Genomic DNA, 115,102 nt, shown 5'->3' with positions numbered 1-115,102 from the left:
GCAGTTGACCCAGCAGAAAGAAAGCATCAACGGTCAGTTGCAGACCATGAGTGACCAGGTCAACAAACTGACCTCGTCGATTGCCTCGCTCAACAGCCAAATTGCCACGGCCCAGGGTTCTTCGACCAGTGCGCCGGCCAACCTGCTGGATGCGCGCAATGAGGCGGTGCGTTCGCTCAATGAGCTGATCGGCGTGACGGCCACCGAAAAGAACGGCCAGTTCAGCATCACCACCGGCACCGGCCAATCGCTGGTAGAAGGCAGCGTTGCCAATACCATTTCGGCGGTGCCGAGCAAGAACGACAACAGCCAGTACACCATTCAGCTGAACATGGGCGACACGCCGATGGACATCGGCAATGTGGTCAGTGGCGGCAGCATTGGCGGCCTGTTGCGTTATCGCAGTGATGCGCTGATGCCGGCCATCAACGACCTGGGACGCATCGCCATTGCCACGGCCGACAGCGTTAACAGCCAGCTGGGCCAGGGCCTGGACCTGAACAGCGATTTCGGCTCTTCGTTGTTTGGCGACATCAACAGCGCTGCGGCGATTTCCCAGCGCAGCCAGGCGGCCGCCGGTAACAGCGCAGGTTCGGGCAACCTGAACGTGACGATTGCCGACAGCAGCAAGCTGTCGACCTTCGACTACAAGGTCACCTTCACCAGCGGCAATCAATACAACGTGGTGCGCTCCGACGGCAAAGCCATGGGCTCGTTCGACACCGCCACCACGCCACCGCCAGTGATTGACGGCTTCACCCTGGCCTTGAACGGCAAGGGGCCGGTGGCGGCCGGTGACAGCTTCAAGGTCAGCCCGACGGCCAATGGCGCCAGCGGTATCAGTGTCGATCTCAAAGACCCGAACAAACTCGCCTTCGCCGCGCCCTTGGCCGGCAATGCCAGCAAGACCAATACCGGCACCGGTGCGTTCACCCAGCCGACCTTGACCGTGCCGATCGATATCGACGGCGGCGCCGCGACCGCGCAATTGCGCACCGGGATCGAAAACTCGATGCCGGTAAAAATGGTATTCGGCAAGCCGGCGGCGGACGGCACCCAGTCCTATGCGATCAGTGATGCCCAGGGCAACCCGATCGGCACCGGCACCATCATTCCGGGCCAGGGCAACAAGGTCAGTGTGAACGTGCCGATGCGTGACGCCAGCGGTGCGTTGATCCCCGGCAAAAGCTTCAGCTTTGACACCACCGTGTCCGGTTCGCCGGCCAATGGCGACAGCACCACCTTTTCGTTCAACAGCGGCGCCACCTCCGACGGCCGTAACGCCCAGCAACTGCTGGGGTTGCAGACCAAGGCCACGGTGGGTGCGGTGGACGGCAATGCGGGCGTCAGCCTGGTCAGCGCCAACAGCCGGCTGGTGTCCCAGGTCGGCTCCAAGGCCGCCCAGGCCAACACCGACAGCACCGCCACCGGCGCCTTGCTGGCGGCGAACAAGGCGGCCAGCAACTCGGTGTCTCAGGTCAACCTGGACGAGGAAGCGGGCGACATGATCAAGTTCCAGCAGTACTACACCGCGTCGTCGCAGATCATCAAGGCCGCGCAGGAAACCTTCAGCACACTGATCAACGCCCTTTAAAGGAGTCTGGAACGATGCGTATCTCTACACAGCAGTATTTCGACACCAGCTCCAGCAAGTATCAGGACAACTATTCGGGTGTGGTGAAGGCCCAGGACCAGGCGAGTTCCGGTGTGCGTGTGCAAACCGCGTCCGATGACCCGGTGGCCGCCGCCCAATTGCTTATGTTGCAGCAGCAGAAAGACATGCTGGGGCAGTACAACGGCAACATTACGACGTTGCAGAACTCGCTGAATAATGAAGAAAGCGTGCTTGCCAGCATCGATACCGCCATGGGCGCCGCCCAGGGTCTGGCATTGCAGGCCGGTAACCTCAAGCTCAGCGATGATGACCGCAAGGCGATCGCCAGCCAGATAGGTGCCCTTGAAGACCAGGTGTTGGGCCTGCTCAATACCAAGGACTCCAGCGGCAACTATATGTTCTCCGGGACCAAGACCGACACGCCGCCTTACACCCGTAACAACGACGGCACCTACACCTATCAGGGCGACGAGACGCCGCTGAGCCTGCAAGTGTCGAGCAACCTGACGGTCTCTGCGGGGGATACGGGCAAGACGTTGCTTGAGAGTTCTTCCAATACCGGTCGCACCCAGGCCACGCTGTTGCCGCCTGCGGTAAATGACGGCAAGGTCGCGATCTCGGCGGGCCTGATCACCTCCGGCACCACGTACACCAAGAGTTTTTCCGATGGTCAGCCCTATAAATTGACCTTCTCCAGCAGCACCCAATACAGCGTGAGCGACAAGGACGGTAATGACGTTACCGCCGAGATCACCGGTAACGGCACGTTTGACTCCACCAAGGAAGGCGCTTCGAGCGTCAACTTGCGCGGCGTCAAATTCGATATCAGCTTGAACCTGGGGCCGGATGTCGCCTCGGGTGCGCCTGCGGATGCATTGGTGGCGGGCAAGGCGTTCACGCTGGAAAGCAAGCCGGACACGTTCAGCAGCTCGCGTACCGCCAGCAATCCGTCCACGGCGCAACTGACCGGCGGCCGGGTCACCGATCAGCCGACCTACGCCAGTACCTTTCCCAACTCGGGTGCGGTGATCAAGTTCACCAGCGGCAATGCCTACGACGTGTATGCCCAGCCGTACACGCCGAACAGCAAGTCAATTGCCTCGGGCACCATGGCCACCGGCGCGACGTCGATTACCGCTGCCGGGGTGACGTTCGATGTGAGCGGTACGCCAGGGGCTGGTGATCAGTTTTCTGTTGGTGCCACCAGCAACAAAAATATGAACGCCCTGGATACCTTGGGCCAGCTGCGCAAGGCCCTGCTGGTCCCGGCGGATGGCAACCAGGTCGCCAAGAACAACCTCAAAGATGTGTTGAACACCACGATCGGCAACCTGACCAACGCGTCGGCGCAGATCGATCAGGTGCGCGGTTCGATTGGTGCGCGCCAGAACGCCCTGGATATTCAGGGCCAGGAAAACACCAGTCTGGGCCTGGCCAACACCTCGACCATGTCGTCACTGGCCAACGTCGATATGGGCCAGGCTGCCATCGACCTGACCTTGCAACAGACCATGCTGCAAGCCTCGCAATTGGCCTTCGTGAAAATCTCGCAGTTGAGCCTGTTCAGCCGCATGTAATCGGCGGTAATACCAGCGGCCCACCCTGGCAACAGGGTGGGCCGTTGTCGTTTCTGACGCCCGGAATGTTGCCGGGTTTTGCATAAAGCGCACAAAATTGAGTGACCTGTGAGTCATAAAGCGCATCTTCACTGTATCGTGTGAAAAGGATAAGTCGCTTGCGAGTCTTTACGCGGCGGCTTTCAGCGATATTTTCATGGGGTTATCCCCTTTATTGTCAGCGCTCCCGGCCAAGCCCGAGGGGTGTTATCCAGCTATTTAGTATTGGGAAGCCACAATGATTGGCATAAAAAGCATCGCCAGTTACGTGCCGGCAGACGGGGTTGATAACTACGCCCAGGGCGCCAAATTCGCCAAGGATGAAGATTTCATCATCGGCAAGATCGGTTCGGCGTTCCTGCCGCGCAAGGATGCTGCGCAGGAAACCTCTGATCTGTGCGTCGAGGCAGTCAACGCCTTGTTTGCGGCCAACCCGGAGTTGAAGCGCGAATCCATCGACGCGCTGATCGTTGTGACGCAAAACGGCGACGAAGAGGGTTTGCCCCACACCGCCGCCATCGTTCAGGACAAGCTGGGCCTGCCCACCCACGTGGCTGCGTTTGATATTTCCCTGGGCTGCTCCGGCTACGTCTACGGCATCTATGCGATGAAGGGCTTCATGGAAGCCACCGGCCTGAAAAATGGCCTGTTGATCACCGCCGACCCGTATTCGAAGATCGTCGACCCGGAAGACCGCAACACCACCATGCTGTTCGGCGATGCCGCCACCGCCACCTGGATGGGTGAAGACGCGCCGTGGTTGCTGGGCAAGTCCAAGTTCGGCACCGACGGTTCCGGCGCACCGCACCTTAAGGTCAGCGACGGCGTGTTTTTCATGAACGGCCGCCAGGTGTTCAACTTCGCGTTGCTCAAGGTGCCGGCACATTTGCACGAACTGCTCAATGAGTCGGACCTCAAGGCCGACGAAATCGACGCATTCTGCATCCACCAGGGCAGTGCGGCGATTGTTGACGCGGTCGCGCGGCGTTTCGAAGATGCGCCCGTGGAGAAGTTCATCAAGGACATGGTCGAGACCGGCAACACCGTGTCCTCGAGTATTCCGCTGCTGCTGGAAAAGCACATGATCGACGGCGATTGGAAGCGGGTTGCCATCAGCGGTTTCGGCGTGGGCCTGTCGTGGGGGTCGGCGATTCTCTATCGCCCATGACCCTTTAATAGGCTGCACACAAAAACGCCCAGGCTCAAAAAGCCTGGGCGTTTTTTATTTGGCGCCAGAAAACCCAGCAATGGCGAGGGTTTGGGCTATCGTAAATGCTTGAATTACAAAGGGTGGCCCCGTGCTAGTAAAAAAAATCAAAAAAGTCCTCAAGCAACCTGCTTTCACGACGATAACTATTACGAAGGTTCTCTAGGCCACACCCGGCGGTTGCCAGGGCCGGAAGCCGCAGTACACCACCCACGAGGATTTCGTCATGGCATTAACAGTAAACACCAACCTTGCTTCGTTGACCGTTCAGAACAACCTGAACAAGGCTTCCGGCGCCCTGCAAACCTCCATGCAGCGTCTGTCCTCCGGCCTGCGTATCAACAGCGCCAAAGACGATGCGGCCGGCCTGCAAATCTCCAACCGTCTGACCAGCCAGATCAACGGCCTGGGCGTTGCGATCAAAAACGCCAACGACGGCAGCTCGATTGCTCAGACCGCTGAAGGCGCCATGCAGCAGTCCACCAACATCCTGCAAAGCATGCGTACCCTGGCTCTGCAATCGGCCAACGGCTCGCCAAGCGCTGAAGACCGTAAGTCGAACCAGGCTCAATACGCTGCTCTGACTGCTGAATTGACCCGTATCGCTACCACCACTACTTTCGGTGGCAAGAACCTGCTAGACGGTTCTTTCGGTACTACTTCGTTCCAGGTCGGCGCCAACGCCAACCAGACCATCGACATGAGCATCGGTAACGTTGCCGCCAATAACATTGGTTCGCAGCAGCTGAAAACTCAATCCCTGACGCCTTCGGCAACAGGTATTGCCGGCGGCGCGATCACCGTTACCGGTGGTGGCCAGTCTGCAACCGTGACCCTGGCAGCTGGCGCTTCCGCCAAGCAGATCGCTGCTCAAATGAACGGCGCTGTCGGCGGCCTCGCTGCGACTGCCAGCACTGAAGCTCAGTTCACCGTGAACGCGGCTACCATCGGTGCTGCTACCCCTCCGAGCGCTAACTTCACCCTGCAAGTGGGCAGCGGTGCAGCCGTTCAGTTCACTGGCGTGACCAAAACGTCCGACCTGGCTGACCAACTGAAGTCCAACGCTGCCAAGCTGGGCATCAGCGTTAACTACGATTCGTCGACCAACGCTCTGTCGGTCAAGTCTGACACCGGTGAGAATCTGACCTTCAACGCTGGTGACGGTGGTGCTGCTGGTATCTCGGTTGCTACCAAAGACGGCTCCGGTACATTCGGTACTGCTACTGCCCTGGCTGCTACCGCTATCATTGCTACCGGTGCTGTTTCGCTGAACTCCTCCAGCAGCTACGCGCTGAACGGCGCTGGTGTTGCGGGTGTGTTCGCTGCCGGTGCTGCTACCGCTGCCAACTCGGCCAAAACCACCGTCAACAACACCGACGTTACTAGCGCTGCCAACGCGCAAAACGCGATCGACGTGATCACCCAGGCGATCTCGGATATCGACTCCCAGCGTGCCGGCCTCGGTGCTGTACAAAACCGTTTCGACAACACCGTTGCCAACCTGCAGAGCATTGCCGACAACTCCAGCGCCGCTCGCGGTCAGATCCAGGACGTTGACTACGCTGCAGAAACTGCTCAGTTGACCAAGCAACAAACCCTGCAACAGGCTTCCACTGCGATCCTGTCCCAGGCCAACCAACTGCCATCCGCTGTACTGAAACTGCTTCAGTAATAGCCATCGGCAGATGACTGACGGAAGGGCGCGTTTACGTGCCCTTTTGTCTTTTGCGTGATGAGGAGATTGGGCATGGACATGAGTGTGAAGCTGAACCTGTCTTATCCGGCAGCGGCGCCGCAGAGCGCGCCTGCACCCGTAAACAATGACCTGCACAAAACCAAGGTCGACCCTGCGGTGGCCGCGGTTCAAACCCAGCAAGACTCGAAACCGTCCGACCTTGAACAGGCCGTTACGGATATTCGCAAATTCGTTCAGGCTGCCCAGCGCAACCTGGAATTTTCCATCGATGACTCCACCCATCAGGTGGTGGTCAAGGTGATTGCAACCGACAGTGGCGAAGTCATTCGTCAGATCCCGTCGGAAACTGCATTGAAACTCGCACAAAGCCTTCACGACGCCAGCAATGTGTTGTTTGACGCGAAAGTCTGAGCTGGCATGAATTTTGTTGCTGTAGCGGCTTGAGGCGTCGTCCGTCAATAAAGCGCCAGCCCCGATCAGGAGAAGTGTCATGGGTGATATCACGGTAAGCGGCCCGGTTACGGGGATTAATACCGAGTCGATCGTCACGGCCTTGGTGAATGCTGAACAAGCACCCAAGCAGTCGCAGATCAACAAGCAGACGCAAACGTCGACTGCCCAACTGTCCTCGATCGGCAAGATTCAAGCGGCGCTGGACGCGTTTCGCGGTGCGATGGACAACATGGCCAAGGACGCCAGTATCGGTGGCCTGACGGCGACTGCCTCAGACGCCAACGTATCGACTGTTACCCTCGGCGCCGGTGCCTCTGCGGGCAGTTATCAGCTGATAGTCAACCAGCTGGCGACTGCTTCGAAAGTGGCGACGCAAACGTATGCCGGTGGTGCAAAGACGGTCGTCAATACTGGCAATACCTCGACCACCCTGGAGATTTCCCAGTCGGGTCAGAGTTATGGTGTGAGCGTGCCGCCGGGTGCGACGTTGCAGCAAGTGCGTGACTCGATCAACGCCCAATACAGCAGTGCCGGCCTGAGTGCCAACATCCTGACTGACGCCACCGGTTCCCGTCTGGTCATGACATCGACCAATACCGGCGTCGGCACCGACATTACCATTGGCGGCAACTCCGGCCTGGAAGTGGGCACCTCGGTGGTGAGCCCACCGGCGAATGCGAAGTACACCATTGACGGCACTCCCCAGGAGTCCAAGAGCAACACCCTGAGCGACGCGATCAGTGGCGTGAGTATCAAGCTGACGGCTTTGTCGCCTTTGCCTGCCGGCGTCACGGGCGCGTTGCCTGATGGTGTTACGCGCGTGGCGTCGACCATCACGGTTTCGCGCAGCAACGACACGCTCAAGAGTTCGGTAAAGGGGTTTGTCGATACCTATAACGCCCTGATGACGGCGATCGGCAACGAGACCAAGGTCACCAGCAACCCGGATGGTTCCACCACGTCTTCTGCGCTGACGGGCGATGCCACTATGCGCACGTTGCAGTCGGCTCTGCGCGCGCAGATGAACGCATTGGCAGGTACGGGTACGTTGAAGTCCCTCGCCCAATTTGGTGTAAATACGGACTCGGGCACCGGCAAGTTGAGCATTGATGACAAACTGTTCAGTGCCGCCATCGCCACCAACCCCACCGATATCGGCGGCATTTTCAACGGTGACAATGGCCTGTTGGCGCGCATGAAATCTGCGACCGACAGCTATGCGCTGAGCAACACCGGTGTGCTGGCTACGCGTTCTTCGACGCTGTCGAATAACCTCAAGGACCTGCAAAACCAGCAGGACACCCTGACCGCGCGCATGGCCGCCCTCAAAACGAGCCTGACCGCCAAGTACACCACCATGAACAACCTGGTCGCCCAGCTCACCAGCCAGCGCTCCAGTGTCATGACCACGCTCAACGCGCTGAACAAGTCGAATTCGGACAGTTGATCCCAGTTGAAGCCGCCCGGTGCTCCTGCGCCGGACGCGGCCTTCGGTGGATCGTCGGGTTAAAGTTTTTTGTCATCCCGTCGACATATTAGTCAGAGCCCATCCTAATTTAGCTGTTGCCTGTCACGAGGTAGAAACATGAATCCCATGAGAGCCCTTCGCCAATACCAGAAGGTCAATTCCCATGCCCAAGTCTCTGAAGCCAGCCCACATCGCCTGGTGCAGATGCTGATGGAAGGCGCGCTGGACCGCATGGCGCAGGCCAAGGGTGCCATGGCTCGTGGTGATATCGCGCAGAAGGGTTTGCTGCTGGGCAAGGCGATCGACATCCTGATCGGCTTGCGTGACGGCCTGAACCCGGAAAAAACCGATGATCCGGCCGCGTTGCAGCAACTCGATAACCTGTATGCCTACATGACCACGCGCCTGCTTGAAGCCAACAGTAAGAGCGATGTCAGCATGATCGACGAAGTAGCCGGCCTGATGATTACGCTCAAGGAAGGCTGGGACGGTATTGCAACACTGTAGGCCTTTGGCCTGAGGATGATGTCATGAGCCACGCCCTGCAACGGATTGACGAGACCCGCGAAGCCTTGGTCGACGCATTGGCGCAACGTAACTGGGACGCCATCGGCGAACTGGACATGGGGTGCCGCGCAGTCATCGACGAAGCGCTCAACAACGCGCCGGTGGACGAGGATGCGCTGCGGGAGAAGCTTGAGAGCTTGCTGGCGGTGTATCAGCAGTTGCTGGAGGTGACGACCGGCGAACGCCAGGCGATTTTCGAAGAGATGTCGCAGATCAACCGCGCGCAAAGTGCGTCAAAGGTTTACCATCTGTTCGGCTGAACTGGCTCAGTTAATCCGAACGGCGCGTCATATATTTGACTGTGCTCGTATTTTTGACTTAACTAGTGCTGTTTTCAGATTTCAGGCGTCTGTTAGGTAAGAAGTCCTACAGGCGTCTCGATTGCCCTCGCTCTGGGGCAGGAAGTTTTACTAGGGAAGTTGCTATTGCATGTGGCGTGAAACCAAAATTCTGCTGATTGATGACGATAGCGTCCGTCGCCGCGATTTAGCGGTGATTTTAAATTTTCTCGGTGAAGAAAATTTGCCCTGCGGCAGCCATGACTGGCAGCAGGCGGTCAGCTCTTTGTCATCGAGCCGTGAAGTTATTTGTGTGCTGATCGGGACGGTAAATGCTCCTGGCGCCATTTTGGGCCTGTTAAAGACACTGTCGACCTGGGATGAGTTCCTTCCGGTGTTGCTGATGGGTGATATTTCTTCCGTGGACCTGCCGGAAGACCAGCGCCGCCGCGTGCTTTCAACCCTGGAAATGCCGCCCAGCTACAGCAAATTGCTCGACTCCCTGCACCGTGCCCAGGTCTATCGCGAGATGTACGACCAGGCCCGCGAGCGCGGTCGTCACCGTGAACCCAACTTGTTCCGCAGCCTTGTCGGCACCAGTCGTGCGATTCAGCATGTGCGCCAGATGATGCAGCAAGTCGCCGACACCGACGCCAGCGTGCTGATCCTTGGCGAATCCGGCACCGGCAAGGAAGTGGTTGCCCGCAACCTGCACTATCACTCCAAGCGCCGCGACGGGCCATTCGTGCCGGTCAACTGTGGGGCGATCCCGGCAGAGCTGCTCGAAAGCGAATTGTTCGGCCACGAGAAGGGCGCCTTTACCGGGGCGATCACCAGCCGTGCCGGGCGTTTCGAGCTGGCCAACGGCGGCACCTTGTTCCTCGACGAAATCGGCGATATGCCGCTGCCGATGCAGGTCAAGCTGTTGCGCGTATTGCAGGAGCGCACCTTCGAGCGCGTGGGCAGCAACAAGACCCAAAGCGTCGACGTGCGCATCATTGCCGCCACTCATAAAAACCTCGAAAGCATGATCGAGGTCGGCAGCTTCCGCGAAGACCTGTACTACCGCCTCAACGTATTCCCCATCGAGATGGCCCCGCTGCGCGAACGCGTGGAAGACATCCCGTTGCTGATGAACGAGTTGATCTCGCGCATGGAGCACGAAAAGCGCGGTTCGATTCGCTTCAACTCCGCCGCGATCATGTCCCTGTGCCGCCACGGCTGGCCGGGCAACGTGCGTGAGCTGGCCAACCTGGTGGAGCGCATGGCGATCATGCACCCCTACGGTGTGATCGGCGTGGTCGAACTGCCGAAGAAATTCCGCTACGTCGACGACGAAGACGAGCAACTGGTCGACAGCCTGCGCACCGACCTCGAAGAGCGCGTGGCCATCAACGGCCACACGCCGGACTTCGGTTCCACCGCCATGCTGCCGCCCGAAGGCCTGGACTTGAAGGACTACCTCGGTAGCCTCGAGCAGGGCCTGATCCAGCAGGCGCTGGACGATGCCAACGGCATTGTTGCCCGCGCTGCCGAACGCTTGCGTATCCGTCGAACCACCCTGGTTGAGAAGATGCGCAAGTACGGTATGAGCCGTCGAGAAGGTGATGAACAGGCGGATGATTGACGCCTGTTTTTTAAGCTACTGAAATATCAGTAGTTTTTTTTCGGCACGGGTATTGCTACAGCCCTCGCAACGTTCCGTTTAACTGACGGTCAGCCAAGCGAGAGAGCATGATGCCCCACGCCGCCCAACACTCTTTGGTCCCTGATGCTCAGGGGCCTGTCCCGACTGCCGAGCAGCTCAGCCGACATGGCCTGGAACAGGCGTTTTCGCTGTTCAGCCAGATGTCGAGCCAACTGACTGACTCTTACAGCTTGCTGGAGGCGCGGGTTTCCGAGCTTAAAGGCGAGCTGGCGGTGGTCAGTGCCCAGCGCATGCAAGAGCTGGCCGAGAAAGAGCGCCTGGCCAACCGTCTGCAAAACCTGCTGTCGCTGCTGCCCGGTGGCGTGATAGTCATTGATGATCAAGGCCGCGTGCGTGAAGCCAACCCGGCTGCGGTCGACATGCTCGGCCTGCCGCTGGAAGGCGAGTTATGGCGCGAAGTCATCGCCCGCTGCTTTGCCCCCCGTGAAGACGACGGCCACGAAATCTCCCTCAAGGACGGCCGCCGCCTGTCCATCGCCACCCGTTCCCTGGACGCCGAGCCCGGCCAACTGGTGCTGCTCAACGACCTGACGGAAACCCGTCACCTGCAAGACCAGCTGGCGCGCCATGAGCGTTTGTCGTCGTTGGGGCGGATGGTCGCTTCTTTGGCGCATCAGATCCGCACGCCGTTGTCGGCGGCGCTGATCTACGCCAGTCATTTGACTGATGAGCAATTGCCGGCCGCCACCCACCAACGTTTTGCTGGCCGTCTCAAAGAGCGCTTGCATGAGTTGGAGCACCAGGTGCGCGACATGCTGGTGTTTGCCCGCGGCGAATTGCCGCTGACCGACCGTGTTACGCCCGCCATGTTGATGCAGTCGCTGCAAGCGGCGGCCGCCACCCATATCCAGGACGCCCAGGTGCGCTGGCAGTGCGACAGCCACCAGGGCGAGTTGCTGTGCAACCGCGACACCCTGGTCGGCGCCTTGCTCAACCTGATCGAAAACGCCACCCAGGCCAGTGGCCCCGGAGCGCGGCTCAAGGTGCACCTGTATACCCGCGAGCAAACCCTGCGCCTGTGTATCAGCGACAGCGGCAGCGGCATCGAACCGCGTGTGCTGCAACGCCTGGGCGAACCGTTTTTTACCACCAAGACCAACGGCACCGGCCTCGGCCTGACCGTGGTCAAGGCGGTGGCACGTGCGCATCAGGGAGAATTGCAACTGCACTCCCGGTTGGGGCGTGGCACCTGTGCATTGATGACCTTGCCACTGTTTTCCAGCACGGCAAGCGCGGAGTAAAAGGACTATGGCTATCAAGGTTTTATTGGTCGAAGACGATCGCGCCCTGCGTGAAGCATTGGCTGACACGCTGCTGTTGGCGGGCCATGACTACCGGGCGGTCGGTTCTGCCGAGGAAGCCTTGGAGGCGGTCGAGCAGGAATCTTTCAGCCTGGTGGTCAGTGACGTCAACATGCCCGGCATGGACGGCCACCAGTTGCTCGGCCTGCTGCGCGCGCGCCAGCCACAACTGCCGGTGCTGCTGATGACCGCCCATGGCGCCGTGGAGCGGGCCGTGGACGCCATGCGCCAGGGCGCGGCGGACTACCTGGTCAAACCCTTTGAGCCTAAAGCCCTGATCGAACTGGTTGCCCGGCATGCACTCGGCGTTGTTTCGAACGCCGAAGGCGAAGGCCCGATTGCCTTTGAACCGGCCAGCGCGCAATTGCTGGAACTGGCGGCCCGCGTGGCGCGCAGCGATTCCACCGTGCTGATCTCCGGTGAATCCGGCACCGGTAAAGAAGTGTTGGCGCGGTATATCCACCAGCAATCGAGCCGCGCCAAACAACCGTTCATTGCGATCAACTGCGCGGCCATCCCCGACAACATGCTCGAAGCCACCTTGTTCGGCCATGAAAAAGGCTCGTTCACCGGCGCCATCGCGGCCCAGGCCGGCAAGTTCGAACAGGCCGACGGCGGCACCATCCTGCTCGATGAAATCTCGGAAATGCCCCTGGGCCTGCAAGCCAAGCTGCTGCGGGTGTTGCAGGAGCGTGAGGTGGAGCGCGTGGGCGCACGCAAGCCGATCCAGCTGGATATCCGCGTGGTTGCCACCACCAACCGCGATCTCGCGGGCGAAGTGGCGGCGGGGCGCTTTCGTGAAGACCTGTTCTACCGGCTATCCGTATTCCCGCTGGCCTGGCGCCCGTTGCGCGAACGCCCGGCGGACATCATCCCGCTGGCCGAGCGCCTGCTGAACAACCACGTCAAAAAAATGAAGCACGCCCAGGCGCGGCTGTCGGCCGAGGCTCAGGCTTGCCTGATCAGCTACCCATGGCCCGGCAATGTGCGCGAATTGGACAACGCCATCCAGCGTGCGCTGATTTTGCAGCAGGGCGGTTTGATCCAGCCGCAAGACTTCTGCCTGGCCATGGGCAGTGGCAGCGCGCCGTTGCCGAGCCTGGCGCCCGCACCCGTGGCGGCTGCCGATACCGAGTCCGGCGGTGCGCTGGGCGACGACCTGCGCCGCCGCGAATTCCAGATGATCATCGACACCTTGCGTGCCGAGCGCGGCCGTCGCAAAGAGGCTGCTGAACGCCTGGGCATCAGCCCGCGCACCCTGCGCTACAAGCTGGCGCAGATGCGCGACGCCGGGATGGACGTGGAAGCCTACCTTTTCGCTACGTAAAAAATTCTTGGGCTGACACGGTTTGTCGCCTTTTCTTACGAATTGCCACGGAGCTGGCACCCTTGTTGCTACCACCCGTAGTAACCGCTGCGTAGTGTCAAAAAATTGCGGGTCGTCGGAGAGAGAAGGTCATGAGCCAGGGTATTGAGTTCAATCGGTTGATGTTGGATATGCGCTCCATGCAAATGGATGCCATGGCTCAACCGAAATCCGTCGCGCCAGCGCCGGAATTGGGCCAAAGCAGTTTTGCCGACATGCTCGGTCAGGCAATCAACAAAGTCAGCGACACCCAGCAAGCCTCCAGTCAGTTGGCCACCGCCTTCGAAATTGGCAAGAGCGGCGTGGACCTCACCGATGTGATGGTCGCTTCGCAAAAGGCCAGCGTTTCCTTTCAAGCCTTGACCCAAGTGCGTAACAAGCTGGTTCAGGCTTATCAAGACATCATGCAGATGCCGGTTTAAGGACGAGATTTAAGTCATGGCAGAAGCAGTCTCCGACAACGTACCCGCCAAGGCAGACGGCAAGCCGCCGCTGTTTGGCCTGTCGTTCCTGGAAAACCTCTCGGAAATGACCATGCTGCGGCAGGTGGGCCTGATGGTCGGCCTGGCGGCGAGCGTGGCGATTGGTTTTGCCGTGGTGTTGTGGTCGCAACAACCCGATTACCGTCCGCTGTACGGCAGCCTGGCCGGCATGGATTCCAAGCAGATCATGGAAACCCTGGCCGCCGCCGACATCGCCTACACCGTGGAGCCCAATTCCGGCGCCTTGCTGGTCAAGTCCGATGACGTGGCCCGTGCGCGCATGAAACTGGCCGCTGCCGGCGTGACGCCGTCCGACAGCAATATCGGTTTTGAAATCCTCGACAAGGACCAGGGCCTGGGCACCAGCCAGTTCATGGAAGCCACCCGTTATCGGCGTGGTCTGGAAGGCGAACTGGCGCGCACCATCAGCAGCTTGAACAACGTCAAGGGCGCCCGCGTGCACCTGGCGATCCCGAAAAGCTCGGTGTTCGTGCGTGACGAACGCAAGCCAAGTGCCTCGGTATTGGTTGAACTGTTTTCCGGCCGCTCCCTGGAGCCTGGCCAAGTACTGGCGATCATCAACCTGGTGGCCACCAGCGTTCCCGAATTGAGCAAGTCGCAAATCACCGTGGTCGACCAGAAGGGCAACCTGCTGTCGGATCAGGCCGAGAACTCCGCGCTGACCCAGGCCGGCAAGCAGTTCGACTACAGCCGTCGCATGGAAAGCATGCTGACCCAGCGCGTGCACAACATCCTGCAACCCGTGCTGGGCAATGACCGCTACAAGGCTGAAGTGTCCGCCGACGTGGATTTCAGCGCGGTCGAGTCGACCTCCGAACAGTTCAACCCGGACCAGCCTGCGCTGCGCAGCGAGCAGTCCACCAGCGAACAACGTACCGCCAGCAATGGCCCGCAAGGTGTGCCGGGTGCCCTGAGCAACCAGCCACCGGCCCCGGCGACAGCACCACAAACCACGGGTGGCGCCGCTGCCACGGCTGGCGCGATCCAGCCAGGCCAACCACTGTTGGACGCCAACGGCCAGCAGATCATGGACCCGGCCACCGGCCAGCCAATGCTCGCACCGTACCCGGCGGACAAGCGTAACCAGTCGACCAAGAACTTCGAGCTCGACCGTTCCATCAGCCACACCAAACAGCAGCAGGGCAAGATCAATCGCCTGTCGGTGTCGGTGGTGGTCGATGATCAGGTCAAGGTCAACCCGGCGGATGGCGCCGTTACCCGTGCGCCGTGGAGCACCGATGAGTTGGCGCGTTTCACGCGCCTGGTACAGGACGCCGTCGGTTTCGACGCCAGCCGTGGAGACAGCGTCAGCGTGATCAACATGCCGTTCTCCGCCGAGCGCGCCGAAGTGATCGCCGACCCGGCGTTCTACACGCAGCCATGGTTCTGGGACATCGTTAAACAAGTGCTGGGTGTGTTGTTTATCCTGGTGCTGGTGTTCGGCGTGCTGCGCCCGGTGCTCAACAACATCACCGGCAACGGCAAGAAACAACTGGCTTTGGCCGGTGGCGACGTCGAGTTGGGTGGCATGGGCGGCCTGGACGGCGAACTGGCCAACGACCGCGTCAGCCTCGGCGGCCCGCAAAGCATCCTGTTGCCAAGCCCGAGCGAAGGCTACGACGCTCAGCTGAATGCAATCAAGAGTCTGGTAGCAGAAGACCCGGGCCGTGTGGCTCAGGTCGTGAAAGAGTGGATCAACGCAGATGAGTGATAATCGAGCCGCTGTTGCCAAGCTCACCAAGGTCGACAAAGCCGCAGTTCTGCTGCTGTCCCTGGGTGAAACCGACGCCGCCCAAGTGCTGCGCCACATGGGGCCTAAAGAGGTCCAGCGGGTGGGCGTGGCCATGGCGCAGATGCGCAATGTGCACCGCGAGCAAGTCGAGCAGGTGATGAGCGAGTTCGTCGAGATCGTCGGCGACCAGACCAGCCTGGGCGTCGGCTCCGACAGCTATATCCGCAAGATGCTCACCTCGGCACTGGGTGAAGACAAGGCCAACGGCCTGATCGACCGCATCCTGCTGGGCGGCAACACCAGTGGCCTGGACAGCCTCAAGTGGATGGAACCGCGCGCGGTGGCCGACGTGATCCGCTACGAGCACCCGCAGATCCAGGCGATCGTCGTGGCTTACCTCGACCCCGACCAAGCTGGTGAAGTGCTCGGCCACTTCGACCATAAAGTGCGCCTGGACATCATCCTGCGCGTGTCGTCGCTGAACACCGTGCAGCCGGCAGCCCTGAAAGAACTCAACACGATTCTGGAGAAGCAGTTCTCCGGCAACTCGAATGCCTCGCGCACCACCTTGGGCGGCATCAAGCGTGCGGCCGACATCATGAACTTCCTCGACAGCTCGGTCGAAGGCCAGTTGATGGACTCGATCCGCGAGATCGACGACACCCTGTCCGGCCAGATCGAAGACCTTATGTTCGTGTTCAACAACCTCTCCGATGTCGACGACCGTGGCATCCAGGCGTTGTTGCGCGAAGTCTCCTCCGACGTGCTGGTGCTGGCCCTCAAAGGCTCGGACGAAAACGTCAAAGAGAAGATCTTCAAGAACATGTCCAAGCGTGCTTCCGAACTGTTGCGCGACGACCTCGAAGCCAAAGGCCCGGTGCGCGTCAGCGACGTCGAAACCGCGCAGAAGGAAATCCTCACCATTGCCCGCCGTATGGCCGAAGCCGGAGAAATCGTTCTCGGTGGGAAGGGCGGCGAAGAAATGATCTAAGGCGCGTCCCATGTCGAACAAAGATGAGACGCCCAGCGATCTGATTCGCGCGCGGGATGTCGGCGGGTTCGACATCTGGTCGCTGCCCAGCTTCGATCCGCATGTGCCGGAGCCTGAGCCTGAACCGGTGGTTGAAACGCCGGTGGAGATGGAAGAAGTGCCGCTGGATGAAGTCCAGCCACTGACCCTTGAAGAGTTGGAGGCCATCCGCCAGGAAGCCTACAACGAAGGCTTTGCCGCCGGTGAAAAAGACGGCTTTCGCAGCACCACCCTCAAGGTGCGCCAGGAAGCCGAAGAGGCGCTCAGCGTCAAACTCGCCAGCCTTGAGCGGCTGATGGGCACGCTGTTCGACCCGATTGCCGAGCAGGATACGCAGATCGAAAAAGCCATGGTCGGCCTGGTCGAGCACATTGCTCGCCAGGTGATCCAGCGCGAATTGGTGCTTGATTCCAGCCATATCGAAAGTGTCATGCGCGAAGCCCTCAAGCTGCTGCCGTTGGGCGTGGGCAATGTGCGCCTGTACATCAACCCGCAGGATTTCGAACAGGTCAAAGCCCTGCGCGAGCGCCACGAAGAAACCTGGCGCATCGTCGAAGACGCCAGCCTGCAACCCGGCGGCTGCCGCGTCGAAACTGAACACAGCCGCATTGATGCCACGGTGGAAACCCGCATCAGCCAGATCATGGCCAAGCTGTTTGATCAACTGCATGAACAAGCCCTGCACCCCGCCGAGCCAGACCTGAGTGTGGACCTGGACGCCGCCGATGCGCCTTGACCGCACCAGCTTCGCCAAGCGCCTGAGTGGCTACGCCGAGGCCACGGAGTTGCCAGGCCAGCCGATTCTCGAAGGGCGCCTGCTGCGCATGGTCGGCCTGACCCTCGAAGCCGAAGGCCTGCGCGCCGCCATGGGCAGCCGCTGCCTGGTGATCAACGACGACAGCTACCACCCTGTGCAGGTCGAGGCCGAGGTGATGGGCTTTTCCGGCAGCAAGATTTTCCTCATGCCCGTCGGCAGCCTGGCGGGCATCGCCCCCGGCGCCCGCGTGGTGCCCTTGGCCGACACCGGCCGCCTGCCCATGGGCATGAGCATGCTCGGTCGCGTGCTCGATGGCGCCGGCCGCGCACTCGACGGCAAAGGCGGGATGAAGGCCGAAGACTGGGTGCCGATGGACGGCCCGACCATCAACCCGCTCAACCGCAACCCCATCAGCGTGCCGCTGGACGTGGGCATTCGCAGCATCAACGGTTTATTGACGGTCGGTCGCGGCCAGCGTCTGGGCCTGTTTGCCGGTACCGGCGTGGGTAAGTCGGTGTTGCTGGGCATGATGACGCGCTTTACCGAGGCCGACATTATCGTGGTCGGGCTGATCGGCGAGCGCGGCCGTGAAGTGAAAGAGTTCATCGAGCACAGCCTCGGTGAAGAAGGTCTCAAACGCTCGGTGGTGGTCGCGTCGCCTGCGGACGATGCGCCGCTGATGCGCCTGCGTGCTGCCATGTACTGCACGCGTATCGCCGAATATTTTCGCGACAAGGGCAAGAATGTCCTGTTGCTGATGGACTCGCTCACGCGTTTTGCCCAGGCCCAGCGGGAAATCGCCCTGGCCATCGGCGAGCCGCCCGCCACCAAAGGTTACCCGCCGTCAGTGTTCGCCAAGCTGCCCAAGCTGGTGGAGCGCGCCGGTAATGCCGAGGCCGGCGGGGGGTCGATCACCGCGTTCTACACCGTGTTGTCCGAAGGCGATGACCAGCAAGACCCGATTGCCGACTCGGCGCGGGGCGTGCTCGACGGCCACATCGTGCTGTCGCGGCGCCTGGCCGAGGAAGGGCACTACCCGGCCATCGACATCGAAGCCTCGATCAGCCGGGTGATGCCGGCGGTGGTCACCGCGGAGCACATGGCCCGTGCGCAGCACTTTAAACAACTGTGGTCGCGTTATCAGCAGAGCCGCGATCTGATCAGCGTCGGCGCCTACGTGGCCGGTGGTGATCGCGAAACCGACCTGGCCATCGCGCTGCAACCGCAGCTGGTGAGCTACCTGCGCCAGGGCCTGAACGACAAGATCAGCATGGGCGAAAGCGAAGCCCACCTGGGCTCGATCTTCGCCCCGGCGCCGGGCGGTTAAGCCATGGCCAGCACCCGTTCTTCACGCCTGGCCCCAGTGGTGGACATGGCCGAAAAGGCCGAGAAAACCGCCGTGCAACGCCTGGGGTATTTCCAGGGTCAGGTGCGCCTGGCGGAAAGCAAACTGGGTGACCTGGAGCGTTTTCGCGGCGAGTACCAGCAGCAGTGGATCGAACGCGGCAGCAAGGGCGTGTCCGGCCAATGGCTGATGGGCTACCAGGGCTTTCTCAACCAGCTGGAAACTGCCGTAGGCCAGCAGCGCCAGAGCCTGGCCTGGCACCAGAATAATCTCGATAAGGCCCGGGAAAGCTGGCAAGCGGCGTTTGCCCGGGTTGAAGGGTTGCGCAAGCTGGTGCAGCGTTATATCGACGAAGCGCGGGCCATCGAAGACAAGCGCGAGCAAAAGCTGCTCGATGAGCTATCACAGCGACTTCCCCGCCAGTCACAGTACTGACAGTTTCCACTTGCCTACTGTGGGAGCCGAGCTTGTGTGGGAGCTGGCTCCCACATTTGAGTATCAGTGTTGCTCACATCTCTATCAGCTGCTAAACCTTGTTGCACATTGCCAATGACAAGGAAGCAGTCACATGTCAGTCGAGTCAGAAGTGTCCCTGGATGGGACGAAGTTGACGATTAAAGTAAGAGGCCGATTCGATTTCGGTAGCCACCAGACCTTTCGTGAGGCCTACGAGCGGTTCTACAAAGTGCCCGAGATCTACGTGGTGGACCTGAAGGACGCCACCTACATGGACAGCTCGGCCCTGGGCATGCTCCTGCTGTTGCGTGATCACGCCGGTGGTGATGACGCCGAAGTGCAGGTCATCAACAGCAACTCCGATGTGCGCAAGATCCTCGCCATCTCCAACTTCGACAAACTGTTCGACATCAGTTGAACACCCTGGCCCCCGTACTCGAGCCGCTGACGATCCTGATCGCCGAAGACAGCGCCGCCGATTTGCTGTTGCTGTCGACGATCATTCGGCGTCAGGGCCATCAGGTGCTCACCGCCACGAATGGCGCGCAAGCCGTCGAGGTGTTCACCCGTGAATGCCCGCAACTGGTGTTGATGGACGCCCTTATGCCGGTGATGGATGGCTTTGAGGCGGCGCGGCGGATCAAGCAGTTGGCGGGCGAGGCGCTGGTGCCGATCATCTTTCTCACCTCGCTGCGCGAGAGTGAAGCCCTGGCCCAATGCCTGGATGCCGGTGGCGATGATTTCCTGCCCAAACCCTATAACCCGCTGATCCTGGCCGCCAAGATCAATGCCATGGACCGTCTGCGGCGTCTGCAGGCCATGGTGCTGCGCCAGCGCGACCAGATCGCCCGGCACCACGATTACCTGTTGCATGAGCAACGTGCGGCCAAGGCGGTGTTCGACAAGGTGGCGCATTCGGGTTGCATCAATGCGGCGCCGAACATTCGTTACCTGCAATCGCCTTATGCGCTGTTCAACGGCGACCTGTTGCTGGCGGCCTACACGCCGTCCGGCGACATGCATGTGCTGCTCGGTGACTTCACCGGCCATGGCCTGCCGGCCGCCGTGGGCGCCATGCCGCTGGCGGAGGTGTTCTACGGCATGACCGCCAAGGGCTACGGTCTGGCGCAGACCCTGCGCGAGATGAATGCCAAGCTCAAGCGCATCCTGCCGGTGGACATGTTCTGCTGCGCCACCCTGGTGTGCCTGAGTGCCCAGCGGCGCGTGGTAGAGGTGTGGAACGGCGGCATGCCCGACGGCTATGTGCATGAGGTCGCCAGCGGCAAGCGCACGCCGTTGGTGTCGCGGCACCTGCCGCTGGGTGTGCTGTCGGCGCAGGCGTTTGATGACAGCACCGAAGTCTGGCCCATGGCCCTGGGCGACCGGGTGTTCTTGCTGTCCGATGGGGTACTGGACACTGCCGACGCCAATGATCAGTTATTTGGCGCGGCGCGCTTGCAGCAGGTATTTGCCAGCAATCGCAAGCCCGACCGCTTGTTTGAGGATATTGAGCACGCCCTGGCGGCGTTCCGGGGCGAGGCGCGCGATGATGTGAGCATGGTGGAGATCACCTTGCAGGCGGGCCAGCCGTCGCGGGCGGCTGAGCCGCTGTACGCCGACAGTGGCCAGTCGTGCCCGCTGGATTGGTCGGTGAGCTTCGAGTTTCGTGCGCGCACGCTCAAAAGCTACAACCCGTTGCCGTACCTGTTGCAGTTATTGCTGGAGATTCACGGCCTGCGTGGGCAGAGCGGGGCGCTGTACAGCGTGATGGCCGAGTTGTACTCCAATGCGCTGGAGCATGGCGTGCTGGGCCTGGATTCGCGACTCAAGCGCGATGCCCAGGGGTTTGCCGAGTATTACCGCCAGCGCAACCAGCGTTTGGCGCAGTTGAACAGCGGTTATGTGCGGGTGCATGTGCAGGTGGTGCCGACTGCTACAGGCGGCAAAATGACGCTGCGTATCGAGGACAGTGGCCCGGGGTTCGACGTGGAGCAGGTGCTGGCGCGGCCGCTGGATATCGACCGCCTGTCTGGCCGGGGGCTGAGCCTGGTACGGCAACTGAGCAGCGATGTACGCTGGACCGATGGCGGGCGCAGTGTATGCGTGGAGTTTTGCTGGGGGGCTCTGGCATAATCCGCCGATTCTTGATCAAGGAGCGAACAAGTGCTTGAGATTCATCTGGACCCTGATGTGCTGACGGGCCTGCAGGAAGTGATGGAAAGCGAGTATCCGAAACTGCTGGAGACCTTTCTGGACGATTCGCAGAAGCGCGTCGAAGCGTTGCGCAAGTCGCGTGATGATGCCAAGGCGTTGGGGCGCATTGCCCATAGCTTCAAGGGCAGCAGTGGCAACCTTGGGGCGGTGCGATTGGCGTATTTGTGTCAGCGGTTGGAGGTGGAGTCTGTCGAGCTGTCGGCGGACTTGGGTGCGCTGGTTGACCAGATTGATCATGAGTTTGCGTTGGTGCGGCCGCTGTATGAGTCGGAAAGGCAGCGCTTTCAGATTTGAATTGAGTCGCCAGGCCGGTCTCGGCCAGCTCCCACAGAAGCACAATGGATCTACCGTCAAAAAACCAAACCTGGCCCGACTCTTGCTCTACCTCCCAATACTGCATCCCCGACCCCCAGTGCAGTGGAGACCTTTACCTATGCCAGTCGCCCCCAATTCGCTCCTTCAGGCTGCCCCCGCGGCCAAGCCTCAAGCGCCTGCCGCTACTTCCCCGGTAGCGGTTGCGACCCCACAGGACAAGGGCCCTGGCTTCGCTCAAGTGTTTGCCAACCAAAGCCCCAAGCCCACGCTGAAGCCCGACGACAGCCCGGCCAAAGTCACGCGTGACAAGCCTGCGGACACCAGCGCCAAGCCTGCCGCCAGCACGCCAGCGGTTGCCGATAGCGGCAATCCCTTGCCTGCCAAGCCGGCCAAGGCTGACGACAGCGCCAGCAGTGATGACGACAAGCCCGCCGACCCGGCCGTGGCGCAGCAGCCTGCGGCTGATCCGGTGGTTGACCCGGCATTGGTCGCCGCCGTTACGCCGGTGCCTGTCCCGGTGCCAGCGCCAGCGCCGGTAGCGGCCAATGATGACAAGGCTCAGCCGGTGGTCGCGGCGCCGGTTGCAGCCACCGATGACGCCAAGCAACCGGCCTTCGACCCCGAAGCCGACCCGCTGGATTCGATGCCGGCCGTGCGCCTGGCGATGGAGCAGGGCGGCCATGTGTCGGCCAGCAGCCAGACGCCACAGAAAGCTGCGCCGACCACCGCTCAGGATCAACCGACCGCCGCGCAAAACTTTGCCGCAGGTCTTGCCAGCATGGTCGACCAGCAAGCCACCAAAGACAGTACCGACCAGGGCGGCGACAAGGCCTTCAGCGGGCTGATCGAAGGCGGCCTCAAGGATTTGAAAGACGCTAGCAGCGACACCCGCGTGGATGATTTCGCCAACCGCCTGGCCGCGCTGACCCAGGCCGCCACGCCGAAAACCGCGAATGCCTTGCCGCCCGTGGCCAATGCGCCGCTGGCCATGCACCAGAGCGGCTGGACCGAAGAAGTGGTCAACCGCGTGATGTACCTGTCCAGCGCCAACCTCAAGTCGGCGGAGATTCAGTTGCAACCGGCTGAACTCGGGCGCCTGGATATCAAGGTCAATATGACCGCCGACCAGCAAGCCCAGGTCAACTTCATGAGCGGCCACGCCGTGGTGCGTGAAGCGCTGGAAAGCCAGTCCGGCCGTTTGCGCGAGATGTTTGCCCAGCAGGGCATGGGGCAGGTCGACGTCAATGTGTCCGACCAGTCCCGTGGCTGGCAGGGGCAGGGGCAGGAACAACAGCAGCAGAGCCAGGCACGCGGCATAAGCGGCAGTGGCGGGCGTGGTGATGGCGGCGATGCGGGTGACCCTGCTGAAGTGGCGGCGGCGGTCGCGCCGGTGAGCCAGACCGTGATCGGCTCCAGCGCAGTCGACTATTACGCCTGATCTGAGCCAAAAACGCGGTCAATGTGGGAGCTGGCTTGCCTGCGATGGCGGTGTATCAGTGACAGAAATGTCAGCTGACCCACCGCCATCGCAGGCAAGCCAGCTCCCACATTTGATTTGGGGTGTTCGCTCTTGCCCTGTGTGCCAGACAACTCTGGCATAACACTTGCTCTTGCCTTCCCGTAGATCTATGAATCCCCGAATAGTGACGGATTATTGGCATGGCGAAGAGCGACGACGCAGCAGCAACCCCACCCGCAGGCAAAGGCAAGCTCAAGCTGATCCTGCTGATTGTACTGGGCCTGCTCCTGGCCATTGGCGCCTCGATTGGCGGCACGTGGTACATCATGCACAGCAGTGCGAGCAAGCCGGCACCCGCCGCCGAAACCGCCACTAACGTCAAGCAACCGGCAATCTTCGAGCCGATGCTGCCGGCCTTTGTCGCCAACTACAATCAGAACGGTCGCCAACGCTACCTGCAGGTGAGCATCACCTTGCTGGCGCGTAACCAGGCGGACCTGGATGCGCTTAAAGTGCATATGCCGGTGATCCGCAACAACCTGGTGATGCTGTTCTCCGGCCAGAGCTTCGACAGCCTGGCCACCCCGGTCGGCCAGGAAATGCTGCGCCAGAAGGTCACTGCCAGCGTGCAGGAAGTGGCCCAGAAAGAGCTCGGCAAAGTCGTGGTCGAGCAGGCGCTCTTCACTAACTTCGTATTGCAGTAGGATCACGACATGGCCGTGCAAGACCTGCTGTCCCAGGATGAAATCGACGCGCTGTTGCATGGTGTCGACGATGGTCTGGTACAGACCGAAATGGCTGCCGAGCCCGGCAGCGTCAAAAGTTATGACCTCACAAGCCAAGATCGTATCGTCCGTGGGCGCATGCCGACCCTGGAGATGATCAACGAGCGTTTCGCCCGCTATACCCGTATCAGCATGTTCAACATGCTGCGCCGTTCGGCGGACGTGGCGGTGGGCGGCGTGCAGGTGATGAAGTTCGGTGAATACGTGCACTCGCTGTACGTGCCCACCAGCCTCAACCTGGTCAAGATCAAGCCGCTGCGCGGCACCGCGCTGTTCATCCTCGACGCCAAGCTGGTGTTCAAGCTGGTGGACAACTTCTTCGGCGGCGACGGCCGTCACGCCAAGATCGAAGGGCGTGAATTCACCCCCACCGAATTGCGTGTGGTGCGCATGGTGCTGGAGCAAGCCTTCATCGACTTGAAGGAAGCCTGGCAGGCGATCATGGAAGTCAATTTCGAGTACATCAACTCGGAAGTGAACCCGGCCATGGCCAACATCGTCGGCCCCAGCGAAGCCATTGTGGTCTCCACCTTCCACATCGAACTCGATGGCGGTGGCGGCGACCTGCACGTGACCATGCCGTATTCGATGATCGAGCCGGTGCGCGAAATGCTCGATGCCGGTTTCCAGTCCGACCTCGACGACCAGGACGAACGCTGGGTCAAGGCCCTGCGCGAAGACCTGCTGGACGTCGACGTGCCGTTAAGCGCCACTGTGGCCCGTCGCCAGCTGCGTTTGCGCGATATTTTGCACATGCAACCGGGGGACGTGATCCCTGTGGAGCTGCCGGAAGAGCTGATCATGCGCGCCAACGGCGTGCCGTCGTTCAAGGTCAAGCTCGGTTCCCACAAAGGCAACCTGGCGTTGCAAGTGATCGAACCGATCAACCGTCGCTGATCTGCCCCTTCTATCGATGAATTTTTGCTGCGCCGAGGACATGTAATGGCTACCGAACACGAAAACACTTCCGCCGAAGACCAGGCCCTGGCTGACGAATGGGCTGCAGCCCTGGAAGAAACCGGCGATGTCGGCCAGGACGACATCGACGCGCTGCTGGCCGCCGACGCCGCCACGGCGCCGGCCGGCAAGCGCCTGCCGATGGAAGAATTCGGCAGCGTGCCGAAAAACAACGACCCGGTGACCCTCGACGGCCCGAACCTGGACGTGATCCTCGACATTCCGGTGTCGATCTCCATGGAAGTCGGCAGCACCGAAATCAACATCCGCAACCTGCTGCAACTCAACCAGGGTTCGGTGATCGAGCTCGACCGCCTGGCCGGTGAGCCGCTGGACGTACTGGTCAACGGCACCCTGATCGCCCATGGCGAGGTGGTGGTGGTCAACGAGAAGTTCGGCATCCGCCTGACGGACGTGATCAGCCCAAGCGAACGCATCAAGAAGTTGCGCTGATATGAAGTATTCGATGGCGGGACTGTTTCTGGCGCTGCCATTGAGCGCCATGGCGGCTGAGCCGATCGCCCCAGCGGTCACTGCGGCGCCGGTGGTCAGCAGTGGCATCGGTGGGCAATTGACCCAGCTGGTGCTGGGCCTGTTGCTGGTGGTCGGCCTGATCTTCGTGCTGGCCTGGTTGATGCGCCGCGTGCAGCGCATCGGGCCGGGCAATGCCCAGGTGATCGAGATGATCGGCTCGCGTGCCCTCGGCCCGCGTGATCGGCTGGTGCTGGTGCAAGTGGGCGAAGAACAAATCCTGCTCGGCATCACGCCCGGTCGCATCACCCCGTTGCACGTACTCAAGACGCCGGTGGAAGCGACCAAAACCGAGGCCGCCACGCCGGAATTCGCCCAGCGCCTGATGGAGTTGCTGGGCAAGGATCAGAAGGATAAGAAGTAATGCGCGTTTTATTGACGCTCATGCTGTTGCTGGCCGCGCCGCTGGCGTTGGCAGCCGACCCGTTGTCGATCCCGGCGATCACCCTGGGCACCAACGCGGCCGGCGCGCAGGAATACTCGGTCAGCCTGCAGATTTTGCTGATCATGACTGCGCTGAGTTTTATCCCGGCGTTTGTCATGCTGATGACCAGCTTTACGCGGATCATCATCGTGTTCTCGATTTTGCGTCAAGCCCTGGGCCTGCAGCAGACGCCGTCGAACCAGATCCTCACCGGCATGGCGCTGTTTTTGACCTTGTTCATCATGGCACCGGTGTTCGACAAGGTGAACCAGCAAGCCTTGCAACCCTACCTGGCCGAGAAACTCTCGGCTCAGGACGCGATCGACAAGGCCCAGGGTCCGATCAAGGACTTCATGCTCTCGCAAACCCGCTCCAGCGACCTTGAGCTGTTTATGCGCCTGTCCAAGCGCACCGACATTGCCACGCCGGATCAGGCGCCGCTGACCATTCTGGTGCCGGCCTTCGTCACTTCCGAATTGAAAACCGCGTTCCAGATCGGCTTCATGATCTTTATCCCGTTCCTGATCATCGACCTGGTGGTGGCGAGCGTGCTGATGGCCATGGGCATGATGATGCTGTCGCCGCTGATTATTTCGTTGCCGTTCAAGATCATGCTGTTTGTGCTGGTGGACGGCTGGGCGCTGATTATCGGCACCCTGGCCAGCAGTTTCGGCGGGGTGTAGCGACATGACGCCAGAAGTAGCGGTTGACCTGTTCCGTGAAGCGCTGTGGCTGACCACCATGATGGTCGCCGTGCTGGTGGTGCCGAGCCTGTTGGTGGGCCTGCTGGTGGCGATGTTCCAGGCCGCGACCCAGATCAACGAACAAACCCTGAGTTTCCTCCCGCGTTTGCTGGTGATGCTGATCACCCTGATCGTCGCCGGCCCGTGGCTGGTGCAAACCTTTATGGAATACATCCTGCAGCTGTACGGCAGTATTCCGCAGTTGATCGGCTGACCGATGCAATCTGTGCTGGCCTTGACCGACACCCAGATCAGCACCTGGGTGGCGTCTTTCATTTTGCCGATGTTTCGCGTCACGGCAGTGCTGATGACCATGCCGGTGTTCGGGACCACCTTGGTGCCGAGGCGCATCCGCTTGTATTTTGCCTTCGCCATTACCATCGTCATCGTGCCCGGCTTGCCGCCGATGCCGCCGGTGAATGCCCTGGACCTCAGCGCGTTGTTGCTGATTGCCGAGCAGATATTGATCGGCGCGATAATGGGTTTCTCGCTGACGTTGTTCTTCCAGGCGTTTGTGATCGCCGGGCAGATCATCTCGATCCAGATGGGCATGGGCTTCGCGTCCATGGTCGACCCTACCAACGGCGTGTCGGTGGCAGTGATCGGGCAGTTCCTGACCATGCTGGTGACCTTGATTTTCCTGGCAATGAACGGCCATCTGGTGGTGTTCGAGGTCATGACCGAAAGCTTCACCACCTTGCCGGTGGGCTCGGGGCTGGTGGTCAACCACTTCTGGGAGCTGGTCGGGCGCCTCAGCTGGGTGCTGGGCGCCTCGTTGTTGCTGGTGTTGCCGGCGATCACCGCGCTGTTGGTGGTCAATATCGCATTTGGCGTGATGACCCGCGCGGCGCCGCAATTGAACATCTTCTCGATTGGTTTCCCGCTGACCCTGGTGTTGGGCATGGGGATTTTCTGGATCGGCATGGCCGACATTCTCAATCAGTATCAACCGCTGGCCACCGACGCCTTGCAGTTCTTACGTGATCTGGCACGGGCGCGTTGAGCCATGGCCGAGAGCGAGAGTGGCCAGGACAAAACAGAAGACCCCACGGAGAAACGTAAAAAGGACTCCAGGGAAAAGGGCGAGATTGCCCGCTCCAAAGAACTCAACACCCTGGCGGTGATGCTCGCTGGTGCCGGTGGCCTGCTGATCTACGGCGGTGGCCTGGCGCTGGACCTGATGGAGCTGATGAAGCTCAACTTTTCGCTGCCGCGCGAAGTGCTGCTGAGCCCCGGCGCCATGGGCCAGTACCTGTTGCACTCGGGCAAGATCGCGATTCTGGCGGTGCAGCCGGTGCTGATCACCCTGTTGCTGGCGGCGCTGATCGGGCCGGTGTCCCTCGGCGGCTGGCTATTTGCCGCCGGCAGCATGGCGCCCAAGTTCAGCCGCATGAACCCTGGGCCAGGGCTTAAGCGTATGTTCTCCACCAAGGCGCTGGTGGAACTGCTCAAGGCGCTGGCGAAATTCATCCTGATCCTGTTTGTGGCGTTGACGGTGTTGTCTTCCGACATCGACGACTTGCAGCGCATTGCCCATGAACCGCTGGAATCGGCCATCATCCACAGTGTGCAGGTGGTGGGCTGGAGTGCGCTGTGGATGGCCTGCGGGCTGATCATCATTGCTGCCGTGGATGCGCCGATCCAGCTGTGGGAAAGCCACAAGAAACTGCTGATGACCAAGCAGGAAGTGCGCGACGAGCACAAGGACCAGGAAGGCCGCCCCGAGGTCAAGCAGCGGATTCGCCAGCTGCAACGGGAAATGTCCCAGCGAAAGATGATGGCGGCGGTGCCCGACGCCGACGTGGTCATCACCAACCCGACCCACTACGCCGTGGCGCTCAAGTACGACCCGGAGAAGGGCGGCGCGCCGATGTTGCTAGCCAAGGGCAGCGACTTTACCGCGCTGAAGATTCGCGAAATCGCCGTGGCCAACGACATTCTGCTGTTGGAATCGCCGGAGCTGGCACGGTCGATCTTCTACTCCACCGACCTCGACCAGGAAATCCCCGCAGGCCTGTACCTGGCCGTGGCGCAGGTGTTGGCCTACGTGTACCAGATCCGCCAATACCGCGCGGGCAAGGGCAAGCGGCCGGACCCGCTCAAAGACCTGCCGATTCCGCCGGAGTTGCGCCGCGATTCCTGATGTGTATGCATCTGTGGCGAGGGAGCTTGCTCCCGCTGGGGCGCGAAGCGGCCCCAAAAAATGGGACTGCTCCGCAGTCCAGCGGGAGCAAGCTCCCTCGCCACGAATGAGCCCTCAGGCAATATCGCCTTCTACCTGTCAACTTTGACAGTATCCATTGCACCGCCTTCACTGTTTGATAGAGCGACGAGGCGCGCCTTCATGCGCGGCTCGGGAGAGCGGTCATGAACAGGGCTACGGTCAGGTGGTTGGACGCGGTCAAGGGCATTGGTTTTGTCGCCCGCGACCGCGAAGGCAATGCGGTACCCGTTCAGGCAACGGGCAATCCCGCCAGCGAAATCGATACGCCGCCCAAGGCGCGAAAACCCCGCAAGCGAAAAAAATAACCCCCCCGGCTGCTCAGCCAAAGGTCCCTACCACTGGTCGTTAATCCCCGGCTACCTGTCAACTCTGACAGTAGCCAGTTTTGCGTTCTCGCGGTTTGATGGTGCCAGACACTGTACGCAAGTAGTAACGAGATGCAGGGGAAGGGCGATGGAAGCGGTGACGGGGACGATCAAGGCTTATAACCGCAAGACCGGCGAAGGGCTGATTGCGTTGGATGGCGATGATGAGCCGGTGTGTTTGGACCGCTTGAGTTCGGCGTATACCCGATGGCGAGAAGGCCAGCGGGTACAGTTCGCCAGGATTCATCGGCCACAGGGTGTGTTTGCGTTTTGTATCAGGCTTATCTAACGAACCTGGTGTGGATTCTTTGAATGGGATGTCAGGAGAGCGGCAATGGCAACGGGTACAGTGAAGTGGTTTAACGACTCAAAGGGGTTTGGTTTTATTACCCCGGATGATGGCAGCGAGGATCTTTTTGCGCATTTTTCAGCGATTCAGAGTGCTGGGTTCAAATCTCTGCAAGAGGGCCAAAAAGTCAGCTATGAAATAACGACAGGGCCCAAAGGCAAGCAAGCGTCCAACATCCAACCCGTATGAAGATCGTTCCCACGCTCCCGCGTGGGAATGCCTTCCGTGACGCTCCGCGTCACCGTTGCGCAGGGCTCAAGTCGGGACGCGGAGCGTCCCAGGCGGCTTCCACAGTAGCGCTGATACACACCGATCCAACTGTGGGAGCTGGCTTGCCTGCGATGACTGACTCACAGCTGGCCCTTCAGTGCCTGACCCACCGCAATCGCAGGCAAGCCAGCTCCCACAGTTGAACGGGTCACCCCTCGACGATCGTCGCGGGTGACGGCGTGGGCGGAGGCGAGGGTTTCGGTGAGGTTGACCAGCAGGTCTTCGGTGCTGATGCCGTCGATGAGGGTGAGGATTAGGCTGGGGGCGTTTTGCGCGGGTTTGGACATGGTGGCGCTCCGTAGAAAGAAAAAAGGGGCTCCTTTATGTTGCGGGCCGCGACGCCCGACCGCTGCGTTTGCAGCGGTGTACGGAGACTAGGGAGCCCGGTTCCTAGGGGCAACCCGAAAACCGTGTCGGAAATTTCCTCAGTAACAGCAGGTACACCCCATCCAACTGTGGGAGCGGGCTTGCCTGCGATGGCTGACTCATAGCTGGCCCTTCAGTGCCTGACCCACCGCAATCGCAGGCAAGCTGAACTGGCCTAATGATTTTGGACACTTCAATCGGGCGCTATGATGGCGCCCAAATCTGAGGTGTTTGGATATGCGCAAATCTTATTCGAGTGAGTTCAAGCTCAAAGCTGCCAGCATGGTGCTGGATGAAGGGCTGCAGGTTCCCGAGGTGTGCGCCAGTTTGGATATTGGCCCTACAGCCTTGCGCCGCTGGGTGGATCAGGTGCGTAAAGAGCGATTAGGCTCGACGCCGGTAGGCGCCAAGGCGATTACTGCCGATCAACGAGAGATTCAGAGGCTCAAAGCGTTGCTTCGGGAGAAAGACCTGGACATCGAAATCCTAAAAAAGGCCAGTGCTCTCCTGCTTTTGGACGCCAAAGATCATTCACGCTGATCGATGAGCTGGACGAGCAGTACGGCGTCAACAGGTGTTGCCGGGCGTTCGGCGTCAACAGAAGTAGCTTTTACGCTTGGCGTCAGCGCCAAGGCAGAGCAAATCCTGAGCGGGAGAAGCTCAAGGCCGCGCTGGTCAGGCATCACAAGGCATCGCGGGCTTCTGCGGGAGCGAGAACTTTGGCGAAGGAGCTGCAAGAGAAAGGGCATCGCATCGGGCGGTACTTGGCTCGCAGTTTGATGCGCGAAGCGGGGATCGCCAGCCGTCAGCGCCGACGTCACAAGTACAAATCGCCCGGCGTGGAAGCGTTAGTGGCCCCGCATGTGCTCAAGCGCAAGTTTGATGTGACGGCGGTTAACCAGGTGTGGTGTGGAGACGTGACGTACATCAAAGTCGGGAAGCGGTGGCTGTATTTCGCCGCAGTTCTGGATTTGTTTGCTCGTCGGGTCGTGGGTTGGTCGTTTTCTATGATTTCCGATGCCACGCTGACCTGCGAGGCTTTGCGGATGGCAGTTGAGCTTAGAGGCCGCCCTAAAGACGTGCTGTTTCACTCAGACCAAGGTTGTCAGTACACGAGCCATAAGTTCAGGAATGAGCTGCTGGAACATGAGCTACGGCAAAGCATGAGTCGTAAAGGCGAATGCTGGGATAACGCTCCGATGGAGCGCTTCTTCGGAAGTTTGAAATCAGAATGGGTGCCTGAGACGGGCTATGAATCAGAGCATGAGGCCCGGGCAGATGTGCAGCGCTATGTCTCTCGCTACAACATCTCCAGGCCTCACAGTTACAACGATTACCGGTCGCCGGTCGTCAGGGAGAGACTGGCGGCGTGAACCTTAAATGGTGTCCAAGATTACTTGACCAGTTCAAGCCCGCTCCCACAGTTGAACGGGTTACCACTCGACGATCGTCGCCCTGACAGCAAAGTTGGAAGGCTTCTTGCAATACCGCCTCCAGGACGCCCTCCAGCGTCAAAACTTTGCTTCAAGGAACACGAGGAATACCGGTGGTAGATCGCTCTCAAATGCTCAACACGGCCCGTGGCACCCTGACTGATTTGTCGCGGGGCAACCTGGGTGTGCCGTTGTTGTTGCTGGTGATGCTGGCAATGATGATGTTGCCGATGCCGCCGTTCCTGCTCGATGTGTTTTTTACCTTTAACATTGCGCTGTCGGTGGTGGTGCTGCTGGTCTGCGTGTATGCCCTGCGGCCGCTGGATTTCGCCGTATTCCCGACCATTTTGCTGATCGCGACCCTGCTGCGCCTGGCGCTGAACGTGGCGTCTACGCGGGTGGTGATGCTCCACGGCCAGGACGGCCACGCCGCCGCCGGTAAGGTGATCCAGGCCTTCGGTGAGGTGGTGATCGGCGGTAACTATGTGGTCGGTATCGTGGTGTTCGCGATTTTGATGATCATCAACTTCGTGGTGGTAACCAAGGGCGCCGGGCGGATTTCCGAGGTGAGCGCGCGTTTTACCCTCGACGCCATGCCCGGCAAGCAAATGGCGATCGACGCCGACCTCAACGCCGGCCTGATCGACCAGAACCAAGCCAAATCCCGTCGCCTGGAAGTCGCCCAGGAAGCCGAATTCTATGGCTCCATGGACGGTGCGAGTAAATTCGTGCGCGGTGACGCCATCGCCGGCCTGCTGATTCTGTTTATCAACCTGATCGGCGGCATGGCGGTCGGGATCTTCCAGCACGGCATGACCTTTGGCGATGCAGGCAAGGTGTACGCCTTGCTGACCATCGGTGACGGTTTAGTGGCGCAATTGCCATCACTGTTGTTATCCACAGCAGCGGCCATCATGGTTACCCGTGCTTCGGGCTCCGAAGACATGGGCAAGCAGATCAGCCGCCAGATGTTCGCCTCGCCCAAGGCGCTGGCCGTGGCCGCCGGTATCATGGCGATCATGGGCATCGTGCCGGGCATGCCCCACGTGTCGTTCCTGAGCATGGCGGCCATGGCCGCCGGTGGCGCCTACCTGTTCTGGCGCAAGCAAAATGCCGTCAAGGTCCAGGCTCAGCAGGAAATCGCCCGCCAGCAAGACTTGCTGCCATCGCCGGCCCGCGCCCAGGAAACCAAGGAGTTGGGCTGGGATGACGTCACCCCGATCGACATGATCGGCCTGGAAGTCGGCTACCGCCTGATTCCGCTGGTGGACCGCAACCAGGGCGGCCAATTGCTGGCGCGGATCAAGGGTGTGCGCAAGAAGCTGTCCCAGGACCTGGGTTTCTTGATGCCCACCGTACACATCCGCGACAACCTCGATTTGGCCCCCAGCGCCTACCGCCTGACCCTGATGGGCGTGATCCTCGCCGAAGCCGAGATTTACCCGGACCGTGAGTTGGCGATCAACCCCGGCCAAGTGTTCGGCACGCTCAACGGCATTACCGCCAAAGATCCGGCTTTTGGCCTGGAAGCGGTATGGATCGAAGTCAGCCAGCGCAGCCAGGCTCAATCGCTCGGTTACACCGTGGTGGACGCCAGCACCGTGGTCGCCACCCACCTCAACCAGATCCTGTACAAGCACTCCCACGAGCTGATCGGCCACGAGGAAGTCCAGCAATTGATGGGGTTGCTGGCCAAAGCCTCGCCAAAACTGGCCGAAGAACTGGTGCCCGGCGTACTGTCGCTGTCGCAGTTGCTCAAGGTGCTGCAAGCCTTGCTCGCCGAACAGGTGCCGGTGCGCGACATTCGCAGCATTGCCGAGGCCATCGCCAACAATGCCGCCAAGAGTCAAGATACTGCCGCTTTGGTGGCTGCGGTGCGTGTCGGGTTGTCCCGTGCCATCGTGCAAAGCATTGTAGGCATTGAGTCTGAGCTGCCTGTTATCACCTTGGAACCAAGGTTGGAACAAATATTGCTCAATAGTATTCAGAAGGCCGGACTTGGCCAGGAAGAGGGCGTTCTGCTGGAGCCAAGCATGGCTGAGAAATTGCAGCGTTCGTTGATCGAAGCCGCCCAGCGTCAGGAAATGGCGGGCCACCCGGTGATTCTGCTGGTGGCAGGCCCGGTTCGAGCGATGTTGTCGCGGTTTGGTCGCCTGGCAGTTCCGAATTTGCACGTTTTGGCTTATCAGGAAATTCCTGACAATAAGCAAGTGACTATCGTCGCGACAGTAGGGCCCAACGGCTGAGGTAGTGGGTTATGCAAGTTAAGCGTTTTTTCGCCGCCGATATGCGTCAGGCCATGAAACTGGTACGTGATGAGCTGGGCGCCGATGCCGCGATTATTGGAAACCGTCGCATTGCCGGCGGTGTCGAGCTGACGGCTGCCCTGGATTACACCCCATCGGCGCTGGCGCCGCGCGTGCCGAACATGGAACTCGAAGACGAGCTGCGCAAAACCGCTTCGCGCATTGTCTCGGCCCAGGCTGAATTGAGCATGCGTGGCGACAGCGATGCCAGCACCAATCGCCAATTGTTCGCCGGCTTGCCGCTGACCGCCGCCGAGCCGTTGGTAGAACCGACCTTCAAAGAACCGCCGCGCCCTGCAGCGCCAGCCCCGGCCGCCGCTGTCGACCAGCGCGCGCTCGACTCGATGCGTTTTGAACTCAATGGCCTGCGTGAGCTGCTCGAAGTGCAGCTGGGCTCGTTGGCGTGGACGCAGCTGCAAGGCAGCAAACCGCAACAGGCCAACCTGTGGCGCCGCCTGCAACGCATCGGCCTGTCCGGCCCGTTGTCGCGCGATTTGCTCGCTCTGACGGCTGAAGTCGAAGAACCACGCCAAGCCTGGCGCATGTTGCTGGCGCACTTGGCGCGCATGATCGTCACCCCGGAAATCGAACCGCTGGAAGAGGGCGGCGTGATTGCCATGGTCGGCCCGGCCGGCATGGGCAAGACCACCACCCTGGCCAAACTGGCCGCCCGTTATGTGCTCAAGTACGGCGCGCAGAACATCGCGTTGGTGAGCATGGACAGCTACCGCATCGGCGCCCAGGAGCAGCTCAAGACCCTGGGCCGCATCCTCAATGTGACGGTGACCCACGTCGACCCGGGCCAGTCCCTGGCCAATGCGCTCGACCCGCTGCTGCGCAAGCGCGTGGTGTTGATCGACACGGCCGGCCTGCAAGCCAGCGACCCGGCACTGCGCATGCAGCTCGAAAGCCTGGCCGGGCGTGGCATCAAGTCGAAAAATTACCTGGTGCTTGCAACCACCAGCCAGAAACAGGTTCTTACCGCTGCGTACCATAGTTACAAACGCTGCGGCCTGGCCGGTTGCATCCTCACCAAGCTCGACGAAACGGCGAGCCTGGGCGAGGTGTTGAGCCTGGCGATCAGTCATGAGTTACCGGTTGCTTACCTGACCGACGGGCCGCGGATCCCGGATGATTTACATCTGCCGCGCCGTCATCAGTTGGTCAGCCGTGCTGTCAGCGTGCAAATGCAAGAAGAGCCTAGCGAGGAAGCGATGGCCGACATGTTCGCCGACCTTTACCACAACCCGGCTAAGCGGGTGGGGTGAGGCAGGATGAACACCGTGAAATGTATCTACATCGATGGTCTGCAAGCGATTCACGCGGCCAAGCCATGTAGCCTGCGTCTAAGCAAGACAAGGTAAAGAAATAAAATGGGCAGCATGCATCCCGTACAGGTGATCGCGGTGACCGGCGGCAAAGGTGGCGTCGGGAAAACTAACGTGTCAGTGAATTTGTCCCTGGCCCTGGCAGAGCTTGGCCGTCGCGTCATGCTGCTGGATGCTGACCTGGGCCTGGCGAACGTGGACGTTCTGCTGGGGCTGACACCCAAACACACCCTTGCCGATGTGATCGAAGGCCGTTGTGAGCTGCGCGATGTGCTGCTGCAAGGCCCCGGTGGCATTCGCATCGTGCCGGCCGCCTCAGGCACCCAGAGCATGGTGCATCTGAGCCCGGCGCAGCATGCCGGCCTGATCCAGGCGTTCAGCGATATCGGCGACAACCTCGACGTGCTGGTGATCGACACCGCCGCCGGCATCGGCGAGTCGGTGGTCAGCTTCGTGCGCGCAGCGCAAGAAGTGCTGCTGGTGGTGTGCGATGAACCCACCTCCATCACCGACGCCTATGCCCTGATCAAGCTGCTGAACCGTGACTACGGCATGAACCGCTTCCGCGTGCTGGCCAACATGGCCCAAAGCCCGCAGGAAGGGCGGAATCTGTTCGCCAAGTTGACCAAGGTCACGGATCGCTTTCTCGATGTCGCCTTACAATACGTGGGCGCAGTTCCCTATGACGAGTGTGTGCGCAAGGCTGTGCAAAAGCAGCGTGCAGTCTATGAAGCGTTCCCTCGTTCGAAGTGCGCACTGGCGTTCAAGGCTATTGCCCAGAAGGTCGATACTTGGCCGTTGCCTGCCAACCCTCGGGGGCATCTGGAGTTTTTCGTCGAGCGATTGGTGCATCAGACGAGCGCAGGACCGGTGCTATGACATCCAGCGGCTACAACCTTTACAAAAAGTCGGCACGTGACAGCCAGGGCGAACTGATCGAGCGCTATGCGCCCTTGGTCAAGCGCATTGCCTATCACTTGCTGGCACGCCTGCCTGCCAGTGTGCAGGTTGAGGACTTGATCCAGGCCGGCATGATCGGCCTGCTCGAAGTGTCGACCAAATACGACGCGAGCAAGGGCGCGAGTTTCGAGACGTATGCGGGTATCCGCATTCGAGGGGCGATGCTCGATGAAGTGCGTAAAGGGGATTGGGCGCCGCGTTCGGTACACCGCAATACGCGCATGGTCAGTGACGCAATTCGCGCAATTGAAGCAAAAACCGGTCGTGACGCTAAAGATCACGAAGTTGCGGCCGAACTCCAATTGAGTCTCGACGATTACTACGGGATTTTGAACGATACCTTGGGCAGCCGCCTGTTCAGTTTCGACGACCTTTTGCAGGACGGCGAACACGAAGGGCTGCACGAGGACGGCGCGAGTGCACATCTCGAACCGTCGCGCGACCTGGAAGACGAACGTTTCCAGGGCGCGTTGGCGGAGGCGATTGCCAATTTGCCGGAGCGTGAGCGACTGGTGTTGGCGCTGTACTACGACGAAGAGCTGAACCTCAAGGAAATCGGTGAGGTCCTGGGGGTCAGCGAATCGCGTGTCAGCCAGCTGCATAGCCAGTGCGCAGCCCGCTTGCGGGGGCGATTGGGAGAGTGGCGCGCGCGCTGACAGGCAGTGTGGGGACACTGCAGACGCTACCGCGAAGGCTTCACGCTTTCGCGGGTTCGTGCCGTGGTGCCCTGGGCAGTCCTTTTTGTGTAACGCCTGTTGATTGAAATGGCGCGTCCAGGTGCTGGGCGCGTTTAAGACTGCTTGGAGGTCGAATTGGACAAGAACATGAAAATCCTCATCGTTGATGACTTCTCAACGATGCGGCGGATCATAAAAAACCTGTTGCGTGACCTTGGGTTCACCAACACGGTCGAGGCGGATGACGGCCTGACGGCGATTCCGATCCTCAACAGCGGGAGCATCGACTTTCTGGTAACCGACTGGAACATGCCGGGCATGACCGGCATCGACTTGCTGCGTCACGTGCGCGCCGATGAAAAACTGCGCAGCTTGCCTGTGTTGATGGTGACCGCCGAAGCCAAGCGTGAACAGATCATCGAAGCCGCCCAAGCCGGGGTTAACGGTTACGTGGTCAAGCCATTCACGGCGTTGGCCTTGAAAGAGAAGATCGAAAAAATCTTCGAACGCATCCACGGCTGATATCACCACGGGGGAGCTATGGAGCATAAAGAAACGTCACAGGGCGATTTTGAATCGACCCTGAAAAAACATGCTCACCAGTTGGTCGACAGCCTTGAAAAAGGCCAGTTCGGCGACGCGGTGCAGTTGATCCATGAGCTTAACCAGACCCGTGACCGCGGCCTGTATCAGGAAGTGGGCAAGCTCACACGCGAGCTGCACAGTGCAATCGTCAATTTTCAGATTGACCCGCACATGCCCCAGGCCGAAGAAATCTCGCAGATCACTGACGCCACCGAACGCCTGTCCTATGTGGTCAGGCTGACCGAGGCGGCGGCCAACCGCACCATGGACCTGGTGGAAAACGCCACGCCGTTGGTCAATGGCATGGCCACCGAAGCACAAGCGCTCAGCGTTGACTGGGGCCGCTTCATGCGCCGCGAAGTGGGGGCTGAGGAGTTTCGTGAGTTGGCGCGTCGGGTCGACGCTTTTCTGTCGCGCAGCGAACAGGAAAACCGCACGGTGGCCAGCAACCTCAATGACATTCTGCTGGCCCAGGATTACCAGGACCTCACCGGTCAGGTGATCAAGCGCGTGACCCAACTGGTCACCGAAGTGGAAAGCAACCTGCTCAAATTGGTGCTCATGGCCGGCCAGGTCGACCGTTTTGCCGGCATCGAACATGACCGCGCAGCGATCCTCTCGGAAAAAGATCCACAAAAACATCTCGCCAAGGGTGAAGGTCCGCAGATTCATGCCGATAAACGTGAAGACGTTGTGTCAGGTCAGGATGACGTAGATGACCTGTTATCCAGTTTAGGCTTCTAAGGAGCACCCACATGAGCTTCGGCGCCGATGAAGAAATCCTTCAGGATTTCCTTGTAGAGGCCGGCGAAATTTTAGAGCAACTGTCCGAACAACTGGTCGAGCTGGAAAGCCGACCGGATGATGCGAACCTGCTCAATGCAATTTTTCGCGGTTTTCACACTGTAAAAGGGGGCGCCGGCTTCCTCCAGCTCCATGAGCTGGTGGAGTGCTGTCACATCGCCGAGAACGTGTTCGACATCCTGCGCAAGGGTGAGCGTCACGTCGACTCGGAACTGATGGACGTGATTCTCGAAGCATTGGATGCGGTCAACGGCATGTTCAGCGAGGTGCGCGAACGTGCGCCGATCACGGCCGCCACGCCGGAGCTGTTGGCTGCGCTGGCGCGTCTGGCCGAACCTGCCGATACGTCAGTTGCGCCGGTAGCCGCGCCTGAGCCTGTGTTTGAAGCCGAGCCGGATGTGACCGACAGCGAGTTCGAACAGCTGCTCAACTCCCTGAGCGCGGTGAAGGCCGAAGCTGAAGCACCGCAAGCGGCGACTGCGCCTGCCGTGCCGACCAGCGAAGACATTACCGACGCAGAATTCGAATCGCTGCTCGACCAGTTGCACGGTAAAGGCCAGTTCGCGCCGGACGCCGTGGCGCCTGCCGCCGAGCCGGCAGCGCCTGCTGCGCCTGCAAGCACCGACATTACCGACGACGAATTCGAAGCGCTGCTCGACCAACTGCATGGCAAGGGCACGTTTGCCGCCGAAGCCTTGCCGGAAGTCGCCGCCATTGCGGCCGCACCTGCGGCCAGTGCCGCGCCTGCCAGCGTTGAGCCTGGCGCTGATGGCCTGATCTCCGATCACGAATTCGAAGCGCTGCTGGACGAGTTGCACGGCAAGGGCAAGTTCTCCGAAGTGGCCCCGGCCGCCGCGGCGACTGCCACGCCGGTAGCCGCCAAGCCTGCGCCTGCCAAAGCTGCCGCGCCAGTGGCTGCCAAGCCTGCACCGGCACCGGCTGCCGCACCGGCGCGTGCCGCAGCGGCGCCGGTGGCGGAAAAACCTGCCAGTGAAGCCGAAACCACCGTGCGGGTTGATACCGCGCGCCTGGACGACATCATGAACATGGTCGGCGAACTGGTGCTGGTGCGTAACCGCCTGGTGCGCCTGGGCTTGAACAGCGGCGACGAAGCCATGCAAAAGGCCGTGTCGAACCTCGACGTGGTCACCGCAGACTTGCAGACCGCCGTAATGAAAACGCGCATGCAGCCGATCAAGAAAGTCTTCGGCCGCTTCCCGCGTCTGGTTCGCGACCTGGCGCGCCAGCTCAAGAAAGAAATCAACCTGGAACTGGTGGGTGAAGAAACCGACCTCGACAAAAACCTTGTCGAGGCCCTGGCCGACCCACTGGTCCACTTGGTGCGCAACGCCGTCGACCACGGCGTGGAAACCCCGGAAGAACGCGAAGCTTCGGGCAAGTCGCGCAACGGCAAGGTGATTCTGGCGGCCGAACAGGAAGGCGACCATATCCTGCTGTCGATCACCGATGACGGCAAAGGCATGGACCCGGCGATTCTGCGCAATATCGCGGTCAAGCGCGGGGTGATGGACAAGGACGCCGCCGACCGCCTGACCGACACCGAGTGCTACAACCTGATCTTCGCCCCGGGCTTCTCGACCAAGACCGAGATTTCCGACGTGTCCGGCCGTGGCGTGGGCATGGACGTGGTGAAGACCAAGATCAGCCAGCTCAACGGCTCGATCAACATTTACTCGACCAAGGGCCAGGGCTCCAAGATCGTGATCAAGGTGCCGTTGACCTTGGCGATCATGCCCACCCTGATGGTGATGCTGGGCAACCAGGCGTTCGCTTTCCCGCTGGTCAACGTCAACGAGATCTTCCACCTCGACCTGTCACGCACCAACGTGGTGGACGGCCAGGAAGTGGTGATCGTGCGCGACAAGGCGTTGCCGCTGTTCTACCTCAAGCGCTGGCTGGTGGCTTCGGCCAAGCATGAAGAGCAGCGCGAGGGCCATGTGGTGATTCTGTCCGTGGGCACCCAGCGTATCGGCTTTGTGGTCGATCAACTGGTGGGCCAGGAAGAAGTGGTCATCAAGCCTTTGGGCAAAATGCTGCAGGGAACCCCAGGCATGTCGGGTGCGACCATCACCGGTGACGGTCGGATCGCGCTGATTCTTGATGTTCCGAGCATGCTCAAGCGTTACGCCGCTCGGCGTATTTGATTCTGGTGGGGCAGGCGGTAGCGCCCGCCCCGCCTAACGGAGTGTTTATGGCAGTCAAGGTCCTGGTGGTGGACGATTCGGGTTTCTTCCGCCGCCGCGTCTCGGAAATTCTTTCCGCCGATCCAACCATCCAGGTGGTCGGCACGGCCACCAACGGTAAAGAGGCGATTGATCAAGCCATTGCGTTGAAACCGGACGTGATCACCATGGACTACGAGATGCCGATGATGGATGGCATCACCGCAGTCCGACACATCATGCAGCGCTGCCCGACCCCGGTGTTGATGTTCTCCTCGCTGACCCACGAAGGCGCCCGGGTGACCCTCGACGCGCTGGACGCGGGTGCGGTGGACTTCCTGCCGAAGAATTTCGAAGACATCTCGCGCAACCCCGACAAGGTCAAGCAGATGCTGTGCGAGAAGGTGCACAGCATTTCGCGCAGCAACCGTCGCAGTCTGTTCAGCGCACCGGCGCCCGCGCCGGTAGCCGCGCCGACGCCGACGCCGACCACCTCGACGTTTGCGCGCCCGGCACCGGCACCGATCGCCCGGCCTGCGGTGGCGCCAGTGCGTGCCCCGGCAGCGAGCGCGCATTCGCCTGCGCCCAAGCGCAAAGCCTACAAGCTGGTGGCCATCGGTACGTCTACCGGCGGCCCGGTGGCGTTGCAACGGGTGCTGACCCAACTGCCGGCCAACTTCCCGGCGCCGATTGTGTTGATCCAGCACATGCCCGCCGCCTTTACCAAGGCCTTCGCCGAGCGCTTGGACAAGCTGTGCCGCATCAGCGTCAAGGAAGCCGAGGATGGCGACATCCTGCGCCCAGGCCTGGCGTTGCTGGCACCGGGCGGTAAGCAGATGATGGTCGACGGCCGTGGCGCGATCAAAATCCTGCCGGGCGATGAGCGCCTGAACTACAAGCCGTGTGTGGATATCACCTTCGGTTCGGCGGCCAAGTCCTACGGCGACAAAGTTCTGGCGGTGGTCCTCACCGGCATGGGCGCCGACGGCCGTGAAGGCGCACGCCTGCTCAAGCAGGGCGGCAGCGCGATCTGGGCCCAGGACGAAGCCAGCTGCGTGATCTATGGCATGCCCATGGCCATCGTCAAGGCGGACCTGGCTGACGCGGTTTATAGCCTGGACGACATCGGCAAACATCTGGTGGAGGCCTGCCTCTGATGGATGTCTTGAGCCTGATTGGCATCACCATGGCGTTTGTCGCGATTATCGGCGGCAACTACCTGGAAGGCGGCCACCTCGGCGCCTTGGCCAATGGCCCGGCGGCGCTGATCGTGATTGGCGGCACCGTGGGCGCGGCGCTGTTGCAGTCGCCGCTGAGTTCCTTCAAGCGCGCCATGCAGATTCTGGTGTGGATCATCTTCCCGCCACGCGTGGACTTGCCGGGCGGCATTGACCGTGTCGTCAACTGGAGCCTCACCGCGCGCAAGGAAGGCCTGCTGGGCCTGGAAGGCGTGGCCGATGCCGAGCCCGACAGCTACGCGCGCAAAGGCCTGCAACTGCTGGTCGATGGCGCCGAACCCGAGGCGATTCGCAGCATTCTGGAAGTGGACTTCTACACCCAGGAAAGCCGCGATATCAACGCCGCCAAAGTCTTTGAAAGCATGGGCGGCTATGCGCCGACCATCGGCATCATCGGTGCGGTGATGGGCCTGATTCACGTGATGGGCAACCTGGCCGACCCGTCGCAGCTGGGCAGCGGCATTGCCGTGGCCTTTGTCGCGACCATCTACGGCGTGGCGAGTGCCAACCTGGTGTTGTTGCCGGTGGCCAGCAAGCTCAAATCGATCGCCATGCGCCAGTCGCGTTACCGCGAAATGCTGTTGGAAGGCATTCTGTCGATTGCCGAGGGTGAGAACCCGCGCTCCATCGAATTGAAGCTTCAGGGCTTCATGGATTGATGGCCATGGGTATCGACGTGTCGGGCGTGTGGTTGTGGCGAGCGAGCTTGTTGTGGCGAGTGGGCTTGTTGTGGCGAGTGAGCTTGTTGTGGCGAGTGAGCTTGCTCACGCTGGGCTGCGAAGCAGCCCCAAACCCAAACACCGCAACCTGTCTGCACAAACGCATTGCCTGGAATGGGGCCGCTTCGCGCCCCAGCGCGAGCAAGCTCGCTCGCCACAGTGAGTCTGGCCACAGTGAAGCGGGCACCAGTGAGTCTGGCCACAGTGAAGCGGGCACCAGTGAGTCGGGCCACAGTGAAGCGGTCAATATTGCTCAGCGAGGTATCTGCCTGTGAGCCGTCGCCGCCGCGAGCCTGAAGAGCACGTCAACCATGAACGCTGGCTGGTGTCCTACGCCGACTTCATCACCTTGCTGTTCGCGTTTTTTGTGGTGATGTACTCCATCTCGTCGATCAACGAAGGCAAGTACAAGATTATTTCCCAGGCGCTGGTGGGCGTATTCAACGACACCGAACGCTCGCTCAAGCCGATCCCGATTGGCGAGGAGCGGCCCAAGACCGTGACTCCGGCCAAGCCGCTGGTCAATGACAGCGACGAAACCGCCGCCGGCATCGGTGGCACCAGCGACCCGCTCAAAAGCATCGCCGATGACATCAGTGCCGGGTTTGGCGACTTGATCAAATCCAACCAGATGACCGTGCGCGGCAATGAGTTGTGGGTGGAGATCGAGCTTAATTCCAGCCTGCTGTTTGCCAGCGCCGATGCGTTGCCGAGCGATCAGGCGTTTACCATCATCGACAAGGTGGCGGCGATTCTCAAACCGTTTGAGAACCCGATCCACGTCGAAGGCTTTACCGACAACTTCCCGATCAGCACCGCGCAGTACCCGACCAATTGGGAGCTGTCCTCGGCACGGGCCTCGAGCATCGTGCGCATGCTCGCGATGCAGGGCATTAACCCTGGGCGCCTGGCGTCGGTGGGCTACGGTGAGTTCCAGCCGGTAGCCAATAACGCCACCGCCGAAGGCCGCGCACGCAACCGCCGGGTGGTGCTGGTGGTGTCACGTAACCTGGATGTGCGCCGCAGCCTGACCGGCACCGGCACTGCCAATGCAACACCGGATGCGGCCTTGAAGCGGGCTGGCACACAAACTGCACCGCCAACCGTTAAGCCGCCGGTTCGTCAGAGCGCCGTCAATTCTCCGTCGCCGGCTCAATAATGTTATGTAATGTCTCGGTCGCGCCTTAGCCTACCGGGAGGAACCAACTGAATGAGAGTCTGGGCAGTTGCCAATCAAAAGGGTGGAGTCGGCAAGACCACCACGTCCATCGCCTTGGCCGGCTTGCTGGCCGAGGCGGGCAAGCGTGTGGTCGTGGTCGACCTGGACCCGCACGGCTCGATGACCAGTTATTTCGGCTATGACCCGGACGCGCTGGAGCACAGCTGCTACGACCTGTTCCTGCACAAAGGCAGCGTACCGGCAGATTTGCCGGGGCAATTGCTGTTGCCCACCAGCAACGAGAGCATCTCGCTGTTGCCGTCGAGCACCGCGCTGGCGACCCTTGAGCGCCAATCGCCAGGGCAAAGCGGCCTGGGCCTGGTGATCGCCAAGACCCTGGCGCAACTGTGGCAGGACTTCGACTACGCAATTATCGACAGCCCGCCCTTGCTGGGCGTGCTGATGGTCAACGCCTTGGCGGCCAGCCAGCAGTTGGTGATCCCGGTGCAGACCGAACACCTTGCGGTCAAAGGCCTGGAGCGTATGGTCAGCACCTTGGCGATGATCAACCGTTCGCGCAAACAGGCGCTGCCGTACAGCATCGTGCCCACCCTGTTTGACCGGCGTACCCAAGCGTCACTGGGCACCTTGCGGGTGTTGCGCGATGCGTACCCGGAAACCATCTGGAACGGCTACATTCCGGTGGACACGCGCCTGCGTGACGCCAGCCGCGCCGGGCTTACACCGTCGCAGTTCGACGGCAAGAGCCGTGGCGTACTGGCTTACCGTGCGTTGCTCAAGCATTTGCTGTCCCAGCAACTTGTGGCGCAGGTGGCGTGATGAACCGTCCCGTTGAGCTTAAAACTCGGCCGCAACTGGCACTGGAGTCCTACCTGGACGCCTTGCTGCAGGAAGCGACGGCCGAGGAATTGCCGGAACCGATTCTGGTACTTGAACCTGCTGTCATTGAACCTGTTGCCCTTGAGCCTGCTGCCCTCGAATCCGAAAGCGCCCTGGATGAATTCCAACTGGCCGTGCTGGAAGAGCAGGCGCGTGATGCCCACGTGGTAGTGCCGATTGTGCCTGTGCCCGTGGTGGTTGAACCCGTGGTGGAAGTGCATCTGCCGCCGAGCATCACGCCGCCGCCGGCCACGGGCGATGGTCGCCCGGCGTGGGCGGCCGAGCCGTTCGAGTGCCTGCTGTTCGACGTCGCCGGGTTGACCCTGGCGGTGCCGCTGGTATGCCTGGGGTCGATTTACTCGCTGGAAGGCCAGGAGTTGACGCCGCTGTTCGGGCAACCGGAGTGGTTCCTCGGCATTCTGCCCAGCCAGGCCGGCAACCTCAAGGTGCTGGACACGGCGCGCTGGGTGATGCCCGACCGCTACCGCGATGACTTTCGCCAAGGCTTGCAATACGTGATCTCGGTGCAGGGCTACGAATGGGGGCTGGCGGTGCATCAAGTCAGCCGCTCGTTGCGCCTGGACCCCAATGAAATCAAGTGGCGCAGCCAACGGGGCCAACGGCCCTGGCTGGCAGGCACCGTGATTGAACATATGTGCGCGTTGCTCGACGTCGCCGAACTGGCCGAGTTGATCGCCAGCGGTGCGGTCAAGACGATGCCACAGAACAAACGCAGTTGATTGAACAATAAGGGCCGTGCGGTTGCGCGGTCGAAGAAGCACACACTGAAGGGGTCAGGGGTATGAACAAGTCAGCGTCCGCACAAGGTTTGGATGATCCGATCCTGCAATGGGTTACCTTCAAACTGGACAATGAAACCTACGGCATTAACGTGATGCGCGTGCAGGAAGTGCTGCGCTACACCGAGATCGCTCCGGTGCCGGGTGCGCCAAGCTACGTGCTGGGCATTATCAACCTGCGCGGCAACGTGGTGACGGTGATCGACACCCGCCAGCGTTTCGGCCTGGTGCCGACCGAGGTCAACGACAACACGCGTATCGTGATCATCGAAGCCGACAAGCAAGTGGTCGGGATCATGGTCGACAGCGTGGCTGAAGTGGTTTACCTGCGTCAGTCGGAAGTCGAGACCGCGCCGAACGTGGGCAATGAAGAATCGGCCAAGTTTATCCAGGGCGTGTGCAACAAGAACGGCGAACTGCTGATTCTGGTTGAGCTGGACAAGATGATGAGCGAAGAAGAATGGTCGGATCTGGAGAACATCTGATTGTTTCTTGATGCGGTGGTGATTGTCCTGGCCCTGCTGTGGGCCGGGACCTTGGCATTCCTGCTGCGCTATATGCGCCAGCAACGGGAGTTGGCCGTGCAACAGGCCGAGCGCGATGCGGTGCGTGACCGGCGGATTCTGGATCTGGTCAAGCGCGTGGATCACTTCCAGCAGACGGCGGTGAAGGTTGGGGATGAGGTGCATGAACTGCGCGCGATTCTTGGGCCATTGCCGGATAAGTTGGCGCAGATTGAGCAGCGTGATCCTTCAAGCCTGTCGTTTGCCCAGGCGGCTAAATTGGTCGGCATGGGCGCGACGGTGGATGAACTGACGCAGTCGTGTGGGTTGACCCAGGCTGAGGCGCAGTTGATGAGCAAGTTGCACAAGGGCTGATCGCGGCGATCCTCTGAGACACCGCGGGCTAAAAATGTGGGGCTTGCTCGCTAAGGCGGCCTCCTGCTCGATCACCATTGTCCTGAGACACTTCGGTCTAATTGTGGGAGCTGGCTTGCCTGCGATGCAGACACCTTGGTGTATCAGGCACACAGAGTTGATGCTATCGCAGGCAAGCCAGCTCCCACATTTGACCGTGTATGGATCTGCTGTTGCTGGGGGCTTATGCTTTTGATCCGACCTGAATGGTTGGCTCAAAAGCGCATCAACGTGCTTTCGGGCTACCGATACATTCCTTATAGCAAGGCTCCACACGTACATCCGGCCTGTCGTCGACGTAGAAGCCGTCGCGATTGGGCATCTTCAGATGAGTGAGGGTGGCAGCATCTATCGTGGCGTTCGCTTCCACTATCTGGTTTTTGTTGAGGATATAGCCCACCACTGCGTACACCTGATCATTGCTCAGCGACTGCGGTTGCTGGAAGGGCATGGTGCGCCTGACATAGTCGAACAGGGTGGTTGCGTAGGGCCAGTAACTGCCGACCGTTTTGATCGGTTTGGGCGTGGGGAGCGAGCCGGCGCCGCCCATTAGTGCCGGGCCCGTGCCGCCCTCCAGATGGGCGCCGTGGCAGCCAAGGCAGGCGGTTTGATAGACCTTTTCGCCTTCCATGACCGTGCCTTGTCCGGCGGGCAGGTTCTTGCCGTCGGGGGCGACGTCGATAGTCCAGCGGGCGATGTAGTGCTCTGTCACCGGCTGCCCCAAGCCGGTTTTCGGAGCCGTCGATGCGCACGAAACCACGCCCATGCTCAGTAATCCCAATGCCAAGGCGGTAAGGTTATGCACGGCCATTGGTCACCTCCCCATTGGCATTGATGCGCCAGGGCTGGATGGCATTGTTGTGGTAGAACGAAAAGTCCCCGCGCACGGCTTTCAGTTGTTGCAGGCTGGGTTGCACGTAGCCGGTCTCGTCGATGGCGCGGCTCATGATGAGCATTTCTTTGCCCTGCCATTCGAAGGGCGCGCGAAATACCGTGAGGCATTTGTTCAGCACCGGCTCCTGCAGCGTGGCCGCATACCAGTTGTTCCCGCCGTCGACGGAGACGTCCACGCGGGTGATTTTGCCGTTGCCGCTCCAGGCGATTCCGCGTATTTCATGCGGGCCTTTGCGGGTGAGTGTCTGGGTGCCGGACGGGGCGGTGATGAGTGATTTGCACTCCATCACGAAGGAAAACTTCCTCGCGCGCCCATCCGGCATCAAGTCGGTGTATTTGGCCGTTTCCTCACGGCTGTAGGCCGGGGCATCGGTGACATGCAGGCGGCGCAGCCACTTGATATGGGTATTGCCTTCATAACCCGGCACGATAAGGCGCAGGGGGTAACCCTGTTCGGGGCGCAGCCTTTCGCCGTTCTGGCTGTAGGCCACCAACACGTCATCCAGGCATTTGTCGAGCGGCAGGCTGCGGGTCATGGCCGCACCATCGGCGCCCTCTGCCACAATCCATTTCGCCTCAGGCTTGAGGCCAGCCGCGTGCAACAAGGTTTTCAGCGGCACGCCGATCCACTCGGCACAGCTGACCAGGCCCGCGACTTCAGCGGCGGTTTTGCCCCAGGGCGGCAGGAATGAAGGGTTGCCCGAGCATTCGATGAAGTGGATACGCGAGACGGCGGGAAACTGGCGCAGCTCATCGAGGGTGAACAGCAGGGCAGTGTCGGTCAGCCCATGAATCACCAGGAAGTGCCTGGCCGGGTCAATCGCTGGCACACCGGCGTGATGGCGTTCAAAAAACAGCCCGTTGGGCGTGATGATGCCGTCCAGTTCCTGCAGGGGCGACGTGCTGTAGGCCGACATGCGTTCGGTAAGCCCGGGGTAGAGATTGCGCACCGCATCCGTCTCAAAGCTGGACGGTTTACCGTAGGGCACACCGGTGGGACCGCCCAAGGTTTTTGTCCAGGCCGGCACTTCCAGTTGGGCATCGGTAGAAGTGGGCGATTGTGCCGCGCGTGCCAGCGGCCCAAACGTAGCCCCGAGTGCGGCGCTGCCCACCAGCAGGCCGGTTTTACCAAGAAAGTCCCGACGGGCCAAAGGGGCGGTGATTGCAGGTTTATCGTGTGTTGAGTCGTCCTTCATTCCGGCTCTCCTGAGCAAAAATTTTGGCGACTCACCAGCGGTTCACGCTGCACCATGGGTTTTAATGTAGTCGGGTTTTAGTCACAGGCGTAGAAATTGACGTAACCCGGCAGCGAATTAATTTTCAAACGGATGGCTTTTTTCTTCTCCTCAAAGGTCAACATCCTTCAGGAACCCTTGAACCCAGGAGAATGACCCCATGACCACCCCCAAAGCACTGTTGATCCTGCACGGCAAGCAAGCCCTCAATGAGGACGTGCGCGCTGCCGTGCAGGCCCGGCGCGAGCAGGGTTGGGAGCTGGCGGTACGGGTGACGTGGGAGGGCGGCGATGCCCAGCGCCTGGTCAATGAAGCCTTGGCCGATGGCTATACCCACTTGATCGCCGGTGGTGGCGACGGCACCTTGCGCGACGTGGCCGAGGCCATGGCCTTGGCCAAGACCGACGCCAGCCTGGTGTTGATGCCGCTGGGCACCGCCAATGACTTTGCCCGCGCCGCCGGCGTGCCGCTGGAGCCTGAACGCGCGCTGGCGCTGCTGGATGTGCCGCCCAGGGCCATCGACCTTGGTCAGGCGGGTGGGCAGATGTTCCTCAATATGGCCACCGGCGGCTTTGGCAGCCAGGTCACCGCCAATACCTCCGAAGACCTGAAAAAAGTGCTGGGCGGCGCGGCGTACCTGTTCACCGGGTTGTCGCGTTTCAGCGAGTTGAAGGCGGCGTATGGCGAGCTGGAAGGGCCGGGCTTTCACTGGAAGGGCGACTTGCTTGCGCTGGGCATCGGCAACGGCCGCCAGGCGGGCGGTGGGCACGTACTGTGCCCCGGCGCGCTGGCCGATGATGGCTTGCTTGATATCAGTATTTTGCCGGCGCCCCAGGAAGTGGTCGGCACGCTGATGACCCTGATGAGTGACGGCTGGGGCCTGGACAATATGTTTGTCCGTGCGCGCCTGCCGTGGGTCGAGATCAAGGTGGCCGAAGGGCTGTATATCAACCTTGATGGGGAGCCATTGAAAGGCGATGACCTGCGTTTTTCCGCGCTGCCCAAGGCCCTGCGCGTGCACTTGCCGCTGGGTTCGCCGTTAGTCGTCCAGGCTGATGATCTGCTCGCGAACGGCGAATAACACCAGGCCCGCCACGTCGAAAATCTGCAGGCGTTTCATGATCTGCGAGCGGTGCGCCTCCACCGTTTTGATGCTCAAGCCCAGGCCCTGGGCGATTTCCCGCGTGGACTTGCCGCGCACGATCAAACGCAGGATCTCCAGCTGGCGCGCCGTGAGGTTGTGGCTGTCAGCGGCAGGGGAGATCGGCCCCTGGCTGCGGATCAGCGCCTGGTTGATCACCGTGTGGGCAATCGCAGGGCTCAGGTAGCGCTCGTTGTTACGCAAGGCCAGCAGGGCGTGTTCCAGCTCGCTGGCGGTGGTGTCCTTGAGCAGGTAGCCATGGGCGCCGGACTCCAGCGCGCGCATGATCAGCTCCGGGTCGGTGTGCATCGACAGGATCAGCACCTTGCTTTTGGGGTAGGCCGCCTTGAGTTGCTGTAGCGCGTCGAGGCCGCCGGTGTATTTCATCGACAGGTCGAGCAGCACGATATCCGGCTGCAGGGCGCTGAATGTCTCCAGCAATTGCGCGCCATCGCTGGCCTCGCCGATCACGCTGTAGCCTGGGATGTCCTGGATCAGCGCGCGTACGCCGGCCCGGATCAGTGCGTGGTCATCCACCAGGAGTAAGTTGCAAGTCACTCGAGAACCTTAGGGGAATTGGCCCGTTCGAGGGCGCGGGGCGCCCAGGGGAAAAGCGCTTCGATGCGCGTGCCTTTGCCTGGCTGGCTGCTGACAGACAACGCACCGCCCAGTTGGTCGATGCGCTCGCGCATGCCGGCCATGCCGCGTTGGCCTTCCAGGCTGGGGTTGAGCGCCGGTGAAAAGCCCAGGCCGTCATCGCAGATCATCAGCGACAGGCCTTCGGGCAGGCGTTGCAGGCGTACCAGCACATTCTGCGCCTGGGCATGGCGCAACATATTGGTCACCGCTTCCTGGGTGATGCGAAAGGCTGCCACGGCCATTTCTTCCGGGATGCCGGTCAGGCGCTGCTGGCATTCCAGGCTCCAGTGCACCGAGGTGTTTTCCAGGGTCTTGAGCAAGTGCGCGCGCAGGCTTGCCTCAAGGCCCAGGCTGGCCAACTGGCGGGGGTTGAGGATGGCGGACACGTCGCGCACTTTGGCCAGGGTTTCGTTCAAGGTATTGCATAACACTGTGCATTGGCTTTGCAGATCGTCGGGCAGGCGGCGCTTGAGCCATTCGCTTTGCAGTTTGGCGGCGGTCAGCAGTTGGCCGATATCGTCATGCAATTCGCGGCTGAGGCGGTGGCGCTCGTTTTCCTGGACCTGCAGCAGGCGGTCGGCCAGTTCCTGCGGCTGGAACTTGATCGATTTGCGCGAGCGCCACTGCTGCAGCCCCACCACCACCAAGGTGGCCAGGTTGAGCAGCACGATCAGCAAAGGCAGGGGAGCTGAGCGTGTGTAGGCCCACAGACTGAGCAACAGCGAGCAAAGGCACAGGGCGAGGACCAGGCGGCGGGCATTGCTGCGGGACACGGACCTTGCGATGAGTGACTTTAGGCTGGCGTACATAGCGGATGGAGCCACTGAAGGTTCGCTGCGGGAAGACCGGTCATGGCGGCTGACGGGGCTCTGTGTGGAATGCGGTGCTGGAACGTTTTTTTATACATGATGAAGTTGAGTCACTTCGAGCGGGGCATAGTACCACCACTATTACCGTTGGTCGCCTGGCGCCTTACCCGGTGCGGTTTAATCTGCGCCAAACGCCGAGGAACCTGACTCTGTAGTTCAAAGAGTCAGCCGTTTACCCAGGGTAATTATATTAATTGTGTTTGTTTGTATCGATAATGCGGTGATGGCTAATTGATATATAGCCCGCGCATCATTGTCGACCGCTTAATATACGGTCGTTTTTAGATAACTCGACGATCAAATACGACCTGCCGACACTCAGGACGCGTGATGTACGCGCTGTTGTGGTTTATGCGTGAAGTCTTTCTGTGGGATCTGCAAGGTGACGGTCGCGATCAGTGTGGTTTGTTCGCTGTCGTCCAGCGTCAGTTCGCCCGTACGGATGTCGATCAGTTCCAGTTGCCAGGCCAGTAACGTCAGGCAGTCATGCAGGGCAGTCAGCGCCTGGTCATGCAGCTCCAAGGGGCTGGCGGCGTTGGCGATCAGGCATTGGATATGTCGGGAAAACTCGCTGATTGCCTGCAGGGCCAGGCCTTCGGCCTTTTCCGCCAGCTTGGCCAGGCTGATTTTCATGCAGTCAATGGCATCGCTGTCATTGCGAATCAGGTGTAAATGGTGCAAGCACTCTTCTGACTTGGCCAACAGCTTTTCGGCTTCGAGCAGAAACTCGGGAAGTGCAGTTTGCCATTCGTTTGCGCTATTCATCATACAAGTCTCCGCAACATAAGGTCGGGTGATGAGATGCCGCACCGGGTGAATGGCGTAAAACTACCGCTGAAATATGACTGAGATCTGTAGCCTGCTTCTGAAATTCCAGTAGGACCGTTACTTGAATGATCAGAGTAGCCGTGGAAGGGCCTGGTCATTCGGGTCATTTGCACAACTTTGGTTGCCGCCACGTATAAGTCTGGAAGACCCGTGGGCCGAGGGCTTGGTATGGCAAACAAAAGCCTGACTCCATTCATGCAATGAGAATGGCGTCACATTAATGGCTATTAGATATCGCGAATATCAGGTCGGGCCTGATTGTGCATAGGGGAATCCCTTACGCAGCGGAACCCTGCGTCGATTTGAATGTCGCGCAAGGTCGCTGTACTGCCGTCTGGAGAGCAGATTGCAGTAAACCATGATGTCAGTGTGACATCAATGAATTTACATGGCATTTTACCAGGGTCAAGGTCTGGCGCTTGCCGCCGATAACAAGCCTTAAGTGAGCTGCACAATCCCACATCAGGAGCTTTTAATGGCCGGCATTCTCGACACGGTAGATCAACGCACGCAACTGGTGGGTGAGAATCGCCTGGAGATCCTCATGTTTCGCCTGGCCGGGCGGCAACTGTTTGCGATTAACGTGTTCAAGGTTCAGGAAGTCCTGCAACTGCCAAAGTTGACCTTGATGCCCCAGCGTCACCCGTTTGTCTGCGGCGTGGTCAACCTGCGGGGCCAGACCCTGCCGGTGATCGACCTGTCCCAGGCCATCGGCATGCGCCCGCTGGTGCCGGGGCCGAACAGCACAATTATCGTCACCGAGTACAACCGTTCGGTGCAGGCCTTCCTGGTGGGCGGTGTGGATCGCATCGTCAACATGAACTGGGAAGCCATCCTGCCGCCACCGGCCAGCGCCGGGCGCCAGCATTACCTCACGGCCATCAGCAAGGTCGATGACCAGTTGGTGGAAATCATCGACGTGGAAAAAGTCCTCGCCGAAATCGTGCCGTATAACGCCAAAGTCTCGCGTGAAAAACTTGAAGACCCGGTGCTGGAACGTGCCCGTGGCCGCGAAGTGCTGCTGGTGGACGATTCCAACGTGGCCCTCTCGCAACTGCGCGACACCCTGGGGCAACTCGGCGTGAAGATGCACATTGCCAGCGACGGCCTCAAGGCCCTGAACATGCTCAAGGCCTGGGCCGACAGTGGCCAGGTCATGACCGACAAGTTGCTGATGATCTTCACCGACGCCGAAATGCCCGAGATGGACGGCTACCGCCTGACCACCGAGATCCGCAACGATCCGCGCCTGCGTGGCCTTTACGTGGTGCTGCACACCTCGCTGTCGGGCAGCTTCAACGACTCGATGGTCAAGAAGGTCGGCTGCGACAACTTCCTGTCCAAATTCCAGCCCGACAAGCTGGTGGATGTGGTGCGCCAGCGCTTGATGTTGGACGAAGTGCCCGCCTGAGCAGGCGGCCTGTTGTGGCAGGCAGGCTTGTGATGGCAAGCAGGCTTACCGGTCACAAGAGTACCAGCGACCTTTGATTCTGGAAGTCCCGTCCTATAGGGTGGCGCTTCGTCCCCCTCAGGAATGCAGGCCCATGCTTCGTCTCAGCGCGCTGTACCGTTACCCCTTGAAGTCCGGCAAGGCCGAAACCTTGCAGCACGTCGGCCTGGATAAACTCGGGCTGGACGGGGATCGACGCTGGATGCTGGTGGACGAAGCCAGTGGCCGATTCCTGACCCAGCGGGCGGTGGCGAAGATGAGCCAGTTGTCGGCATTGTGGAACAGCGCCGGTGGCCTGACCCTGAATTCACCTGGCTTTGCCGCGCTGGACGTGGCGCTGCCCGGCAGCGATGCCGAGTTGCGCGGCGTCACTATTTGGCGCGACACCCTGCGTGTGCCGGATGCCGGCGATGCGGCGGCGGCCTGGGTCAGTGACTTTATCGGCAAGCCCACGCGGCTGGTGCAGGTGCCGCTGGCACGCGCACGTACCACTGAAGCGGGTTATGGCGAGGACGACGATCAGGTCGGTTTTGCCGATGGTTTCCCGCTGCTGCTGATCGGCCAGGCCTCGTTGGACGACTTGTCCCAGCGCATCGGCCGCCCGATGGAGATGTTGCGTTTCCGCCCCAATCTAGTGATTGAAGGCAGCGAGGCCTTCGCCGAAGACGGTTGGAAACGCCTGCGTATCGGCGATGTGGAGTTTCGCGTGGTCAAGTCGTGCTCGCGCTGCATCCTCACCACCATCGACCCGGCCAGCGGCGAGCGCAGCGCCGACCGCGAACCGCTGGCGACCCTCAAGACCTACCGTGAGCAGGACGGTAACGTCCTGTTCGGCCAGAACCTGGTCAACGATGGCAGCGGCGAATTAGCCGTCGGAATGCCCGTGACGATCCTGGAATAAAAAATGCCCGTCTCCTGCGAGACGGGCATTTTTTTGCGCTGTAAGCCTTAGCCGCGGTATTCGCACAGGTAAGCGGTGTCTACGGCGACCTTCAGCTGGAACTTGCTGTTGGCCGGCACGTTGAACTGGCTGCCGGCGGCGAAGGTTTCCCAGGCGTTGGCGTCTGGCAGCTTGACGGACAGGGCGCCGGACACCACGTGCATGATTTCACGCTGGGCGGTGCCGAATTCGTATTCACCCGGGGCCATCACGCCGATGGTCGCAGGGCCTTCTGCGGTGCCGAAAGCGATCGACTTGACGGTGCCGTCGAAGTACTCGTTGACTTTGAACATGGGTGAATCCTCGGAAAAGGGTCTGGAAAGGTCAGCCAGTATGCCCAAGGCCAGGGGAGCTGCCTAGACCGGCAAAATCAACGGTAGCAGGCGTGCGGTGTTGCGCGCGTCTTCCAGTGCCCGATGTTGCTGGCCATGGAACTGCATCCCCGCCAATTGCAGCGCGCCATTGAGCCCCAAGGGCTTGTCCAGGCGCCGGGCCTTGGCGAAACGCTGCTTGAGGTTCACATGCGCGGTCTGGGCGAGCGCGCTGGTCAGGCCATGGCGTTGCCATTCAAGTTCAAGCTGTGCGCGGTCGTAGTCGCCCCAGCTGGCCCAGCCTTCCAGGCGCGCTTGATGCTGGCCCAGCCAACGCTCGAACAAGGGCCACACCTCGGTGATCGGCGCCGCCGCGTCGATGTTGGCCTGGGTGATATGCGTGAGTTGGCGACAGAACGGCGTCAGCAGGGGCCGGCGCAGCGGCCGCACAAAACGCTGGAAGTGATCCAGCTCGCGGCCCTGGCGGTTCACCAGGCTGGCGCCGATCTCGATGACTTCCATCTCCGTCACGGGCCAGCCGCCTTCATCCGTTGTGGCTTCAAGGTCAATAATCAGCCAATGGGGCATCGTGCAGGTTCCCGTACTCGTCTTTTCCTGATGGGGATAGAGCGTAGCTGGGCCGTGTAGTTCCGCCTAGGGGGTTATTCGATCTCCAGCAAAACCTGGCGATTGCGCACTTGATCACCTGCGACGACCTGCACACCCTTGATCACACCGTCGATGCCGGCCGTCAGCGGGTGTTCCATTTTCATGGCTTCGAGCACCAGCAGCAGTTGGCCTTTGCTGACGCGTTCACCGGCGCTCACGCGTATATCGACAATCGCACCATCCATCGGCGCCTTGACGATGCCGGTGCTGGCGTCGGCCTGGCGGCTGGCGACCTGTTGAGTGCGGTTGATGATCTTCACGCCCGGCAACCAGAGTTGAGTGTCGTCCAAATGGTAGGGCAGGCGCCGGCGAATGCCGTCGATCGCCAGCGTGGCCCAGCGGCCGTCGGTGGTCAGGTCGCGGACCTCGATGCCGTTGGCGTGCAGGTGGTTGCCCTCCAGTACGCTGACGTCGAGGTCCCGCACCTCGTCGTTCACCGCCAGGCGAAAGCGCCAGGGCGCATTGTTGCGCCATCCCGACAAACCTTGGCGATGGGCGCTGGCGCTGTGTTGGTAAAACAACGCGGCGGCCAGGGCAAGCTGCTCTTCTGTCGCGGCCTGACGCGGGATGTGAGGGAAGTGCTCGGCGATAAACCCGGTGCTGAACTCACCTGCGATAAAGTCCGCCTGCCTGAGCAGGTCGGCCAGCAAACCCTGGTTGGTGGTGACGCCCAGCAACACCGTGTCCTGCACTGCGCGCAGCAATTTGCGCCGCGCCTCTTCGCGGGTGGCGCCGTGGGCGATGATTTTGCCCAGCATGGCGTCATAGAACGGGCTGATACGCTGGCCTTCCAGCACGCCATGGTCGATGCGTACGCCGCCAGCCGGTTCCCAGCGCAGCACATCGCCGGTTTGCGGCAAAAAGCCTTGGGCCGGGTCCTCGGCGTACAGGCGCACTTCCATGGCGTGGCCGGTCAGGGTCACGTCGGCCTGTTGCAATGGCAGCGGTTCGCCGGCAGCGATGTTCAGTTGCAACTCAACCAGGTCCAACCCCGTGATCAGTTCGGTGACCGGGTGCTCCACTTGCAGGCGGGTGTTCATTTCCAGGAAGTAGAAGTGGCCGTTGCGGTCGAGCAGGAACTCGACCGTGCCGGCGCCGACGTAATTGACCGCGCGCCCAGCCTTCAGCGCCGCTTCGCCCATGGCTTGGCGCAGCGTTGGCGTCATCACCGGGCAGGGCGCTTCTTCGATGACTTTCTGGTGGCGACGCTGGATCGAGCAGTCGCGTTCGCCCAGGTAAATGAGGTTGTTGTGGCTGTCGCCGAACAATTGGATTTCAACGTGGCGCGGGTCGATCAGGGCTTGTTCGAGGATCAGTTCGTCACTGCCAAACGCGTTGAGGGCTTCGGAGCGTGCGGTGCGCAGTTGGTCGAGCAGTTGGCTGCCGTCGTGGACCAGGCGCATGCCACGCCCGCCACCGCCGGCACTGGCTTTGATCATCAGCGGGTAGCCGATGCGCTCAGCTTCTTGCTGCAAGGTCGCGTCATCCTGGGCATTGCCTTGGTAACCGGCGATGCACGGCACACCCGCGTCGAGCATGGCGAGTTTGGACTGGCGTTTGCTGCCCATCAGCTCGATGGCGGCCACGCTGGGGCCGATGAAGGTGAGGCCGGCGTCCAGGCAGGCTTGGGCGAATCCAGCGTTTTCGGAAAGGAAACCGTAGCCGGGGTGGATGGCGTCGGCGCCTGTGCGTCTGGCGGCGTCGAGGATGGCCGGGATGTTGAGGTACGACAGGTTGACGGGTGCGGGGCCGATAGGGACGGCTTCGTCGGCCATTTGCACGTGCAGGGCCTGGGCGTCGGCGTCGCTGTAGACGGCGACGGTGCGGTAGCCCAGGGCTTGGGCGGTGCGTTGGATGCGGCAGGCGATTTCGCCGCGGTTGGCGATCAGGATTTTGGTGAATGCAGGCATGGGTTTATCCCTTGGCACATTGGGTGAATGTTCGGCCCCTATCGCAGGCAAGCCAGCTCCCACAGTTTGAAATGCATTCCAAGTGTGGGAGCTGGCTTGCCTGCGATAGCGTCATCGAGACCACCCAGGCTTTCGCTTCTGCACAAACGCCTGCGTCCCCTCAATCCCTTCCTCACTGCTCACCGCCTCGGCAAACCATTGCGCGGCCTGATCCAACAGCGGGCCCACCGGCTGTTCCACACTGGCGAGCAACAGCGCTTTAGTCCGCGCATTCGCCCCCGGCGCACAGCGCAACACCTGCCCCAGCACCTCATCCAATCGTTGCGCCAATGCTTGTGCATCGCGCTCGACGTAATGCACCACGCCCAATCGCTGCGCCTCAACCCCATCAAACCGCGCCGCCGTCAGCGCCAGCCGCCGTGCCTGGGTCAAGCCAATACGCTTGACCACAAACGGCGCAATCTGCGCCGGCAACAAGCCCAGGCTGGTCTCCGGCAGGCCGAACTGTGCCTGGTGGTCGGCAATCGCGATATCACTCACGCAGGCCAGCCCAAAGCCACCGCCCAGCACGGCGCCTTGCAGCACCACGATCACCACTTGCGGCACGGCTTCGACTGCTTGCAGCAGCGTGCCGAAGGCGCGGTTCAGTGCCTGCAACTGCCCGCCCGCCATGACCATGTCTTTCACATCCGCCCCGGCACAGAAGTGCCCGCCGGCGCCGCTGATCACCACGGCGCGCACCTGGCTGTCCAATTGTGCCAAGACCGCATGCAGTTCGTTGACCATTTCCAGGCTCATCGCATTACGGCTGGCGGGGCGGTTAAGGGTGATGTGCAGCACGCCGTTGTGGGGTTCGAGCAGCAGGGTGTTCATGATTTTTTCCCGGGCAGGGTGCCCATCAATTTGCAGATGATGCCCAGCATGATTTCGTCGGCGCCGCCGCCAATCGACACCAGCCGCACATCACGGTAGGCGCGGGCCACCGGGTTGTCCCACATAAAGCCCATGCCGCCCCAGTATTGCAGGCAGCTGTCGCTGACTTCACGGCCCAGGCGCCCGGCCTTGAGTTTGGCCATGGAGGCCAGGCGGGTCACGTCCTGGCCTTTGATGTATTGCTCGGTGGCCTGGTAGACCAGCGCGCGCAGGCATTCGATTTCGGTGGACAGCTCGGCCAGGCGAAAGTGGATGACCTGGTTGTCGATCAGCGCCTTGCCAAAGGTCTGGCGTTCCTTGCAATACTCGATGGTGCTGTCGATGCAGTGCTCCAGGCCCTTGATCATATTGGCCGCGCCAAACAGGCGTTCTTCCTGGAACTGCAGCATTTGCATCATGAACCCCGCGCCTTCGTGGCCGATGCGGTTGCGTTGCGGCACGCGCACGCCGTCGAAAAACACCTGGGCGGTCTCGGAGCTGTGCATGCCGAGCTTTTCCAGTGGCGGGCTGACGCTGATGCCTGGGGTGGTCATTGGCACCATGATCAGTGATTTGTTGATATGCGGCTTGTCGTCGGAGGTGTTGGCCAGCAGGCAGATAAAGTCGGCGCTGGGCGAGTTGGTGATCCACATTTTGCTGCCGTTGATCACGTAGTCGTCGCCGTCCTTGCGCGCGTGGGTTTTAAGCCCCGCCACGTCGGAGCCGGCGCCGGTTTCCGAGACGCCGATGCAGCCCACTTGCTCACCGCTGATGGCTGGGCGCAGGAACTCATCGCGCAGTTCATCGGAGCCGAAGCGGGCGAGGGCGGGCGTGCACATGTCGGTCTGCACGCCGATGGACATGGGGATGCCGCCGCAGCGGATGGTGCCGAACTCTTCGGCGGCGACGATGGAGTAGCTGTAGTCCAGGCCCATGCCGCCAAATTGTTCCGGCTTGGAAATGCCCAGCAGGCCGAGGTCGCCGGCCTTGCGGAAGATCTCGTGAATGGGGAAACGCCCGGCTTTTTCCCATTCGTCCACGTGCGGGTTGATTTCGCGGTCGACGAAGGCACGCACGGTGCGGCGCAGTTCCTGGTGTTCCTGGGTGAAGATCATTGTTGTTGTTCTCCTTGTTGGGACGCGAAGCGTCCTTGGCTGCGTTACCACGCGGAGCGTGGGAACGATCAGCGTGCTACACCAAAGCTGTTCGGCTGCAACTGCCGCACCTCGGCCTCGTGGCAGATGTCCAGCAGGAACCCCAATAGCGTGCGGGTATCGCGTGGATCAATCAGCCCGTCATCCCACAGGTTGGCGCTGCCATAGAGGGCGGTGGACTGGCTGTCGAGCTTCTGTGCGGTGACCTGTTCGAGCATGTCCAGCATCTTGGGGTCGGGCACCAAACCGTCCTTCAATTGCTTGGCCTCAGTCACGATGCGCAGCACCTTGCCCGCCTGCGCGCCGCCCATTACCGCGGTGCGGCTGTTGGGCCAGGCGAAGATAAACCGTGGGTCCAGGCCACGGCCGCACATCGCATAGTTGCCCGCGCCATAAGAGCCGCCGACCACTACCGTGAGTTTAGGCACCCGCGCATTGGCCACCGCCTGGATCATCTTCGCGCCGTGCTTGATCACACCTTGTTGCTCCGATTCGGTGCCGACCATAAAGCCGGTGGTGTTGTGCAGGAACAGCAGCGGCGTGCGGCTCTGGTCGCACAGTTGGATAAATTGCGCCGCCTTGCTCGCGCCCTTGGGCGTAATGGGGCCGTTGTTGCCGATCACCCCGACGGCACGGCCCTGGATATGCAAGTGGCCGCAGACGGTATGGGCATCGAATTCGCCTTTGAATTCGAGGAAGTGTGAGCCGTCGGCCAGGCGTGCGAGGATTTCGCGCACGTCGTAGGGCTTTTTCGGGTCATCGGGGATCAAACCCAGCAGCTCGTCAGCGGGGTACAGCGGCGCCTTGTAAGCCCGTTGTGCAACGGGTGGCAGGCGATCATCCCAAGGCAGCAGGCCGACGATTTCGCGCACGATGCGCACGCCGTCGGCATCGTTTTCCGCCAGGTATTCGGCGGTGCCGGCGGTTTGCGCGTGCATTTGGGCGCCGCCCAATTCCTCATCGGTCGCCACCTCGCCGGTGGCGGCCTTGAGCAGCGGCGGCCCGGCCAAAAACAGCTTGGCTTTGCCGCGCACCACCACCACGTAATCCGACAGCCCCGGCTGATATGCGCCGCCAGCGGTAGCCGAGCCGTGCACCACGGTGATCTGCGGCAAGCCCATGGCCGACATGCGCGCCTGGTTGGCGAAGCTGCGTGCGCCTTCGACGAAAATCTCGGCGGCGTAATTGAGGTTGGCCCCGCCGCTTTCGGCCAGGGTCACCACCGGCAGTTTGTTTTCCATGGCGATCTGTTGCAGGCGCAGGGATTTTTTCAGGCCGGACGGCGAAATGGTGCCGCCCTTGATCGCGCTGTTGTTGGCCACCACCAGCATGCGCACGCCGCTGACGTAGCCGATGCCGGCGATCAGGCCGCCACCGGCGGCACTGCCGTCTTTGTCATCGTGGAGTTTGTAGCCGGCCAGGCTGGCCAACTCCAGAAACGGCGCGCCGGGGTCCAGCAGCAGGTTGAGGCGCTCGCGGGGTAACAGTTGGCCGCGTTTGTCGAACTTGGGCTTGGCTTCCTGGGCCTTGGCGAGCAGGTTGTGCTCCAGTTGGCGTAACTGCTGAATGCTTGCGAGCATGGCTTCACGATTGCGCGCGAACTGTGGGCTGTGGGCGTCGATCAGGCTTTCAATCACCGGCATGGTTTTATTGCTCCGTCTTCAGCACATCGGGCAAGTACGCACGGTGGAAACCATTGAACGCCTCGCTCGGCGGCTGCGCCTTGTGCAGCGGCCAGGCGCGGCTGCCCAGGCTGGCGGCGCCGTCGATGCGCAAGGTGCTGCCGCTGATAAAGGCGGCGGCGGGGCTGAGCAAAAACACGATGGCCGCGCTGACTTCCGATTCGGTGCCGATGCGTTTGAGCGGCACATGTTCACGCAGGGTGGGGATCACCGCCTTGAACGCGCCTTCGTAGGTGTCCATGCCGCTGGACGCGATCCAGCCCGGTGCCACGGCGTTGACGCGCACACCGGCGTAACCCCATTCGAAGGCGGCGGTCTTGGTGAAGTTGTCCATGCCTGAGCGTGCTGCGCCCGAGTGGCCCATGCCGGGCATACCGCCCCACATGTCGGCGAGCATGTTGACGATGGCGCCGCCGTGCTTGCTCATCGACTGGTTGAACACTTCCCGGGCCATCAGGAAACCGCCGACCAGGTTGGTGCGCAGCACGGTTTCAAAGCCTTTTTGATTGATCGACGCTAATGGCGACGGGTATTGGCCGCCGGCGTTGTTGACCAACCCATGGATCGGCCCATGCTCGCGGAGGATCTGCGTGACCAGCGCTTTCACCGCTTCTTCATCGCGAATATCGCAGGCTTGCCAGTGCGCGGTGCCGCCGTCTTCGGCTATTTCGGCCGCGACGTTTTGCAGCTTTTGCGGCTTGCGCCCCACCAGTATCACGCTGGCGCCAAGGGCCGCCAGTTCATGGGCGGTGCAGCGGCCAATGCCACTGCCGCCGCCGGTCACAATCACGGTTTGCCCCTGGAACAGGTCGGCTTTGAAGATCGAGTCGAAGGCCACGGCGACGGTCCTTTAGGAAAGTTGATCGGCTAGGTGTTGCGGCACGGCGATGGGGATTTCCAGCAACTGCTGGGCGAAGGCTTTGCCTTGCGGGTCGATGCGCAGGCTGGCGATGCCGCCGCCGCCCAAAGCGTTTTCCAGCAGGAAATTCAAGCTGTGGCTGCCGGGCAAGTACCAGCGCTCGACACGGCCGTGAAGTGGGTCGAGCACGTGGCTCATCCAGTCGACGATCACCTCTGGCGTGAGTGCTTCGGCAATCCATGGCAGGTAGTCGGGGTGGCGGGCGATCACGCCGATATTGCTGTGGTTGCCCTTGTCGCCGGAGCGCGCCACGGCCAGTTTCACCAGGGGCACACTGGCGTCGGCGCGGCCTTCGGGCTTGGGCGGATCGATCGGCGCGACGGGTGTGCGCATGGGCGCTGATGAAGGCAGCGCAACGGCGTGACGCTCGCCTTGGAAGTCGACCAGCGGTGTACAGGATGACTTGTCGATCAGGAATGAAAACAGCCGGATCAGCGGGTACACCGTCGGCCGCCCGCCGACGATGCCGGTCAAGCCAGGCGCCATGCCAGTCGCCGCTTGGGCGATCTCGCGGGCGAACAGCACCAATGCCTGCTTGCTCGGGTGGCGTACCGCCAATTTGACCACCACTTCGCGGCAATCCTGGCGCTGGGCGTGGGCGCCGTAGGTGGCTTCGCTGCCAAGCAGTTCGATATGGACCTCGGTGTAAGGCGCCCAACCGCGTTGACTGAACAGTTCCGAGGTTTTGTTGATGATCGCCTGGCCGACCCGTTCCGCCTTGGCCACCGCATCGATGCCGGCGATCAGGCAACTGGCGGTGCAGCGGAAACCGTCGGGGTAAGTGGCGCTGACCTTGTACTGGTCGGTGGGCGGCAAACCCTTGGCACCGTGCAGGCGCACGCAGTTTGGGCCTTGCTGCTGCAGGTTGACCTGGCTGAAATCGCAGATCACATCGGGCAGTAAATACGCGCGCGGGTCGCCGATTTCATACAGCAACTGTTCGGCCACGCTGAGTTCGCTGATCAGCCCGCCGGTGCCGGCGACTTTATTCACGCTGAATTGGCCGTCGGCGCTGACCTCGACGATGGGAAAACCGATGTGCTCGTAGTCCGGTACGTCACGCCAATCGGTGAAGTTACCGCCGCTGCACTGCGCGCCGCATTCGATGATATGCCCGGCGAGCGCGGCTTGAGCGAGGCGGTCGTAGTCCTGCCACGACCAGTTGAATTCGTGCACCAAGGCGGCGCTGACCACGGCGCTGTCGACCACGCGCCCGGTAATCACAATATCGGCGCCCAGCGCCAGTGCCTGGGCAATGCCGGGTGCGCCGAGGTAGGCGTTGGCCGAGACGCACACCGGCGGCAGGGGCGCGCCGTTGAACATATCGGTGATGGTGTGCAGTTGCTTGAGTTGAGGTTGCAGGTCGTCGCCCAGCAGCACGGCGATTTTCAGCGGCACACTGGCCTTGTCGCAGGCCGCTTGCAGGGCGGCGGCGCAGGCGTGGGGGTTGATGCCGCCGGCGTTGCTGATCACGCGGATGCCCTGGCGCTGGATATCGCCGAGCAACGGCGTGAGCACCTCGACAAAATCCGTGGCGTAACCGGCTTGGGGTTCTTTCATCCGCGCACCGGCAAGAATCGACATCGTGACCTCCGCCAGGTAGTCGAACACCAGGTAATCCAGGGCGCCGCCGTGCACCAGTTGGGCGGCAGCCGTGCAGGTGTCGCCCCAGAAGGCGCTGGCGCAGCCGATACGAACCGTCTTGCTCATGAGAAATCCTTCCTCCGATGGCTGGTGTCGAGACTACCAAGCAAGCGCTTGGTTTGTAAACGGTTGACATAAGTTTTGCCCAAGCGCTTGCTTGGCTGGCGGGCACGGCCTAAATTGCCGCCCAAGACGTCAGTAGAGATCAAGGAGAGCAGCATGGATGAGCACAAAGCCCTGCGGGTGATGCGCACCATGGTCGACGGCGGCCAGTTGACCGACCCCGACAGTGCCCGGGGCAAGTTGCTGCAAACCGCGGCTCACCTGTTTCGCAACAAGGGTTTCGAGCGCACCACCGTGCGCGACCTGGCCAGTGCCGTGGGCATTCAGTCCGGCAGTATCTTTCATCACTTCAAGAGCAAGGACGAGATCCTGCGTGCCGTGATGGAGGAAACCATCCACTACAACACCGCGATGATGCGCGCTTCACTTGAAGAGGCCAGCAACGTGCGCGAACGCGTGCTGGCGCTGATCCGCTGCGAGTTGCAGTCGATCATGGGCGGCAGTGGCGAGGCGATGGCGGTGTTGGTCTATGAATGGCGTTCGCTGTCGGCCGAGGGCCAGGCCCAGGTACTGGCGCTGCGCGATGTGTATGAGGATATCTGGCTGCAGGTGCTGGGCGAGGCCAAGGCGGCGGGTTACATCCACGGCGATGTGTTTATCACTCGGCGCTTCCTGACCGGCGCCTTGTCCTGGACCACCACCTGGTTTCGCGCCGAAGGCAGCCTGACCCTCGAGCAGTTGGCCGAGGAGGCGCTGTTGATGGTGCTTAAAGCCGATTGAGGCGCAAGCTATTAATTTGCCGACGGAAAGTTGTCTCACCTGACAAAAACGCCTAGCTTATTGCCATCAGAGTGTTAAACGGTGTGTGCCTCAATGTTTTCGCCATGGCGGCTGGCTGCAGGACTGACTATATGGGCACTGGGCACCGCGTGGTGGCTGCCGGCGTCGGCCGCGCAATTGGTCAGGATCGGCGCCGCACACTTCCCGCCCTACACCGTTCGGCCCGAGCAGGGCGCCGACACCGGTTTATTGCCGCAATTGATAGAAGCCCTGAACGCTGCGCAAACCGACTACCAGTTTGTGCTGGTGCCTACGTCGATTCCACGGCGCTTTCGTGATTTCGAGCAAGGCCGGGTCGACATGGCCATCTTCGAAAACCCCGACTGGGGTTGGCAGGGTATTGCCCACACCCGTGTCGACATGGGCCTGGAAGATGCAGAAATCTTCGTCGCCCAACGTAAACCCGGCCGCGACCAAGGCTACTTCACCGACCTTGCCGGTAAGCGCCTGGCGGTGTTCAGCGGTTATCACTACGCCTTTGCCGGTTTCAATCCCGACCCCAAGAACATGGCCGAACACTTCAACGCCACGTTGACCTATTCCCATGACAGCAACCTGCTGATGGTGGCGCGCGGGCGTGCCGATATTGCGCTGGTCACGCGTTCGTACCTGAGCGATTTCATGGTGCGTAATGCGGACATGGCCGGGCAGTTCCTGGTCTCGGAGCGGATTGACCAGGTGTATCACCACTATGCGTTGGTACGGCCCAAAGCGCCGATCACCGGCGCGGCGTTCGCCGAGTTGCTCAAGCTCCTGCGTGAGAGCGGAAAGATGTTGAAGATCTTCGAGCCGTATCGCATTGATGTGATGCCGGTGCCCTGATTATCTGGGTTGAGCAGGCCTATCGTGGCAAGCCAGGTGGCCACAAAAAGACTGCTCGCCACATATCCCTACAGCTTTACACCCTGCGTGCAAACGTATCGCTATGGCTGCCCGACACCTTGCGGCAATGCACCAGCGCATCACGAATCATGAAGTTCACCAGGGTTGGCGATACGCCCAACTCCTTGGCGATGTCCTTTTGCGGCACGCCATGCAGACGGTACATCTCGAACGCGTAGCGGGTGCGCTGGGGCAACTCCGTCAGAGCGTCGGCGATGTTTTCCAGGGTGTTGAAGTTGATATGCGAGGTTTCCGGTGAAGCGCCGTGAATAACCACATTCAAGCCTTCCTCTTCCGTCCCCGAATACTTGAGCTCCAGGGCTTGCTTGCGGTAGTGATCGATCGCCAGGTTGCGCACGATCTGGAACAGGTAACTCAATTGCGCCTTGAACGACGAGGTGATGGTCGGCGCTGATTGCAGCCGAAAGTAGGCGTCCTGCACGACGTCTTCGGCACGCGAGCGGCAGCCGGTAATCCGGGCGGCGATCTTCACCAAAATAAGACGATTGTCGACGAATGCCTGCAAAAGGGGTGAGTCGCACCTGCCTGTGGATACTTGTTCCGTCATGGAAATCACCTTGTCGCGAAAGAGTTGGGGGAGGGCGTCCTGGCTGAGGCCTCCTACACATCGGGCAACAAATTATGCTTAATGATAATGATTGTCAAATGAGAAGACGAACTAATCTTATGCTTTCTTGTTGGGTGTGAACCACGTCTCGCTCGCCCCCGGCGACTAATTATTTGCCGGGGCCGTCCGTTCTTCTGGGTGACAGGTCCGTTAGCGAACGGCCAAGGATCAGCACCCGCAGGAGGGCGAAATGGGTTTTTATCGTGCAGGCAGCGTGTTTCAGCTTGGAGGCCGCGACCAATGAGCGTTTCCACGCGATTGCGCCTGTTCTGCCTGCCCTACTCGGGTGCCAGCGCGATGGTCTATGCGCGCTGGCGCCGGGCGCTGCCTGACTGGTTGCAGGTGTGCCCGCTGGAGTTGCCGGGTCGCGGCATGCGCATGGATGAGCCGTTGCAGCGCGATATCAAAACCTTGGCGGCGCAGCTTGCCGACGAGATCGGTCGTGACCTGGGTAGCCCTTATGCACTGTTCGGCCACAGCCTGGGCGGCCTGCTGGCATTTGAACTGGCGCATGCGCTGAAGGCGCGCAACCTGCCTGCGCCGCTGGCGTTATTTGCCTCCGGTACGGCCGGCCCGGCCCGCCGCGATGTGAGCGAATACGCCATCGAAAAGACCGATGAGCAACTGATCGCCCGTCTGCGCGAACTGCAGGGCACCGCCGAAGAGGCGCTGACCAACCCGGAATTGATGCAGTTGATGCTGCCGATTCTGCGCGCCGACTTCCTGTTGTGCGGCAGCTTCACCTATGGCGAGCGCGCGCCGCTGGGCATGCCGATCCACGTATTTGGCGGCAAGCAGGACAGTGTGCGCGCCGACCAGTTGCTCGACTGGCAGCTCGATGCCGCCAGCGGCTTTTCCCTCGACATGTTCGACGGTCATCACTTCTTCCTCGTGCAGCACGAAAGCGCGGTGCTGCGCTGCCTGCGCCGCTATGCCGACGAGCACCTGGCCCGCTGGCGCAATGATGCGGCGCGTCAACTGGCTGCCGTTTAGCACGGCCCTAATTCCCGATTTTCCCGTAAGCCGATTTCAGGCAGGAACCCCATGATGGACGCCTTCGAACTTCCCCGCACCCTGGTCCAGTCCCTTCAACACCGCGCCGCGCAGACCCCGGACCAGGTAGCCCTGCGCTTCCTGGCCGAATCCGCCGCAGACAGCGTTGTACTCAGTTACCGCGACCTCGACCAGCGTGCCCGCACCATCGCTGCCGCCTTGCAGGCCAATGCGGCATTGGGCGACCGTGCGGTGCTGTTGTTCCCCAGCGGCCCGGATTACGTCGCGGCGTTCTTTGGTTGCCTGTACGCCGGGGTTATCGCGGTGCCGGCGTATCCGCCGGAGTCCACCAAGCGCCATCATCAGGAGCGCCTGCTGTCGATCATCAGCGATGCCGAGCCGCGCTTGCTGCTGACTATCGCCAGCCTCGCCGACGGCCTGGCGCAGATCGAGAACGCGCCGCCGGTATTGAGCGTCGATACCCTGCAGACCGCCGGCAATTGGGTCGAGCCTGACCTGCAAGCGCACGACATCGCCTTCCTGCAATACACCTCCGGCTCCACCGCACTGCCTAAAGGCGTGCAAGTCAGCCACGGCAACCTGGTGGCCAATGAAGTGCTGATCCGTCGCGGCTTTGGCATTGATCTGAACCCGAATGATGTGATCGTCAGCTGGCTGCCGCTGTACCACGACATGGGCCTGATCGGCGGCTTGCTGCAACCGATCTTCAGTGGCGTGCCCTGTGTGTTGATGTCGCCGGCGTACTTCCTCGGCCGGCCATTGCGCTGGCTGGAAGCGATCAGCGAATACGGCGGCACCATCAGCGGCGGGCCGGATTTCGCCTATCGGCTGTGCAGTGAGCGGGTCAGTGAAACCGCGCTGGAACGTCTGGATTTGAGCAAGTGGCGCGTGGCGTATTCGGGTTCCGAGCCGATCCGCCTCGACACCCTGGAACGCTTCGCCGAAAAGTTCGCGGTCTGTGGTTTCACGCCGAACAATTTCTTCGCCTCCTACGGGCTGGCCGAGGCGACCTTGTTCGTCGCCGGTGGCTCCCGTGGTCAGGGCATCCCCGCGTTGCGTGTGGATGAGCAGGCGCTGGCCGCCAACCGTGCCGAACCGGGGCAGGGCAGCGCGATCATGAGCTGCGGCACAAGCCAGCCGGAGCATGCGGTGCTGATCGTCGATCCGCACACCCTCACCGAATTGCCCGACAACCGTGTCGGCGAACTCTGGGCCGCCGGCCCCAGTATTGCCCACGGCTACTGGCGCAACCCCGAAGCCAGCGCCAAAACCTTCGTACAACACGCCGGCCGCACCTGGCTGCGCACCGGCGACCTGGGTTTTATCCGCGACGGCGAGGTGTACATCACCGGCCGCCTTAAAGACCTGCTGATCGTGCGCGGCCACAACCTGTATCCGCAGGACATCGAGCAGACCGTCGAACGCGAAGTCGAGGTGGTGCGCAAAGGCCGGGTCGCGGCGTTTGCCGTGAATCACCAAGGCCTGGAAGGCATCGGCATCGCCGCAGAAATCAGCCGCAGCGTGCAGAAAATCCTGCCGCCCGAGGCCTTGATCAAGGCGATTCGCCAGGCGGTGGCCGAGGCGTATCAAGAAGCCCCGAGCGTGGTGGTACTGCTCAACCCCGGCGCCTTGCCCAAGACTTCCAGCGGCAAGGTGCAACGTTCGGCCTGCGCGCTTCGTCATGCCGATGGCGGCCTCGACAGCTACGCGCAGTTCCCCGACCTGCAAGCCCAGGCCAGTGACGCGCTGCTTGAATCCGAGCTGCAAAAGCAGATTGCCGCGATCTGGTGCGAGCAGTTGCAGGTCGCAGCGGTCGCGGCCGACGACCATTTCTTCCTGCTTGGCGGTAATTCCATCACCGCCACCCAAGTGGTTGCGCGCCTGCGTGAAACCCTGGGCCTGGAGCTGAACCTGCGCCTGCTGTTCGAGGCGCCGACGCTCTCGGCGTTCGCCGCCAATGTGGCGCAGTTGCAGCAAGACGGCGGCATTGCCCAAGGCGCGATCCAGGCCTTGTCACGCCAGGACGACCTGCCGCAATCCCTGGCACAGAACCGCCTGTGGATCACCTGGCAACTGGACCCGCACAGCAGCGCCTACACCATTCCCGGCGCCCTGCGTTTGCGCGGCGAGCTGGACGAAGATGCGGTGCGCGCCAGCTTCCAGCAATTGATCCAGCGCCACGAAGCCCTGCGCACGCGCTTCTATGAGCGCGATGGCCAAGCCTTCCAGCGCGTCGAGGCCAACACGGGTTTCGAGCTGCAAGTGATCGACCTCAGCGACCTGCCAAGCGCCGAACGCGAAGCCCGCGCGCAGCAGATTCGCGAAGACGAAGCCCGCACCCAGTTCGACCTGGAAAAAGGCCCGTTGCTGTGGGTAACGTTGGTGCGCCTGGACGATGAAGATCACCAGCTGCTGGTGACCTTGCATCACATCATCGCCGACGGTTGGTCGCTCAACATTCTGATCGACGAATTCTCGCACCTCTACGCCGCCGCGATCCAGGGCCAAAGCCTGGAGCTGCCGCCACTGGCCCTGCAATACGCCGATTACGGCAGCTGGCAGCGCCAATGGCTGGCCGAAGGCGAAGGCCAGCGGCAATTGGCCTATTGGCAGGCGCAACTGGGTGATGAGCACCCGACCCTGAGCCTGGCCACCGACCATCCACGCGCTGCGCAGCGCATCAACAGTGCCTCGCGCCATAGCGTGCGCCTGAACGCAGCGCTCAGCGAAGCCATTCGCCAGGCGGCTCAAGCCCATGAGTCCACCCCGTTCATGTTGTTGCTGGCGGCGTTCCAGAGCCTGCTCTACCGCTACAGCGGCCAGCGCGATATCCGCATCGGCGTGCCCAACGCCAACCGCCCGCGCCAGGAAACCCAAGGCCTGATTGGCTTCTTCATCAACACTTTGGTGCTGCGCGCCGAACTGGACGGGCGCCTGCCATTCAATCAGCTGTTGGCTGCCACGCGCCAGGCTGCACTGGGCGCCCAGGCCCACCAGGACCTGCCCTTCGAACAACTGCTGGAAGCCTTCCCCCAGGCCCGCGAACAAGGCCTGTTCCAGGTCATGTTCAACCACCAGCAGCGCGACTTGAGCGCCTTGCGCCGCTTGCCGGGCATGCTTGCCGAAGAGCTGCCATGGCATAGCCGCGAGGCCAAGTTCGACCTGCAACTGCACTCTGAAGAAGACCGCAACGGGCGCCTGAGCCTGGCGTTCGACTACGCCGATGAGCTGTTCGACAGCGCGACCATCCAGCGCCTGGCCGAGCACTTCATCAGCCTGCTGCACGCGGTGTGCGAGCAGCCGGAGCAAGCCATCGGCGACCTCAAACTGATGCACACAGACGAGCAGCAGCCATGGAGCGAGGCCCCGTGTGCCCCGGCCCGGCAGTGGCTGCCCGAACTGCTCGGCCAACAGACTTCGGACAGCACCGCGCTGGTCTGGCAAGGCGGCAGCCTGACCTTCGCCCAACTGCACACCCAGGCCAATCGCCTGGCCCACTACCTGCGTGACAAAGGCGTCGGCCCGGATGTGTGCGTGGCCATCGCCGCCGAGCGTTCGCCGCAACTGCTGATTGGCCTGTTGGCAATCATCAAGGCCGGTGGCGCCTATGTGCCGCTCGACCCGGATTACCCCGCCGAGCGCCTGGCCTACATGCTCAAGGACAGCGGCGTGCACCTGCTGCTGACTCAAACCTCACTGCTTGAACTGCTGCCGGCCACCGAAGGCGTGTGCGTGATCGCCATGGACAGCCTGCACCTGGACAGCTGGCCGACCCAGGCGCCGGGCCTGCATTTGAACGGCGACAACCTCGCTTACGTTATCTACACCTCCGGCTCCACCGGCCAGCCCAAAGGCGTGGGCAATACCCATGCGGCGCTGGCCGAGCGCTTGCAGTGGATGCAGGCCACCTATCAACTCAACGACACCGATGTGCTGATGCAAAAGGCACCGATCAGCTTTGACGTGTCGGTGTGGGAATGCTTCTGGCCGCTGATCACCGGCTGCCGCCTGGTGCTGGCCGGGCCTGGCGAGCATCGCGACCCGCACCGCATCGCGCAGTTGGTACAGGAACATGGCGTGACCACGCTGCACTTTGTGCCGCCGCTGTTGCAGCTGTTTATCGATGAGCCGTTGGTGGCCGAGTGCACCAGCCTGCGGCGTCTGTTCTCCGGCGGTGAAGCCTTGCCTGCCGAGCTGCGTAACCGCGTGCTGGCACAGTTGCCGGCGGTGCAACTGCACAACCGATATGGCCCGACCGAAACCGCGATCAACGTGACCCACTGGCATTGTCACGCCGAGGATGGCGAGCGCTCGCCCATCGGCCGGCCGCTGGGCAATGTGATCTGCCGCGTGCTCGACGAGCAACTCAACCCGTTGCCGGCCGGTGTGCCGGGCGAACTGTGCATCGGCGGCATCGGCCTGGCGCGCGGTTACTTGGGCCGCGCCGGGCTGACCGCCGAGCGTTTTGTCGCCGACCCGTTGGGCAAGCCCGGCACACGCCTGTACCGCACCGGCGACCGCGTGCGCTGGAGCGCCGATGGCGTGCTCGAGTACCTGGGCCGCCTCGATCAACAAGTCAAATTGCGTGGCTTTCGTGTAGAACCCGAAGAAATCGAAGCCCGGATGCTGGCGCTGGACGGCATCGCACAAGCCGTGGTGCTGGTGCGTGATGCACAACTGATCGGCTACTACACCGCGCAGATGCAGCTTGCCGAGCAGGACGTAAAAGCCGCCCTGGCCGCCGAGTTGCCGGAGTACATGGTGCCCGCATCGCTGATGCGCCTGGACGCCATGCCCCTGAGCCCCAGCGGCAAACTCGACCGCCGCGCCTTGCCCGAACCGGTGTGGCAAACCCGCGAACACATCGAGCCTGCAACGCCGTTGCAGCAGCAGATTGCCGCGATCTGGCGCGAAGTGCTGGGCTTGCCACGTATCGGCCTGCGCGACGACTTTTTCGCCCTCGGCGGCCATTCGTTGCTGGCCACGCAAATCATCTCGCGCACCCGTCAGGCCTGTGACGTCGAATTGCCGTTGCGCACCTTGTTCGAAGCCAGCGAGCTGGGCACATTTGCCGAGCAGGTCGGCTTGATCCAGGCCTCTGGCCAACGCAATCAGCAAACCGCTATTGCCAGGGTCGACCGCAGCGCGCCGGTGCCGTTGTCCTATTCCCAACAACGCATGTGGTTCCTGTGGCAGATGGAACCCGACAGCCCGGCCTACAACGTCGGCGGCATGGCGCGCCTGCGCGGCGTGCTGGATGTGGGGCGTTTTGAGGCGGCGTTGCAAGCCTTGATCATGCGCCACGAAACCCTGCGCACCACCTTCCCGAGCATCGATGGCGTGGCGTACCAAAAGGTCGCGGCGCAAACCGGCTTGCGCATGGACTGGCAGGATTTCTCCGCGCTCACCGAGGCTGAGCGTCAGCAGCGCCTGCAAGATTTCGCCGATCAGGAAGCTCACACCCCGTTCAATCTGGAAACCGGGCCGCTGTTGCGCGCCTGCGTGGTCAAGGCCGGCGAGCAGGAGCACTACTTCGTGCTGACCCTGCACCATATCGTCACCGAAGGCTGGGCCATGGACATCTTCGCCCGTGAACTCGGCGCACTGTACGAGGCGTTTATCGACGAACGCGACTCGCCGCTGGCGCCGCTGGCGGTGCAATACCTGGACTACAGCGTGTGGCAGCGCCAGTGGCTGGAGGCTGGCGAGCGCCAACGTCAACTGGATTACTGGACCGCGCAACTGGGCCATGAGCATCCTTTGCTCGAACTGCCCGCCGACCGCCCACGGCCGCCGGTGCAAAGCCATCAGGGCGAGCTGTACCGCTTTGATCTGAGCGATGACTTGGCCGCTCGCGTGCGCGCCTTTAACGCCGAGCGCGGCCTGACCCTGTTCATGACCATGACCGCTACCCTGGCGGTGCTGCTCTACCGCTACAGCGGCCAGACCGACCTGCGCATCGGCGCGCCGGTCGCCAACCGCATTCGCCCGGAAAGCGAAGGGCTGATCGGCGCGTTCCTCAACACCCAGGTGCTGCGTTGCCAGCTCAATGGGCAGATGAATGTGGCCGAGTTGTTCGAGCAGGTGCGCCATACCGTGATCGAAGGCCAGTCTCACCAGGACCTGCCATTCGACCATTTGGTGGAAGCCCTGCAGCCACCGCGCAGCGCGGCGTATAACCCGCTGTTCCAGGTGATGTGCAACGTTCAGCGCTGGGAATTCCAGCAGAGCCGCCAACTGGCGGGCATGACCGTCGAATACCTGGTCAACGATGCGCGGGCGACCAAGTTCGACCTCAACCTGGAAGTCACCGACCTCGACCATCGCCTGGGTTGCTGCTTGACCTACAGCACCGACTTGTTCGACGAGCCGCGTATTGCGCGGATGGCCGCACATTGGCAAAACCTGTTGGAAGCGTTGATCGCCAATCCGCAACAGCGTCTGAGCGAGTTACCCTTGCTGACCGCCACTGAGCAGCGCGCCTTGCAGAGCAGCCTGGGTATCGAGGCGGGTGAACACCGCCTGGATCAGTGCCTTCACCCGCTGTTCAGCCAACAAGCTTTGGCCCGCCCCGATGCACCGGCGTTGACCTTTGCCGGGGTGACGCTCAGCTATCGCGAACTGGATGAGCGCGCCAACCGCCTGGCCTGGATGCTGCGCGAGCGCGGCGTTGGCCCGCAGGTGCGGGTCGGCCTGGCGCTGCCGCGCTCGCTGGAAATGGTCATCGGCCTGCTGGCGATCCTCAAGGCCGGCGGCGCCTATGTGCCGCTGGACCCGGAATACCCGCTCGACCGCCTGCACTACATGATCGAAGACAGCGGCATCGGCCTGCTGCTCAGCGATGCGGCGATGTTCGAAGCCCTTGGCGAATTGCCGGCGACGGTCGCGTGCTGGTGCCTGGAAGATGACTTGCCGGTGTTGGCCAATTACCCCGCCGACGCGCTGCCCTTTATCAGCCTGCCGCAACATCAGGCGTACCTGATCTACACCTCCGGGTCCACGGGCAAGCCGAAGGGTGTGGTGGTGTCCCACGGTGAAATCGCCATGCATTGCCAGGCCGTGATCGAGCGCTTTGGCATGCGCGCGGATGATTGCGAGCTGCACTTCTACTCCATCAACTTCGACGCCGCCACCGAGCGTTTGCTGGTGCCGCTGCTCAGCGGTGCGCAGGTGGTGTTGCGCGCCCAAGGCCAGTGGGATGCCGAAGAAATCTGTGCGCTGATCCGCACCCATGGCATCAATATCCTCGGCTTTACCCCTAGCTACGGCAGCCAGTTGGCGCAATGGCTGGCAACCCAGCAGCAGACCTTGCCGGTGCGCATGTGCATCACCGGCGGCGAGGCACTGACCGGCGAGCACTTGCAGCGTATCCGTGCAGCGTTTCAGCCCGAGCTGTTTTTCAACGCCTATGGCCCGACCGAAACCGTGGTGATGCCGCTGGCCAGCCTGGCGCCGGAGGTGTTGGAAGAGGGCGCCGCCAGCGTGCCGATCGGCAGCATCATCGGCGCTCGCGTGGCCTATATCCTCGACGCCGACCTGGCGCTGGTGCCCCAAGGCGCGACCGGTGAGCTGTATGTGGGCGGGGCCGGTCTGGCCCAGGGTTATCACGAACGCCCTGGCATGACGGCCGAGCGGTTTGTCGCCGATCCGTTTGCTGCCGATGGCGGCCGTTTGTACCGCACCGGCGATCTGGTGCGCCAACGCGCCGACGGCCTGGTGGAGTACCTGGGCCGTATCGACCATCAAGTGAAGATTCGCGGTTTCCGTATCGAACTGGGCGAAATTGAAACGCGCCTGCTGGAGCACGCAGCCGTGCGCGAAGCAGTGGTGCTGGCGCTGGATTCAGCCAGTGGTAAACAGCTGGCGGCCTATCTGGTCAGCGACGCCGACCCTGCCACCTTGCGCGAAGCGTTGAAGGCGCACCTCAAGGCCCAACTGCCGGACTACATGGTGCCTGCGCACCTGATCGTGCTCGACAGCATGCCGCTGACCGCTAATGGCAAACTCGACCGCCGCGCCTTGCCGCAGCCCGACCCTGAAGCCAATCGCCAAACCTACGTGGCGCCACGCAATGAGCTGGAGCAAAGCCTGGCGGCCATTTGGTGCGCGGTGTTGAACGTGCAACAAGTCGGCCTGGACGATAATTTCTTTGAGCTGGGCGGCGACTCGATCCTGTCGATCCAGGTGGTCAGCCGTGCGCGGCAGGCCGGGATCCATTTCAGCCCACGGGATTTGTTCCAGCACCAGACCGTGCAAACCCTGGCCGCTGTGGCCACGCGTAGCGAACAGGTAACCGCCGAGCAAGGCCTGCTCACCGGCAGTTCGGGCCTGACGCCGATCCAGCACTGGTTCTTTGATACCGAGATCCCCAACCGTCAGCACTGGAACCAGGCATTGCTGCTCAAACCACTGCAATTGCTGGAGCCCCATCGCCTGGAGCAAGCGCTGCTGGCGGTGCTGGAGCATCACGACGCCTTGCGCCTGAGCTTCTCCAAGCGCGACGCACACTGGCATGCCGAGCACTTGGCCGTGCCCCAAGGCGGCGTGCTGATGCAGGCGCAAGTGCGCGACATGCAGGATTGCACCGTGCTGTTCACTGACACTCAACGCAGCCTGGACCTTGAGCATGGCCCACTGTTACGGGCTTTGCTGGTGGACGGCCCGCAAGGCCAGCAACGCCTGCTGATCGCGATTCATCACCTGGCGGTGGACGGCGTGTCGTGGCGCGTACTGCTGGAGGACCTGCAAACGGTTTATCGCCAGTTGAGCGACGGCCAGTCCGTCAGCCTGCCGGCCAAAACCAGCGCATTGCGCGATTGGGCTGCGCGCTTGCGCGCTTATGCCGGCAGCGAGTCCCTGCGTGAAGAGTTGAGCCTGTGGCAAGACCAACTGGCCGGCCCGGCAGTGGCGTTGCCGGTCGAGCGCCCACAGGGTTCACTGCGCAACCGCGAGGCTCAAACCGTCAGCGTGCGCCTGGGTGCCGAACACACCCGCCAGTTGCTGCAACAGGCGCCGAGCGCGTATCGCACCCAAGTCAACGACCTGCTGCTGACCGCCTTGGCCCGCGTGCTGTGCCGCTGGACGGGGCACGCCTCGACCTTGATTCAACTGGAAGGCCATGGCCGTGAAACCCTGTTCGATGAAATCGACCTGACCCGCAGCGTCGGCTGGTTCACCAGTGCTTACCCGCTGCGCCTGACACCGCACGCCGGGCAGGGCGAATCGATCAAGGCCATCAAGGAACAACTGCGCGGCGTGCCGCACAAAGGCCTGGGTTATGGCGTGCTGCGTTACCTGGCAGACGATCAGTGCAAGCAGGCCGTGGCCGCGCTGCCGACGGCGCAGATCACCTTCAACTACCTGGGCCAGTTCGACCAGAGCTTCGGCGCCGATGCACTGTTCCACCCGCTGGATGAGTCGGCTGGCCTGGCCCACGACCCGGATGCGCCGCTGCCCAATGAGCTGAGTGTCGACAGCCAGGTGTATGGCGGTGAGTTGCTGCTGCGCTGGACCTTCAGCCGTGAGCGCCATGATCCGCAGACCATCCGTGAACTGGCGGGGGCGTACTTGAGCGAGCTGCAAAGCCTGATCGCGCATTGCCTCAACGACGAGGCGGGTGGCCTGACGCCGTCCGACTTCCCGCTGGCGCACCTGACTCAAACGCAGCTCGACAGCTTGCCGGTGCCGGCCAACGTCATCGAAGACGTCTACCCGCTGACGCCGATGCAGGAAGGCCTGCTGCTGCACACCTTGCTGGAGCCGGGCACCGGCCTCTATTACATGCAGGACCGCTACCGCATCAACAGCGCCCTCGACCCCGAGCGTTTCGCCCAGGCCTGGCAGGCGGTGATCGCCCGGCATGAAGCCTTGCGTGCGTCGTTCTGCTGGAACGTCGGCGAGGACATGCTGCAGGTGATCCACAAGCCGGGCAGCACGCCGATCGAGTACCTGGATTGGAGCCATGACCCCGAAGCCGAGCAGGAGCCGCGCCTGCAAGCCTTGCTCAAGGCCGAGCGCGAAGCCGGTTTTGATCTGCTCAACCAGGCGCCGTTCCACCTGCGCCTGATCCGCGTGGGCGAGGCGCGCTACTGGTTCATGATGAGCAACCACCACATCCTGATCGATGCCTGGTGCCGCTCGTTGCTGATGAATGATTTCTTCGATATCTACATGGCTTTGGGCGAGGGCCGCGATGCACAATTGGCCACGCCGCCACGCTACCGCGATTACATCGCCTGGCTGCAACGCCAGAACCTGAATGAAGCACGCCAGTGGTGGCAACAGAACCTGCAAGGCTTCGAGCGCACCACGCCGATCCCGAGCGACCGGCCGTTCCTGCGTGAACACGCAGGCCACAGCGGCGGCATGGTGGTGGGCGATTGCTACACCCGCCTGGATGCCCGCGAGGGTGCGCAATTGCGCGAACTGGCCCAGGCCCATCAACTCACCGTCAACACCTTCGCCCAGGCGGCGTGGGCCTTGGTGCTGCGGCGATTGAGCGGTGATCGAGACGTGTTGTTCGGCGTCACGGTGGCTGGGCGCCCAGTGGAAATGCCCGAGATGCAACGCACCGTCGGCCTGTTTATCAACAGCATCGCGCTGCGGGTGAAACTGCCGGAAGACGACCAGCCTTGCAGCGTGCGCCAGTGGCTGAGCGGCCTGCTCGACAGCAATATGCAACTGCGCGAATACGAATACCTGCCGCTGGTGACTATTCAGGAACACAGCGAACTGCCCAAGGGCCAGCCGCTGTTCGACAGCCTGTTTGTGTTTGAAAACGCGCCGGTGGAAGTCTCGGTGCTGGACCGTGCGCAAAGCCTGAACGCCACATCGGATTCCGGCCGCACCCACACCAACTTCCCGCTGACGGCCGTGTGTTATCCGGGCGATGACCTCGGCTTGCACCTGTCCTACGACCAGCGTTATTTCGATGCAACCACCGTGCAAGGCATGCTCGGCGAGTTCAAGCGCTTGCTGCTGGCGTTGGTGCAGGGCTTCCATGGCGACATGGCGGACTTGCCGCTGATTGGTGAGCAGGAGCGGGCGTTCCTGGTCGACGGCTGCAACCAGAGCGAGCATGACTACCCGCTGGAGCGCAGTTACATCGAGTTGTTCGAAGCGCAGGTGACGCAACATCCGCAGCGCATCGCCGCCAGTTGCCTGGACCAGCAATGGACCTACGATGAATTGAACCGCCGTAGCAACGGCCTGGGCTACGCGCTGATCGAGGCCGGTGTCGGGCTGGATCAGCCGGTGGCGCTGCTGGCCGAGCGTAACCTGGATTTGCTCGGCATGATCATCGGCAGTTTCAAGGCCGGTGCCGGTTACCTGCCGCTGGACCCAGGTCTGCCGAGCCAGCGTTTGAACCGCATCATCGACCTGAGCCGCACGCCGTTGCTGGTGTGCACTGAGGCGTGCCGCGAGCAGGCGATTGAGTTGCTGGACGGCACCGACTGCCAGTTGCTGGTCTGGGAAGAAGTGCCCGGTCGTGGGCAAAACCCGGGCATCTACAGCGCGCCGGATAACCTCGCCTATGTGATCTACACCTCCGGCTCCACGGGGTTGCCCAAAGGCGTGATGGTGGAACAGCGCGGCATGCTCAATAACCAGTTGAGCAAGGTGCCGTATCTGCAACTGAGCGAGGCAGATGTGATCGCGCAGACCGCTTCGCAGAGCTTCGATATTTCCGTGTGGCAGTTCCTCGCCGCGCCGCTGTTTGGCGCGCGGGTGGATATTGTGCCGAACAGCATCGCCCATGATCCGCAGGGTTTGCTGGCGCATGTGCAGGCCCAAGGCATCACTGTGCTGGAGAGTGTGCCGTCGCTGATCCAGGGCATGCTCGCTCAAGAACGCATGAGCCTGGATGGCTTGCGCTGGATGCTGCCGACGGGTGAAGCCATGCCGCCGGAGCTGGCGCATCAGTGGTTGCTGCGTTACCCCGACATCGGCTTGGTCAACGCTTATGGCCCGGCGGAGTGCTCGGATGACGTGGCGTTCTTCCGCGTTGACCTGGCGTCGACCCGTGGCGCGTACCTGCCGATTGGCACGCCAACCGACAACAACCGCTTATACCTGCTCGATGGCGCGCTGGAGCTGGTGCCGCAAGGTGCGGTGGGCGAGTTGTGTGTGGCAGGCACGGGCGTAGGGCGTGGTTATGTCAGCGACCCATTGCGCAGCGCCCAAGTGTTTGTGCCGAACCCGTTTGGTGCGCCGGGCGAACGGTTGTACCGCACTGGCGACCTGGCGCGTCGGCGCAGCGATGGCGTGCTGGAATATGTCGGGCGTATCGACCATCAGGTGAAGATTCGCGGTTACCGCATCGAACTGGGTGAAATCGAAGCCCGCCTGCATGAACAGCCAGAAGTGCGGGATGCGGCAGTCGGCGTGCAGGAAGGCGTCAACGGCAAGCATTTGGTGGGTTACCTGGTGGCGGCCGATGAAGCCTTGAACCCAGGTGAGCGCATGGACCGTGTCAAGCAACGCCTGCGCGCTGAATTGCCGGAATACATGGTGCCGCTGCACTGGCTATGGCTCGACCGCTTGCCGCTGAACGCCAATGGCAAGCTGGACCGCAACGCTCTGCCGGCCATGGAGATAGGCCAACTGCACAGCCAGGACTACCTGGCGCCGCGCAACGAACTGGAAGCTACCTTGGCGGCGATTTGGGCTGAGGTGTTGAAGGTCGAAAGGGTAGGCGTGCAGGACAACTTCTTCGAGCTGGGCGGGCATTCATTGCTGGCCACACAGATTGCCTCGCGGGTGCAGAAAACCCTGCAACGGGATGTGCCGCTGCGGGCAATGTTCGAGTGCAGCACGGTGGCGGAGTTGGCCGAGTACATCGACGGGCTGGCGGCCAATGAGATCAGTGAGGAGAAGGTGGATCGGTTGAGTGATTTGATGGCGGAGTTGGAGGGCCTGTAACCTTCGCTGACTGCGCGGGCCTCATCGCAGGCAAGCCAGCTCCCACACTTGAATGTATTCACAATTCAAAAGGTGGGAGCGGGCTTGCTCGCGAATGCGTCGGCCCTGGCGCCGCTTATTTAGGCCCGAGAATCTTCACCAGCTTGTCCGGCGACGGCGCGCCTTGCTGTTGCTGCAAGCCGCCCTTGTCATCCCGATAGAAAATTGCCGGCGTCGCCGACAGTTCCAGCTCTTCCATCAACTTCATATTGGCATCGAGCTTGGCTTCGATATCTGCCGGGATCTTGTCCAGCGCCTGCAATTTGCTGCCCTTGCCGGCGGCTTCGTGTGCTTCCAGGGCTTTTTGCGGGTCTTTGGCGGCCAGCAGCGCGGCGGATTTGCCTGGGCTGTCTTCGCGAATGATGCCGACCATGATGTGGCGCAATTGCACCTTGCCGGCCTTGACCCACGGGCGTGCCTGTTCCCAGAACATGTTGCAGTACGGGCAGTTGGGGTCGCTGAACAGGTAGACGATGCGCGGCGCGTTTTTGTCGCCGTCCTGGATCCAGTTGCTGTGTTCCATCTTGGCCCAGACTTCCTTGGCCATCGGCGCGTACACCAGTTTTTCCAGTGGCGCGCTGCTCAGGTCATTGCCTTGTGCGTCGTACAGGTTACCGGCCAGCACACTTTTGCCGTCGGCGGTCAGGTACAGGGCCATGCCACGGTTCTGGTATTGCGCAGCGTAGCCGGTGAGGCCGCTGGGCGCGTCGAACTTGCCGAGGATCTTGGCACCCTTGGCTTCGATCTGTTTGATCGGCGCCGGCCAGTCTTCGGCCTGGGCCAGTGTGGCCGCAAGCGTCAGCGGCAGCAGGGTCAGCAGGTGGCGGAGTCTTGGCATGTCGGTTTCCTTGTGGCAGCAGGGGCAGTGTCGAAGGGTTCCATGGCACGGGCCAGGCTGGCCTGGGACAACTCGCCCAGGTGGCTGTTGATCAGGCGCCCATCGGCTTGGTAGAACAGAGTTGTCGGCAAGGCCATCGAACCCACGGCCTGGCCGAGGCGGCCGCTGGCATCAAACAGCACGTTGTCGAGGGTCAGGCCCTGGGTGGCGAGAAAGGTGCTGACGCTTTGCATGCTTTCGGCCTGGTTGACGAACAGGAAGGTCACGTCCGGGCGCTGGTGTTGCGCGCGCTCCAGTACCGGCATTTCGCGGCGGCACGGCGGGCACCAGGTGGCCCAGAGGTTGATCACCAGCGGGCCGCCTTTGTAGTCGGCCAGTTGCACCACGTCACCATTGGCGTTGCGCAAAGTGATATCCGGCAGTTGTGCGCCCTTGTCGTAGAGGCTCAGGGACACGCTGGTCAGGCCCCAGAACACCAGCCCGGTGACCACCCCGGCACTCAGTGGCGTGCGCATGGCCGGGCGGCGCCAGCCGTAGAACACGGCGCCCAGCACCAGGGCGATCACGCCGGGCCAAGGCAGGAAGCCGCCGTCGCGCAAGTCGACCATCTGCAGTGGATCGTGGCTGTAGTCGCTCCAGTACATCAGTACAAAGCTTAAGCGTGCCACCAGCATGCCCAGCAAAAACAGGCTGAACAGCACCGATTCGGGGTTTTCACCGCCGCGCTTGGCCACGCGCCAGCCCACCAGCGTGGCGAGGATCAGCGCGCTGATCAGCAGGATGTGATTCAGGGCGATGGCGAACGTACCGATGGTCAGGGTCAGCATCAGCGCGCGTCTCGGGTTTGCGTCCAGCGTTGCAGGAAGGCGGCGGCATTCACTTCGCCGGTGATGCGTTGGGCGCGACGTTCTTCACCGTCCGGGCCGATCCACACGAAGCTCGGTGGCCCCGGCACCTTGTAGCGCCCGAGCAGCTCACGGCTGGCGGCGTTGTCGGCGGTGACGTCCAGGCGCAACAGGCGCACGTCTTTGAGGGCGTCCATCACTTGGGGTTGGCCGAAGACTTGTTTTTCCATGATTTTGCATGACACGCACCAGTCGGCGTAGTAGTCCACCAGCACCCATTGGCCCTGGGCCTTGGCGCTGTCGAGCTGGCTTTGCAGCACGGCCGGGTCGTTGATGGTCATGAAGGCGTCGTGGGCGCTGGGCGCAGCAGCCATCTTCGAGCCGCTGTAGACCTTCAACGGTTGCCACAGGTCGTCGCTGCCACCGGCCGCGCCCACTACCAGCACTGCGCCCCACAGGCCCAGCACCAGGGAACCGGCGCCGAATACCTTGGCCGCCAGGCCGTATTCGCGGGCCAGGGTCCAGCCGCAGTAGGCCATCACCAGCGCCAAGACGCCCCACAGGCCGAGCCACAGGCTTTCGCCGACTACCGGGCGAATCATCAGCACGGCGGTGCCGAGGAACAGGAAACCGAAGATGCCCTTGAGCACGTTCATCCAGGTGCCCGGCTTGGGCAGGAAACGGTTGCCCACCGTCACCAGCAGCAACAGCGGAATACCGATGCCGATACCCATGGCGAACAGGATCAAACCGCCGTGCAACGCGTTGCCGCTCTGGGCGATATACAGCAGGGCGCCCGCCAGTGGTGCAGTCATGCACGGGCCGACCAACAGGCCGGACAGCGCACCGAGAATCCCGGCGCCGACCAGGCTGCCGCCGCTTTGCTGGCGGCTGACGTTATCCAGGCGATCACGCAGGAAGGCCGGCAGTTGCAGTTCAAAGAAGCCGAACATCGGCAAGGCCAGAATCACAAACAGCGCGGCAAAACTGCCAAGGATCCACGGCGTTTGCAGCAGGGCGGCAAGGTTGCCGCCCAGCAGCGCGGCCAGTACGCCGAGCGCCGCATACACCAGCGCCATGCACACCACGTAGCTGCTGGCCAGGGCAAAACCACGACGCGGGCTGGCGCCGCTGCCCACCACCAAGCCGGCGAGGATCGGCAGCATCGGCAGCGAGCACGGGGCAAATGCCAACAGCAGGCCCAGGCCAAAGAACACCAGCAGGCTCCAGCCCAGGCTGCGCTGTTGCAGACCGCTGGCCAGGCTTTGGTCCTGGGCTTGCGCGGTGGCCGCTACGGCCGGGTTGCCGCCCAGGTCCACGGTAATCGACTGTGGCGGGTAGCACAGGCCCGCATCGGCGCAGCCCTGCCAGCCCAGCTTGACCTGCCCGGTGGCACCGGCCGGGATCTTCACTTCGAGGCCCTGGCGGTACACTTGCTGCTCGCCGAAGAACTCATCGCTGTGGGCTTCGCCTTGCGGCAGCACGGGCTTTTCGGCCAGGCCGTCGAACTTCATGCGTTGCTGGTAAAGGTAATATCCGTCGGCAATCTGCCAATACAGCTGGGTTTCGCCGCTTTCAAGACGCTCGGAGGTAAAGGTGAACGCTTTGCCCACCGGCAGGAAATCGGGTTTGGTCTCGAATGGATTGCCCGGCGCGGCCTGGGCGAACCCTGCGAATAACACCAGCAGAAAGGTAAACAGATACCGCATGGTCAAGCCTTAGTTCGATGCAAGTTAGGCACACAATGTGTGGTGTTGATTAACCGATGATTAACCGGGCGCTATTCTAAACTGAGCCTGTCGGTTTTCACGGCATAATCGGCGCTTAATCCGCCCAACCTTTAATTCCCCCATCTTTCATGAAGGGTTAACCATGCACGTACTGGTCTGTGAAGACGACGAACTGATCGCCAGCGGCATTGTGGCCGGGCTTGGCGCCCAGGGTTTTACCGTCGAGCGCGTGGCTTCGGCCGCCGCCGCACGCGCGATGCTCAAGGCCGCCACGTTCGACATCATGGTGCTCGACCTGGGCTTGCCCGATGAAGACGGCCTCAAGTTGCTGCAACAACAGCGCAGCCAGGGCCTGGAAATCCCGGTGCTGATCCTCACCGCCCGCGACTCGGTCACCAACCGTGTCGACGGCCTGCAAGCCGGTGCCGACGACTACCTGCTCAAGCCCTTCGACCTGCGTGAACTTGCCGCACGCCTGCAAACATTGCTGCGTCGGGTGGCGGGGCGCCGGGTCAACCTGATCGAACATGGCCAACTGGCCTACGACCCCAGCAGCCGCGAGACCTTCCTGGCCGGCCAGCCGGTCGACCTGTCACGTCGCGAGCAAGCCTTGTTGCAGGCCCTGTTGCATAACAAGGGCCGCGTGCTGTCCAGCGAACAACTCAAAGACAGCGTCTACGGCTTCAACGACGAACTGGAAAGCAACGCCCTCAACGTGCACATCCACCACCTGCGGCGCAAATTGGGTAACGGCATCGTCGAAACCGTGCGCGGCCTGGGTTATCGCCTGGGCACGGCGGATGGGGGAGAGGACGCGTCGTGATGAGTTTGCGCCTGCGCCTGACGTTCAAGTTGGGCGCTGCTTTTGTGCTGATCTGGGTCCTGGCTGCCGCCTGGATGCTCAACGATCTGCGCAACCAGATGATGTTTTCCCTCGACCAGCGCCTGGTGGCATCGGCGCGCATGGTGGCCGGGCTGACCGAGCAAATGCCGGGCCTGGCCAGTGTGAGCGGCGCGCCTACGCATTTGCGCACTGAACAACTCAACGTGCCAGGCGGCATGGCCTGCCAGGTCAGCTCCCTGCACGGGGAAATCCTGGCGCGCAGCCACATGACCCCCGACGAGGGCCTGGAGTCACGCAAAAGTGGCTTTCGCGACCAGATTATCGACGGTGTGGGCTGGCGCAGCTTCACCTTGTCCCGTGGCGACCTGCTGATCACCACCGCCGACCGCCAGGTGGAGCGTGAGGCGCTGAACCTGTCGATCCTGCTGGCGGCCTCGGTGCCGGTGGGCGTGGCCCTGCTGGGTTGCCTGTGCCTGTTGTGGCTGGGCATCGGCCAAAGCCTGCTGCCCCTTAACCGCATGCGCGATGCCCTGATGCGCCGCAGTGCCGATTCCCTTGAACCGCTGCAGATTCACCCGCTGCCCAGCGAATTGAAGCCGCTGCTCGACACCCAGAACCAGCTGTTGCAGCGCATCGCCAAGACCATCGAGCGCGAGCGCCGGCTCACCGGCGATGCCGCCCACGAACTGCGCAGCCCGCTGACGGCGATCAAGACCCACCTGCAAGTGGCCCGCATGACCGACGGCGCGGCCCGCGACCAGTCCCTGGCCCACGCCGAAGAAGGCGCCGACCGCTTGCATCGCACCCTGGAGCAATTGCTGCTGCTGGCGCGGGTCGAGGGCAGCCTGTCGTTTGACGATGGCTTGCAATCGAGCGCCGAACAAGTGGCGCGGCTGGCGATTCAGGATGCCAATGCCGGCGATAACCGCCGTATCGACCTGATCCTGGCGGACAACCTCACACAATCCCCGGTGGAGATGCCGGTGGCGTTGGCGGTAGCGGCCCTGCGTAACCTGTTGGATAACGCGTTGCGCCATACGCCGGGTGACACTCGCGTGGAGCTGAACGTGTTCACCAGCGCCGACACGGTGGTGTTTCGCGTGCGCGACCATGGCAAACAGATTTCTGCCGAAGACCTGCAATACCTGACCCAACGTTTCTGGCGTAATGGCAGCAGCGAGGGCTGTGGCTTGGGCCTGGCGATCGTGCAGGCCATCGTGCAGCGCTGCTCCTGCTCGCTGAAATTCGACAGCCAACCTGATGGCCTGCGGGTCGACTTGGGCATGCCGCTGCGGCGCTGAACACTTTTCTTCAAACACTAAATAGTTACCGCCAGCCTGAAATTCATACCTTCAGGATGGCGGTAATTTTTTGCGTTTGAACGGGCTGAATGACTCGGCTTGTATTGAAAAGGATGGTTCTTATGTTAGTGATCGACAGCAGTTTCCCGGCCAGGGATTTTAATCAGCGCAACGGCAAACCCGTGCGGCAGATCATCCTGCACTACACCGCAGCGCCCTTTGCAACGTCCTTGCGCACACTGACCCGAGGTGGCGTCAGTGCGCACTATTTGCTCCCTGATCCTGATGAGTGCAGTTACCGCGCTGCCGGTTATGACGAGTTGCGGGTGTTTCGCCTGGTGGACGAGGACAAGCGTGCCTGGCATGCCGGCGTTAGCCATTGGGGCGGGCGCGACAACCTCAACAGCTGTGCGATTGGTATCGAGATTATCAATCTGGCGCGGGAGGATGGCGGGGTGTTTTCCTTTCCCGAGTATGGCCCGGAGCAGGTAGATATATTGATTGCGTTGGTTCGCGACATTCTTGGGCGTTACCCGCAGGTGGGGCCTCTGGATGTGCTCGGGCATTCGGATGTGGCGTATTGGCGCAAGAGTGATCCTGGGCCTCGGTTGCCCTGGCAATGTTTGTTCGAGGCCGGGATCGGCGCCTGGTTTGATGAGGCAACACGGGCGATGTATCAGCGGCGGTTTTGCCTGGGGTTGCCGCCGGAGGTGGAGCTGGAACGGGCGTTTCAGCGGTTCGGATATAAACCGGCCTTGAATCGTCGTGAGTTTGAACTGCGCACGCGGGCGTTTCAGATGCGCTTTCGTCACCGGGATTATTGTGGGGGGTTGGATGGCGAGACGTGCGCGATTTTGTATGCGTTGAATGAGCGGTATCGAGGTATTTGATCGTTCCCACGCTCTGAGCGTGGGAATGCTGCCTGGGACGCTGCGCGTCCCGCCTTCTATCAAAAACCACAACAAGCCTAAATCCCCCCACCGCTGGTGCGTCTCCAGAACATGAAATCCGCACATACGCGGATCGCCCATTTGGTCACCCCTACCCGCGTATTGAGGGATCGAGAGATGTCAGTCGCTACCAGCCGTATCGAAGACGCACCGGTGCATGCAGGCGCAGCACCGGTTGAAACGCTCTACCACTTCGAAGAAACCCCGTTGCTGGCCCGCCAGCGCCAGCAAGAGTCCAACGCCCGCAGCTATCCTCGGCGTATCCCGCTGGCGCTCAAGCGGGCCAAGGGCATCTACGTGGAAGACGTCGAAGGCCGCAGCTTTATCGACTGCCTCGCCGGTGCAGGCACCTTGGCGCTCGGTCACAACCACCCGGTGGTGATCGCAGCCATCCAGCAGGTGCTGAGCGATGAGCTGCCATTGCACACGCTCGACCTCACTACGCCAGTCAAAGACCAATTCGTCCAGGATCTGTTTGGCCTGTTGCCGGCAACGCTTGCGCAGGAAGCGAAAATCCAGTTTTGCGGCCCCACCGGCACCGACGCGGTGGAAGCCGCGTTGAAGCTGGTGCGCACCGCCACCGGTCGCAGCACGGTGCTGTCGTTCCAGGGCGGTTATCACGGCATGAGCCAGGGCGCGCTGAGCCTGATGGGCAGCCTGGGGCCGAAAAAGCCCTTGGGCGCTCTGCTGGGTAATGGCGTGCAATTTTTGCCGTACCCCTATGACTACCGCTGCCCATTCGGCCTGGGCGGGGCCGAGGGCGTGCGGGTCAACCTGCATTACCTGGAGAACCTGCTCAACGACCCGGAAGCCGGCGTGCTGTTACCAGCGGCGGTGATTGTCGAGGTGGTACAGGGCGAGGGCGGCGTGATCCCGGCCGATCTTGACTGGTTGCGCGGCCTGCGCCGTATCACTGAACAGGCCGGTGTGGCCTTGATCGTGGATGAAATCCAGAGCGGTTTTGGCCGCACCGGCAAGATGTTTGCCTTTGAACACGCCGGCATCATCCCCGACGTTGTGGTGATGTCCAAGGCCATCGGCGGCAGCTTGCCGCTGGCGGTGGTGGTGTATCGCGACTGGCTCGACACCTGGTTGCCAGGCGCGCATGCCGGGACTTTCCGGGGTAACCAAATGGCGATGGCGGCAGGCTCGGCGGTGATGCGCTACCTCAAGGAACACGACCTGGCCGGCCACGCGGCGGCCATGGGCGAGCGCCTGGCGGAGCACCTGCGCATCCTGCAGCGCGACTTCCCGCACCTGGGCGATATTCGTGGGCGCGGGCTGATGCTGGGCGTTGAGCTGGTCGACCCCAACGGCACGCCCGATACCCAGGGCCACCCGCCGGTGCATCGCCAACTGGCGCCGCTGGTGCAGCGCGAATGCCTCAAGCGTGGCCTGATCCTCGAGCTGGGCGGCCGGCACGGCAGCGTGGTGCGTTTCCTGCCGCCGCTGGTGATCACCGCCGCTGAAGTCGACCGCGTGGCCGAGATCTTCGGGCGCGCCTTGGCGGCAGCCGTCGCCAGCCTCTAATTTTTAGCGGGCTTGGTACGTTTCTACAGATATCAGTGCTGCGCGTGGTGCGCAGCCAGTTTTTTAGCGATGGAGAACAGCAATGACCTCAGTATTTGACCGCGACGACATCCTGTTTCAGGTAGTGGTCAACCACGAAGAACAGTATTCCATCTGGCCCGACTACAAAGTGGTGCCCGAAGGCTGGCGCACCGTGGGCAAGAGCGGCATGAAGAAAGAGTGCCTGGCTTACATCGAAGAAACCTGGACTGACATGCGCCCGCTGAGCCTGCGCCAGAAGATGGATGGCGCTGCGCTGGCTGGCTGACACACTGTGGGAGATTCTATGGTTGAGGGTTGCCCCTCAACCATAGAATCTCCCACATAAAGCCTTACTGCGGTGTGTTGGTATACAGGTAATCCGTCGCCAACGACGCCAGCGTCCGCACCCCCACCACCAACGCCGACTCATCCACGAAGAACCCCGGATTATGGTTCGGCGCCGCTTTGCTCATGTCCTGGTCCCTCGGCGTCACGCCCAGAAACACAAACAACCCGGGTGCTTCCTTGGCGTAAAACGAGAAGTCCTCGGCGCCGCCCACCAGTGGGCCTTGCACCACATCATCCTTGGCCGCCCAACGCAGGCTTGGCAGCATTTTCTCGGTGAGTGCCGGGTTGTTGATGGTCGGGTCGTATTTTTCGATGATCGTGACTTCGGCCTTGGCGCCGCCGCTTTCGGCGATTTTCTCCACGGTCTGGCGCACGTCCGCGTGCAGCTTCTGGCGAATGCCGTAGTCGTAGGAGCGGATGGTGCCGCTCATGTCCACCGACTCGGGGATGATGTTGTAGCGGGTGCCGCCATTGATGGTGCCGATGCTCACCACCGACGGAAATGACGAGATGTCGGTGCGCCGACTCACCACGGTTTGCAAACCGACAATGGCCTGCGCGCCGACGGTGATCGGGTCGATGCCGTCCCACGGGCGGCCGGCGTGGGTCTGTTTGCCGAGGATCTTGATGCGCAGGTCATCGGAGCTGGCCAGGGTCGGGCCAGGGCGGTAGGCGATCTGCCCGGCGGGCACACCGGCCCAGACATGCAGGCCGAACACCGCGTCCGGTTTGGGCGCTTTCATCACGCCTTCCTGCACCATCATTTTCGCGCCCCAGGTGTTTTTGCCGTCGGGGATAAAGTCGCTCGGGCCTTCTTCGGCCGGCTGGAAATAAAACACCACGGTGCCGGGCAGGCGCTCGCGCATGCCGGTGAGGATTTTCGCGGTGCTCAGCAGGATTGCCGTGTGAGCATCGTGGCCGCAGGCGTGCATCACGTCGACTTCCTTGCCCAGGTAGGTGCCTTTGGCTTTGGAGGCGAAGGGCAGGTCGGCGACTTCCTTGACCGGCAGCGCATCCATGTCGGCGCGCAGGGCCACGGTCGGGCCGGGCAGCGCACCTTTCAAGATGGCGACGACGCCGGTGCGGGCCACGCCGGTCTTGACTTCAAGGCCCAGGTCGCGCAGTTGTTTGGCGACCAGTTCGGCGGTGCGGGTTTCGGTATTGCCCAACTCGGGGTGGGCGTGGATATCGCGGCGGGTTTCCAGCAACGCCGGTTCGAGGATTTTGGCCTGGGTGGCGATTTCTTCCCGGGCACTCTCCAGGTCATTGCCCTGGCCATTGCTGGCGGCAATCACCGCGCTGCTGGCGAGCCCGCACAGCATGCCGAAAACCCATTGGTGTGTCAGACCGTTCAAACGCATACAGACCTCTCCTTGTTTATTGTTGTTGATCTTTCTCCTGCACCGTACCGGCGGTCACCACCTGCACGCTCAGGCGCGGTGTCGCCAGGTCCAGCCCGGCTTCATCCAGATGGCGCTTGAGTGACAGGTTGAACGCCCGTGACACTTCCCACTGCTTGATCGGTGCGGTCTTGAAGCGCGCCCGCAGGATCGCGCTGCCGGACTCAAAGCTCTCAACGCCCTGAATTTCCAGCGGCGACCAGATATTGCGGCGTTGCAGTGGGTCGTTGCGCATTTTCTGGCCGACATCGCGCATCAGCTTGATGGCGTCGTCGATCTCCATGTTGAAGGGGATCGCCACCCGGAAGATCGCGTAGCCGAATTCCCGCGAGTAGTTCTTGATGCTCTTGATTTCGCTGAACGGGATGGTGTGCACGATGCCGTCGATGTCGCGCAGGCGCACGGTGCGGATGGTCAGGCCTTCGACGGTGCCGAGGTGGCCGCCGACATCCACGTAGTCATCAATCGCCAGGGAGTCTTCGATGATGATGAACAGGCCGGTGATCAAGTCGGCTACCAGCGACTGTGCGCCGAAACCGATGGCGATACCGATTACACCGGCACCGGCCAGCAGCGGTGTGACGTTCATGCCCATGTTCGCCAGGGCGACGATGGCGGCGATGATAAAAATGGTCACGAACAGCACGTTGCGGATCAGCGGCATCATGGTCTGCGCACGCGCATTGGCCAGGCCTTTGCGCGAGCGGGTGAGGGCATGATGGATCGCGGTGTCGCTGAGGATCCAGATCAGCCAGGCAAACAGCAGCGTGCCGCCCAGGCCGAACAGTTTGACGCTGACTTCATGGCCGTCACCTTCGGTGAAGCGAATCATCGACAGGCCCCACACGCGCAGGCCCAGCTCGATAAACACCAGCCACACCACCAGATGGGCCAGGGTGTAGACGAAGCTTTTCAGGCGTTCGGAGTACAGCGCGTGGCGCTTGTGCCCACGTTGCGGCTTGAGCGCATGACGGCGCACCAGCCCGTTGATCACCATGCACAACACCAGCAACACCGTGCACAGCAGCGATTGGCGCAGCGCGGTGCTGGTGTCGCCGGCCGACAGGAAGGTGGCGAACAGCGAGATACCCACCAGCAACAGCGCCGGGATGTACCAGAAGGAGCCGATAATCGAGAGCGTGTCGGTGAGGGCGCGGCGTGTGAGGCGACGTGACAGCGGCTGGTTACGGATCAGGTGAGCAATCGGGCGGCGGAAGCGCAGGATAAACACGCCGGTGGACAGCGCCGCCATCACATTGGCGACGGTCGCGGCAGTGTGCGCCAGGTGCGGGCCAAGCGCCGCAACCAGCCTTGGGTCGCTCAAGGCTTCACCGAAGGCGGCAAAACTGCCGATCCACCACAGCGGGCGAAAGGCTTGATGACGCAGGATATACAGCGCCCGGTGGCGGTGCGGGCCGTCGAGCACCGAGAAGGCAATCACGCAGATGGCCGAGAAACAGGTGCCGACCACCAGCGCATAGGCCAGCACCATCGCCAGGGATTTGCCCAGGGACGAAGGCAGCGCGTAGCTGAGGTAAACCGTGATGATCAACGCAATCATCCATGGCCCCAATTTACGCAGGGCGAAACGCACCATGTCCCAGGTACGCGGGTGTTGCGGCAGTTCTTCGGGCAGGCCGAAACGTTCACGTACGCGGTGGCTGAGCCAGATCAGCGCGGCGGCCAGCAGGCTCCACACTGCCAGGATCACCGCAAAACCGAAAATGATCGGCAGCCATTCGGTGGCCGGCAGCATCAACGCCGTGAGTTCATCCTTGGCCAGGTCGACCTCGTTGGACCAGCGTCCCAGTGGGCTGTCGGCCCCGGAAAACTGGGATTCAAGTTCGGCCAGGGTGCTGCCGATCAGGCCGAGCACGCCTTGTTCGGTCGCGGGCTGGGCTTTTTGCGTGGCTTCGCGCAGCTTCTTCAGGTCGCTCAGCAGCTGGGTGCGCTGCTGGTCGTTTTCCAGGGTCTTGATCACCTCGTCCAGCGACTGGCCCAGCGGCACATCGGCCTGGGGTTGGGTCTTGTTGGTGCTGCCCAGCAGGCCGGGCAGGCTCACGGCGTGTGCTGGCGCAAGGGGCAGCAGCGTAAGCAGGGCGATCAGAAAATAGCAGGGCAGGGCAAACAGACGGGAAAGCACGAGGCGGTCAACCTTGAAAACGACGAGTTGACCGAGTGTACGAGGCCGCTATGCCCAATGCGAGTGCATTTGTTATTCCGCGAGTTTGGCGAGGATCTTGTAAACCACAGTGCCGAGAATCAACAGCATGCCGATCCACATGCCAAACACACCCACGGGCTTGTCGCGAAAGTTGAAGCCGGTCGCGAGCAGGATCATGCCGATGATGATGGGAATGAGCATGGCGTGGAACGAAGACATGGAGATCATGGGGCGACGGCCTTGTCGGAGTGGGAATACTGACAAGTCTAGGTCGGATTATGCAAAGTTGGAGTGATATGGGTCAGGTTTATGCAAAACCAACTGTGGGAGCGCGCTTGCTCGCGAATGCGGTGTGCCAGTTACAGATGAATTGACTGACACTCCGCTTTCGCGAGCAAGCCCGCTCCCACAGTTTTGACCGCATTCAGCCCCTGATGTCAGGGCAAATCGCGGCTCGCATAAAACGCGCCCAACACCTTCACCAGGTGCGCCAGATCATGGCTGCCACACAGCTCACGGATCGAGTGCATGGCAAACGTCGGCAAGCCGATATCCACGGTGCGCACGCCCAGGTGGCTGGCGGTGATCGGGCCGATGGTCGAGCCGCAGCCCATGTCGCTGCGCACCACAAAGCTCTGCACCGGCACTTCCTGGGCCATGCACAGATGGCGGAAGAACCCGGCGGTTTCGCTGTTGGTGGCGTAGCGCTGGTTGCTGTTGACCTTGATCACCGGGCCGGCGTTGAGTTTCGGGCCATGGTTGGCGTCGTGCTTCTCGGCGTAGTTGGGGTGCACGCCGTGGGCATTGTCTGCCGAGACCAACAGTGATTTCTGAATGGTGCGTACGAATTCCTCACCTTCCGGCAGAAGACGGCGCAGGGTCTGTTCCAGCATCGGGCCATCGGCGCCGCAGGCCGAGCAGGAGCCGACTTCTTCGTGGTCGTTGCACACCAGCACGCAGGTTTCGTCGTTTTCGCTGGTGAGCAAGGCTTGCAGACCGGCGTAGCACGACAACAGGTTGTCCAGGCGCGCACCGGCGATGAAGTCGCCATTGAGGCCGATCATCGCAGCACTTTGTGTGTCGTAGAAACTCAGCTCGTAGTCGAGCACCACATCGGCGTTCAGGCCGTGCTCGCGGGCCAACTGCTCGGTGAGCACGGCGCGGAAGTCCACCCGCTCGTCACCGGCAAACTGCGCAAGGATCGGCGGCAGCTCGGTCTGGGCATTGATCGCCCAGCCTTGGTTGGCTTCACGGTTCAGGTGAATGGCCAGGTTGGGGATGATGGCAATCGGCAACTTGAAGTCGATCAGTTGGCTCTCGACCTTGCCGTCGCGGCGGAAGGTCACGCGGCCGGCCAGCGACAGGTCGCGGTCAAACCACGGCGCCAGCAGCGCGCCGCCGTAGACTTCCACACCCAACTGCCAGAAGCCCTGGCGTTGCAGCTCCGGCTGGGGCTTGACCCGCAGGCACGGGCTGTCGGTGTGGGCGCCGACCATGCGGATGCCGTCTTGCAGCGGCGAATGCTTACCGAGCTTGAAGGCGATGATCGATGAGTCGTTACGGGTGACGTAATAGCGCCCGTTGGCCTCGGTGGCCCAGGTTTCGCGCTCGTCGAGACGCTGGTAACCGGCCGCTTCCAGGCGCTGGGCGAGGGCGGCGGTGGCATGAAAAGGAGTAGGGGAGGCCTTGAGGAAGTCGATCAGGCCTTGATTCAACGCTTCGCGCATAAATAGCTCCAGACAGCAATGCGCGGAGTTTACCGTTCGATGGCGAGAACTGCACATAACAAATGTGGGAGCGGGCTTGTTGTGGCGAGGGAGCTTGCTCGCGCACGACAGCGCAGCTGCAGCCGGCTTTTTGGGGGCGCTTCGCACCCCAGCGCAAGCAAGCTTGCTCGCCACAAAAAGCCAGCTCCCACATTTGACCGTATTTTTAGCTTAGAACGGTGCAGGGCACTCAAAGCGCAGCCGCTCGCCGCTTTGCGGGTGCGTAAAGCTCAACATGCTCGCATGCAGGCACAGACGCGGCCAGGCGGCCAGGGCTTGTTCATGCGCGTACAAACCATCACCGAGCAGCGGATGGCCGATCGACAGCATGTGCACCCGTAACTGGTGCGAACGCCCGGTGATCGGCGTGAGCTCCACGCGGCACCAGTCGCCACAACGTTCCAGCACCCTCCAGAAGGTCAGCGCATGCTTACCGAATTCATGGTCGACCACATGGCGGGGTTTGGTCGGCGGGTCGTAGCGCAAGGGCAGGTCGACGCTGCCGCTGTCCAGTTCCGGCTGGCCCCAGGCCAAGGCGGTGTAGGCTTTCTCGGTTTCGCGGTCGTGAAACTGGCGCGACAGTTCGCGGTGACTGTCGGCGTCCCGTGCGAGCAGGATGATGCCTGAGGTTTCCCAGTCCAGGCGATGCACGATGCGGGCCTCGGGGTAGCCGTTTTCCTGCAGACGGGTGATCAGGCAGTCTTTGTTGTCATCGGCGCGGCCAGGCACCGAGAGCAGCAGGGTCGGCTTGTTCACCACCAGGACGGCGGCGTCCTGATGCAGGATATGAATAGTGGACAGCGGCATTAAACAGCCTCGTAACAAACGCCAACGGCGGCTCGGCCACCCGGTTCCCAAACGGGATCAAGGTGATCGAGCCGCCGTGGCGGCCGCCTGTTCGATTAACGATCAGGCAGGGTGATATTGAGTTCCAGAATCGAGCAGCTGCCGTCGTTTTCCAGGGCGACATGTACGTCATCGTTGCCGATATTGACGTACTTGCGGATCACCTCGACCAGTTCCTTCTGCAAGGCTGGCAGGTAGTCCGGGGTACTGCGTTGGCCGCGTTCGTGCGCCACGATGATCTGTAGACGCTCTTTCGCTACCGACGCGGTACTTGGCTTTTTGTTGGCGCGAAAGAAGTCGAGAAATTTCATTGTTTAGTTGCCTCCAAAGATACGCTCGAAGAATCCCTTCTTCTTAACATCGAGGAAGCGATGTTCCACGGTCTTGCCCAGCAAGCGATCAACTGCATCGCTGTACGCCTGGCCGGCGTCGCTCTGGTCGTCGAGAATTACCGGAACACCTTGGTTGGAAGCCTTGAGGACCGCCTGGGATTCGGGGATCACGCCCAGCAGGGTCACTGCGAGGATTTCCTTCACGTCTTCAACACCGAGCATTTCGCCGTTGCTGACGCGCTCAGGGTTGTAACGGGTGAGCAGCAAGTGCTCCTTGATCGGGTCTTGATTTTTTTCGGCGCGCTGGGACTTGCTGGCCAACAGGCCGAGCATGCGGTCCGAGTCACGTACCGAGGAGACTTCCGGGTTGGTGACGACGATGGCTTCATCGGCGAAGTACATCGCCAGGTGAGCACCGGTTTCGATACCGGCCGGCGAGTCGCACACCACGTATTCGAAGGTTTCTTTGAGCTCGGCGAGGACTTTGCCTACGCCTTCTTTGGTCAGCGCGTCTTTGTCACGGGTCTGGCTGGCGGCCAGCACGTACAGGTTCTCAAGGCGCTTGTCCTTGATCAGGGCCTGTTGCAGGTTGGCTTCGCCGTTCACCACGTTGACGAAGTCGTACACCACGCGGCGTTCGCAGCCCATGATCAGGTCGAGGTTACGCAAACCGACGTCGAAGTCGACGATGACTGTCTTGTGGCCGCGCAGAGCGAGGCCGGTACCGATAGCGGCGCTGGTGGTGGTCTTACCCACACCACCCTTGCCGGATGTAACCACGAGAATCTTGGCCAAGGTGTTTCACCCCTAAGGAAAAAGGACTTTTCAGCCCCTGAAAAACATCTCTTGGAACTCGCTGCAGGCGGACAGCCTTTGTAGGAAAAAGATGTGGTTTCCCCGGGGAAACGCCAACTTCCAATTATTCCTACACAAGTCTTGCCGGTTTCGCTTTGCTATCAGAGTCTAGAGATGCTTGGAAAATGCGGCAGTATCCGTTAAAGACGGATGATGTTCAACACATCGCCCGACAGGCTGACCTGCACCCCGGCCCCCCACAGCGGATCACGGCGCAAATCTTCTGAAACCTTGTACTGGCCTGCGATGGACACTAGCTCAGCGCTTAACTGCTGGCAAAAAATCCGCGCCTTGGTATCGCCCTTGATGCCGGCGAGGGCACGTCCGCGCATGGGGCCGTATACATGGATGTTGCCATCGGCCAGAAGTTCCGCCCCGGGGCTTACCGAGGAGATCACCACCAGATCGCCACCCTGGGCGTAAATCTGCTGCCCGCCGCGTACGGGAGAGGTGATGATCTTCGTCGGCTTGACCGTAGGTTCCGGCGGTTTTTCCGGTTTTTTCTTCACTTCACCTTCCAGCGGTTCGAGCGGGCGCTCGCGGGCACCGGAGGGTGGCAATACGGGCAGTTCAATAGCGATGGCCGCGGCAATGTCTTCGATACGGCTGGCGCGAATCGCCAGGGTGCGCAAACCGTGGGAGCGGCAGACGCGCATCAGGCCGGGCAAATCAATTGCGCCCTGGCCGGCCGGGAGTTTGTCCAGGGCCAGGACCAGCGGGGCATTGTTGAAGAAGTTCGGCGCCAGGGCGACCTTGGCGGCGAGCTGGCGGTCCAGGGCGTCGAGGTCGTTGCGGGCCAGTTCCAGCACGGTAATGGCGAGCATGCTGCCTTTCAGCTGGAACACGGGATCTTGGTCTAGCGGTTCGGTTTGGCTCATGGTCGGCAAAAGCGGCTTGTCACGAAAAGTGTCGAGACTTATAACGATAACAACCACGGGCCGCAAGCCGAGTCGAACGTTGTAGAATGCGCGGCCCTTGTCTTTACCGGAATCTGTAATGGATCGCCCGCGTTTTCGAGCTGTATTTTTTCACCCGCGCTTTTGGCTGTTATGGCTGGGACTCGGCCTGCTGTGGCTGATTACCCAGTTGCCCTACCGTGCATTGCTGACCATTGGTCGATTACTTGGCGCCGGCATGTACCGCGTGGCCGCTGATCGCCGCCGCATCGCCGCGCGCAACCTTGAGCTGTGCTTTCCGGAAAAATCCGCCAAGGAGCGTAAACGGCTGCTCAAGGAAAACTTCGCGTCCACCGGCATCGCCTTCTTCGAGATGGCCATGAGCTGGTGGTGGCCCAAGTCGCGCCTGGCGCGCCTGGCCCATGTCGAAGGGCTTGAGCATTTGAAGCAGGCGCATCTGGATGGCAAGGGTGTGATCCTGATGGCCTTGCACTTCACCACCCTGGAAATCGGCGCGGCCCTGCTCGGGCAGAAGCACACCATCGATGGCATGTACCGCGAGCATGGCAACCCGCTGTTCGACTTTATTCAGCGCCGTGGCCGTGAGCGGCATAACCTCGATTCCCTGGCGGTAGAGCGCGACGACGTGCGCGGCATGCTCAAGCTGCTGCGTTCGGGCCGCGCCATCTGGTATGCGCCGGATCAGGACTACGGCGCCAAGCAGAGTATTTTCGTACCGCTGTTCGGCATCCAGGCCGCTACCGTGACCGCCACCAGCAAGTTTGCGCGGCTGGGCAAGGCGCTGGTGATGCCCTTCACCCAGGAGCGCCTGGCCGATGGCAGCGGTTACCGCCTGGTGATCCACCCGCCGTTGAGCGACTTCCCCGGTGAGAGCGACGAGGTTGACTGCCTGCGTATCAACCAGTGGGTCGAAGCCTCGGTGCGGGAATGCCCCGAGCAGTACCTGTGGACGCACCGGCGTTTCAAGAGCCGACCGCCCGGCGAGGCTAAGCTGTACGAACCGCGCCGCCGGTAACCGCTACTTTTCTTCCAGGGAGTGACGCAATGCGCCCAGCTGAACCGGTCACAGGCTTGATTCTTTCCGGTGGCGGGGCGCGAGCGGCGTATCAGGTGGGCGTACTGGCAGCGATTGCCGAGTTGCTGCCGCCGGGGGCGCCGAATCCTTTTCCGGTGATTGTCGGCACCTCGGCCGGCGCGATCAATGCGGTGAGCCTGGCCAGTGGCGCCACGGATTTCACTGCGGCCATCCAACGCCTCACCGCGTTCTGGCAGGGCTTTCGCAGCCATCTGGTATTGCGCAGCGATTGGCCGGGCGTGGTGCACCAGGCCAGCCGTTTTTTTATCCATAGCCTGCTGGGTATCGGCGCTCAGGTGCCGGTGGCGCTGCTCAACAGTACGCCACTGCGTGACTTGCTCAACGACAAGCTGCACCTGCCGGGCATCGACGAAGCGATCCGCAATAAGCATCTACACGCCGTTGCGGTCACTGCCTTTGGCTACGAGTCCGGGCAAGCGGTGACCTTCTATCAGGGCGGCGGCAAGATCGATGCCTGGCTGCGTCATCGGCGCATCGGTGTGCCGACCCAACTGACGGTTGAGCACTTGCTGGCCAGCTCCGCGATCCCCTTGCTGTTTGCGCCGGTCAAGCTCGATCAGGAATATTTCGGTGACGGTGCCGTGCGCCAATCCGCGCCCATCAGCCCGGCCTTGCACTTGGGGGCCAGCCGGGTGCTGGTGGTGGGCGTGAGCGGCAACCCGCGGGGCAATGAACCGTCGATGCAGCGTACCTATACCGGCCAGGAGCCGACCTTGGCGCAGATTGGTGGGCATATGCTCAACAGCACGTTCATTGACAGCCTGGAAAGCGATATCGAGTTGTTGGAGCGTCTGAACCAATTCAGCCATGTTGCACCTGGGCTGGCGCCGGTGGAGGTGCTGGTGATTGCACCCAGCCAGCCGATCGATGAAATCGCAGCGCGGCATCGGCAAGAGTTGCCGGCGGCGTTGCGTCTGTTCCTGCGCGGGCCGGGAGCGACCAAGACCAGTGGGGCGGGGGTGTTGAGTTACTTGCTGTTCGAGGCGGGGTATTGCAGCGAGTTGATTGAATTGGGGCGCAAGGACGCACTGGCCAAGCGCGAGGAATTGTCCAAATTCCTTGGGCTGACGCTGAACTAAATGTGGGAGCGGGCTTGCTCGCGAATGCGGTGTGTCAGTCACTGAATCTGCTGACTGATCCACTGCATTCGCGAGCAAGCCCGCTCCCACATTTGATTTTCACTAATGCTTAGAAGTGATACTTGACCAGGAAGCTCGCCGTGTCCTGGTTAGTCTTGAACGCGCCGGAATCTTCGATCCCGTACTTGTTCTTCCAGTAGTCATATTCGAAGCCGACATACAGCTGCTTCTCGCCCCAATGCAGCGCCTTGCCCAAGTCGTATTTGACCTGTGGGTTGAAGTGCAGGTTGGCGTGGTAAGTGCCACGGGCGTTCCTGTCGTTGTCCACCACCCAGTCCATGAACCCGTCGATCAGCACGTTGGAGTTGCCCACGGGAATGGTGTACGACCACACCGGCGTGATCTGCCACACGCCGTCGCCCGGGCGATTGCCTTCGGTCTGGCGCTGGTAGAAGTTCAGCTGGAAGTAGTCGAAGCCAGGGATGTTCAAGTCAAAGCCCGGGCCCAGCAGGTACGACTCGTTATCGCCTTCGCCGAACTCGTAAGTGAAGGCCAGCAGCACATCTTTGATCGGGCCGAATGAGAGGTCTTTGTCGAAGATCTTGCCGAACGACAAGCGTGGGCTGAACTCGCCGTAGTAAGTACTTGGGCCGACGTTGCCGTCTTCCTTGCCGTTGTAAAAGATGCGGTCGACGAACAGGAAGTTGTCGCCGTACTTCCACGCATCGGCGTGCTCGAAGGTGACGGTTTGCTGGATCTGTGGGTTAACGGTGAAGTTCTTGCCCCACAGGTACGTCAGGCTGTTGTTCTGCCACTGCAACAAATCGCCTGCCACGGCTTGGCCGCCGGCCAGCAGGGATCCTGCCAGCATCAGGCCTTTGAACATAGGTTTCATTCGGTTGCTCCCGAGTCAAAGTTTTATGGTTGTTTTTCTACGCAGGCGCTCTGGTGTGGCGCCTTTTGGTTCGCTGCAAAAATCGTCTGTTTGGTCAGCTTTAGTGCTTTTAGCAAGAGCTGCGCCAAGGTGTTTAAAAAGCCAATAAAAGGCCTTCGGCTGCACTTGATGCAGTCGAATCCGGAGGTTTTTTCTGCACGTTGGCCGCAGACATTGGGCCAGGATAAGTTGGCCCTGCAGTCAGCTTTTACATTCGCTGTTTTTTTTTGAGTCGATTCGAGCGGGCGCGGAGAATACTGGCTCCCAGGCCTTGGCTCAAGTGCGCTGTTAGAGAGCGCAGGGGGCGAGAATGGGGCGCGGCTTGTGGCCGGCCCCAGGTGAATGGGGGACATGTGGGTATTTCCTGTTGGTTATTATTTTTGTTGTTTTTTGCTAACAGGCCATATCAATGCGTGTGGGCGACAGCGGGGCGTTCCGAACCGCCGAGGATGTTGAACAGGATGTTCAGCGACAAGGCGCTGAGAGTGGCCATGGCGATTCCGCTGTGGGTAATCGGGCTCATCCACAAAGGCAACTGTGCGAAGAACTCCGGACGCACCACCGGGATCAGGCCCATGCCGATGCTGACCGCCACCAGCAATTGGTTGCGGCGGTCGGCAATGTCGGCCTCCTGCAGGATCTTGATGCCGGTCGCCGCGACCATGCCGAACATGGCAATGGCGGCGCCGCCCAATACTGCCGGTGGAATCGATGCTACTAAAAAGGCCGCTTTGGGCAGCAGGCTGAGCACAATCAAGAACGCCCCGGCCATGATCGTCACCGAACGGCAGCGCACGCCGGTCATCTGCACCAGGCCGATATTCTGGGCGAACGAGGAGTGGGTAAAGGTGTTGAAGAAACCGGCGAAGAATGAGGCGCCGGCGTCACACAGCAAGCCACGGCGCAGCATCTTTGGCGTGACCTCCTGGCCGGTGATCTTGCCCAGCGCCAGGAACATCCCGGTGGACTCGACGAAGATGATCACCACCACCAGGCACATCGACAGGATCGGTGCCAACTCGAACTTGGGCATGCCGAAATGCAGTGGCGTCACCACTTGCACCCACGGCGCCCGGGCCAGGCCGCTGAGGTCGACCATGCCGAGCAGGCCGCACAAGCCATAGCCGAGCGCCATGCCGATCAGCACCGAGATATTCACCCAGAAGCCGCGCATGAAACGGTTGATCAGCAAGATGGTGGCCAGCACCAGTGCGGCAATCGCCAGGTAAACCGGCGAGCCGAAGGTGGCGGCTGCACTGCCGCCGCCGGCCCAGTTCACGGCCACGGGGAACAGCGACAGGCCAATGGCGGTGATCACGGTGCCGGTTACCAACGGCGGGAAAAACCGCACGACCTTGGACATGAACGGCGCGATCAGCATGCCGAAAAAACCGGCAGCGATGGTCGCGCCGAAGATGCCCTGCAGGCCGATACCCGGCATGCCAGCCATGGCCACCATGCTGCCGACGGCGGCAAAACTGGCGCCCATCATCACCGGCATGCGAATGCCCACCGGGCCGATGCCGAATGACTGCACCATGGTGGCAATGCCGGCCACGAGCAGGTCGGCGTTGATCAGAAAGGCGATTTCTTCACGGCTAAGCCCTGCGGCCTGGCCAATGATCAGGGGTACGGCGACGGCGCCGCCGTACATCAGTAAGACGTGTTGCAGGCCTACCAGAATCAGTTGCAAGAGGGGCAGCCGCACCATGGCGGGTGCGGCGGGAATCTGCGGTTCGACTAACTCGGTCATGCAACACCTCGGATCTTTTTTATTGTTGTGTTGTTCGGAACGCACTCTGTAAATCACCACTAATCCCTGTGGGAGCTGGCTTGCCTGCGATAGCGGTGTATCAGCCAGTAGATGAGTTGCTGGGCCACCGCTATCGCAGGCAAGCCAGCTCCCACATTTTGGATTTGTGTTACTCAGGCTGTCAGTTGGTGCGTGCCCCCTGGTTGATCCAGGTGCCGATCAAGTCACGCTCCTGCTGGGTCATCTGGGTTATGTTGCCCAGCGGCATGATCTGGCTGGCGACGGCCTGCGCTTGAATACGCGCCGCCTGCTGCTGGATCTGCGCCGGGGTATCGAACATCACGCCGGCTGGGGCGGTGCTGAACAGCGGGCTGGTGGGCTTGGCCGAATGGCACACGGCGCAGCGTTCCTGGATCACGCCATGCACCTTGTCGAAATCAATCGTCGCCTGGGCCGGTGCCGCAGCAGGTTCTGCAGCGGGTGCGGCTGGCGCGGCAGGTTTCAAACCACCGCCCAACGCGGTTTCCGGCAATGGCTGGTACTCGATGGCCGCGGGTGTCTTGGCCACATCCGGTGCAGTCGAAACAGGCTTGGGACCGGTCACGTAAGCCAGGCAAATCATCGCCAAGGCGCCTGCCGGCAGGGTCCACGCATACTTCTGGCTGTTATGCCGCGTGTTGAAGTAGTGACGCACCAACACCGCCGCCACCGCGATCCCGGCCAGGATCAGCCAGTTGTATTGGCTGCCATAAGTGCTCGGGAAGTGGTTGCTGATCATGATGAACAGCACCGGCAAGGTGAAGTAGTTGTTGTGGCGCGAACGCAGCAAGCCTTTGGCCGGCAGCGCCGGATCAGGTGTGCGGTTCTCGGCGATGGCCGCCACCAATGCGCGTTGGGCGGGCATGATGATGCGGAACACGTTGCCGACCATGATGGTGCCGATTACCGCGCCCACGTGCAGGTAGGCGCCACGGCCACTGAACACCTTGCTGAAGCCGTAGGCCGCTGCAATCAACAGCACAAACAGGATAAAGCCGAGCAGGGCAGGGCGTTTGCCCAGTGCCGAGTCGCACAGGAAGGAGTAAATGAACCAGCCGACGAACAGTGAGCCAATGCCCAGCAGTACGCCTTCGGGACCACTGAGGCTGCTGCCCGGGGCCAGCAGGTACAAGGTTGGGTTGGCGTAGAACACTACGCACAGCAGCGCGATGCCCGACATCCAGGTGAAGTAGGCTTCCCATTTGAACCAATGCAGGTTGTCCGGCATGGTCGGCGGGGCCAGTTTGTATTTTTCCAGGTGGTAAATACCGCCACCGTGGATCGCCCATAAGTCACCGGCCAGGCCGTCTTTGGGGTTGACGCGATTAAGGTTGTTTTCCAGCCAGACAAAATAGAAGGAAGCGCCGATCCACGCGACGCCAGTGATCATGTGAACCCAGCGCACGCTAAGGTTCAGCCATTCCATCAAATGTGCTTCCACAGTCTTTACCTCTCGCCTGTCACCCTTGTTGTCGGGTGATCAGACCTTCTCTTATTGGTGGGGGGCGAGGATCAACCGCTCATCCTCTTTGAAAAAATGCTCATCGCAGTTATTGCCTGTGCCACTGCGATCAACCACCAGGAAGTCATCCCGCTTTTCGATCGTCAGCACCGGGTGGTGCCAGACGCCGCGATGGTAATTAATGCCCTGCCTGCCGTTGGTGACGAAGGCGCGGACCAAGCCCGATACAGGTTCATCGCCAAGTGGCGCGACCACGATCAGAAAGGGGTTGCCGAGCAGCGGAATGAAAGCCTGGCTGCCCAGCGGGTGTCTCTCCAGCATGCACACGGTCAGCGGCATGTCCTGCGCGTCGGCGCGGAAGATGCTGATGATCGCGTTGTCTTCAGGCTGGGCGGTTTCTACCGTGGCCAGCTTGTGAAAGCGCATGGTCGACCCGTTGTTGATCATGAAGTGATCGCTGCCGTCGGTTTCGATAACGTCTCCGAAAGGGGCGAAGGCTTCTTTGGTCAGGGGTTCGATCATCAGTGTGCGCATGGCTGTCTTCTTATCCGGATTCTGTGTTGTTTGTTCTGCTTTTGTGGCGAGGGAGCTTGCTCCCGCTGGGCTGCGTAGCAGTCCCATCTTTTGGGGCCGCTTCGCGACCCAGCGGGAGCAAGCTCCCTCGCCACAGGGGGGCACCGCTTACTTCGAAACCTTGCCCAAAACCCGCAGGCGGCTCACACCACCATCCGGGAACACATTCAGGCGGATGTGGGTAATCGGCCCCAGCGCCTTGATCTGCTCGGCAAACGTGTGTTCAGCGTGCATTTCCAGTTTCTGCGCCGGCAGCAGCTCGCGCCAGAACAGCGATTGGGTTTCGATCTGGCTGTCGGTGCCGCCCTTCACGAAGGCGCCCTGGATCGAGCAGGTGTCCGGGTAGTTGCCCTTGAAGTGCAGGGTGTCGACCACGATTTTCTCGATCTCGCCGGGATGGCCCAGCGCGACGATCACCCAGTCATTACCTGGCGTACGACGACGGGCGGTTTCCCAGCCATCGCCCATGTTGATGCCACGGCCTGGGTTGAGGATGTTGCTCATGCGGCCGAAGTGCTCATCGGAGCAGGCCAGCGCACGGCCGCCATTGAGGGCAGCAGCCAGGTCGACCTGTTCGTTGTCGCCCACCGAGGACCAGTCGCGGAACGGCACGCCGTACACACGCAGACGCGCCACGCCGCCGTCCGGGTAGATGTTGAAACGCAGGTGGCTGAAGGCCTGGTCGTTGTTGATCTCGTGGTAGTGGTGGCTGTTGCCTTGCAGCTCCACCGCCGACAGCACTTCCACCCACTGGGTGTTGGCGTCCGGCTCGCCCGAAGCCAGGAAGCAGGCTTCCAGGGAGGCCGATGGCGGGAAGTTGCCGGTGAAGAATGAAGTGTCGATGTCCACGCCCTTGATCGAGCCGGGTACGCCGAGGCGGATCACCGCGCTGTCGTAGCCTTCGAAGCGCTTGCGGCGTGACTCCCAGCCGTCCATCCACTTGCCGTTGTCATCGAAAACGCCCTCCTTCCACACGGCCGGGGTCGGCTGGAACAGGCGGTTGGCGTCAGCGAACCAGTCATCAGTGACGGAGATGATCTTGGTGCCCAGGCGGGCGTCGGCCAGGTTGACGAACTTTTCGAAAGGTACGGCGTAAGCTTTCATTCTTCTTGTCTGCCTTAAAGAGAGTGGCTGGGGATGGTCGTTTAGAGGGTCAGTAAACGGAACAACGCGATCTTGTTGATCTCTGCCAGTGCGCATTTGAACTCGGTGTCTGCCGAGTTGTGAATGCGCGTTTCAAACGCGGCGAGGATCTGGTGCCGGTTGCTGCCTTTTACCGCCATGATGAAGGGAAACTTGAACTTGGCCTTGTAGGCGTCGTTCAGCTCGGTGAAGCGCGAGAACTCTTCGGCCGTGCATTGGTGAATCCCCGCGCCAGCTTGCTCATCGGTGCTGGCTTGGGTGAGTTGGCCCTGGACGGCCGCACGGCCTGCCAGGTCCGGGTGAGCATTGATCAGCGCCAGCTGGCTGGCATGATCGGCGCTCAACAAAATATCGCTCATGCGCTGGTGCAGGGTTTCGATCTGGTCGATCGAGCTGTCCTGGCCCAGGTCGAAGGCCTTTTCGGCCACCCATGGCGAGTGTTCGTAGATGTCGGCAAAGGCTTTGACGAATGCGTCGCGGCTCAAGGTCGACGGTTTGAGTGTCTGGAACGCAGTCATTTTGCGGCTCCCGTGAACGGGTGGGTTTCGTGCCAGTGACGGGCGATGTCAACGCGGCGGGTGAACCACACCTGTTCGTGACCTTTGGCGTATTCGATAAAGCGCTTCAACGACGCCAGGCGCGCAGGACGGCCGATCAGGCGGCAGTGCAGGCCGATGGAAAGCATTTTCGGCGCCTCGGCGCCTTCGGCATACAGCACGTCGAACGCGTCCTTGAGGTACTCGAAAAAGTCATCGCCCTTGTTGAAGCCCTGCACCTGGGTGAAGCGCATGTCGTTGGTGTCCAGGGTGTAGGGGATCACCAGGTGCGGCTTGCCGGTGGGGTTGTTGGGTTCCCAGTAGGGCAGGTCGTCGTCATAGGTGTCGCAGTCGTAGAGGAAACCGCCTTCCTCCATCACCAGCCGCCGGGTGTTGGGGCCGGTGCGGCCGGTGTACCAGCCCAATGGGCGCTCGCCGGTCAGTTCGGTGAGGATGCGGATGGCTTCGAGCATATGCTCGCGTTCCTGGGCCTCGTCCATGTACTGGTAGTCGATCCAGCGGTAGCCGTGGCTGCAGATCTCGTGGCCGGCCTCGACCATCGCGCGAATCACATCCGGATGGCGTTGGGCGGCCATGGCCACGGCGAAGATGGTCAGCGGAATATCGAATTCTTTAAACAGCTTGAGGATGCGCCACACACCGGCACGACTGCCGTATTCGTACAGCGACTCCATGCTCATGTTGCGTGCGCCTTGCAGCGGCTGGGCCGAGACCATTTCCGAGAGGAAGGCTTCGGACTCTTTGTCACCGTGCAAAATGTTGCGCTCACCGCCTTCTTCGTAGTTGAGTACGAACGACAGCGCAATGCGTGCCTTGCCCGGCCAGTGGGGGTGAGGAGGGTTACTGCCGTAACCGATCAGGTCGCGTGGGTAGTCAGCGCTCACTGCAGTCTTCCTTCTTGTTCGTGGTAGCAAGTGTGTGTGGCGGCCGGGCAGTGAAAAGACTGGGTGGCGTCACAGCGATGAGTGATTGTATACAACTTATCAGCCACTTTGTAAGCCTGAATTTCTGCATTTTTTCTGCAGCACTCGGTTAAAAGGGTGTAGCAAGAAACTTGCCTGGTTGGTCAGCTAATGGACAAAAGGTCGTTTAAAAGCAAGGTTTACTCGCCAATTGCTTCGCCGAGCAATGCCGACAGGGTGATCCAAAACTTTGTGATTTTTATTGTGTACAATTTTTTTAAAAAGTGTCTTAATCAGCCATCGCCAGCTTTTTTGATGCCCTGAAAAAGTGCAGGTTTATCTTTTACTGACTTAAGGAGGCGCGTAGACGCCATGGGACGTTTGACCACACACGTTTTGGACGCCGCACACGGCTGCCCCGGCAGCAATATCCAGGTCGAGCTGTATCGCGTTGACGGCGCGCAGCTGGAACGGGTGGCCACCGCCACCACCAACAGCGACGGCCGTTGCGATGCGCCGCTGCTGCAAGGCGACGACTACCGCAGCGGTGTGTACCAACTGCAATTCAGCGCCGGCGACTACTACCGCGCCCGTGGCGTGCAATTGCCGGAGCCGGCCTTCCTCGACGTGGTGGTGCTGCGTTTTGGCATCAGCGCCGAACAGGATCACTACCATGTGCCTTTACTGATTTCGCCTTACAGCTACTCCACCTATCGCGGTAGCTGAGTCGTCACCTCGCTTCACACCCCCAAAGCTCTTCGTTGGTTTTTTGCCCGCCCACACTGCGGGCTTTTTTTATTCCCGATGGCTTACGGGCCGCCCAACTATGTAACGCACCAGGGGCGGCTGAGGTGCCTAGGCTCGGCTTTTCTGTACGCAAGAGTCTGCCATGAGTACCGACAACACCGCCTGGTTGGCCGCTGAGGTCGCTGCGGCCCAAGCGCTTGATTTTGATGACCCGCAAACCCTGGACGCGGAGCGTGATGCGGCGATTCGCACGCTTCTGACCCGACGGCTTAACGAGGTCTCGCAGCCCAGTCATGAAATCAATCGCCTGATGACGCACCCGCCAGCGTGTATTTTGCCAAAGTCGCGCCGTTCAGCCCTTGAGCAGCGCTGCCGTGGCTGCGCCACCGAACAGTGCGGCACTGATGCGGTTGAACCAGCTCTGGCCCGCGCCGCTGCGCAGGTAACGCGCGGCTCCATGGGCACCGAGGCCGTAAGCCAGCTTGCAGAGCAAGTCGAGCACCGTCCAGGTAGCGATCATGATCAGCAGTTGCGGCAGGAACGGCTGCTGGCTGCTGAGAAATTGCGGCAGGAAGGCCGCGAAGAACAGGATGTCCTTGGGGTTGCTGGCGCCCAGCACAAAAGCGCGGCCGAACAGCGCGCGAAAGCGCGGCACTGGCGGCGTCTGCGGCACATCGGCGCCGTGGGCAGGTTGCCGTGATTGCTGCCAGCTCTGCCAGGCAAGGTAAAACAGGTACAGCGCGCCGACGATTTTCAAGGCACTGAACAGCTGTTCGGAGGCCAGCAATAACGCACCCAGGCCCAAAGCCGAGGCGCTCAACAGGCAGATCGAGGCAAACACCCCGCCCAGGAACGCCGGGTACGAACGGCGCAGGCCGTAGTTGAGGCTGTTGCTGATCATCAACAGCGACAGCGGCCCGGGGATCAGGATCACCACCAGTGCCGCACCACTGAACAACAGCCAAGTATCCAGGTTCATCTACATTCCTTCCTTATATGCAAAAAGCCCCACCCGAAGGTGAGGCGGTTTTTCAGCCGCTCCCGTACTACAGGAAGATGAACTTGGCGATAAAGATCGCGCACAGCACCCACAGGCTGACAGAAATCTCACGGTACTTGCCGGTGCCGGCCTTGAGCGCCACGTAAGTGATAAAACCCAGGGCGATGCCGTCGGCAACCGAAAACGTCAGCGGCATCATGATCGCGGTAACAATCGCCGGAATGCTGTCGGTGGCCTCATCCCAATTGATATGCGCCATGCTCGCCATCATCAGCATCGCCACGTAAATCAGCGCGCCAGCGGTGGCATACGCCGGAATCATGCCCGCCAGCGGCGCAAAAAACATCGCCGCGACAAACAGAATGCCCACGGTCACCGCCGTCAGCCCGGTGCGCCCCCCGGCGGCCACACCGGCAGCACTTTCCACATAGCTGGTCACCGGCGGCACACCGACCATGGCGCCGAATACGCTGGAGGCGCTATCGGCCTTCAGCGCGCGGGACAAGTTATCGATCTTGCCATCGGCATTGACCAGCCCGGCCCGTTGCGCGACGCCCATCAGTGTACCTGCGGTGTCAAACATGTGTACAAATAGAAAGGCAAATACCACGCTGATCATGCTGACATTGAATACACCTTTTATGTCCATGGCCATCCAGGTCGGCGCCAGGCTCGGTGGGGTGGAGAGAATACCGTTGTAGTGCACCAGGCCCAGGCCCCAACCGGCGAGGGTCACGGCGATGATGCTGATCAGGATCGCGCCGAACACCCGGTGGTAGCTGAGGATCGCGATCAACAGGAAGCACACGGCCGCCAGCAAGGGCGCAGGTTCGTGCAACGAACCGAGCTTGATCAAGGTGGCCGGGCTGTCGACGATGATGCCGGCGGTCTTCAGGCCGATCACCCCGAGGAACAGGCCCACGCCTGCGCCCATGGCATGGCGCAGGCTCACGGGGATGCTGTTGAGCAGCCATTCACGCACGCGCGACAGCGTCAGGCCCATGAACAGCACGCCGGAAATAAACACTGCGCCCAGCGCGGTTTCCCAGTGGTAGCCCATGGTGCCGACCACGGTGTAGGTGAAAAACGCATTCAGGCCCATGCCCGGCGCCAAACCCACCGGCCAGTTGGCGTACAGCCCCATCAACAGGCAGCCCAGCGCGGCGGCGATGCAGGTGGCGACGAACGCTGCGCCGTGATCGATACCGGCGTCGGCCATGATGTTGGGGTTGACGAAGATGATGTAGGCCATGGTGATGAAGGTGGTGAGGCCGGCAATCAGTTCGGTTCTCACTGTGGTGCCATGCAAGCGCAGTTTGAACAGGCGTTCCAGCCAGCCGCCTTGCGGTGGGGCGAGGTCCAGCGTGGGGGCTTCGGTTTTTTGGCTATCCACAGCAAGTACTCCTCAAGAGTTTTATTGTTATTTCCAGCGCCGGTCACAGAGGTGGGCAGCAGCGCTTTGAGGTACTGGCGGGTTTTGTTGACCAATAGGTCAGGAACTCGCACGAAGCGAATTATGCTTTTGTATACAAATAAAGCAAATAATGTTTTCGAGTTTGTCTGCGAAAGGGGATGAAAGGCTGATGCCGGCGCGATTTATCGAGTTGCGCAGGGCAAGCCTGCTCGCCACAACAAGCTCGCTCGGCATAGGGTTAAGGTTGGCCGGCGAGGGCCTGGTTCACGGCTAGCCAGCCTGCCACAGCGTCTCCACCGGCTTCACTGAACGCACGCTGCAACAGCTTCACTTGCTCGCGGCGCAGCGACTGCTCAAAACGCTGGCCTTCTTCGGTCAGTTCCAACAGGCGTTTACGCTTGTCGGCTTCGGACGCAACACTGTCCACCAGGTGCATTTCCTGCAATTGGCGCAGCGGCATGTTCAGCGCCTGCTTGCTCACCCCAAGCAATTCCAGCAGCTCCTTCACGCTCAAAGCCGGGTAACGCGCGATAAAAAACACGATGCGCTGATGCACACGGCTCAGGCCTCGGCGCTCGAGCATTTCGTCGGCCTTGGCGGTAAAGGCCTGGTAGCCGAAGAAGAAAGCTTCCATGGCTTGTTGCTGGCTGCCCTGGTTTTTAAGGTCAAGCATATTGACGTATCCATGTAAGTCGTCGTAATTTCGGTCAACCAGTTTGACGTATTTGCCCCCGACTTCGCTACCGGTGACCCTATGGCCTTCTCTGAACGTGTTACGCGCCTCAAAAGCTCCTTGATCCGTGAAATCCTCGCGGCAGCTCAGCGCCCTGACGTGATGTCGTTCGCCGGTGGCCTGCCGGCCGAAGCCATGTTGCCGGCACTGAATTGGGATGACCTGCCACTGAACATCGGCCAATACGGCATGAGCGAAGGCGAGCCGCAACTGCGTGAACTGCTCGCCGCCGAGGCCCGCGCCCTGGGCGTGCCATGCCAGGCCAGCCAGGTGCTGGTGGTCAGCGGCTCCCAGCAAACCCTCGACCTGGCAGCCAAGCTGTACATCGACAAGGGCACTCAAGTCATGCTGGAAGGCCCGACCTACCTGGCCGCCTTGCAGATTTTCCAACTGTTCGGCGCCGATTGCCTCACCGTGCAACTGGAGGCCGACGGCCCGAACCTGGCCGGCCTGCGCGCCAGCCTCGAACGCCATCGCCCGGCGTTCATCTACCTCATCCCGACCTTCCAGAACCCTTCGGCCGTGCGCTACAGCGAAGCCAAGCGCGCAGCCGTGGCCGCCTTGCTCGATGAATTCGGCGTAACCCTGATCGAAGACGAGCCCTACCGCGAGCTGACATTCGACGGCGCCAGTGCGCAGCCCATTGCTGGGCGCTTGAAAAAAGCCAGCTGGATCTACACCGGCACCGTCTCCAAGACCCTGTTGCCGGGGTTGCGCGTCGGTTACCTGATCGCCAGCGAGGATTTGTTCCCACACCTGCTCAAGCTCAAGCAATCGGCCGACCTGCACACCAATCGCATTGGCCAGTGGCAGGCCATGCAGTGGATCGGCACCGAGCAATACCAGCAGCATCTGGTGCAATTGCGCAGTTTTTACCGCGAGCGCCGCGATGCATTCCAGTCGGCGCTGGAGCGACACTTTGGCGACTTGGCCGACTGGCAAGTGCCCCAAGGTGGATTATTCTTCTGGCTGACCTTGAAACAGCCCCTCGACACCCGCACCTTGTTGGCGCAAGCATTGGCTCAGGACGTGGCGTTCATGCCCGGTGAGCCGTTCTTTTCCGAGCCCGACCAACACCTGGGCTCGTTGCGCCTCAATTTCAGCCATATCGACCCGGCCCGCCTGGACGAAGGTCTCAAGCGCCTGGCCGCGGTAGTCCGTCAAGCACAGCACGCGCAAGCGGCATAAGGGGAGCCCCATGTACAAGGTTTATGGCGATTACAAGTCGGGCAACTGCTACAAGGTCAAATTGATGCTCAATCTGCTGGGCATCCCGTACCAGTGGATCGATGTCGACATCCTCAAGGGCGACACCCAGACCGCCGAGTTCCTGGCCAAGAACCCGAATGGCAAGATCCCGGTGCTGGAACTTGAAGACGGCACCTGCCTGTGGGAGTCCAACGCGATTCTGAACTTCCTGGCCGATGGCAGCGAGTTTTTGCCAGCCGAGCCACGCCTGCGCACACAAGTGTTGCAGTGGCAGTTTTTCGAGCAGTACAGCCACGAGCCATATATTGCGGTGGCGCGGTTTATCCAGTTTTACCTGGGCTTGCCCGCAGACCGTCTTGAGGAATACAAGAAACTGCACAAAGGTGGCTACAAGGCGCTCAAAGTCATGGAGCGCCAACTGCAATTGACTCCGTATCTGGTGGGCGATCAATTCTCCATCGCCGATGTGGCGTTGTATGCCTATACCCATGTGGCCCAGGAGGGTGGGTTTGAGCTGGACGCTTATCCGGGTGTGCAGGCGTGGCTGGCGCGGGTGGCGAGCCATCCAAAACATGTAGCGATGCTTGATTGAGTTTATGCGGTCAAAAATGTGGGAGCGGGCTTATGTGGGAGCTGGCACCCACATTGACTGTGTTCAGTTTCAGTTCGATGTTGTGCCAGACAGCTCAACACTCAGCAGCTCAAAACAACGCTGCGCCGCCGGGCTGAGGTCCATCCCGCTGCGACTGATCAAGCCGATCTCGCGGTTCACGCCGGGATGGTCAATATTGATGCGCTTCAACCCCGCCAAACTGTCCGCCGCCGACTCCGGCAGCACACTGATGCCCAACCCCTGGCGCACCAGCGCCAGCACCGTCGACATGTAGTTGGCTTCCATGCCGGCATTCATCGTCAGCCGCGTCTGATCAAACAACGCGTCCACCTGCTCACGCACACTGCTGTCGCGCCCGGTGAGGATGATCGGCTGGTCCGCCAATTGCTCCAGAGTCAACCGGCGATGGTGGGCGAGGGGATGACCCAGTGGCACAAACGCACACAACCGATCATTGAGCACCGGCAAAAATTCCAGGCCGTGGCTCAGCCGGGCACGCACGCCGATGCCGAAATCCACCACGCCTTCACGTACCTGCGCATGAATACGATGGGCCACCAGGTCATGCAATCGCACTTCGATGCCGGCAAAACGCTCGCGAAACAGGCGCAAAGCCGGTGGCAGGGCGCCGGCGCACACCGAGGGCAGCGCGGCGATGCTGACCACGCCACGGCGCAAGGCGGCGAGGTCACGGGAGCCGGTGACGATGTTGTCCAGGTCCAGCAGCAGTTTTTCCATGGGGCCGCGCGCGTCTTCACCGGCGGCGGTAATGCTTACGTGGCGCGGGCTGCGATCGAGCAGCGCGACGCCGAGCCAGTCTTCGAGTTGTTGCACCTGAACCGTCAAGGCTGAGGGCGACAAGTGCAACTCGTTGGCGGCCTTGGTGAAACTGCCGGTGCGGGCTACGGCGAGAAAGGCTTGTATGTGTTGGATGCTGTTCTTCATTTTGTTTTTCCGAACGTGCCAGGCCGAATATTCCAATTTACAAAGACTAACCCGCTTCCAATACTCCAGGGAAAACAATAACCGGCCACCAAGGCCGCTCTGGAGTAACCCATGCTCGCTACCCTGGGTGTCATTACCATCCTGTGCCTGCTCGCTGCCGTCATGAGCAAACGCCTGTCGCCGCTGGTGGCGCTGATCGCCTTGCCGATCATTGCCGCACTGCTCGGCGGTTTCGGCCTGCAAACCAGCGCCTTTATCATTACCGGAATCAAGAACGTCGCCCCAGTGGTGGGCATGTTTGTGTTCGCGATTCTGTTTTTCGGGATCATGACCGACGCCGGCATGCTCGATCCCATCATTGATCGCATCCTGCGCACCGTAGGCACGCGTCCTACGCGGATTGTGGTCGGCACCGCGACCCTCGCGCTGCTGGTGCACCTGGACGGCTCCGGGGCGGTGACGTTTCTGGTGACGGTGCCGGCGATGCTGCCGCTGTATACACGGCTGGGCATCGACAAGCGCATCCTTGCGTGTGTCTGTGCCATGGCCGCCGGAGTCAATTTCCTGCCGTGGACCGGCCCGGTGCTGCGTTCGTCGGCGGCCTTGCATGTGCCGGTGGCGGACCTGTTCCAGCCGCTGATTCCGGTGCAGATCGTCGGCCTGGTCTTCGTGTTTGCCTGCGCCTGGTGGCTGGGCCGTCGTGAAGAAAAACGCCTGGGCCTGGGCGCCGGTTCCTCGGTGGATGCGGTGCCGCAACGGGTGCTCAGCGACGATGACATCAAGCTGCGGCGCCCACGGCTGTTCTGGGTCAACCTGTTGCTCACGGTGCTGGTGATGGTGGTGATGATTGCCGGCTGGGTCGACCCGGTGGTGATGTTTATGCTTGGCACCGTGGTGGCGCTGTGCATCAACTACCCGAATGTGGACGCCCAACGTGCGCGCATCGATGCCCATGCCAAAACCGCCCTGACCATGGCCAGTATCCTGCTCGCCGCGGGGGTGTTCACCGGCATCATGCAAGGCACCGGCATGCTCAAGGCGATTGCCGAGGTGGCGGTGGCGCAGATTCCTGCCGGCCACGGCAAGTTGATCCCGGCAGTGGTGGGCTTTATTTCCATGCCGTTGAGCATGCTGTTCGACCCCGATTCCTACTATTTCGGCGTGATGCCGGTGATCGCCGAAGTCGGCAAAGCCCTGGGCGTCGACCCGCTGCAAGTGGCCCAGGCCTCATTGCTGGGTGTGCACACCACCGGTTTTCCGGTGAGCCCGCTGACGCCCGCGACCTTCCTGCTGGTAGGCCTGTGCAAGATCGAACTGGCCGATCACCAGCGCTTCACCATTCCGTTTCTGTTTGCCGCGTCAGTGTTGATGACCCTGACCGCATTGCTCCTGGGAGTGATATGAGATGAAAACCTTGCGCATCGGCTCCGGCGCCGGCTACTCCGGCGACCGTATCGAGCCTGCCGTGGAACTGGCCGAACAGGGCGACCTGGATTACCTGGTGTTCGAATGCCTCGCCGAACGCACCATTGCCCTGGCGCAACAGGCGCGTATCAACGATCCACAAGGGGGTTACGACCCGCTGCTTAGCGAGCGTATGCGCCGTGTGTTGCCGTTTGTTGGTTTAAAAGGCGGCCGTCGCCTGCGGGTAATTACCAATATGGGCGCGGCCAATCCGGTGGCGGCGGCCGTTGAAGTACGGCGCATTGCCAACGAGTTGGGCCAGGACCTCAAGGTCGTGGCGGTGGTGGGCGATGACGTGCTGGATGTTTTACAGCCCGAGCAACGCCTGGATAACGGCCAGACCGTTGGTTCTTTGGGCGCGCGGTTGATATCCGCGAACGCCTACCTGGGCGTCGACGGCATCCTTGAAGCCTTGCGCGCCGATGCCGATGTGGTGATCACCGGGCGCGTGGCCGACCCGTCGCTGTTTTTGGCGCCGCAGATGTTTGAGTTCGGCTGGGCTGCGGACGACTGGCAGCGCCTGGGGCGTGGCACGTTGGTCGGGCATTTGCTGGAATGCGCGGGGCAGGTCAGCGGTGGCTATTTTGCCGACCCCGGCTTCAAGGAGGTGGATGACCTGGCACGTCTGGGTTTCCCGTTGGCCGAAATCGATGCCGATGGCGAAGCTGTGATCACCAAGGTCGCAGGCACCGGCGGGCGGGTCAGCCGTGCGACGTGCACCGAGCAGATGATCTACGAAGTGCACGACCCGGCGGCTTATCTCACGCCGGACGTGACGGCAGACTTTTCCCACGTGAGCTTTGTGGAGGAGGGCGTGGATCGCGTCGGTGCTCAAGGCGCCGATGGCCGGGCGCGGCCTGAACAGTTGAAGGTCAGCGTAGGTTACCTGGACGGATGGATCGGTGAAGGGCAGATGTCCTACGGCGGCCCGGGCGCTGTCGCACGGGCTGAGTTGGCGCGGGATATCGTACTCAAGCGCCTGGAACTCATGGGTGTGAAGCTGCAAGACCTACGCGCCGAGCTGATTGGCATGGACTCCTTGCACGGCCCCCGCAGCAA

104 protein-coding genes and 1 pseudogene (2 of these 105 only partly in view) are annotated in these 115,102 nt (G+C 61.4%); 66 read left to right on the top strand and 39 right to left on the bottom strand.

Annotated elements, in window-relative coordinates; all coding sequences use genetic code 11:
* The 32 genes from flgK to PSH96_RS20315 all read left to right on the top strand — a co-directional run.
* Positions 1–1,594 carry the 3' portion of a flagellar hook-associated protein FlgK gene (gene flgK, locus PSH96_RS20470; protein WP_305454673.1) on the top strand. 443 nt of this gene lie to the left of the window's left edge, so the window shows 1,594 of its 2,037 coding nt (coding positions 444–2,037); its start codon lies beyond the left edge, outside the window; it ends in the stop codon at positions 1,592–1,594.
* Positions 1,595–1,608: 14 nt separating this feature from the next.
* Positions 1,609–3,192, top strand: a complete 1,584-nt coding sequence (locus PSH96_RS20465) for a flagellar hook-associated protein 3 (protein ID WP_305454670.1) — start codon at positions 1,609–1,611, stop codon at positions 3,190–3,192.
* 277 nt (positions 3,193–3,469) lie between these two features.
* Positions 3,470–4,399, top strand: coding sequence for a ketoacyl-ACP synthase III (locus PSH96_RS20460; RefSeq protein WP_305454668.1), 930 nt, complete (start codon positions 3,470–3,472; stop codon positions 4,397–4,399).
* Between the two features lie 265 nt (positions 4,400–4,664).
* Complete coding sequence (locus PSH96_RS20455) at positions 4,665–6,110, top strand: flagellin (RefSeq protein ID WP_305454666.1); 1,446 nt, start codon at positions 4,665–4,667, stop codon at positions 6,108–6,110.
* Between the two features lie 75 nt (positions 6,111–6,185).
* Positions 6,186–6,545, top strand: a complete 360-nt coding sequence (locus PSH96_RS20450; protein ID WP_200433507.1) for a flagellar protein FlaG — start codon at positions 6,186–6,188, stop codon at positions 6,543–6,545.
* Positions 6,546–6,624: 79 nt separating this feature from the next.
* Entirely contained in the window at positions 6,625–8,034 is a 1,410-nt protein-coding gene (gene fliD / locus PSH96_RS20445; RefSeq protein WP_305454663.1) for a flagellar filament capping protein FliD, read from the top strand.
* A 138-nt stretch (positions 8,035–8,172) separates the two neighbouring features.
* Complete coding sequence (gene fliS / locus PSH96_RS20440) at positions 8,173–8,562, top strand: flagellar export chaperone FliS (protein WP_017134932.1); 390 nt, start codon at positions 8,173–8,175, stop codon at positions 8,560–8,562.
* 23 nt (positions 8,563–8,585) lie between these two features.
* On the top strand, positions 8,586–8,882 hold the full coding sequence (fliT, locus tag PSH96_RS20435) for a flagellar protein FliT (RefSeq protein WP_017134933.1): 297 nt from the start codon (positions 8,586–8,588) through the stop codon (positions 8,880–8,882).
* 169 nt (positions 8,883–9,051) lie between these two features.
* A complete protein-coding gene (locus PSH96_RS20430; protein ID WP_017134934.1) occupies positions 9,052–10,527 on the top strand; it encodes a sigma-54 dependent transcriptional regulator in 1,476 nt (491 codons plus the stop codon).
* A 110-nt stretch (positions 10,528–10,637) separates the two neighbouring features.
* The gene (locus tag PSH96_RS20425; RefSeq protein ID WP_305460122.1) at positions 10,638–11,849 is read left to right on the top strand and encodes a PAS domain-containing sensor histidine kinase; all 1,212 of its coding nucleotides are present in this window, start codon (positions 10,638–10,640) and stop codon (positions 11,847–11,849) included.
* A 7-nt stretch (positions 11,850–11,856) separates the two neighbouring features.
* Positions 11,857–13,236 carry a sigma-54 dependent transcriptional regulator gene (locus PSH96_RS20420; protein ID WP_305454658.1) on the top strand — a complete coding sequence of 460 codons (1,380 nt, stop codon included), beginning with the start codon at positions 11,857–11,859 and terminating at the stop codon, positions 13,234–13,236.
* A gap of 131 nt (positions 13,237–13,367) precedes the next feature.
* On the top strand, positions 13,368–13,697 hold the full coding sequence (gene fliE, locus PSH96_RS20415) for a flagellar hook-basal body complex protein FliE (protein ID WP_017134937.1): 330 nt from the start codon (positions 13,368–13,370) through the stop codon (positions 13,695–13,697).
* A 16-nt stretch (positions 13,698–13,713) separates the two neighbouring features.
* On the top strand, positions 13,714–15,489 hold the full coding sequence (gene fliF / locus PSH96_RS20410) for a flagellar basal-body MS-ring/collar protein FliF (protein WP_056859753.1): 1,776 nt from the start codon (positions 13,714–13,716) through the stop codon (positions 15,487–15,489).
* On the top strand, positions 15,482–16,501 hold the full coding sequence (gene fliG, locus PSH96_RS20405) for a flagellar motor switch protein FliG (RefSeq protein WP_010208743.1): 1,020 nt from the start codon (positions 15,482–15,484) through the stop codon (positions 16,499–16,501). Before fliF ends, fliG begins: the two co-directional genes overlap by 8 nt.
* Positions 16,502–16,511: 10 nt before the next feature.
* Positions 16,512–17,276, top strand: coding sequence for a flagellar assembly protein FliH (gene fliH / locus PSH96_RS20400; protein ID WP_305454654.1), 765 nt, complete (start codon positions 16,512–16,514; stop codon positions 17,274–17,276).
* Positions 17,266–18,624, top strand: coding sequence for a flagellar protein export ATPase FliI (fliI, locus tag PSH96_RS20395; protein WP_099548875.1), 1,359 nt, complete (start codon positions 17,266–17,268; stop codon positions 18,622–18,624). Before fliH ends, fliI begins: the two co-directional genes overlap by 11 nt.
* A 3-nt stretch (positions 18,625–18,627) precedes the next feature.
* Positions 18,628–19,077 carry a flagellar export protein FliJ gene (gene fliJ / locus PSH96_RS20390; protein WP_016972024.1) on the top strand — a complete coding sequence of 150 codons (450 nt, stop codon included), beginning with the start codon at positions 18,628–18,630 and terminating at the stop codon, positions 19,075–19,077.
* Between the two features lie 133 nt (positions 19,078–19,210).
* Positions 19,211–19,516, top strand: a complete 306-nt coding sequence (locus PSH96_RS20385; protein ID WP_305454651.1) for an STAS domain-containing protein — start codon at positions 19,211–19,213, stop codon at positions 19,514–19,516.
* On the top strand, positions 19,513–21,231 hold the full coding sequence (locus PSH96_RS20380) for a fused response regulator/phosphatase (RefSeq protein ID WP_305454649.1): 1,719 nt from the start codon (positions 19,513–19,515) through the stop codon (positions 21,229–21,231). Before PSH96_RS20385 ends, PSH96_RS20380 begins: the two co-directional genes overlap by 4 nt.
* A 30-nt stretch (positions 21,232–21,261) precedes the next feature.
* Positions 21,262–21,606, top strand: coding sequence for an Hpt domain-containing protein (locus PSH96_RS20375; RefSeq protein WP_305454647.1), 345 nt, complete (start codon positions 21,262–21,264; stop codon positions 21,604–21,606).
* Positions 21,607–21,745: 139 nt separating this feature from the next.
* The gene (locus tag PSH96_RS20370; protein ID WP_305454645.1) at positions 21,746–23,065 is read left to right on the top strand and encodes a flagellar hook-length control protein FliK; all 1,320 of its coding nucleotides are present in this window, start codon (positions 21,746–21,748) and stop codon (positions 23,063–23,065) included.
* A 221-nt stretch (positions 23,066–23,286) separates the two neighbouring features.
* The gene (fliL, locus tag PSH96_RS20365; protein ID WP_017134945.1) at positions 23,287–23,790 is read left to right on the top strand and encodes a flagellar basal body-associated protein FliL; all 504 of its coding nucleotides are present in this window, start codon (positions 23,287–23,289) and stop codon (positions 23,788–23,790) included.
* Between the two features lie 9 nt (positions 23,791–23,799).
* Positions 23,800–24,768, top strand: coding sequence for a flagellar motor switch protein FliM (gene fliM / locus PSH96_RS20360; protein WP_010166091.1), 969 nt, complete (start codon positions 23,800–23,802; stop codon positions 24,766–24,768).
* Between the two features lie 45 nt (positions 24,769–24,813).
* The gene (gene fliN / locus PSH96_RS20355; protein ID WP_057700902.1) at positions 24,814–25,281 is read left to right on the top strand and encodes a flagellar motor switch protein FliN; all 468 of its coding nucleotides are present in this window, start codon (positions 24,814–24,816) and stop codon (positions 25,279–25,281) included.
* Between the two features lies 1 nt (position 25,282).
* Positions 25,283–25,723 (top strand): flagellar biosynthetic protein FliO, encoded by a 441-nt coding sequence (fliO, locus tag PSH96_RS20350; RefSeq protein ID WP_065929744.1) that lies wholly within the window; start codon positions 25,283–25,285, stop codon positions 25,721–25,723.
* Positions 25,723–26,466, top strand: a complete 744-nt coding sequence (gene fliP, locus PSH96_RS20345; RefSeq protein WP_056859761.1) for a flagellar type III secretion system pore protein FliP — start codon at positions 25,723–25,725, stop codon at positions 26,464–26,466. The genes fliO and fliP overlap by 1 nt, the downstream gene beginning before the upstream one ends.
* A 4-nt stretch (positions 26,467–26,470) precedes the next feature.
* Complete coding sequence (fliQ, locus tag PSH96_RS20340) at positions 26,471–26,740, top strand: flagellar biosynthesis protein FliQ (RefSeq protein ID WP_003214552.1); 270 nt, start codon at positions 26,471–26,473, stop codon at positions 26,738–26,740.
* A gap of 3 nt (positions 26,741–26,743) precedes the next feature.
* Entirely contained in the window at positions 26,744–27,529 is a 786-nt protein-coding gene (fliR, locus tag PSH96_RS20335; protein WP_065929743.1) for a flagellar biosynthetic protein FliR, read from the top strand.
* Positions 27,530–27,532: 3 nt separating this feature from the next.
* The gene (flhB, locus tag PSH96_RS20330) at positions 27,533–28,669 is read left to right on the top strand and encodes a flagellar biosynthesis protein FlhB (protein WP_305454639.1); all 1,137 of its coding nucleotides are present in this window, start codon (positions 27,533–27,535) and stop codon (positions 28,667–28,669) included.
* Between the two features lie 224 nt (positions 28,670–28,893).
* On the top strand, positions 28,894–29,055 hold the full coding sequence (locus PSH96_RS20325; protein ID WP_305454637.1) for a cold-shock protein: 162 nt from the start codon (positions 28,894–28,896) through the stop codon (positions 29,053–29,055).
* A 148-nt stretch (positions 29,056–29,203) separates the two neighbouring features.
* On the top strand, positions 29,204–29,404 hold the full coding sequence (locus PSH96_RS20320) for a cold-shock protein (RefSeq protein ID WP_305454636.1): 201 nt from the start codon (positions 29,204–29,206) through the stop codon (positions 29,402–29,404).
* Positions 29,405–29,449: 45 nt separating this feature from the next.
* Positions 29,450–29,653 carry a cold-shock protein gene (locus PSH96_RS20315; protein WP_305454634.1) on the top strand — a complete coding sequence of 68 codons (204 nt, stop codon included), beginning with the start codon at positions 29,450–29,452 and terminating at the stop codon, positions 29,651–29,653.
* Positions 29,654–29,814: 161 nt separating this feature from the next.
* On the opposite strand, the gene PSH96_RS20310 is transcribed toward PSH96_RS20315, so the two are convergent.
* Positions 29,815–30,021 carry a hypothetical protein gene (locus PSH96_RS20310; RefSeq protein ID WP_305454633.1) on the bottom strand — a complete coding sequence of 69 codons (207 nt, stop codon included), beginning with the start codon at positions 30,019–30,021 and terminating at the stop codon, positions 29,815–29,817.
* 316 nt (positions 30,022–30,337) lie between these two features.
* Between PSH96_RS20310 and PSH96_RS20305 the strand changes: the two genes are divergently transcribed.
* From PSH96_RS20305 to PSH96_RS20235, 15 genes are all read left to right on the top strand, one after another.
* A protein-coding gene (locus PSH96_RS20305; RefSeq protein ID WP_370694308.1) for an IS3 family transposase occupies positions 30,338–31,473 on the top strand; the annotation gives its coding sequence in 2 pieces (ribosomal slippage) (positions 30,338–30,587 and positions 30,587–31,473; 1,137 coding nt in all).
* Between the two features lie 191 nt (positions 31,474–31,664).
* A complete protein-coding gene (flhA, locus tag PSH96_RS20300; protein ID WP_056861060.1) occupies positions 31,665–33,779 on the top strand; it encodes a flagellar biosynthesis protein FlhA in 2,115 nt (704 codons plus the stop codon).
* 11 nt (positions 33,780–33,790) lie between these two features.
* Entirely contained in the window at positions 33,791–35,107 is a 1,317-nt protein-coding gene (flhF, locus tag PSH96_RS20295) for a flagellar biosynthesis protein FlhF (RefSeq protein ID WP_056861061.1), read from the top strand.
* Positions 35,108–35,212: 105 nt separating this feature from the next.
* A complete protein-coding gene (fleN, locus tag PSH96_RS20290; RefSeq protein ID WP_003192912.1) occupies positions 35,213–36,046 on the top strand; it encodes a flagellar synthesis regulator FleN in 834 nt (277 codons plus the stop codon).
* Positions 36,043–36,783: an RNA polymerase sigma factor FliA gene (gene fliA / locus PSH96_RS20285; protein WP_016973417.1), complete on the top strand. Its 741-nt coding sequence runs from the start codon at positions 36,043–36,045 to the stop codon at positions 36,781–36,783. The genes fleN and fliA overlap by 4 nt, the downstream gene beginning before the upstream one ends.
* Before the next feature lie 168 nt (positions 36,784–36,951).
* Positions 36,952–37,326: a chemotaxis response regulator CheY gene (locus tag PSH96_RS20280; RefSeq protein WP_003192908.1), complete on the top strand. Its 375-nt coding sequence runs from the start codon at positions 36,952–36,954 to the stop codon at positions 37,324–37,326.
* 18 nt (positions 37,327–37,344) lie between these two features.
* The gene (locus PSH96_RS20275; protein WP_122257246.1) at positions 37,345–38,133 is read left to right on the top strand and encodes a protein phosphatase CheZ; all 789 of its coding nucleotides are present in this window, start codon (positions 37,345–37,347) and stop codon (positions 38,131–38,133) included.
* Between the two features lie 11 nt (positions 38,134–38,144).
* Entirely contained in the window at positions 38,145–40,358 is a 2,214-nt protein-coding gene (locus PSH96_RS20270; protein ID WP_305454629.1) for a chemotaxis protein CheA, read from the top strand.
* A 47-nt stretch (positions 40,359–40,405) separates the two neighbouring features.
* Complete coding sequence (locus tag PSH96_RS20265) at positions 40,406–41,533, top strand: chemotaxis response regulator protein-glutamate methylesterase (RefSeq protein ID WP_058422173.1); 1,128 nt, start codon at positions 40,406–40,408, stop codon at positions 41,531–41,533.
* A complete protein-coding gene (locus PSH96_RS20260) occupies positions 41,533–42,273 on the top strand; it encodes a flagellar motor protein (protein WP_005790033.1) in 741 nt (246 codons plus the stop codon). The genes PSH96_RS20265 and PSH96_RS20260 overlap by 1 nt, the downstream gene beginning before the upstream one ends.
* A 331-nt stretch (positions 42,274–42,604) precedes the next feature.
* A complete protein-coding gene (motD, locus tag PSH96_RS20255) occupies positions 42,605–43,492 on the top strand; it encodes a flagellar motor protein MotD (RefSeq protein ID WP_305454626.1) in 888 nt (295 codons plus the stop codon).
* A 51-nt stretch (positions 43,493–43,543) separates the two neighbouring features.
* Positions 43,544–44,332: a ParA family protein gene (locus tag PSH96_RS20250; protein ID WP_065911550.1), complete on the top strand. Its 789-nt coding sequence runs from the start codon at positions 43,544–43,546 to the stop codon at positions 44,330–44,332.
* Positions 44,332–45,132, top strand: coding sequence for a CheW domain-containing protein (locus PSH96_RS20245; protein WP_305454625.1), 801 nt, complete (start codon positions 44,332–44,334; stop codon positions 45,130–45,132). The genes PSH96_RS20250 and PSH96_RS20245 overlap by 1 nt, the downstream gene beginning before the upstream one ends.
* Positions 45,133–45,194: 62 nt before the next feature.
* Positions 45,195–45,677 (top strand): chemotaxis protein CheW, encoded by a 483-nt coding sequence (locus tag PSH96_RS20240; protein ID WP_056861068.1) that lies wholly within the window; start codon positions 45,195–45,197, stop codon positions 45,675–45,677.
* On the top strand, positions 45,678–46,070 hold the full coding sequence (locus PSH96_RS20235; RefSeq protein ID WP_056861069.1) for a DUF2802 domain-containing protein: 393 nt from the start codon (positions 45,678–45,680) through the stop codon (positions 46,068–46,070).
* Between the two features lie 265 nt (positions 46,071–46,335).
* Here the strand turns inward: PSH96_RS20235 and PSH96_RS20230 are convergent, their stop codons facing one another.
* Both PSH96_RS20230 and soxC read right to left on the bottom strand, forming a co-directional pair.
* Positions 46,336–46,920, bottom strand: coding sequence for a c-type cytochrome (locus tag PSH96_RS20230; protein WP_305454622.1), 585 nt, complete (start codon positions 46,918–46,920; stop codon positions 46,336–46,338).
* Entirely contained in the window at positions 46,907–48,199 is a 1,293-nt protein-coding gene (soxC, locus tag PSH96_RS20225; protein ID WP_305454620.1) for a sulfite dehydrogenase, read from the bottom strand. Before soxC ends, PSH96_RS20230 begins: the two co-directional genes overlap by 14 nt.
* Positions 48,200–48,398: 199 nt before the next feature.
* Here soxC and yegS point away from each other — a divergent pair, with 199 nt between their 5' ends.
* On the top strand, positions 48,399–49,319 hold the full coding sequence (yegS, locus tag PSH96_RS20220) for a lipid kinase YegS (protein WP_056861072.1): 921 nt from the start codon (positions 48,399–48,401) through the stop codon (positions 49,317–49,319).
* On the opposite strand, the gene PSH96_RS20215 is transcribed toward yegS, so the two are convergent.
* The 3 genes from PSH96_RS20215 to PSH96_RS20205 all read right to left on the bottom strand — a co-directional run bounded on the left by PSH96_RS20215 (position 49,278) and on the right by PSH96_RS20205 (position 51,655).
* Entirely contained in the window at positions 49,278–49,937 is a 660-nt protein-coding gene (locus PSH96_RS20215; RefSeq protein ID WP_056861073.1) for a response regulator transcription factor, read from the bottom strand. The two genes, yegS and PSH96_RS20215, sit on opposite strands and share 42 nt — an antisense overlap.
* Complete coding sequence (locus PSH96_RS20210) at positions 49,934–50,827, bottom strand: sensor histidine kinase (RefSeq protein WP_305454617.1); 894 nt, start codon at positions 50,825–50,827, stop codon at positions 49,934–49,936. Before PSH96_RS20210 ends, PSH96_RS20215 begins: the two co-directional genes overlap by 4 nt.
* A gap of 378 nt (positions 50,828–51,205) precedes the next feature.
* Positions 51,206–51,655: a hypothetical protein gene (locus tag PSH96_RS20205; protein ID WP_305454615.1), complete on the bottom strand. Its 450-nt coding sequence runs from the start codon at positions 51,653–51,655 to the stop codon at positions 51,206–51,208.
* 535 nt (positions 51,656–52,190) lie between these two features.
* Between PSH96_RS20205 and PSH96_RS20200 the strand changes: the two genes are divergently transcribed.
* Positions 52,191–53,126 (top strand): chemotaxis protein CheV, encoded by a 936-nt coding sequence (locus PSH96_RS20200; RefSeq protein ID WP_017134971.1) that lies wholly within the window; start codon positions 52,191–52,193, stop codon positions 53,124–53,126.
* A gap of 133 nt (positions 53,127–53,259) precedes the next feature.
* The gene (locus PSH96_RS20195) at positions 53,260–54,066 is read left to right on the top strand and encodes an MOSC domain-containing protein (RefSeq protein WP_305454612.1); all 807 of its coding nucleotides are present in this window, start codon (positions 53,260–53,262) and stop codon (positions 54,064–54,066) included.
* A gap of 47 nt (positions 54,067–54,113) precedes the next feature.
* On the opposite strand, the gene PSH96_RS20190 is transcribed toward PSH96_RS20195, so the two are convergent.
* The 8 genes from PSH96_RS20190 to PSH96_RS20155 all read right to left on the bottom strand — a co-directional run bounded on the left by PSH96_RS20190 (position 54,114) and on the right by PSH96_RS20155 (position 63,372).
* Positions 54,114–54,398: a pyrimidine/purine nucleoside phosphorylase gene (locus PSH96_RS20190; RefSeq protein ID WP_010566373.1), complete on the bottom strand. Its 285-nt coding sequence runs from the start codon at positions 54,396–54,398 to the stop codon at positions 54,114–54,116.
* Positions 54,399–54,461: 63 nt separating this feature from the next.
* Positions 54,462–55,004 (bottom strand): exonuclease domain-containing protein, encoded by a 543-nt coding sequence (locus PSH96_RS20185; RefSeq protein WP_017134973.1) that lies wholly within the window; start codon positions 55,002–55,004, stop codon positions 54,462–54,464.
* A 74-nt stretch (positions 55,005–55,078) separates the two neighbouring features.
* On the bottom strand, positions 55,079–56,995 hold the full coding sequence (locus PSH96_RS20180) for an acetyl/propionyl/methylcrotonyl-CoA carboxylase subunit alpha (RefSeq protein ID WP_305454610.1): 1,917 nt from the start codon (positions 56,993–56,995) through the stop codon (positions 55,079–55,081).
* Between the two features lie 111 nt (positions 56,996–57,106).
* The gene (locus tag PSH96_RS20175; RefSeq protein ID WP_305454608.1) at positions 57,107–57,868 is read right to left on the bottom strand and encodes an enoyl-CoA hydratase/isomerase family protein; all 762 of its coding nucleotides are present in this window, start codon (positions 57,866–57,868) and stop codon (positions 57,107–57,109) included.
* Positions 57,865–59,022, bottom strand: a complete 1,158-nt coding sequence (atuD, locus tag PSH96_RS20170) for a citronellyl-CoA dehydrogenase (protein ID WP_056861079.1) — start codon at positions 59,020–59,022, stop codon at positions 57,865–57,867. The genes PSH96_RS20175 and atuD overlap by 4 nt, the downstream gene beginning before the upstream one ends.
* A gap of 68 nt (positions 59,023–59,090) precedes the next feature.
* Positions 59,091–60,704: a geranyl-CoA carboxylase subunit beta gene (gene atuC, locus PSH96_RS20165; RefSeq protein WP_305454605.1), complete on the bottom strand. Its 1,614-nt coding sequence runs from the start codon at positions 60,702–60,704 to the stop codon at positions 59,091–59,093.
* Positions 60,705–60,708: 4 nt separating this feature from the next.
* A complete protein-coding gene (locus PSH96_RS20160) occupies positions 60,709–61,581 on the bottom strand; it encodes an SDR family oxidoreductase (RefSeq protein ID WP_305454603.1) in 873 nt (290 codons plus the stop codon).
* Between the two features lie 12 nt (positions 61,582–61,593).
* The gene (locus PSH96_RS20155; RefSeq protein WP_305454601.1) at positions 61,594–63,372 is read right to left on the bottom strand and encodes an acyclic terpene utilization AtuA family protein; all 1,779 of its coding nucleotides are present in this window, start codon (positions 63,370–63,372) and stop codon (positions 61,594–61,596) included.
* A 153-nt stretch (positions 63,373–63,525) separates the two neighbouring features.
* On the opposite strand from PSH96_RS20155, the gene PSH96_RS20150 reads away from it, so the two are divergent.
* Both PSH96_RS20150 and PSH96_RS20145 read left to right on the top strand, forming a co-directional pair.
* Positions 63,526–64,149: a TetR/AcrR family transcriptional regulator gene (locus PSH96_RS20150; RefSeq protein WP_305454599.1), complete on the top strand. Its 624-nt coding sequence runs from the start codon at positions 63,526–63,528 to the stop codon at positions 64,147–64,149.
* 93 nt (positions 64,150–64,242) lie between these two features.
* Complete coding sequence (locus PSH96_RS20145; RefSeq protein ID WP_305454597.1) at positions 64,243–65,031, top strand: ABC transporter substrate-binding protein; 789 nt, start codon at positions 64,243–64,245, stop codon at positions 65,029–65,031.
* 76 nt (positions 65,032–65,107) lie between these two features.
* Here PSH96_RS20145 and PSH96_RS20140 read toward each other — a convergent pair whose 3' ends face one another.
* Positions 65,108–65,659 carry an RNA polymerase factor sigma-70 gene (locus PSH96_RS20140; protein WP_005789991.1) on the bottom strand — a complete coding sequence of 184 codons (552 nt, stop codon included), beginning with the start codon at positions 65,657–65,659 and terminating at the stop codon, positions 65,108–65,110.
* Positions 65,660–65,959: 300 nt separating this feature from the next.
* On the opposite strand from PSH96_RS20140, the gene PSH96_RS20135 reads away from it, so the two are divergent.
* Complete coding sequence (locus PSH96_RS20135; RefSeq protein ID WP_305454595.1) at positions 65,960–66,712, top strand: thioesterase II family protein; 753 nt, start codon at positions 65,960–65,962, stop codon at positions 66,710–66,712.
* A gap of 51 nt (positions 66,713–66,763) precedes the next feature.
* Positions 66,764–79,654, top strand: coding sequence for a non-ribosomal peptide synthetase (locus PSH96_RS20130; RefSeq protein WP_305454593.1), 12,891 nt, complete (start codon positions 66,764–66,766; stop codon positions 79,652–79,654).
* A 115-nt stretch (positions 79,655–79,769) separates the two neighbouring features.
* On the opposite strand, the gene dsbG is transcribed toward PSH96_RS20130, so the two are convergent.
* Genes dsbG through dsbD form a run of 3 tightly spaced genes read right to left on the bottom strand, consistent with a single transcriptional unit; the run spans position 79,770 to position 83,085 of the window.
* Positions 79,770–80,531, bottom strand: a complete 762-nt coding sequence (gene dsbG, locus PSH96_RS20125; protein ID WP_065911508.1) for a thiol:disulfide interchange protein DsbG — start codon at positions 80,529–80,531, stop codon at positions 79,770–79,772.
* A complete protein-coding gene (locus tag PSH96_RS20120; protein ID WP_305454590.1) occupies positions 80,507–81,358 on the bottom strand; it encodes a TlpA disulfide reductase family protein in 852 nt (283 codons plus the stop codon). The genes dsbG and PSH96_RS20120 overlap by 25 nt, the downstream gene beginning before the upstream one ends.
* Positions 81,358–83,085 (bottom strand): protein-disulfide reductase DsbD, encoded by a 1,728-nt coding sequence (gene dsbD, locus PSH96_RS20115; protein ID WP_305454588.1) that lies wholly within the window; start codon positions 83,083–83,085, stop codon positions 81,358–81,360. Before dsbD ends, PSH96_RS20120 begins: the two co-directional genes overlap by 1 nt.
* A 163-nt stretch (positions 83,086–83,248) precedes the next feature.
* Here dsbD and PSH96_RS20110 point away from each other — a divergent pair, with 163 nt between their 5' ends.
* From PSH96_RS20110 to PSH96_RS20090, 5 genes are all read left to right on the top strand, one after another.
* Positions 83,249–83,929, top strand: coding sequence for a response regulator transcription factor (locus PSH96_RS20110; protein ID WP_017134987.1), 681 nt, complete (start codon positions 83,249–83,251; stop codon positions 83,927–83,929).
* The gene (locus PSH96_RS20105; protein WP_305454586.1) at positions 83,929–85,251 is read left to right on the top strand and encodes an ATP-binding protein; all 1,323 of its coding nucleotides are present in this window, start codon (positions 83,929–83,931) and stop codon (positions 85,249–85,251) included. The genes PSH96_RS20110 and PSH96_RS20105 overlap by 1 nt, the downstream gene beginning before the upstream one ends.
* Positions 85,252–85,373: 122 nt before the next feature.
* On the top strand, positions 85,374–86,141 hold the full coding sequence (locus tag PSH96_RS20100) for an N-acetylmuramoyl-L-alanine amidase (RefSeq protein ID WP_305454583.1): 768 nt from the start codon (positions 85,374–85,376) through the stop codon (positions 86,139–86,141).
* Positions 86,142–86,318: 177 nt separating this feature from the next.
* Complete coding sequence (locus PSH96_RS20095) at positions 86,319–87,731, top strand: aspartate aminotransferase family protein (RefSeq protein WP_305454581.1); 1,413 nt, start codon at positions 86,319–86,321, stop codon at positions 87,729–87,731.
* A gap of 82 nt (positions 87,732–87,813) precedes the next feature.
* Positions 87,814–88,038: an MbtH family protein gene (locus PSH96_RS20090; RefSeq protein ID WP_305454579.1), complete on the top strand. Its 225-nt coding sequence runs from the start codon at positions 87,814–87,816 to the stop codon at positions 88,036–88,038.
* A gap of 64 nt (positions 88,039–88,102) precedes the next feature.
* Here PSH96_RS20090 and PSH96_RS20085 read toward each other — a convergent pair whose 3' ends face one another.
* The 8 genes from PSH96_RS20085 to minC all read right to left on the bottom strand — a co-directional run bounded on the left by PSH96_RS20085 (position 88,103) and on the right by minC (position 96,341).
* A complete protein-coding gene (locus PSH96_RS20085; protein ID WP_305454577.1) occupies positions 88,103–89,461 on the bottom strand; it encodes an amidohydrolase in 1,359 nt (452 codons plus the stop codon).
* A 16-nt stretch (positions 89,462–89,477) separates the two neighbouring features.
* Entirely contained in the window at positions 89,478–91,643 is a 2,166-nt protein-coding gene (locus PSH96_RS20080; RefSeq protein ID WP_305454575.1) for a mechanosensitive ion channel family protein, read from the bottom strand.
* Between the two features lie 72 nt (positions 91,644–91,715).
* Positions 91,716–91,892, bottom strand: coding sequence for a hypothetical protein (locus PSH96_RS20075; protein WP_164488409.1), 177 nt, complete (start codon positions 91,890–91,892; stop codon positions 91,716–91,718).
* 209 nt (positions 91,893–92,101) lie between these two features.
* Positions 92,102–93,391: a M18 family aminopeptidase gene (locus tag PSH96_RS20070; protein WP_305454572.1), complete on the bottom strand. Its 1,290-nt coding sequence runs from the start codon at positions 93,389–93,391 to the stop codon at positions 92,102–92,104.
* A 210-nt stretch (positions 93,392–93,601) separates the two neighbouring features.
* A complete protein-coding gene (locus PSH96_RS20065) occupies positions 93,602–94,237 on the bottom strand; it encodes an RluA family pseudouridine synthase (protein ID WP_305454570.1) in 636 nt (211 codons plus the stop codon).
* A gap of 95 nt (positions 94,238–94,332) precedes the next feature.
* A complete protein-coding gene (gene minE, locus PSH96_RS20060) occupies positions 94,333–94,587 on the bottom strand; it encodes a cell division topological specificity factor MinE (RefSeq protein ID WP_003175252.1) in 255 nt (84 codons plus the stop codon).
* 3 nt (positions 94,588–94,590) lie between these two features.
* Positions 94,591–95,403, bottom strand: coding sequence for a septum site-determining protein MinD (minD, locus tag PSH96_RS20055; protein WP_056861097.1), 813 nt, complete (start codon positions 95,401–95,403; stop codon positions 94,591–94,593).
* Between the two features lie 200 nt (positions 95,404–95,603).
* The gene (minC, locus tag PSH96_RS20050) at positions 95,604–96,341 is read right to left on the bottom strand and encodes a septum site-determining protein MinC (RefSeq protein WP_056861098.1); all 738 of its coding nucleotides are present in this window, start codon (positions 96,339–96,341) and stop codon (positions 95,604–95,606) included.
* Between the two features lie 118 nt (positions 96,342–96,459).
* Between minC and PSH96_RS20045 the strand changes: the two genes are divergently transcribed.
* Together PSH96_RS20045 and PSH96_RS20040 are read left to right on the top strand one after the other, a co-directional pair.
* Positions 96,460–97,395, top strand: coding sequence for a lipid A biosynthesis lauroyl acyltransferase (locus tag PSH96_RS20045; protein WP_305454568.1), 936 nt, complete (start codon positions 96,460–96,462; stop codon positions 97,393–97,395).
* 29 nt (positions 97,396–97,424) lie between these two features.
* A complete protein-coding gene (locus tag PSH96_RS20040; protein ID WP_305454566.1) occupies positions 97,425–98,555 on the top strand; it encodes a patatin-like phospholipase family protein in 1,131 nt (376 codons plus the stop codon).
* A gap of 109 nt (positions 98,556–98,664) precedes the next feature.
* Here the strand turns inward: PSH96_RS20040 and PSH96_RS20035 are convergent, their stop codons facing one another.
* The 9 genes and pseudogenes from PSH96_RS20035 to puuE all read right to left on the bottom strand — a co-directional run bounded on the left by PSH96_RS20035 (position 98,665) and on the right by puuE (position 105,900).
* Complete coding sequence (locus PSH96_RS20035) at positions 98,665–99,450, bottom strand: outer membrane protein OmpK (protein WP_017137852.1); 786 nt, start codon at positions 99,448–99,450, stop codon at positions 98,665–98,667.
* 23 nt (positions 99,451–99,473) lie between these two features.
* Complete coding sequence (locus tag PSH96_RS20030) at positions 99,474–99,842, bottom strand: hypothetical protein (protein ID WP_305454564.1); 369 nt, start codon at positions 99,840–99,842, stop codon at positions 99,474–99,476.
* 53 nt (positions 99,843–99,895) lie between these two features.
* Positions 99,896–101,242: a nucleobase:cation symporter-2 family protein gene (locus PSH96_RS20025; RefSeq protein WP_305454562.1), complete on the bottom strand. Its 1,347-nt coding sequence runs from the start codon at positions 101,240–101,242 to the stop codon at positions 99,896–99,898.
* A 181-nt stretch (positions 101,243–101,423) separates the two neighbouring features.
* Positions 101,424–102,722, bottom strand: coding sequence for a urate hydroxylase PuuD (locus tag PSH96_RS20020; protein ID WP_305454560.1), 1,299 nt, complete (start codon positions 102,720–102,722; stop codon positions 101,424–101,426).
* A 51-nt stretch (positions 102,723–102,773) separates the two neighbouring features.
* A complete protein-coding gene (locus PSH96_RS20015) occupies positions 102,774–103,277 on the bottom strand; it encodes an ureidoglycolate lyase (RefSeq protein ID WP_048721015.1) in 504 nt (167 codons plus the stop codon).
* A 37-nt stretch (positions 103,278–103,314) separates the two neighbouring features.
* Positions 103,315–103,416: pseudogene (locus tag PSH96_RS29640) on the bottom strand (N-acetyltransferase); the annotation flags it as partial.
* An 8-nt stretch (positions 103,417–103,424) separates the two neighbouring features.
* Positions 103,425–104,420: an allantoicase gene (gene alc, locus PSH96_RS20010; protein ID WP_014719294.1), complete on the bottom strand. Its 996-nt coding sequence runs from the start codon at positions 104,418–104,420 to the stop codon at positions 103,425–103,427.
* 41 nt (positions 104,421–104,461) lie between these two features.
* Positions 104,462–104,977, bottom strand: a complete 516-nt coding sequence (uraD, locus tag PSH96_RS20005; protein WP_305454558.1) for a 2-oxo-4-hydroxy-4-carboxy-5-ureidoimidazoline decarboxylase — start codon at positions 104,975–104,977, stop codon at positions 104,462–104,464.
* A complete protein-coding gene (puuE, locus tag PSH96_RS20000) occupies positions 104,974–105,900 on the bottom strand; it encodes an allantoinase PuuE (RefSeq protein ID WP_305454555.1) in 927 nt (308 codons plus the stop codon). Before puuE ends, uraD begins: the two co-directional genes overlap by 4 nt.
* Before the next feature lie 390 nt (positions 105,901–106,290).
* On the opposite strand from puuE, the gene uraH reads away from it, so the two are divergent.
* Entirely contained in the window at positions 106,291–106,644 is a 354-nt protein-coding gene (uraH, locus tag PSH96_RS19995) for a hydroxyisourate hydrolase (RefSeq protein WP_056861106.1), read from the top strand.
* Between the two features lie 373 nt (positions 106,645–107,017).
* Here uraH and PSH96_RS19990 read toward each other — a convergent pair whose 3' ends face one another.
* The 3 genes from PSH96_RS19990 to PSH96_RS19980 form a co-directional block, all read right to left on the bottom strand.
* Positions 107,018–107,644 (bottom strand): LysE family translocator, encoded by a 627-nt coding sequence (locus PSH96_RS19990; RefSeq protein ID WP_305454552.1) that lies wholly within the window; start codon positions 107,642–107,644, stop codon positions 107,018–107,020.
* Between the two features lie 67 nt (positions 107,645–107,711).
* A complete protein-coding gene (locus PSH96_RS19985; RefSeq protein ID WP_017137842.1) occupies positions 107,712–109,058 on the bottom strand; it encodes an NCS2 family permease in 1,347 nt (448 codons plus the stop codon).
* Between the two features lie 259 nt (positions 109,059–109,317).
* The gene (locus tag PSH96_RS19980; protein WP_305454549.1) at positions 109,318–109,752 is read right to left on the bottom strand and encodes a MarR family winged helix-turn-helix transcriptional regulator; all 435 of its coding nucleotides are present in this window, start codon (positions 109,750–109,752) and stop codon (positions 109,318–109,320) included.
* An 81-nt stretch (positions 109,753–109,833) separates the two neighbouring features.
* Here PSH96_RS19980 and PSH96_RS19975 point away from each other — a divergent pair, with 81 nt between their 5' ends.
* Together PSH96_RS19975 and PSH96_RS19970 are read left to right on the top strand one after the other, a co-directional pair.
* Positions 109,834–111,000: a PLP-dependent aminotransferase family protein gene (locus PSH96_RS19975; protein WP_305454547.1), complete on the top strand. Its 1,167-nt coding sequence runs from the start codon at positions 109,834–109,836 to the stop codon at positions 110,998–111,000.
* A 10-nt stretch (positions 111,001–111,010) separates the two neighbouring features.
* The gene (locus PSH96_RS19970) at positions 111,011–111,613 is read left to right on the top strand and encodes a glutathione S-transferase family protein (protein WP_056861112.1); all 603 of its coding nucleotides are present in this window, start codon (positions 111,011–111,013) and stop codon (positions 111,611–111,613) included.
* Positions 111,614–111,682: 69 nt separating this feature from the next.
* Here PSH96_RS19970 and PSH96_RS19965 read toward each other — a convergent pair whose 3' ends face one another.
* Positions 111,683–112,579 (bottom strand): LysR family transcriptional regulator, encoded by an 897-nt coding sequence (locus PSH96_RS19965; RefSeq protein ID WP_305454545.1) that lies wholly within the window; start codon positions 112,577–112,579, stop codon positions 111,683–111,685.
* Positions 112,580–112,690: 111 nt separating this feature from the next.
* On the opposite strand from PSH96_RS19965, the gene PSH96_RS19960 reads away from it, so the two are divergent.
* Complete coding sequence (locus PSH96_RS19960; protein ID WP_138814543.1) at positions 112,691–113,983, top strand: CitMHS family transporter; 1,293 nt, start codon at positions 112,691–112,693, stop codon at positions 113,981–113,983.
* Between the two features lies 1 nt (position 113,984).
* Positions 113,985–115,102, top strand: partial view of an acyclic terpene utilization AtuA family protein gene (locus PSH96_RS19955; protein ID WP_305454543.1) — the 5' portion only. 205 nt of this gene lie beyond the right edge of the window; the window shows 1,118 of its 1,323 coding nt (coding positions 1–1,118); its start codon is at positions 113,985–113,987; the stop codon falls past the right edge of the window.

Source organism: Pseudomonas sp. FP2338 (assembly GCF_030687515.1).
GTDB lineage: Bacteria > Pseudomonadota > Gammaproteobacteria > Pseudomonadales > Pseudomonadaceae > Aquipseudomonas > Aquipseudomonas salomonii.
This window is presented reverse-complemented; position numbering and strand designations above follow the sequence as displayed.

What these genes read in the sequence shown, in the direction of transcription:
- PSH96_RS20465 (WP_305454670.1), top strand. Translation starts at nt 1,609, where the DNA reads ATGCGTATCTCTACACAGCAGTATTTCGACACCAGCTCCAGCAAGTAT.
- PSH96_RS20460 (WP_305454668.1), top strand. Translation starts at nt 3,470, where the DNA reads ATGATTGGCATAAAAAGCATCGCCAGTTACGTGCCGGCAGACGGGGTT.
- PSH96_RS20455 (WP_305454666.1), top strand. Translation starts at nt 4,665, where the DNA reads ATGGCATTAACAGTAAACACCAACCTTGCTTCGTTGACCGTTCAGAAC.
- PSH96_RS20450 (WP_200433507.1), top strand. Translation starts at nt 6,186, where the DNA reads ATGGACATGAGTGTGAAGCTGAACCTGTCTTATCCGGCAGCGGCGCCG.
- fliD (WP_305454663.1), top strand. Translation starts at nt 6,625, where the DNA reads ATGGGTGATATCACGGTAAGCGGCCCGGTTACGGGGATTAATACCGAG.
- fliS (WP_017134932.1), top strand. Translation starts at nt 8,173, where the DNA reads ATGAATCCCATGAGAGCCCTTCGCCAATACCAGAAGGTCAATTCCCAT.
- fliT (WP_017134933.1), top strand. Translation starts at nt 8,586, where the DNA reads ATGAGCCACGCCCTGCAACGGATTGACGAGACCCGCGAAGCCTTGGTC.
- PSH96_RS20430 (WP_017134934.1), top strand. Translation starts at nt 9,052, where the DNA reads ATGTGGCGTGAAACCAAAATTCTGCTGATTGATGACGATAGCGTCCGT.
- PSH96_RS20425 (WP_305460122.1), top strand. Translation starts at nt 10,638, where the DNA reads ATGCCCCACGCCGCCCAACACTCTTTGGTCCCTGATGCTCAGGGGCCT.
- PSH96_RS20420 (WP_305454658.1), top strand. Translation starts at nt 11,857, where the DNA reads ATGGCTATCAAGGTTTTATTGGTCGAAGACGATCGCGCCCTGCGTGAA.
- fliE (WP_017134937.1), top strand. Translation starts at nt 13,368, where the DNA reads ATGAGCCAGGGTATTGAGTTCAATCGGTTGATGTTGGATATGCGCTCC.
- fliF (WP_056859753.1), top strand. Translation starts at nt 13,714, where the DNA reads ATGGCAGAAGCAGTCTCCGACAACGTACCCGCCAAGGCAGACGGCAAG.
- fliG (WP_010208743.1), top strand. Translation starts at nt 15,482, where the DNA reads ATGAGTGATAATCGAGCCGCTGTTGCCAAGCTCACCAAGGTCGACAAA.
- fliH (WP_305454654.1), top strand. Translation starts at nt 16,512, where the DNA reads ATGTCGAACAAAGATGAGACGCCCAGCGATCTGATTCGCGCGCGGGAT.
- fliI (WP_099548875.1), top strand. Translation starts at nt 17,266, where the DNA reads ATGCGCCTTGACCGCACCAGCTTCGCCAAGCGCCTGAGTGGCTACGCC.
- fliJ (WP_016972024.1), top strand. Translation starts at nt 18,628, where the DNA reads ATGGCCAGCACCCGTTCTTCACGCCTGGCCCCAGTGGTGGACATGGCC.
- PSH96_RS20385 (WP_305454651.1), top strand. Translation starts at nt 19,211, where the DNA reads ATGTCAGTCGAGTCAGAAGTGTCCCTGGATGGGACGAAGTTGACGATT.
- PSH96_RS20370 (WP_305454645.1), top strand. Translation starts at nt 21,746, where the DNA reads ATGCCAGTCGCCCCCAATTCGCTCCTTCAGGCTGCCCCCGCGGCCAAG.
- fliL (WP_017134945.1), top strand. Translation starts at nt 23,287, where the DNA reads ATGGCGAAGAGCGACGACGCAGCAGCAACCCCACCCGCAGGCAAAGGC.
- fliM (WP_010166091.1), top strand. Translation starts at nt 23,800, where the DNA reads ATGGCCGTGCAAGACCTGCTGTCCCAGGATGAAATCGACGCGCTGTTG.
- fliN (WP_057700902.1), top strand. Translation starts at nt 24,814, where the DNA reads ATGGCTACCGAACACGAAAACACTTCCGCCGAAGACCAGGCCCTGGCT.
- fliO (WP_065929744.1), top strand. Translation starts at nt 25,283, where the DNA reads ATGAAGTATTCGATGGCGGGACTGTTTCTGGCGCTGCCATTGAGCGCC.
- fliP (WP_056859761.1), top strand. Translation starts at nt 25,723, where the DNA reads ATGCGCGTTTTATTGACGCTCATGCTGTTGCTGGCCGCGCCGCTGGCG.
- fliQ (WP_003214552.1), top strand. Translation starts at nt 26,471, where the DNA reads ATGACGCCAGAAGTAGCGGTTGACCTGTTCCGTGAAGCGCTGTGGCTG.
- fliR (WP_065929743.1), top strand. Translation starts at nt 26,744, where the DNA reads ATGCAATCTGTGCTGGCCTTGACCGACACCCAGATCAGCACCTGGGTG.
- flhB (WP_305454639.1), top strand. Translation starts at nt 27,533, where the DNA reads ATGGCCGAGAGCGAGAGTGGCCAGGACAAAACAGAAGACCCCACGGAG.
- PSH96_RS20325 (WP_305454637.1), top strand. Translation starts at nt 28,894, where the DNA reads ATGAACAGGGCTACGGTCAGGTGGTTGGACGCGGTCAAGGGCATTGGT.
- PSH96_RS20320 (WP_305454636.1), top strand. Translation starts at nt 29,204, where the DNA reads ATGGAAGCGGTGACGGGGACGATCAAGGCTTATAACCGCAAGACCGGC.
- PSH96_RS20315 (WP_305454634.1), top strand. Translation starts at nt 29,450, where the DNA reads ATGGCAACGGGTACAGTGAAGTGGTTTAACGACTCAAAGGGGTTTGGT.
- PSH96_RS20310 (WP_305454633.1), bottom strand. Translation starts at nt 30,021, where the DNA reads ATGTCCAAACCCGCGCAAAACGCCCCCAGCCTAATCCTCACCCTCATC.
- flhA (WP_056861060.1), top strand. Translation starts at nt 31,665, where the DNA reads ATGCTCAACACGGCCCGTGGCACCCTGACTGATTTGTCGCGGGGCAAC.
- flhF (WP_056861061.1), top strand. Translation starts at nt 33,791, where the DNA reads ATGCAAGTTAAGCGTTTTTTCGCCGCCGATATGCGTCAGGCCATGAAA.
- fleN (WP_003192912.1), top strand. Translation starts at nt 35,213, where the DNA reads ATGGGCAGCATGCATCCCGTACAGGTGATCGCGGTGACCGGCGGCAAA.
- fliA (WP_016973417.1), top strand. Translation starts at nt 36,043, where the DNA reads ATGACATCCAGCGGCTACAACCTTTACAAAAAGTCGGCACGTGACAGC.
- PSH96_RS20280 (WP_003192908.1), top strand. Translation starts at nt 36,952, where the DNA reads ATGAAAATCCTCATCGTTGATGACTTCTCAACGATGCGGCGGATCATA.
- PSH96_RS20275 (WP_122257246.1), top strand. Translation starts at nt 37,345, where the DNA reads ATGGAGCATAAAGAAACGTCACAGGGCGATTTTGAATCGACCCTGAAA.
- PSH96_RS20270 (WP_305454629.1), top strand. Translation starts at nt 38,145, where the DNA reads ATGAGCTTCGGCGCCGATGAAGAAATCCTTCAGGATTTCCTTGTAGAG.
- PSH96_RS20265 (WP_058422173.1), top strand. Translation starts at nt 40,406, where the DNA reads ATGGCAGTCAAGGTCCTGGTGGTGGACGATTCGGGTTTCTTCCGCCGC.
- PSH96_RS20260 (WP_005790033.1), top strand. Translation starts at nt 41,533, where the DNA reads ATGGATGTCTTGAGCCTGATTGGCATCACCATGGCGTTTGTCGCGATT.
- PSH96_RS20250 (WP_065911550.1), top strand. Translation starts at nt 43,544, where the DNA reads ATGAGAGTCTGGGCAGTTGCCAATCAAAAGGGTGGAGTCGGCAAGACC.
- PSH96_RS20245 (WP_305454625.1), top strand. Translation starts at nt 44,332, where the DNA reads ATGAACCGTCCCGTTGAGCTTAAAACTCGGCCGCAACTGGCACTGGAG.
- PSH96_RS20240 (WP_056861068.1), top strand. Translation starts at nt 45,195, where the DNA reads ATGAACAAGTCAGCGTCCGCACAAGGTTTGGATGATCCGATCCTGCAA.
- PSH96_RS20230 (WP_305454622.1), bottom strand. Translation starts at nt 46,920, where the DNA reads ATGGCCGTGCATAACCTTACCGCCTTGGCATTGGGATTACTGAGCATG.
- soxC (WP_305454620.1), bottom strand. Translation starts at nt 48,199, where the DNA reads ATGAAGGACGACTCAACACACGATAAACCTGCAATCACCGCCCCTTTG.
- yegS (WP_056861072.1), top strand. Translation starts at nt 48,399, where the DNA reads ATGACCACCCCCAAAGCACTGTTGATCCTGCACGGCAAGCAAGCCCTC.
- PSH96_RS20210 (WP_305454617.1), bottom strand. Translation starts at nt 50,827, where the DNA reads ATGTACGCCAGCCTAAAGTCACTCATCGCAAGGTCCGTGTCCCGCAGC.
- PSH96_RS20205 (WP_305454615.1), bottom strand. Translation starts at nt 51,655, where the DNA reads ATGATGAATAGCGCAAACGAATGGCAAACTGCACTTCCCGAGTTTCTG.
- PSH96_RS20200 (WP_017134971.1), top strand. Translation starts at nt 52,191, where the DNA reads ATGGCCGGCATTCTCGACACGGTAGATCAACGCACGCAACTGGTGGGT.
- PSH96_RS20195 (WP_305454612.1), top strand. Translation starts at nt 53,260, where the DNA reads ATGCTTCGTCTCAGCGCGCTGTACCGTTACCCCTTGAAGTCCGGCAAG.
- PSH96_RS20190 (WP_010566373.1), bottom strand. Translation starts at nt 54,398, where the DNA reads ATGTTCAAAGTCAACGAGTACTTCGACGGCACCGTCAAGTCGATCGCT.
- PSH96_RS20185 (WP_017134973.1), bottom strand. Translation starts at nt 55,004, where the DNA reads ATGCCCCATTGGCTGATTATTGACCTTGAAGCCACAACGGATGAAGGC.
- PSH96_RS20180 (WP_305454610.1), bottom strand. Translation starts at nt 56,995, where the DNA reads ATGCCTGCATTCACCAAAATCCTGATCGCCAACCGCGGCGAAATCGCC.
- PSH96_RS20175 (WP_305454608.1), bottom strand. Translation starts at nt 57,868, where the DNA reads ATGAACACCCTGCTGCTCGAACCCCACAACGGCGTGCTGCACATCACC.
- atuD (WP_056861079.1), bottom strand. Translation starts at nt 59,022, where the DNA reads ATGATCTTCACCCAGGAACACCAGGAACTGCGCCGCACCGTGCGTGCC.
- atuC (WP_305454605.1), bottom strand. Translation starts at nt 60,704, where the DNA reads ATGCCGGTGATTGAAAGCCTGATCGACGCCCACAGCCCACAGTTCGCG.
- PSH96_RS20155 (WP_305454601.1), bottom strand. Translation starts at nt 63,372, where the DNA reads ATGAGCAAGACGGTTCGTATCGGCTGCGCCAGCGCCTTCTGGGGCGAC.
- PSH96_RS20150 (WP_305454599.1), top strand. Translation starts at nt 63,526, where the DNA reads ATGGATGAGCACAAAGCCCTGCGGGTGATGCGCACCATGGTCGACGGC.
- PSH96_RS20145 (WP_305454597.1), top strand. Translation starts at nt 64,243, where the DNA reads ATGTTTTCGCCATGGCGGCTGGCTGCAGGACTGACTATATGGGCACTG.
- PSH96_RS20140 (WP_005789991.1), bottom strand. Translation starts at nt 65,659, where the DNA reads ATGACGGAACAAGTATCCACAGGCAGGTGCGACTCACCCCTTTTGCAG.
- PSH96_RS20135 (WP_305454595.1), top strand. Translation starts at nt 65,960, where the DNA reads ATGAGCGTTTCCACGCGATTGCGCCTGTTCTGCCTGCCCTACTCGGGT.
- PSH96_RS20130 (WP_305454593.1), top strand. Translation starts at nt 66,764, where the DNA reads ATGATGGACGCCTTCGAACTTCCCCGCACCCTGGTCCAGTCCCTTCAA.
- dsbG (WP_065911508.1), bottom strand. Translation starts at nt 80,531, where the DNA reads ATGCCAAGACTCCGCCACCTGCTGACCCTGCTGCCGCTGACGCTTGCG.
- PSH96_RS20120 (WP_305454590.1), bottom strand. Translation starts at nt 81,358, where the DNA reads ATGCTGACCCTGACCATCGGTACGTTCGCCATCGCCCTGAATCACATC.
- dsbD (WP_305454588.1), bottom strand. Translation starts at nt 83,085, where the DNA reads ATGCGGTATCTGTTTACCTTTCTGCTGGTGTTATTCGCAGGGTTCGCC.
- PSH96_RS20110 (WP_017134987.1), top strand. Translation starts at nt 83,249, where the DNA reads ATGCACGTACTGGTCTGTGAAGACGACGAACTGATCGCCAGCGGCATT.
- PSH96_RS20105 (WP_305454586.1), top strand. Translation starts at nt 83,929, where the DNA reads ATGAGTTTGCGCCTGCGCCTGACGTTCAAGTTGGGCGCTGCTTTTGTG.
- PSH96_RS20100 (WP_305454583.1), top strand. Translation starts at nt 85,374, where the DNA reads ATGTTAGTGATCGACAGCAGTTTCCCGGCCAGGGATTTTAATCAGCGC.
- PSH96_RS20095 (WP_305454581.1), top strand. Translation starts at nt 86,319, where the DNA reads ATGTCAGTCGCTACCAGCCGTATCGAAGACGCACCGGTGCATGCAGGC.
- PSH96_RS20090 (WP_305454579.1), top strand. Translation starts at nt 87,814, where the DNA reads ATGACCTCAGTATTTGACCGCGACGACATCCTGTTTCAGGTAGTGGTC.
- PSH96_RS20085 (WP_305454577.1), bottom strand. Translation starts at nt 89,461, where the DNA reads ATGCGTTTGAACGGTCTGACACACCAATGGGTTTTCGGCATGCTGTGC.
- PSH96_RS20075 (WP_164488409.1), bottom strand. Translation starts at nt 91,892, where the DNA reads ATGATCTCCATGTCTTCGTTCCACGCCATGCTCATTCCCATCATCATC.
- PSH96_RS20070 (WP_305454572.1), bottom strand. Translation starts at nt 93,391, where the DNA reads ATGCGCGAAGCGTTGAATCAAGGCCTGATCGACTTCCTCAAGGCCTCC.
- PSH96_RS20065 (WP_305454570.1), bottom strand. Translation starts at nt 94,237, where the DNA reads ATGCCGCTGTCCACTATTCATATCCTGCATCAGGACGCCGCCGTCCTG.
- minE (WP_003175252.1), bottom strand. Translation starts at nt 94,587, where the DNA reads ATGAAATTTCTCGACTTCTTTCGCGCCAACAAAAAGCCAAGTACCGCG.
- minC (WP_056861098.1), bottom strand. Translation starts at nt 96,341, where the DNA reads ATGAGCCAAACCGAACCGCTAGACCAAGATCCCGTGTTCCAGCTGAAA.
- PSH96_RS20045 (WP_305454568.1), top strand. Translation starts at nt 96,460, where the DNA reads ATGGATCGCCCGCGTTTTCGAGCTGTATTTTTTCACCCGCGCTTTTGG.
- PSH96_RS20040 (WP_305454566.1), top strand. Translation starts at nt 97,425, where the DNA reads ATGCGCCCAGCTGAACCGGTCACAGGCTTGATTCTTTCCGGTGGCGGG.
- PSH96_RS20035 (WP_017137852.1), bottom strand. Translation starts at nt 99,450, where the DNA reads ATGAAACCTATGTTCAAAGGCCTGATGCTGGCAGGATCCCTGCTGGCC.
- PSH96_RS20030 (WP_305454564.1), bottom strand. Translation starts at nt 99,842, where the DNA reads ATGTCCCCCATTCACCTGGGGCCGGCCACAAGCCGCGCCCCATTCTCG.
- PSH96_RS20025 (WP_305454562.1), bottom strand. Translation starts at nt 101,242, where the DNA reads ATGACCGAGTTAGTCGAACCGCAGATTCCCGCCGCACCCGCCATGGTG.
- PSH96_RS20015 (WP_048721015.1), bottom strand. Translation starts at nt 103,277, where the DNA reads ATGCGCACACTGATGATCGAACCCCTGACCAAAGAAGCCTTCGCCCCT.
- alc (WP_014719294.1), bottom strand. Translation starts at nt 104,420, where the DNA reads ATGAAAGCTTACGCCGTACCTTTCGAAAAGTTCGTCAACCTGGCCGAC.
- uraD (WP_305454558.1), bottom strand. Translation starts at nt 104,977, where the DNA reads ATGACTGCGTTCCAGACACTCAAACCGTCGACCTTGAGCCGCGACGCA.
- uraH (WP_056861106.1), top strand. Translation starts at nt 106,291, where the DNA reads ATGGGACGTTTGACCACACACGTTTTGGACGCCGCACACGGCTGCCCC.
- PSH96_RS19990 (WP_305454552.1), bottom strand. Translation starts at nt 107,644, where the DNA reads ATGAACCTGGATACTTGGCTGTTGTTCAGTGGTGCGGCACTGGTGGTG.
- PSH96_RS19980 (WP_305454549.1), bottom strand. Translation starts at nt 109,752, where the DNA reads ATGCTTGACCTTAAAAACCAGGGCAGCCAGCAACAAGCCATGGAAGCT.
- PSH96_RS19975 (WP_305454547.1), top strand. Translation starts at nt 109,834, where the DNA reads ATGGCCTTCTCTGAACGTGTTACGCGCCTCAAAAGCTCCTTGATCCGT.
- PSH96_RS19970 (WP_056861112.1), top strand. Translation starts at nt 111,011, where the DNA reads ATGTACAAGGTTTATGGCGATTACAAGTCGGGCAACTGCTACAAGGTC.
- PSH96_RS19965 (WP_305454545.1), bottom strand. Translation starts at nt 112,579, where the DNA reads ATGAAGAACAGCATCCAACACATACAAGCCTTTCTCGCCGTAGCCCGC.
- PSH96_RS19960 (WP_138814543.1), top strand. Translation starts at nt 112,691, where the DNA reads ATGCTCGCTACCCTGGGTGTCATTACCATCCTGTGCCTGCTCGCTGCC.